The sequence below is a fragment of the Microbacterium sp. Ld4 genome, assembly GCF_045066555.1.
Classification (GTDB): domain Bacteria; phylum Actinomycetota; class Actinomycetes; order Actinomycetales; family Microbacteriaceae; genus Microbacterium.
Genome location: NZ_JBISHE010000013.1, coordinates 560,929 through 672,597, shown reverse-complemented (window position 1 = coordinate 672,597; position 111,669 = coordinate 560,929). Strand labels below are relative to the sequence as shown.

The 111,669-nt window shown below is 70.4% G+C and carries 104 protein-coding genes (2 of these 104 cut by a window edge); 41 read left to right on the top strand and 63 right to left on the bottom strand.

Annotation, left to right across the window (positions count from 1 at the left end):
* Together ACJJV7_RS13890 and ACJJV7_RS13885 are read right to left on the bottom strand one after the other, a co-directional pair.
* A protein-coding gene (locus ACJJV7_RS13890) for a Gfo/Idh/MocA family protein (RefSeq protein ID WP_405373767.1) crosses the window boundary here: on the bottom strand, positions 1–1,039 show its 5' portion. The gene continues 92 nt to the left of window position 1, outside the view; only the first 1,039 of its 1,131 coding nucleotides appear in the window; its start codon is at positions 1,037–1,039; its stop codon lies off the left edge, out of view.
* Positions 1,036–1,860 (bottom strand): sugar phosphate isomerase/epimerase family protein, encoded by an 825-nt coding sequence (locus tag ACJJV7_RS13885; protein WP_405373769.1) that lies wholly within the window; start codon positions 1,858–1,860, stop codon positions 1,036–1,038. Before ACJJV7_RS13885 ends, ACJJV7_RS13890 begins: the two co-directional genes overlap by 4 nt.
* 107 nt (positions 1,861–1,967) lie before the next feature.
* Here ACJJV7_RS13885 and ACJJV7_RS13880 point away from each other — a divergent pair, with 107 nt between their 5' ends.
* Complete coding sequence (locus ACJJV7_RS13880; protein WP_405373770.1) at positions 1,968–2,573, top strand: TetR/AcrR family transcriptional regulator; 606 nt, start codon at positions 1,968–1,970, stop codon at positions 2,571–2,573.
* A gap of 6 nt (positions 2,574–2,579) precedes the next feature.
* Here ACJJV7_RS13880 and ACJJV7_RS13875 read toward each other — a convergent pair whose 3' ends face one another.
* The 4 genes from ACJJV7_RS13875 to ACJJV7_RS13860 are packed head-to-tail and all read right to left on the bottom strand — an operon-like array spanning position 2,580 to position 6,965.
* On the bottom strand, positions 2,580–3,581 hold the full coding sequence (locus ACJJV7_RS13875) for an alpha/beta hydrolase (protein WP_405373772.1): 1,002 nt from the start codon (positions 3,579–3,581) through the stop codon (positions 2,580–2,582).
* Between the two features lie 59 nt (positions 3,582–3,640).
* The gene (locus ACJJV7_RS13870) at positions 3,641–5,014 is read right to left on the bottom strand and encodes an FAD-dependent oxidoreductase (RefSeq protein ID WP_405373774.1); all 1,374 of its coding nucleotides are present in this window, start codon (positions 5,012–5,014) and stop codon (positions 3,641–3,643) included.
* 59 nt (positions 5,015–5,073) lie between these two features.
* Complete coding sequence (locus ACJJV7_RS13865; RefSeq protein ID WP_405373776.1) at positions 5,074–6,135, bottom strand: polyprenyl synthetase family protein; 1,062 nt, start codon at positions 6,133–6,135, stop codon at positions 5,074–5,076.
* Positions 6,132–6,965, bottom strand: a complete 834-nt coding sequence (locus ACJJV7_RS13860; RefSeq protein WP_405373778.1) for a demethylmenaquinone methyltransferase — start codon at positions 6,963–6,965, stop codon at positions 6,132–6,134. Before ACJJV7_RS13860 ends, ACJJV7_RS13865 begins: the two co-directional genes overlap by 4 nt.
* Before the next feature lie 78 nt (positions 6,966–7,043).
* Here ACJJV7_RS13860 and ACJJV7_RS13855 point away from each other — a divergent pair, with 78 nt between their 5' ends.
* Positions 7,044–8,318 carry an isochorismate synthase MenF gene (locus ACJJV7_RS13855; RefSeq protein ID WP_405373780.1) on the top strand — a complete coding sequence of 425 codons (1,275 nt, stop codon included), beginning with the start codon at positions 7,044–7,046 and terminating at the stop codon, positions 8,316–8,318.
* Between the two features lie 11 nt (positions 8,319–8,329).
* Here the strand turns inward: ACJJV7_RS13855 and ACJJV7_RS13850 are convergent, their stop codons facing one another.
* Genes ACJJV7_RS13850 through ACJJV7_RS13840 form a run of 3 tightly spaced genes read right to left on the bottom strand, consistent with a single transcriptional unit; the run spans position 8,330 to position 11,510 of the window.
* Positions 8,330–9,193 carry a polyphosphate kinase 2 family protein gene (locus ACJJV7_RS13850; RefSeq protein ID WP_405373782.1) on the bottom strand — a complete coding sequence of 288 codons (864 nt, stop codon included), beginning with the start codon at positions 9,191–9,193 and terminating at the stop codon, positions 8,330–8,332.
* A gap of 57 nt (positions 9,194–9,250) precedes the next feature.
* Complete coding sequence (gene menD, locus ACJJV7_RS13845; RefSeq protein ID WP_405373784.1) at positions 9,251–11,131, bottom strand: 2-succinyl-5-enolpyruvyl-6-hydroxy-3-cyclohexene-1-carboxylic-acid synthase; 1,881 nt, start codon at positions 11,129–11,131, stop codon at positions 9,251–9,253.
* A complete protein-coding gene (locus tag ACJJV7_RS13840) occupies positions 11,115–11,510 on the bottom strand; it encodes a PLD nuclease N-terminal domain-containing protein (RefSeq protein ID WP_405373786.1) in 396 nt (131 codons plus the stop codon). Before ACJJV7_RS13840 ends, menD begins: the two co-directional genes overlap by 17 nt.
* Positions 11,511–11,586: 76 nt before the next feature.
* On the opposite strand from ACJJV7_RS13840, the gene ACJJV7_RS13835 reads away from it, so the two are divergent.
* Positions 11,587–11,898: a DUF4229 domain-containing protein gene (locus tag ACJJV7_RS13835; protein WP_405373788.1), complete on the top strand. Its 312-nt coding sequence runs from the start codon at positions 11,587–11,589 to the stop codon at positions 11,896–11,898.
* Positions 11,899–11,901: 3 nt separating this feature from the next.
* On the opposite strand, the gene ACJJV7_RS13830 is transcribed toward ACJJV7_RS13835, so the two are convergent.
* The 3 genes from ACJJV7_RS13830 to ACJJV7_RS13820 are packed head-to-tail and all read right to left on the bottom strand — an operon-like array spanning position 11,902 to position 14,994.
* Positions 11,902–12,882, bottom strand: coding sequence for a 1,4-dihydroxy-2-naphthoate polyprenyltransferase (locus ACJJV7_RS13830; protein WP_405373790.1), 981 nt, complete (start codon positions 12,880–12,882; stop codon positions 11,902–11,904).
* A gap of 56 nt (positions 12,883–12,938) precedes the next feature.
* Complete coding sequence (locus ACJJV7_RS13825) at positions 12,939–14,087, bottom strand: AMP-binding protein (RefSeq protein WP_405373792.1); 1,149 nt, start codon at positions 14,085–14,087, stop codon at positions 12,939–12,941.
* A 4-nt stretch (positions 14,088–14,091) separates the two neighbouring features.
* Positions 14,092–14,994, bottom strand: coding sequence for a 1,4-dihydroxy-2-naphthoyl-CoA synthase (locus ACJJV7_RS13820; RefSeq protein WP_405373794.1), 903 nt, complete (start codon positions 14,992–14,994; stop codon positions 14,092–14,094).
* Positions 14,995–15,122: 128 nt separating this feature from the next.
* On the opposite strand from ACJJV7_RS13820, the gene ACJJV7_RS13815 reads away from it, so the two are divergent.
* Complete coding sequence (locus ACJJV7_RS13815) at positions 15,123–15,542, top strand: glucose-6-phosphate dehydrogenase (protein ID WP_405373796.1); 420 nt, start codon at positions 15,123–15,125, stop codon at positions 15,540–15,542.
* A 10-nt stretch (positions 15,543–15,552) separates the two neighbouring features.
* Here ACJJV7_RS13815 and ACJJV7_RS13810 read toward each other — a convergent pair whose 3' ends face one another.
* The 6 genes from ACJJV7_RS13810 to ACJJV7_RS13785 all read right to left on the bottom strand — a co-directional run bounded on the left by ACJJV7_RS13810 (position 15,553) and on the right by ACJJV7_RS13785 (position 22,490).
* Positions 15,553–16,374 carry a hypothetical protein gene (locus tag ACJJV7_RS13810; protein WP_405373798.1) on the bottom strand — a complete coding sequence of 274 codons (822 nt, stop codon included), beginning with the start codon at positions 16,372–16,374 and terminating at the stop codon, positions 15,553–15,555.
* Between the two features lie 121 nt (positions 16,375–16,495).
* Entirely contained in the window at positions 16,496–18,007 is a 1,512-nt protein-coding gene (locus ACJJV7_RS13805; RefSeq protein WP_405373800.1) for an alpha-N-arabinofuranosidase, read from the bottom strand.
* A 68-nt stretch (positions 18,008–18,075) separates the two neighbouring features.
* Positions 18,076–19,014, bottom strand: a complete 939-nt coding sequence (locus ACJJV7_RS13800; RefSeq protein ID WP_405373802.1) for a carbohydrate ABC transporter permease — start codon at positions 19,012–19,014, stop codon at positions 18,076–18,078.
* Positions 19,014–19,937 (bottom strand): carbohydrate ABC transporter permease, encoded by a 924-nt coding sequence (locus ACJJV7_RS13795; RefSeq protein ID WP_405373804.1) that lies wholly within the window; start codon positions 19,935–19,937, stop codon positions 19,014–19,016. Before ACJJV7_RS13795 ends, ACJJV7_RS13800 begins: the two co-directional genes overlap by 1 nt.
* A 49-nt stretch (positions 19,938–19,986) precedes the next feature.
* Positions 19,987–21,318: an ABC transporter substrate-binding protein gene (locus tag ACJJV7_RS13790; RefSeq protein WP_405373806.1), complete on the bottom strand. Its 1,332-nt coding sequence runs from the start codon at positions 21,316–21,318 to the stop codon at positions 19,987–19,989.
* A gap of 161 nt (positions 21,319–21,479) precedes the next feature.
* On the bottom strand, positions 21,480–22,490 hold the full coding sequence (locus tag ACJJV7_RS13785; RefSeq protein WP_405373808.1) for a LacI family DNA-binding transcriptional regulator: 1,011 nt from the start codon (positions 22,488–22,490) through the stop codon (positions 21,480–21,482).
* 126 nt (positions 22,491–22,616) lie between these two features.
* On the opposite strand from ACJJV7_RS13785, the gene ACJJV7_RS13780 reads away from it, so the two are divergent.
* Complete coding sequence (locus tag ACJJV7_RS13780; protein ID WP_405373810.1) at positions 22,617–23,609, top strand: o-succinylbenzoate synthase; 993 nt, start codon at positions 22,617–22,619, stop codon at positions 23,607–23,609.
* Between the two features lie 7 nt (positions 23,610–23,616).
* Here the strand turns inward: ACJJV7_RS13780 and ACJJV7_RS13775 are convergent, their stop codons facing one another.
* A complete protein-coding gene (locus ACJJV7_RS13775) occupies positions 23,617–24,216 on the bottom strand; it encodes a TetR/AcrR family transcriptional regulator (protein ID WP_405373812.1) in 600 nt (199 codons plus the stop codon).
* A gap of 106 nt (positions 24,217–24,322) precedes the next feature.
* Here ACJJV7_RS13775 and ACJJV7_RS13770 point away from each other — a divergent pair, with 106 nt between their 5' ends.
* Both ACJJV7_RS13770 and ACJJV7_RS13765 read left to right on the top strand, forming a co-directional pair.
* Positions 24,323–27,166 carry an MMPL family transporter gene (locus ACJJV7_RS13770; RefSeq protein WP_405373814.1) on the top strand — a complete coding sequence of 948 codons (2,844 nt, stop codon included), beginning with the start codon at positions 24,323–24,325 and terminating at the stop codon, positions 27,164–27,166.
* Positions 27,163–29,466: a YhgE/Pip family protein gene (locus tag ACJJV7_RS13765; RefSeq protein ID WP_405373816.1), complete on the top strand. Its 2,304-nt coding sequence runs from the start codon at positions 27,163–27,165 to the stop codon at positions 29,464–29,466. The genes ACJJV7_RS13770 and ACJJV7_RS13765 overlap by 4 nt, the downstream gene beginning before the upstream one ends.
* A 60-nt stretch (positions 29,467–29,526) precedes the next feature.
* Here ACJJV7_RS13765 and ccsB read toward each other — a convergent pair whose 3' ends face one another.
* The 6 genes from ccsB to ACJJV7_RS13735 all read right to left on the bottom strand — a co-directional run bounded on the left by ccsB (position 29,527) and on the right by ACJJV7_RS13735 (position 35,126).
* The gene (gene ccsB / locus ACJJV7_RS13760) at positions 29,527–30,540 is read right to left on the bottom strand and encodes a c-type cytochrome biogenesis protein CcsB (RefSeq protein WP_405373818.1); all 1,014 of its coding nucleotides are present in this window, start codon (positions 30,538–30,540) and stop codon (positions 29,527–29,529) included.
* 32 nt (positions 30,541–30,572) lie between these two features.
* Positions 30,573–32,360 (bottom strand): cytochrome c biogenesis protein ResB, encoded by a 1,788-nt coding sequence (locus ACJJV7_RS13755; protein WP_405373820.1) that lies wholly within the window; start codon positions 32,358–32,360, stop codon positions 30,573–30,575.
* The gene (locus tag ACJJV7_RS13750; protein ID WP_405373822.1) at positions 32,341–33,147 is read right to left on the bottom strand and encodes a cytochrome c biogenesis CcdA family protein; all 807 of its coding nucleotides are present in this window, start codon (positions 33,145–33,147) and stop codon (positions 32,341–32,343) included. Before ACJJV7_RS13750 ends, ACJJV7_RS13755 begins: the two co-directional genes overlap by 20 nt.
* On the bottom strand, positions 33,144–33,749 hold the full coding sequence (locus ACJJV7_RS13745) for a TlpA family protein disulfide reductase (RefSeq protein WP_405373824.1): 606 nt from the start codon (positions 33,747–33,749) through the stop codon (positions 33,144–33,146). Before ACJJV7_RS13745 ends, ACJJV7_RS13750 begins: the two co-directional genes overlap by 4 nt.
* The gene (locus tag ACJJV7_RS13740) at positions 33,746–34,375 is read right to left on the bottom strand and encodes a histidine phosphatase family protein (RefSeq protein ID WP_405373826.1); all 630 of its coding nucleotides are present in this window, start codon (positions 34,373–34,375) and stop codon (positions 33,746–33,748) included. Before ACJJV7_RS13740 ends, ACJJV7_RS13745 begins: the two co-directional genes overlap by 4 nt.
* 61 nt (positions 34,376–34,436) lie before the next feature.
* Complete coding sequence (locus tag ACJJV7_RS13735) at positions 34,437–35,126, bottom strand: DedA family protein (protein WP_405373828.1); 690 nt, start codon at positions 35,124–35,126, stop codon at positions 34,437–34,439.
* Between the two features lie 145 nt (positions 35,127–35,271).
* Between ACJJV7_RS13735 and aspS the strand changes: the two genes are divergently transcribed.
* The 6 genes from aspS (at position 35,272) to ACJJV7_RS13705 (ending at position 41,881) form a co-directional block, all read left to right on the top strand.
* On the top strand, positions 35,272–36,612 hold the full coding sequence (aspS, locus tag ACJJV7_RS13730) for an aspartate--tRNA(Asn) ligase (protein ID WP_405373830.1): 1,341 nt from the start codon (positions 35,272–35,274) through the stop codon (positions 36,610–36,612).
* A gap of 61 nt (positions 36,613–36,673) precedes the next feature.
* Complete coding sequence (locus ACJJV7_RS13725) at positions 36,674–37,852, top strand: mechanosensitive ion channel family protein (protein ID WP_405374913.1); 1,179 nt, start codon at positions 36,674–36,676, stop codon at positions 37,850–37,852.
* A 135-nt stretch (positions 37,853–37,987) separates the two neighbouring features.
* Complete coding sequence (locus ACJJV7_RS13720) at positions 37,988–39,124, top strand: ABC transporter substrate-binding protein (protein ID WP_405373832.1); 1,137 nt, start codon at positions 37,988–37,990, stop codon at positions 39,122–39,124.
* The gene (locus ACJJV7_RS13715; protein ID WP_405373834.1) at positions 39,121–39,996 is read left to right on the top strand and encodes an ABC transporter permease; all 876 of its coding nucleotides are present in this window, start codon (positions 39,121–39,123) and stop codon (positions 39,994–39,996) included. The genes ACJJV7_RS13720 and ACJJV7_RS13715 overlap by 4 nt, the downstream gene beginning before the upstream one ends.
* Entirely contained in the window at positions 39,993–40,793 is an 801-nt protein-coding gene (locus ACJJV7_RS13710; protein ID WP_405373837.1) for an ABC transporter permease, read from the top strand. Before ACJJV7_RS13715 ends, ACJJV7_RS13710 begins: the two co-directional genes overlap by 4 nt.
* Positions 40,790–41,881, top strand: coding sequence for an ABC transporter ATP-binding protein (locus ACJJV7_RS13705; RefSeq protein ID WP_405373839.1), 1,092 nt, complete (start codon positions 40,790–40,792; stop codon positions 41,879–41,881). Before ACJJV7_RS13710 ends, ACJJV7_RS13705 begins: the two co-directional genes overlap by 4 nt.
* A 13-nt stretch (positions 41,882–41,894) precedes the next feature.
* On the opposite strand, the gene ACJJV7_RS13700 is transcribed toward ACJJV7_RS13705, so the two are convergent.
* The 5 genes from ACJJV7_RS13700 to ACJJV7_RS13680 all read right to left on the bottom strand — a co-directional run bounded on the left by ACJJV7_RS13700 (position 41,895) and on the right by ACJJV7_RS13680 (position 43,415).
* Positions 41,895–42,194 (bottom strand): Dabb family protein, encoded by a 300-nt coding sequence (locus tag ACJJV7_RS13700; protein ID WP_405373841.1) that lies wholly within the window; start codon positions 42,192–42,194, stop codon positions 41,895–41,897.
* Entirely contained in the window at positions 42,191–42,448 is a 258-nt protein-coding gene (locus ACJJV7_RS13695) for a glutaredoxin family protein (protein WP_405374915.1), read from the bottom strand. Before ACJJV7_RS13695 ends, ACJJV7_RS13700 begins: the two co-directional genes overlap by 4 nt.
* Before the next feature lie 97 nt (positions 42,449–42,545).
* Positions 42,546–42,644 (bottom strand): 30S ribosomal protein bS22, encoded by a 99-nt coding sequence (locus ACJJV7_RS13690; protein WP_003792170.1) that lies wholly within the window; start codon positions 42,642–42,644, stop codon positions 42,546–42,548.
* An 81-nt stretch (positions 42,645–42,725) separates the two neighbouring features.
* Positions 42,726–42,917, bottom strand: coding sequence for a helix-turn-helix domain-containing protein (locus ACJJV7_RS13685; protein WP_405373867.1), 192 nt, complete (start codon positions 42,915–42,917; stop codon positions 42,726–42,728).
* Between the two features lie 93 nt (positions 42,918–43,010).
* Positions 43,011–43,415 (bottom strand): ArsR/SmtB family transcription factor, encoded by a 405-nt coding sequence (locus ACJJV7_RS13680; RefSeq protein ID WP_405373869.1) that lies wholly within the window; start codon positions 43,413–43,415, stop codon positions 43,011–43,013.
* Positions 43,416–43,482: 67 nt separating this feature from the next.
* Between ACJJV7_RS13680 and ACJJV7_RS13675 the strand changes: the two genes are divergently transcribed.
* Positions 43,483–44,925, top strand: coding sequence for a TrkH family potassium uptake protein (locus tag ACJJV7_RS13675; RefSeq protein WP_405373871.1), 1,443 nt, complete (start codon positions 43,483–43,485; stop codon positions 44,923–44,925).
* Complete coding sequence (locus ACJJV7_RS13670; RefSeq protein WP_405373873.1) at positions 44,918–45,589, top strand: potassium channel family protein; 672 nt, start codon at positions 44,918–44,920, stop codon at positions 45,587–45,589. The genes ACJJV7_RS13675 and ACJJV7_RS13670 overlap by 8 nt, the downstream gene beginning before the upstream one ends.
* Positions 45,590–45,593: 4 nt before the next feature.
* On the opposite strand, the gene ACJJV7_RS13665 is transcribed toward ACJJV7_RS13670, so the two are convergent.
* On the bottom strand, positions 45,594–46,091 hold the full coding sequence (locus tag ACJJV7_RS13665) for a MarR family winged helix-turn-helix transcriptional regulator (protein WP_405373875.1): 498 nt from the start codon (positions 46,089–46,091) through the stop codon (positions 45,594–45,596).
* A 58-nt stretch (positions 46,092–46,149) separates the two neighbouring features.
* Here ACJJV7_RS13665 and ACJJV7_RS13660 point away from each other — a divergent pair, with 58 nt between their 5' ends.
* Entirely contained in the window at positions 46,150–47,397 is a 1,248-nt protein-coding gene (locus ACJJV7_RS13660; protein WP_405373877.1) for an MFS transporter, read from the top strand.
* A gap of 25 nt (positions 47,398–47,422) precedes the next feature.
* Here the strand turns inward: ACJJV7_RS13660 and proC are convergent, their stop codons facing one another.
* Positions 47,423–48,259, bottom strand: a complete 837-nt coding sequence (gene proC, locus ACJJV7_RS13655; protein WP_405373879.1) for a pyrroline-5-carboxylate reductase — start codon at positions 48,257–48,259, stop codon at positions 47,423–47,425.
* 69 nt (positions 48,260–48,328) lie between these two features.
* Here proC and ACJJV7_RS13650 point away from each other — a divergent pair, with 69 nt between their 5' ends.
* Positions 48,329–49,441, top strand: coding sequence for an alpha/beta fold hydrolase (locus ACJJV7_RS13650; RefSeq protein ID WP_405373881.1), 1,113 nt, complete (start codon positions 48,329–48,331; stop codon positions 49,439–49,441).
* Between the two features lie 65 nt (positions 49,442–49,506).
* Here ACJJV7_RS13650 and tadA read toward each other — a convergent pair whose 3' ends face one another.
* The gene (tadA, locus tag ACJJV7_RS13645) at positions 49,507–49,938 is read right to left on the bottom strand and encodes a tRNA adenosine(34) deaminase TadA (RefSeq protein WP_405374917.1); all 432 of its coding nucleotides are present in this window, start codon (positions 49,936–49,938) and stop codon (positions 49,507–49,509) included.
* A 67-nt stretch (positions 49,939–50,005) separates the two neighbouring features.
* Here tadA and upp point away from each other — a divergent pair, with 67 nt between their 5' ends.
* Positions 50,006–50,638: a uracil phosphoribosyltransferase gene (gene upp, locus ACJJV7_RS13640; protein ID WP_405373883.1), complete on the top strand. Its 633-nt coding sequence runs from the start codon at positions 50,006–50,008 to the stop codon at positions 50,636–50,638.
* Here the strand turns inward: upp and ACJJV7_RS13635 are convergent.
* Positions 50,623–54,126, bottom strand: a complete 3,504-nt coding sequence (locus ACJJV7_RS13635; protein WP_405373884.1) for a TM0106 family RecB-like putative nuclease — start codon at positions 54,124–54,126, stop codon at positions 50,623–50,625. The two genes, upp and ACJJV7_RS13635, sit on opposite strands and share 16 nt — an antisense overlap.
* Positions 54,127–54,206: 80 nt before the next feature.
* On the opposite strand from ACJJV7_RS13635, the gene ACJJV7_RS13630 reads away from it, so the two are divergent.
* Positions 54,207–56,294, top strand: coding sequence for an NAD(+) synthase (locus ACJJV7_RS13630; RefSeq protein WP_405373885.1), 2,088 nt, complete (start codon positions 54,207–54,209; stop codon positions 56,292–56,294).
* Positions 56,295–56,298: 4 nt separating this feature from the next.
* Here the strand turns inward: ACJJV7_RS13630 and ACJJV7_RS13625 are convergent, their stop codons facing one another.
* Positions 56,299–56,895: a hypothetical protein gene (locus ACJJV7_RS13625; protein ID WP_405373887.1), complete on the bottom strand. Its 597-nt coding sequence runs from the start codon at positions 56,893–56,895 to the stop codon at positions 56,299–56,301.
* Positions 56,896–56,988: 93 nt separating this feature from the next.
* Here ACJJV7_RS13625 and ACJJV7_RS13620 point away from each other — a divergent pair, with 93 nt between their 5' ends.
* Positions 56,989–57,546, top strand: coding sequence for a nucleosidase (locus tag ACJJV7_RS13620; RefSeq protein WP_405373889.1), 558 nt, complete (start codon positions 56,989–56,991; stop codon positions 57,544–57,546).
* 33 nt (positions 57,547–57,579) lie between these two features.
* On the opposite strand, the gene ACJJV7_RS13615 is transcribed toward ACJJV7_RS13620, so the two are convergent.
* Genes ACJJV7_RS13615 through ACJJV7_RS13605 form a run of 3 tightly spaced genes read right to left on the bottom strand, consistent with a single transcriptional unit; the run spans position 57,580 to position 59,448 of the window.
* Positions 57,580–57,759, bottom strand: coding sequence for a hypothetical protein (locus ACJJV7_RS13615; protein WP_405373891.1), 180 nt, complete (start codon positions 57,757–57,759; stop codon positions 57,580–57,582).
* 44 nt (positions 57,760–57,803) lie between these two features.
* The gene (locus tag ACJJV7_RS13610; protein WP_405373893.1) at positions 57,804–58,214 is read right to left on the bottom strand and encodes a hypothetical protein; all 411 of its coding nucleotides are present in this window, start codon (positions 58,212–58,214) and stop codon (positions 57,804–57,806) included.
* Positions 58,215–58,257: 43 nt separating this feature from the next.
* Positions 58,258–59,448, bottom strand: coding sequence for a hypothetical protein (locus ACJJV7_RS13605; RefSeq protein WP_405373894.1), 1,191 nt, complete (start codon positions 59,446–59,448; stop codon positions 58,258–58,260).
* A 90-nt stretch (positions 59,449–59,538) separates the two neighbouring features.
* On the opposite strand from ACJJV7_RS13605, the gene ACJJV7_RS13600 reads away from it, so the two are divergent.
* A complete protein-coding gene (locus ACJJV7_RS13600) occupies positions 59,539–61,029 on the top strand; it encodes an ATP-binding protein (protein ID WP_405373896.1) in 1,491 nt (496 codons plus the stop codon).
* Between the two features lies 1 nt (position 61,030).
* Positions 61,031–61,690 carry a response regulator transcription factor gene (locus ACJJV7_RS13595; RefSeq protein WP_405373898.1) on the top strand — a complete coding sequence of 220 codons (660 nt, stop codon included), beginning with the start codon at positions 61,031–61,033 and terminating at the stop codon, positions 61,688–61,690.
* Between the two features lie 7 nt (positions 61,691–61,697).
* Here the strand turns inward: ACJJV7_RS13595 and ACJJV7_RS13590 are convergent, their stop codons facing one another.
* The 4 genes from ACJJV7_RS13590 to ACJJV7_RS13575 all read right to left on the bottom strand — a co-directional run bounded on the left by ACJJV7_RS13590 (position 61,698) and on the right by ACJJV7_RS13575 (position 67,747).
* The gene (locus tag ACJJV7_RS13590) at positions 61,698–64,688 is read right to left on the bottom strand and encodes an AAA family ATPase (protein WP_405373900.1); all 2,991 of its coding nucleotides are present in this window, start codon (positions 64,686–64,688) and stop codon (positions 61,698–61,700) included.
* Positions 64,685–65,842 (bottom strand): exonuclease SbcCD subunit D, encoded by a 1,158-nt coding sequence (locus tag ACJJV7_RS13585; protein WP_405373902.1) that lies wholly within the window; start codon positions 65,840–65,842, stop codon positions 64,685–64,687. Before ACJJV7_RS13585 ends, ACJJV7_RS13590 begins: the two co-directional genes overlap by 4 nt.
* 80 nt (positions 65,843–65,922) lie before the next feature.
* A complete protein-coding gene (locus ACJJV7_RS13580; RefSeq protein ID WP_405373904.1) occupies positions 65,923–67,422 on the bottom strand; it encodes an MFS transporter in 1,500 nt (499 codons plus the stop codon).
* Between the two features lie 40 nt (positions 67,423–67,462).
* A complete protein-coding gene (locus ACJJV7_RS13575; RefSeq protein WP_405373905.1) occupies positions 67,463–67,747 on the bottom strand; it encodes a hypothetical protein in 285 nt (94 codons plus the stop codon).
* 154 nt (positions 67,748–67,901) lie between these two features.
* Here ACJJV7_RS13575 and ACJJV7_RS13570 point away from each other — a divergent pair, with 154 nt between their 5' ends.
* Positions 67,902–68,234, top strand: a complete 333-nt coding sequence (locus tag ACJJV7_RS13570) for a hypothetical protein (RefSeq protein WP_405373907.1) — start codon at positions 67,902–67,904, stop codon at positions 68,232–68,234.
* A 5-nt stretch (positions 68,235–68,239) separates the two neighbouring features.
* Here the strand turns inward: ACJJV7_RS13570 and ACJJV7_RS13565 are convergent, their stop codons facing one another.
* On the bottom strand, positions 68,240–68,539 hold the full coding sequence (locus tag ACJJV7_RS13565; protein ID WP_405373909.1) for a GNAT family N-acetyltransferase: 300 nt from the start codon (positions 68,537–68,539) through the stop codon (positions 68,240–68,242).
* Between the two features lie 432 nt (positions 68,540–68,971).
* Here ACJJV7_RS13565 and ACJJV7_RS13560 point away from each other — a divergent pair, with 432 nt between their 5' ends.
* Positions 68,972–69,679, top strand: a complete 708-nt coding sequence (locus ACJJV7_RS13560) for a winged helix-turn-helix domain-containing protein (protein ID WP_405373911.1) — start codon at positions 68,972–68,974, stop codon at positions 69,677–69,679.
* 43 nt (positions 69,680–69,722) lie between these two features.
* Entirely contained in the window at positions 69,723–70,688 is a 966-nt protein-coding gene (locus ACJJV7_RS13555) for a DNA-3-methyladenine glycosylase family protein (protein WP_405373913.1), read from the top strand.
* A gap of 15 nt (positions 70,689–70,703) precedes the next feature.
* Here ACJJV7_RS13555 and ACJJV7_RS13550 read toward each other — a convergent pair whose 3' ends face one another.
* Positions 70,704–71,528, bottom strand: a complete 825-nt coding sequence (locus ACJJV7_RS13550; protein ID WP_405373915.1) for an alpha/beta fold hydrolase — start codon at positions 71,526–71,528, stop codon at positions 70,704–70,706.
* Positions 71,529–71,573: 45 nt separating this feature from the next.
* Here ACJJV7_RS13550 and ACJJV7_RS13545 point away from each other — a divergent pair, with 45 nt between their 5' ends.
* A complete protein-coding gene (locus ACJJV7_RS13545) occupies positions 71,574–71,792 on the top strand; it encodes a hypothetical protein (protein ID WP_405373917.1) in 219 nt (72 codons plus the stop codon).
* Here the strand turns inward: ACJJV7_RS13545 and ACJJV7_RS13540 are convergent.
* The 4 genes from ACJJV7_RS13540 to ACJJV7_RS13525 are packed head-to-tail and all read right to left on the bottom strand — an operon-like array spanning position 71,789 to position 75,525.
* Positions 71,789–72,544, bottom strand: coding sequence for an ABC transporter ATP-binding protein (locus ACJJV7_RS13540; protein WP_405373919.1), 756 nt, complete (start codon positions 72,542–72,544; stop codon positions 71,789–71,791). The two genes, ACJJV7_RS13545 and ACJJV7_RS13540, sit on opposite strands and share 4 nt — an antisense overlap.
* Positions 72,541–73,554 (bottom strand): iron chelate uptake ABC transporter family permease subunit, encoded by a 1,014-nt coding sequence (locus ACJJV7_RS13535; protein ID WP_405373920.1) that lies wholly within the window; start codon positions 73,552–73,554, stop codon positions 72,541–72,543. Before ACJJV7_RS13535 ends, ACJJV7_RS13540 begins: the two co-directional genes overlap by 4 nt.
* Positions 73,547–74,539 carry an ABC transporter permease gene (locus ACJJV7_RS13530; protein WP_405373922.1) on the bottom strand — a complete coding sequence of 331 codons (993 nt, stop codon included), beginning with the start codon at positions 74,537–74,539 and terminating at the stop codon, positions 73,547–73,549. Before ACJJV7_RS13530 ends, ACJJV7_RS13535 begins: the two co-directional genes overlap by 8 nt.
* The gene (locus tag ACJJV7_RS13525; RefSeq protein ID WP_405467868.1) at positions 74,539–75,525 is read right to left on the bottom strand and encodes a siderophore ABC transporter substrate-binding protein; all 987 of its coding nucleotides are present in this window, start codon (positions 75,523–75,525) and stop codon (positions 74,539–74,541) included. The genes ACJJV7_RS13530 and ACJJV7_RS13525 overlap by 1 nt, the downstream gene beginning before the upstream one ends.
* A 109-nt stretch (positions 75,526–75,634) precedes the next feature.
* On the opposite strand from ACJJV7_RS13525, the gene ACJJV7_RS13520 reads away from it, so the two are divergent.
* Positions 75,635–76,423 carry a siderophore-interacting protein gene (locus tag ACJJV7_RS13520; RefSeq protein ID WP_405373926.1) on the top strand — a complete coding sequence of 263 codons (789 nt, stop codon included), beginning with the start codon at positions 75,635–75,637 and terminating at the stop codon, positions 76,421–76,423.
* Between the two features lie 26 nt (positions 76,424–76,449).
* On the opposite strand, the gene ACJJV7_RS13515 is transcribed toward ACJJV7_RS13520, so the two are convergent.
* Entirely contained in the window at positions 76,450–76,602 is a 153-nt protein-coding gene (locus ACJJV7_RS13515; RefSeq protein WP_405373928.1) for a hypothetical protein, read from the bottom strand.
* 309 nt (positions 76,603–76,911) lie between these two features.
* On the opposite strand from ACJJV7_RS13515, the gene ACJJV7_RS13510 reads away from it, so the two are divergent.
* Positions 76,912–78,081 (top strand): RtcB family protein, encoded by a 1,170-nt coding sequence (locus ACJJV7_RS13510; RefSeq protein WP_405373930.1) that lies wholly within the window; start codon positions 76,912–76,914, stop codon positions 78,079–78,081.
* A 30-nt stretch (positions 78,082–78,111) separates the two neighbouring features.
* On the opposite strand, the gene ACJJV7_RS13505 is transcribed toward ACJJV7_RS13510, so the two are convergent.
* The gene (locus ACJJV7_RS13505; protein WP_405373932.1) at positions 78,112–78,942 is read right to left on the bottom strand and encodes an aldo/keto reductase; all 831 of its coding nucleotides are present in this window, start codon (positions 78,940–78,942) and stop codon (positions 78,112–78,114) included.
* Between the two features lie 175 nt (positions 78,943–79,117).
* On the opposite strand from ACJJV7_RS13505, the gene ACJJV7_RS13500 reads away from it, so the two are divergent.
* Together ACJJV7_RS13500 and ACJJV7_RS13495 are read left to right on the top strand one after the other, a co-directional pair.
* A complete protein-coding gene (locus ACJJV7_RS13500) occupies positions 79,118–79,375 on the top strand; it encodes a hypothetical protein (RefSeq protein WP_405373934.1) in 258 nt (85 codons plus the stop codon).
* Positions 79,376–79,663: 288 nt separating this feature from the next.
* Positions 79,664–80,089 (top strand): 2'-5' RNA ligase family protein, encoded by a 426-nt coding sequence (locus tag ACJJV7_RS13495; protein ID WP_405467866.1) that lies wholly within the window; start codon positions 79,664–79,666, stop codon positions 80,087–80,089.
* Between the two features lie 168 nt (positions 80,090–80,257).
* Here the strand turns inward: ACJJV7_RS13495 and ACJJV7_RS13490 are convergent, their stop codons facing one another.
* The gene (locus tag ACJJV7_RS13490; RefSeq protein ID WP_405373938.1) at positions 80,258–81,067 is read right to left on the bottom strand and encodes an AAA family ATPase; all 810 of its coding nucleotides are present in this window, start codon (positions 81,065–81,067) and stop codon (positions 80,258–80,260) included.
* Between the two features lie 428 nt (positions 81,068–81,495).
* Between ACJJV7_RS13490 and ACJJV7_RS13485 the strand changes: the two genes are divergently transcribed.
* From ACJJV7_RS13485 to ACJJV7_RS13445, 9 genes are all read left to right on the top strand, one after another.
* Positions 81,496–82,536, top strand: coding sequence for a LacI family DNA-binding transcriptional regulator (locus ACJJV7_RS13485; RefSeq protein ID WP_405373941.1), 1,041 nt, complete (start codon positions 81,496–81,498; stop codon positions 82,534–82,536).
* Positions 82,537–82,634: 98 nt separating this feature from the next.
* On the top strand, positions 82,635–83,864 hold the full coding sequence (locus tag ACJJV7_RS13480) for an extracellular solute-binding protein (protein WP_405373943.1): 1,230 nt from the start codon (positions 82,635–82,637) through the stop codon (positions 83,862–83,864).
* Positions 83,848–84,852 (top strand): carbohydrate ABC transporter permease, encoded by a 1,005-nt coding sequence (locus ACJJV7_RS13475; RefSeq protein WP_405374919.1) that lies wholly within the window; start codon positions 83,848–83,850, stop codon positions 84,850–84,852. The genes ACJJV7_RS13480 and ACJJV7_RS13475 overlap by 17 nt, the downstream gene beginning before the upstream one ends.
* Positions 84,849–85,685, top strand: coding sequence for a carbohydrate ABC transporter permease (locus ACJJV7_RS13470; protein WP_405373945.1), 837 nt, complete (start codon positions 84,849–84,851; stop codon positions 85,683–85,685). The genes ACJJV7_RS13475 and ACJJV7_RS13470 overlap by 4 nt, the downstream gene beginning before the upstream one ends.
* A gap of 5 nt (positions 85,686–85,690) precedes the next feature.
* The gene (locus ACJJV7_RS13465; RefSeq protein WP_405373947.1) at positions 85,691–87,733 is read left to right on the top strand and encodes a hypothetical protein; all 2,043 of its coding nucleotides are present in this window, start codon (positions 85,691–85,693) and stop codon (positions 87,731–87,733) included.
* A gap of 24 nt (positions 87,734–87,757) precedes the next feature.
* On the top strand, positions 87,758–89,785 hold the full coding sequence (locus ACJJV7_RS13460) for a beta-galactosidase (protein WP_405373949.1): 2,028 nt from the start codon (positions 87,758–87,760) through the stop codon (positions 89,783–89,785).
* Between the two features lie 900 nt (positions 89,786–90,685).
* Positions 90,686–90,922: a hypothetical protein gene (locus ACJJV7_RS13455; RefSeq protein WP_405373951.1), complete on the top strand. Its 237-nt coding sequence runs from the start codon at positions 90,686–90,688 to the stop codon at positions 90,920–90,922.
* A gap of 222 nt (positions 90,923–91,144) precedes the next feature.
* Positions 91,145–92,416: a sensor histidine kinase gene (locus ACJJV7_RS13450; RefSeq protein WP_405373953.1), complete on the top strand. Its 1,272-nt coding sequence runs from the start codon at positions 91,145–91,147 to the stop codon at positions 92,414–92,416.
* On the top strand, positions 92,404–93,102 hold the full coding sequence (locus ACJJV7_RS13445) for a response regulator (protein ID WP_405373955.1): 699 nt from the start codon (positions 92,404–92,406) through the stop codon (positions 93,100–93,102). The genes ACJJV7_RS13450 and ACJJV7_RS13445 overlap by 13 nt, the downstream gene beginning before the upstream one ends.
* Here the strand turns inward: ACJJV7_RS13445 and ACJJV7_RS13440 are convergent.
* Positions 93,059–93,334, bottom strand: a complete 276-nt coding sequence (locus tag ACJJV7_RS13440) for a hypothetical protein (RefSeq protein ID WP_405467864.1) — start codon at positions 93,332–93,334, stop codon at positions 93,059–93,061. The genes ACJJV7_RS13445 and ACJJV7_RS13440 overlap by 44 nt on opposite strands.
* A 322-nt stretch (positions 93,335–93,656) precedes the next feature.
* Here ACJJV7_RS13440 and ACJJV7_RS13435 point away from each other — a divergent pair, with 322 nt between their 5' ends.
* The gene (locus ACJJV7_RS13435) at positions 93,657–95,057 is read left to right on the top strand and encodes a DUF222 domain-containing protein (protein ID WP_405373957.1); all 1,401 of its coding nucleotides are present in this window, start codon (positions 93,657–93,659) and stop codon (positions 95,055–95,057) included.
* A 156-nt stretch (positions 95,058–95,213) separates the two neighbouring features.
* Here the strand turns inward: ACJJV7_RS13435 and ACJJV7_RS13430 are convergent, their stop codons facing one another.
* Positions 95,214–95,990 (bottom strand): enoyl-CoA hydratase-related protein, encoded by a 777-nt coding sequence (locus tag ACJJV7_RS13430; protein ID WP_405373958.1) that lies wholly within the window; start codon positions 95,988–95,990, stop codon positions 95,214–95,216.
* Positions 95,991–96,134: 144 nt separating this feature from the next.
* On the opposite strand from ACJJV7_RS13430, the gene ACJJV7_RS13425 reads away from it, so the two are divergent.
* A complete protein-coding gene (locus ACJJV7_RS13425; RefSeq protein WP_405373959.1) occupies positions 96,135–99,704 on the top strand; it encodes a choice-of-anchor I family protein in 3,570 nt (1,189 codons plus the stop codon).
* 115 nt (positions 99,705–99,819) lie between these two features.
* Here the strand turns inward: ACJJV7_RS13425 and ACJJV7_RS13420 are convergent, their stop codons facing one another.
* The 10 genes from ACJJV7_RS13420 to ACJJV7_RS13375 all read right to left on the bottom strand — a co-directional run.
* Positions 99,820–101,010 carry a bifunctional 2-methylcitrate synthase/citrate synthase gene (locus ACJJV7_RS13420; RefSeq protein WP_405373961.1) on the bottom strand — a complete coding sequence of 397 codons (1,191 nt, stop codon included), beginning with the start codon at positions 101,008–101,010 and terminating at the stop codon, positions 99,820–99,822.
* Positions 101,007–101,918 (bottom strand): methylisocitrate lyase, encoded by a 912-nt coding sequence (gene prpB / locus ACJJV7_RS13415; protein WP_405373963.1) that lies wholly within the window; start codon positions 101,916–101,918, stop codon positions 101,007–101,009. The genes ACJJV7_RS13420 and prpB overlap by 4 nt, the downstream gene beginning before the upstream one ends.
* Positions 101,918–103,444 (bottom strand): MmgE/PrpD family protein, encoded by a 1,527-nt coding sequence (locus ACJJV7_RS13410; RefSeq protein ID WP_405373965.1) that lies wholly within the window; start codon positions 103,442–103,444, stop codon positions 101,918–101,920. Before ACJJV7_RS13410 ends, prpB begins: the two co-directional genes overlap by 1 nt.
* Positions 103,441–104,085, bottom strand: coding sequence for a GntR family transcriptional regulator (locus ACJJV7_RS13405; protein ID WP_405373967.1), 645 nt, complete (start codon positions 104,083–104,085; stop codon positions 103,441–103,443). Before ACJJV7_RS13405 ends, ACJJV7_RS13410 begins: the two co-directional genes overlap by 4 nt.
* A 65-nt stretch (positions 104,086–104,150) precedes the next feature.
* Complete coding sequence (locus ACJJV7_RS13400) at positions 104,151–105,206, bottom strand: phosphotransferase family protein (RefSeq protein ID WP_405373969.1); 1,056 nt, start codon at positions 105,204–105,206, stop codon at positions 104,151–104,153.
* Entirely contained in the window at positions 105,203–106,309 is a 1,107-nt protein-coding gene (locus tag ACJJV7_RS13395) for a phosphotransferase family protein (RefSeq protein WP_405373971.1), read from the bottom strand. The genes ACJJV7_RS13400 and ACJJV7_RS13395 overlap by 4 nt, the downstream gene beginning before the upstream one ends.
* Positions 106,306–108,129, bottom strand: a complete 1,824-nt coding sequence (locus tag ACJJV7_RS13390) for an ABC transporter ATP-binding protein (RefSeq protein ID WP_405373973.1) — start codon at positions 108,127–108,129, stop codon at positions 106,306–106,308. The genes ACJJV7_RS13395 and ACJJV7_RS13390 overlap by 4 nt, the downstream gene beginning before the upstream one ends.
* Positions 108,126–109,265, bottom strand: a complete 1,140-nt coding sequence (locus ACJJV7_RS13385; RefSeq protein ID WP_405374921.1) for a glycosyltransferase family 4 protein — start codon at positions 109,263–109,265, stop codon at positions 108,126–108,128. The genes ACJJV7_RS13390 and ACJJV7_RS13385 overlap by 4 nt, the downstream gene beginning before the upstream one ends.
* Positions 109,265–110,509, bottom strand: coding sequence for a glycosyltransferase (locus ACJJV7_RS13380; protein ID WP_405373975.1), 1,245 nt, complete (start codon positions 110,507–110,509; stop codon positions 109,265–109,267). Before ACJJV7_RS13380 ends, ACJJV7_RS13385 begins: the two co-directional genes overlap by 1 nt.
* Positions 110,499–111,669 carry the 3' portion of a glycosyltransferase family protein gene (locus ACJJV7_RS13375; RefSeq protein ID WP_405373977.1) on the bottom strand. The gene runs 5 nt beyond the window's last position, so the window shows 1,171 of its 1,176 coding nt (coding positions 6–1,176); the start codon falls outside the window, past its right edge — the gene reads right to left on this strand; its stop codon occupies positions 110,499–110,501. Before ACJJV7_RS13375 ends, ACJJV7_RS13380 begins: the two co-directional genes overlap by 11 nt.

The following is a 111,669-nucleotide window of genomic DNA, read 5'->3' as shown; positions in this document are numbered from 1 at the left end:
CGGCCGACTCCTGCGCCGACAGCATGACGTCGAGCACGTGGAACCCGAGCTCGCCGCTCGCGACGTGCGGGCGGCCGTCGGCGATCGCGCGCACCATGTCGAGCACGCCGAGGCCTCGCCCGACGACGGTGCCCTGCTGCTCGACCTCGATCCACTCCTGGTTCGTCGACATGCCGTCGCGGAGCACGCCGAGCGGCTTGACGTAGGCGGTGCGTCCCGCGAACTGGTTGGGGTCGGGCAGGACGATCGACCCGTCGGTGCCGTGGATCTCCACGATGCCGTGGCGTTCGAGCGCGGAGTCGAAGCTCAGCAGGTGCGTGCCGTGCTGGCCGCCCTCGAACGTCGAGACCACCTGCACCGACGACGGCACCTCGACGGGGAAGGTCTCCCCCGCACGCGGACCGGTGTGGATGGTGCGCTCGGTGCGGAACCGCGAACCGCGCGCTGCGACACCCGCGATCGGACCGAGAAGGCTGACGAGGGCCGAGAAGTAGTACGGCCCCATGTCGAGGAGCGGTCCGGCACCCTTCGCGAACAGGAACGCGGGCTCGGGATGCCACAGGTCGGGCCCCTGCGTCTGGAACGCCGTCTGGACGAACAGCGGCGTGCCGATGACGCCCTCGGCGATGGCCCGCTTGGCGGTCTGGAAGCCGGGCCCGAGAATCGTGTCGGGCGCCGAGCCGACGCGCACGCCGGCCGCCTCCGCAGCCCGCAGCAGCTCGGCCGTGGATTCGCGGTCGAGCCCCAGCGGCTTCTCGGTCCACACGTGCTTGCCGGCGGCGACGGCCGCTGCCGACACGGCCACGTGCGCCTCGGGGATCGTCAGGTTGACGACGAGGTCGACGTCGGGGTGCGACAGCACGTCGTCGGCCGAACCCCAGACACCGATGCCGTGCTCCTCAGCCTTGGCCTTGGCCCGTTCGGGGATCAGGTCGCCGACGGCGACGACGCGCACGTCGGGGAACGAGGTGAGGTTCTCGAGGTAGGTCTGGCTGATGACACCGGTGCCGATGATGCCGACGCCCACGGGCCCGGTCATGCGACGAACCCGCCTTCGCGCAGGAAGGCGTAGCCGGCGGCGACATCGTCGAAGACGTCGCCGGGGGCCTTGTCGTACTCGATGACGGCGAAGCGGATGCCGGTGCCCGCCGCGAGCGCCTCGGCGAGCGGAACCTCGCCCGTGCCGGGGCGGCGCTGGTCGAGACTGTCGGAGCCGAAGTCCTCCGCGCCGGGAGCCCAGGGGTTGGCCGTCGGGACGATGCCGTCCTTGACGTGCACCGCCAGCAGACGATCGCCGAGGGAGCGGACGAGGGCGGGGACGTCCTGGCCGCCGGTCAGCGCCCAGAAGAGGTCGAGCTCGAGCGCGACACGGTCGTCGGTCAGCTCGACGAAGCGGGCGTAGGCGCTCTGCCCGTCGAAGTCGGCGACGAACTCCTGCGCGTGGTTGTGGTAGCCGACCGTGAGCCCGAACTGCGCAGCCTTCTCGGCGGCGACGTTCAGTCGCTCGGCGATGTCGGCCACACCGTCTTCGGTGAGCCAGCGCGCCGGTTCGACGAACGGATCGATCACGGTCGTCATGCCGATCGTCGCGGCCGCCTCGAAGACGACCTCGGGGGCGGGCGTCGGGATCGCTCCGTCGGGCGTCCACAACTCATCGGAGAGCAGCGGGGCGTGCCCGGTGGGCGAGGCGAGGCCGCTGGCGTCGAGCGCCGCGCGGATCTCGGCGGGGCGGCCGACGAAGTCGAACGCCTCGACGTTCTTGAGGCCGATCGCTGCGAGCTTGTCGAGCGATCCGGACATGTCGGCGCTGAACTCCTTTGCGAGGGAGTAAAGCTGAACTGAAGCCAGTGGCAGGGCCATGAGCGTCCCTTCGTACGTCATTGTCGGTCACCGCGATGCGGCGTGGCACGACGATAACACAAAACCTCCACGTGGAGGTTTCTTCTCCGACGGGTTACTGTGACCACGTGGGAACCGAGGAGAACGGCGTGATCGGCCGGCGCGGACTGCAGCCCAAGGGCGTCGCGCGTCGCCAGGAGATCCTCGACCGCGCCATCGAGGTATTCCGGGAGCGCGGCGCGAGCGGCACGTCGCTGCGCAAGATCGCCGAGGCGATCGGCGTCTCGCACGCGGCCCTCCTCCACTACTTCGACTCGCGCGAGCAGCTGCTCGTCGCGGTGTACGCGCACGCCGAGTCGAAGCGTCCCGATGCGCCGCACCGGGTGCCCGGCATCGAGACGATGATCGATGCGGCCGTGGCGAACGTCGACGTGCCGGGTCTCGTCACGCTGTACACGACGCTCCTCGCGGCATCCCTCGAAAGCAGCGACGACGTCGGGCGCGACTACATCGCGACGCGCTTCGAGCGTCTGCGCGCCTCTCTCACTGCGAGCCTCCGGCAGCAGCAGCAGGAGGGGGCCATCCGCGCCGATGTTCCGGCCGAGCACCTCGCGGCTCTGCTGATCGCCGCGTCGGACGGCCTGCAGATCCAGTGGCTCCTGGAGCCCTCCATCGGCCTGGCCACCACGCTCGAGACCTTCGGCGTGCTCCTGCAGACCGAGCGCAGGCGGTAGCGAGCGTCACCGCCGCCGGAGCGCCCCGCGCGTGAGCCATCCCTCGAGCGTCTCGTAGGCCGCGGAGCGCGGGCCGGGGCGCGAGAGGAACAGGTCGTGGATACCGCCGTCGATGCGGGCCACCGTCATGTCGCTGCCGATGCGCACCGCGGCACGGGCGATGTCGTCGACGACGAGCACCGAATCGCTCGCCGTCATGTCGGCGTTCCAGACGAGCGGGTTGGTCGACTTCGTCGAGAGCATGACCATGGTCGGGCACCCCGTGTCGACCCCGGATGCCACCCGTCGGTGCCCGTCGATGATCGCCGCGAGCCATCCCGGATGCGTCGGAAAGCCCCGCTCCGGACGCCATTCGCGCTGGTAACCCGCGATCGGGAGCACGCCGACCTCGGTCTGCGCGCGGGTGTAGAAGCCGAGATCGACGACGGGGTGGGTGCCAAGCGGGTCGAAGCGTGCCCGCACCTGCACGAGCGGGGCGAGCGCCTGCCGGCCGAGCGTGCCGAGCTGCAGCTCCAGCCACGGGCTGTTGAGCACCAGCGCGTCGAGGGCCCCGGGATGCCGCGCCGCCCAGAGCGTGGCGGTCAGCCCGCCCGTCGAGTGCCCCATCATCACGAGGCGGCGGCCCGACCCGGCATCCGTCTTCGCGATCGGATGCCGCATCGCGGCGAGTGCGGCGGCGATGTCCTCGTCGTAGACGTCGAGACTCGTCGTGAACCCGGGCGTCTGCCCCGGACGCAGGCTGCGACCGTATTTGCGGAGGTCGAGGGCGTGGAACGTCGCGCCCAGATGCGCCCAGAACCGGGCGAGCTCGACCTGGAAGAAGTAGTCCGACCAGCCGTGGAGATACAGCACGTCGACGTCGCGCAACGGCCCGAGCAGAGCCGCCCACCGGGGCGGCTTCAGCCGGGCGAGCGTCGCGACGACCTCACCCTCGGCGTCGGGCTCGAGCGCGAGCGTGCGCTGCTCGAACGGACTCCCGAGGACATCCGGGACCCACTCATCGCTCATAGGGCCAGACTATCGGGGCCCTCCGAGACGTCGAGAGCGGCCGGCGCCGCCCTGCGCGGTCACTCCCCGCGCGACACCCGGACCATCTCGTCGCGCTCGACGACCTTCACCCGGGCGCGATCGTACGGTGCGCCGAGCGCCACCTCGTGCTCATCGAGTCGGTGCCAGCCGTCGAGGTCGGTCCACGCGACCTGACGCTCGGCGAGCAGCGCGATGATGGCCTCGTCGGACGGATCCTCCGGGGTCCACCACGACGCCTGATCGTTGATCAGGTGCCGGACGGTCTCCATCGCGTCGGACTTGGTGTGGCCGATGAGGCCGACCGGTCCGCGCTTGATCCACCCGGTGGCGTAGAGACCGGGAACGCGCTCGTTGGAGCTCTTCTCGATGACCTGGCCCTCGTGGTTCGGGATGACGCCGTGGCGCTTGTCGAAGGGGACGTCGGCCAGCGGCGAGCCGAAGTAGCCGATGGCGCGGTACACCTGGCCCACCTCGACCCGGCGCATCTCGCCCGTGCCCTCCACGCCGCCCATGCCGTCGGGGCGCGTCCGCTCGTAGACGAGAGCGGCGACGCGGCCGTCGGCATCCTTCGTGATCTCGACAGGCCGCGCGTAGAAGTGCAGGTGCAGACGCCGGCTCGCGGTGCCGCCGGCGTTGTTGACGCTGGGGCGCTGACGCCACGACTGGAGCACGCGGTCGATGACCATGACCTGCTTGTTCGACGCGATCGCCGCGCGCGATCCCTCGTCGTAGTCGAAGTCCTCGTCGTAGACGACCATGTCGACGTCGCGCAGCTCGCCGAGCTCACGAAGCTCGAGCGGGGTGAACTTCACCTGCGCCGGGCCGCGGCGCCCGAAGACGTGGACGTCGGTGACCGGGGACTCCTTGAGTCCGTCATAGACGTTCGCGGGGATCTCGGTCGGGAGAAGGTCATCGGCGTGCTTGGCGAGCATGCGCGCCGCGTCGAGGGCGACGTTGCCGTTGCCCAGGACCGCGACGGATGCCGCCTCGAGCGGCCACTCGCGGGGGAAGTCAGGGTGACCGTCGTACCAGCTGACGAAGTCAGCCGCGCCGTAGGAGCCCTCGGCGTCGACGCCGGGGATGTCGAGGTCGACGTCTTTGATCGCGCCGGTCGCGAAGATGACGGCGTTGTAGTGCTTCTTGAGGTCGGCGAGGGTGATGTCGATGCCGAAGCGGACGTTGCCGAAGATGCGGATGTCACCGCGGTCGAGCACGTCGCGGAGGGCGTTGATGATGCCCTTGATGCGCGGGTGATCGGGCGCGACGCCGTATCGGACGAGCCCGTAAGGCGCGGGGAGGTGATCGAAGAGGTCGATCGAGACGTCGAACTTGCGCTCAGCCTTGAGGAGGATGTCTGCCGCGTAGATGCCGGCGGGTCCTGCGCCGACGATGGCCAGCCGAAGCTTGGTCATGGGTGTCCTTTCCGAGAGCCCGGATGGGCGTGACGAAGGGGCGGCGAAAGCGCCGAGGGTCAGCTGGAGCGGTCGACCATCACACGCGAGAAGCGCGTGAGCGACTCGCGGACGGGGCCGTCAGGAAGCGGAGCGAGCGCACCGACCGCCTGGTCGGCCCACTCGTGGGCCAGGGTGCGGGTGGCCTCGGTGACGGGGTGCTCCCGGAGCGCTGCGAGCGGCGCGTCGAGGATGCCGGAGTCGGCACCGTCGGCGATGCGGGCGACACCGTCGTCGATCGTGGCCTTCAAAGCCTGCGATCCGGGATCACCGGCGCGGCCCAGAAGGAGGTAGGGCATGGTCGGAACACCAGCGCGCAGGTCGGTGCCGGGGACCTTGCCGGTCTCCTCGGGATCGGCCGACAGGTCGATGACGTCGTCGAGCAGCTGGAAGGCGACGCCGACCCGCTCGCCGAACTCGCGCACGGGCGCCGCATATTCGTCGGGAGCGTCGGAGAACACGACGCCGGTCTCGGCGGCTGCGGCGATGAGCGAGCCGGTCTTGTCGCTCAGCACACGCAGGTAGAACTCCACCGGGTCATCGCCCGCCTGCGCCCCCACCGTCTCGTGCATCTGACCGAGCACGAGGCGCTCGAAGGTGTCGGCCTGTAGGCGGATCGCCCGCTCGCCGATCGTGGCCATGAGCTGGCTGGCGCGGGAGAAGAGCAGGTCGCCGGTGAGGATCGCGACGTTGTTGCCCCACACCGCGTGCGCACTCGGCACACCGCGACGGCGGTCGGCTTCGTCCATGACGTCGTCGTGGTACAGCGATCCGAGGTGCGTCATCTCGAGTGCCGTGGCTCCGGCGATGACATCGTCGTTGACTCCCGAGCCCAGCTGGGCCGTGAGCACCGAGAGCATGGGGCGGAGACGCTTGCCACCGGCCTCGTAGAGGTAGCGGGAGGTGACGTCGGCGAGCGAGTCGCCCACGCGGAGTTCACCGGCGAGACGCTCTTCGACGAGGTCGAGGCCCTCCTCGACGGTGGTGAGGAGCTTGCGCATGCGCGGACCCGCGAAGATGCGCTCGGTGACACCCAGACGGCCCGCGATGTGCGAGCCCGGAGTCACAGGACGGGGGGTCATTCTCCCAGCGTACCCGCCTGCTCCTGCCCGCGGAGCGCGGGGTCGACGCTCTCACCGCTCTCCGAGGAGGCGGTGGCGGGGAGAAGCGGCTTGCGTGCGCGGTGGAGTGCGACGATGCCGAAGGTGAGATCGCGGTACGCGACGGCATCCCACCCTGCAGCGCGGATGCGTCCGGCCAGGGTGACCTGGTCGGGCCAGTCGCGGATGGACTCGTTCAGATAGTCGTACGCGTCGGGATTCGTGCTCACGGTGCGCGCGACGAGCGGCAGCACGCGGTCGTTGTAGAAGCCGTACAGGCCCCGCATGAGGGAGGACTGCGGGTGCGAGAACTCGGCGATCACCAGCGTGCCGCCGGGACGCGTGACCCGCAGCATCTCGCGAAGGGCGGCGTCGGGGTCGTTCACGTTGCGGAGGCCGAACGAGATGGTCACGGTGTCGAACTCTCCGTCGGCGAACGGGAGGGCCGTGGCATCCGCTTCAGCGAAGGTGAGATTCGGGATGCCGCCGTGGCGCCGTCTGCCCTCGGCGATCATGCCTGCCGAGAAGTCGGCCGCGACGACATCGGCGCCGGAGCGGGCGAGCGAAACCGAGCTCGCCCCCGTGCCGGCGGCCAGGTCGAGGATGCGCTGCCCGCGGCGCGGAGCGACCGCACGGGTCGTGGCGATGCGCCAGAGCTTGTCGTTGCCGAGACTCAGCACGGTGTTCGTGCGGTCGTAGCCCTGGGCGACCTCGTCGAACATCCCGCTGACCTTCGAGGGGTCTTTGCCGAGGTCGGCTCGCGTCGATCTGTCGGGGCTCGTCGGTTCGGCGCGGCGGGGCTGTTCGGTCACGCACCGAGTCTACGGCGCGGGGCTGTGGTGCAGCCGGGCGTCGGAGCCCGCGGCGACGCCCGGGATTAGGCTGGTGGGGTGAGTTCCGCTTCCGCCCGCCGACCCCGGCTGCGGGCGATCACGCGGGCGATCCCGGTCGTCGACGATCTGCTCCGCTACGCCGCGACCCAGGACCCCACCGTGTGGACCCGCCGCGGCGACACCCTCGTCGGAATCGGCCGGGTCGCCGCGCTGGACGCCGGCGACGACGCAGCCTCGTGGTGGCGTGACCTCGGCGAACTCGCGGAGGTCGACGACGAGGTCGGGCTCAGCGGCACGGGGCTCATCGCCTTCGGCGCACTGCCCTTCGACCCCGCGAACTCCGCCGCGACAGCGGCCCTCGTCGTCCCCGAGATCATCCTCGGCCGCCGCGGCTCGCGCTGCTGGATCACCCACGTGTCGGTGATCGACGACAGCGCAGACGCTCCCGCCCGAGGCCCGCAGATGCCGCGCCCCACCGAGTTCGGCGCCCACTGGTCGGCGACCGTCGGCCCCGGCGCCTCGACCCCGGAGGACTACCAGACCTCCGTCCGCGCAGGGCTGGAGGCCATCGCCTCGGGCGAGCTCGCGAAGATCGTGCTCGCCCGCGACCTCGTGGGTTCAGTGCCGCGCGACGCCGACCTCCGGCGCCTCGTGCGCGCGCTGGCCTCCGCCTACCCCGACACGTGGACGTTCGCCGTCGACGGGCTGATCGGCGCGAGCCCGGAGACCCTCGTCACCGTCTCGGGCGGCACCGTCACCGCACGGGTCCTGGCCGGCACCGCCGCCCGTGGCGCCGACGCGGACGCCGACACCGCGGCATCCGTCGCCCTCGCGACGAGCGCGAAAGACCTCGACGAGCACCGGTACGCCGTGCAGAGCGTGCTGTCGGTGCTCCGCGCGCACACGAGTGCGCTCGTGGCAGAGCCCGAGCCGTTCATGCTGAAGCTCCCGAACGTGTGGCACCTGGCCACAGACGTCGAGGGCACCCTGACCGACGACGCATCGGCGCTCGACCTGCTCGCGGTGCTGCATCCGACCGCCGCGGTCGCCGGCACGCCGACCCTCGCCGCTCTCGCCGCGATCCGTCGCATCGAGCCGTTCGACCGCGGCCGCTACGCCGGACCGGTCGGGTGGATCGACGCGCACGGCGACGGCGAATGGGCGATCGCGCTCCGGTGCGCCCAGTTCGAGGTTCCTGCGCACGGGGGCGCGCCCGGGGACATCCGGCTCATCGCGCATGCCGGCGCGGGCATCGTCGCCGGCAGCGATCCCGAGACGGAGATGCTCGAGACCCGGGTGAAGTTCCGTCCGATCGTCGACGCCCTGGCCTGACGCACGCGCGGTCAGGTCGCAGCGAGGCGCGCCTTCTCGGCCTCGACGTCGAAGTCGGCGGCGGGCCACTGCGGGTCGATGCGTTCGAGCGCGTCGAGGAGGAGGGCCTGGACGGCGAGCCGCGCGTACCACTTCGCGTTCGCCGGCACGACGAACCACGGCGCCGCGTCGGTCGACGTCCGATCGAACAGCGCCTGATACGCCTCCATGTAGGCGGGCCAGAGTTCGCGCTCGTCGACGTCGCCGGGGTTGTACTTCCAGTGCTTGTCGGGCCGGTCGAGCCGCTCCTGCAACCGCGCCTTCTGCTCGTCGCGCGAGATGTGGAGCATGACCTTCACCACGTGGATGCCGCGGGCGGCGAGCGACTGCTCGAAGTCGACGATCGCGTCGTAACGCCGCTCGATCTCATCTGCGGGGGCCAGGGCCCTGACGCGGCCGATGAGGACGTCCTCGTAGTGCGAGCGGTCGAAGACGCCGATGTAGCCGGGCTCCGGGAGCTCCCTCTCGATCCGCCAGAGGAAGTCGTGCGCGAGCTCGTCGGCGGTCGGCTTCTTGAACGCATGGAGGTGCACGCCCTGAGGATCGGTCGCCCCGATGACGTGACGGACGATTCCGCCCTTGCCCGCCGAGTCCATCGCTTGGAGCACCAGCAGCAGCGACGGGGCGCCGTCTGCCGTCCGACTCTGGGCGAAGAGCCGCTCCTGGAGCCCGTCGAACTGCTCGACGCCGCGCGCGAGGTCGGTGGCACCGGACTTCTTGCCGCCGGTGTAGCCCGGGGTCGCGTCGGGGTCGACGTCGGCCAGGCGGAACCCGCTGCCGACGCGCAACAGCTGGGCAGGGTCCCCGGTCCAGTGCTTCTGGCTCTGTGCGGTCATGTCCCCATACTGGCCTCCGCCCGGCTCGAACGGGAGGGGGAGGGACCAGTCGGCTCGTCAGCGAGCGAGGGGGACGTCGATGATCTGACGCCCGCCGACCGGCGAGGTGAGCGCCTGGTCGAGCGCACCCCGCGTGGTGACGCGGGTGTACTCCCAGCCGTACGCGGTGGCGAGAGCCTCGAGACGTGTCGTGTGCGGGGTGAACATCACCCGGTCGAACGCGTCGGCGCCGGCGAGTTCGGCGACTTCGAGTCCGTCGAAGATCGTTCCGCCGCCGTCGCTGCCCACGATCACCTGGAGGCGCGGCTCGACCTCGCTGGCGGGCAGGAGCAGCGCGCCGACGTCGTGCAGGAACGCGAGATCGCCCAGGAGCACGCGGGTCACCCCGGGGGCACTGCCCCGCTGCGACGCCGTCGCGATCCCGACCGCCGTCGCGATCGTGCCATCGATCCCGGCGAGGCCGCGGTTCGCGTGGACGGGCACCTTCTTGCCGCCGAGCAGCTGATCGGCGACGCGGACGAGCCGGGATGAGCCGAACATCAGCCGGTCGTGCGGCCAGGTGGCGCGCCAGACGGCGTCGACGAGCGCAGCACGATCGAGCGGGGCCCGGATGGCGCCGAGCTCGGTCGACAGTGCGCTCATGCGCGTCGCGGGCTCGGTCGAGGCGAGCCCGTCGGCGTCGGGGGCGGCCGGACTCAGATCGACGGCGCTCGCATGCGAGGCCCGCATCCACTCCCCGAGCCACGCACGGTCGGCATCGCCGCGGGCGACCCCGATCTCGCTGACCGGCGTGGTCTTCCCGTTCAGATTCAGCGTCTCGCCCGGGCCCTGCACCGCGATGACGTCGACGTCGTCGCGGCTGACGAGCCGCGCCACCTCGCGGCTCAGCGTCGGGTGCCCGAAGACGATCACGCGCTCGATTCGGGCGCCGAGTGCGGGGTCGGAGAGCAGGGCGCGGTAGCCGTGGACGAGATGGCGGCCGTACCGGGCGCCGCTGACGATCTCGGCGATGAGCGGAAAGCCGCCCGCGTGGGCGAGCTCTTCCGCCGCGGGGCCGGCATCCGCTCCGGCGACGACGACGGTGCGCGGTCCGGGTTCGAGGACGAACGCCGCATCGGGTTCGGCGGGCACATCGGCGGCGCCGACTCCCCCACCGCCCTGGTAGTGAGCTCCCCAGGGCTCGTCCTCCGGGAGCGGGTCGTCGCCCGGTTCCGGCTCGTCGCTCGAATGCGTCTCGCCATCGGCGCGCGCCTCCCCATCGGAGGCGACCACCTCGGCTGCGCCCGCTCCGGCCAGAGCGAACCAGGGGGGCAGCGCGCCCGCGAGCGGCTCGCGGTAGGGGAGGTTGAGGTGCACCGGTCCGGCGGGCCGCGCCCCGGCTCCGAACGCGGCGTCGAGAGCCGCGTCCACGGCGGCAGCGATCTCGGTGCTCTGCGGCGATGCGGGATCGTCGTCGACGGTCTCGGGCACCGGAAGATCGGCCTCATGCCGCACGTAGGGCGAGAACATCCCCGGCTGGCGCGTCGCCTGGTTCGCGCCCACTCCGCGGAGCTCGGGCGGGCGGTCGGCGGTGAGCAGGAGCAGCGGCACACCGGAGTGGTGCGCTTCGAGCACGGCCGGCAGCAGGTTCGCCACGGCCGTTCCCGAGGTGCAGACGACGACCGCCGGCATCCGCGTCTCCCGGCCGACGCCGAGCGCGGTGAACCCTGCGACCCGTTCGTCGATGCGCACGTGCAAGTCGGCGAGACCTCGAGCCTCGAGCTCGGCCGCGACCAGCGCGAGGGCCTGCGACCGTGACCCGGGCGACAGCACCACATGACGGATGCCGCGGGAGATCAGCCGGGCGAAGAGCGCCGCAGCCGCGTCGGTGGCCGGAGCACGCCCTGCGGTGCCGCCGGACGCGGCCTCGGAATCGGACACGTCAGGGGCGGTTGCCACGGGTTGACTCACCCGGGTCATCATCGGCCGCGGGGGGCTCGATGCGGGGGTCGCGCGGATCGTCGTCTTCGGAGTCGAGTGCGGCGAGCTCCTCTTCGAGGCGGCGGATGCGCTCGTCCTGGTCGCTCACCGAGGTGATGCGACCGAGGAACTCGGGGTTGTCATCGGGGGCCTGGAACCGGGGCGCGGCCGATCGCCGGGTTCGGCCGATCGTGAACCACAGCACGCCGCCGACGACGGGGAGCAGGATGACGATCAGCAGCCAGATCGGCTTGCTGACGCCTCGGTGTCGGGTCGGTGGCTGCAGCGCACAGTCGACGACGCTGTAGACCCAGAACGCGGTCGCCAGCAACGCCAGAATGAGATAGACGCGCGGCATGAGTCCATCCTAGGCGCGACCGGAGCGGCGAGGGCTCTCCCGGCCAACGCAGAAACGGCGCCCATAGAATGGACGCATGCGCGCCCGCTCCGCCCTCGTCTACTCGCTGCTGCGGCTGCTCACCTTCTTCGTCCCGTTCGGGATCATGATGCTCTTCCCGATCCTTCGCGAGCAGTACTGGCTCTCGGCGATCTTCGCGGCCCTCATCGGCCTCAGCCTCTCGATGCTGTTCCTGCGGCGCCCGCTCGACGACGTCTCGATGGGGATCGCCGAACGACGTGCCGCGCGCCGCCGGGGCGAGACCGACGAAGACATCGAGGACGACGCCGCAGACAGCGCGTCGGGTCCCCACGGCACTCCGGCGGTCGACGGTCGCACCGAACGCTGAGCCTCAGGCGACGAACGCCCACACGAGGAACGCGCTCCACGCGACCGACGTGAGCGAGCTCAGCTGCAGCGCGACGATGAGCTCGCGGGGCGCCCGGTAGGTCCAGACGATCAGCGTCGCCGAGAGCGAGGCGAGCAGCACGAGCAGGCTCAGCCAGGCGACCGGGTAGAGCTGAGCGATCAGCACCGAGATCACGAACGGCAGCAGCATCACGACGGTGAACAGCACCTGCGATGCGCGGCGGCCGATCCGCACGCTCAGCGTGCGCTTGCCGACGAGGCGGTCCTGATCGATGTCGCGGAGGTTGTTCGTGATGAGCACGCCGCAGGCGAGCAGCCCGACGCCGACCGCACCGAACCACGCCTCGCCGGGGATCGCCCCGATCTGGACGAACGTCGTTCCGAGCGTGGCCACCAGGCCGAAGAACACGAACACGAACAGCTCGCCGAATCCGGAGTACCCGTAGGGTCGCTTGCCGCCCGTGTAGTACCAGGCGGCGACGATGCAGAGTGCGCCGACGAGCAGCATCCACCAGTGCTGCGTGCGGATCACGACAGCGATGCCGACCAGAGCGGCGAGGGCGAACGAGATCAGCGCGGCGCGGAGCACGGCGCGGGGCGCGACGCGGCCCGAGGCCGTCAGCCGGGCAGGACCGACGCGGTGGTCGTCGGTGCCGCGGATGCCGTCGCTGTAGTCGTTCGCGAAGTTCACGCCGATCTGGAGCGCGACCGCCACGACCAGGCAGCACAGCGCGAGCACCCAGTGGAGCCTCTGGTCGACGACGAGCGCGGCGCCCGTGCCGACGAGGATCGGACTGATGGCGAGCGGCAGCGTGCGGAGACGGGCGGCGCCGACCCAGTCGCGCGCCGTGACGGGCGCGGGCTTCGGCGGGGCGGCGGAGACGCGAGGACGTGCGGGGTTGCCCGAGGTCTTCGCCGCCTTCGAGGCCGGCCGGCGGGTGTTCTTCCGAGAGGGTGCTGCCACGAGCAGAAATCCTATGCCCGGGCGGGAGGGCGCGCGTCCGGCAGGGCGGCTGCGCGTCAGCCGGCGGCGATCCGGCGGAGCGCGACGCGATCGGGCTTGCCGCTCGCGAGCAGCGGCATCGCGCCGACCACCCGCACCTGGCGCGGCCGCGCGGGCGATCCGAGCGCGTCGCCCACGGCGGCGCGTACGAGGGCGAGCAGCTCGGCATCCGATCGGCCGGCGCTCGAGGCGCGATCGATGACGACGACGGATGCCGCGCCCCACCGCTCGTCGGGCACGCCGACGACGACCGCGCCGGTGAGGCCGGGGATGCCGCGCACCACCCGCTCGACGCGGTCGAGGGAGACGTTCACGCCGCCCGAGACGATGACGTTGTCGAGCCGGCCGGAGACCCGGAGGACGCCGTCCACGATCTCGCCGCCGTCACCCGTGCGGTACCAGCGCAGGCCCTCGTCATCTCGGACGAACGCCCGGGCGGTGCGATCGGGGTCACCGAGGTAGCCGTCGGCCAGGTTCGGGCCGTTCAGCTGCACCTCACCGTCCACGACGCGCATTCTCACCCCGGGCAGCGGCACGCCGTCGTAGACGCACCCGCCGCTCGTCTCGGTCGATCCGTAGGTGCGCACGACGCGCGCACCGTGCCCGGCCGCACGTTCGGCGAGCGCCGGCGGCAGGGCCTGCCCGCCGATGAGGATGGCTTCGAACGAGGCGAGGGCGCGCGCGGCGGACGGCTCATGGTCGGCGGCGTCGACCAGCGTCTGCAGCTGGGCGGGCACGAGCGAGGTGTACGTCGGCACACGGGCACCGCCCTCGCTCGCCGCCATCGCCGACGCGGCGGCGGTGAAGGTCGTTGCGGTGAACGACCCGGTCAGGATGGCCGGTTCTCGGCCCGACACGAGGGCGCGGACGAGCACCTGCGCGCCGGCCACGTAGGTGGCGGGGAGCGCGAGGAGCCAGGCGCCGCTGCCGACCCGTTCGGCCGTGGCGAGAGCCGACGCGGTGAGCGCCGAACGGCTGAGGGCCACCGACTTCGGGTAGCCCGTCGAGCCCGATGTCGTCACGACGAGCGCCGTGCCGGGAGGAACCTCGACCGGGAGCGCCGTGGCCGCGCCGAGCGCCAGCGCCGGCCCCGCGCCGAGGACGGCGCCGCGGAGGCCGCGGAGGATGTCACGCGGGTCGTCGGAGCCGACCGGACGGAGGAGCACGGGGTCAGAAGTGGTACGGGTAGGGCGACCAGTCCGGGTCGCGCTTCTCGAGGAACGCATCGCGCCCCTCGACGGCCTCGTCGGTGCCGTAGGCGAGCCGCGTCGCCTCGCCGGCGAACACCTGCTGCCCGACCATGCCGTCGTCGATCGCGTTGAAGGCGAACTTGAGCATGCGGATCGCGGTCGGCGATTTGCCGAGGATCGTCCGCGCCATCGCGATCGCCTCGCGTTCGAGCTCGGCGTGCGGCACGACGCGGTTGACGGCGCCCATCTCGTACGCCCGCTGAGCGGAGTACTCCTCCGCGAGGAAGAACACCTCCCGCGCCACCTTCTGGCCGACCTGGCGCGCCATGTACGCAGACCCGTACCCGGCATCGAACGAGCCGACGTCAGCGTCGGTCTGCTTGAACCGGCCGTGCTCGGAGCTCGCGATCGACAGGTCGCAGACGATGTGGAGCGAGTGTCCGCCGCCGGCCGCCCAGCCGGGGATGACGGCGATGACGACCTTCGGCATGAAGCGGATGAGGCGCTGCACCTCGAGGATGTGCAGGCGTCCCGCACGCGCCGGGTCGTGGACGGCGGCCTCGTCGTCGGAGTACTTGTAGCCGTCGCGGCCACGGATGCGCTGGTCTCCACCCGAGCAGAAGGCCCATCCGCCGTCCTTCGCACTCGGACCGTTGCCGGTGAGCAGCACGACGCCGATCTTCGGATCCTGCCGCGCGATGTCGAGCGCACGGTAGAGCTCGTCGACGGTGTGAGGCCGGAAGGCGTTGCGCACCTCGGGCCGGTCGAACGCGATGCGAGCGATGCGGCCGTCCGTCGAGACGTGCGCGGTGATGTCGGTGTACCCGTCGGCGCCGGGCGCCACGGTCCACTCGGCCGGGTCGAAGAGGTCGGAGACGGTCACGGGGCCAGCCTACGCGCGAGCGCGCAGCGGATGCCGAGGCGCTCAGCCGACGGGCCCCGCGGCATCCCCGCACGTGCGAAACTTATAGGGCGACCTCTCACCCGACGGGATGCCGCGGAAGGACCGCCATGAAGATCACGAGAACATCGGACTGGCGGGACGCGCTCCCCTTCGAGGTGCCGCTCTCCGCCGCCGAGACCGTCCCCGGCGAGGCGACGCGCTGCGTCTCCTGCCCCGCCGACGCCCAGCCCTACGACCGTGCCGACCTCTGGGTCGTCAAGCACCGGCATCCGAACAACCACGCAGGGTTCGTCCGGTACTACTGCGCCGAGCACACGCCGAAGACCGCGCCGCCGCCCGCGCCCTCTGCCGCGCGCCCCGACAAGCCGCGCGCGACCGCCCGTGCGCCGAAGGTCGCTCCGGAGCGGACCACGCTCCCCAAGCGTCCCGGCGCATCGTTCGACGTCTTCCGTGCGATGTGCCCCGACTGCTTCGTCGAGATCTCTGCGACGGGCGAGTGCGGGATGTGCGGCAAGCAGGTCGCCTGACCCTCGTAGGTCACGGCTCGGGTGACAGGTCCGCGAACGCGCTCCGCGCATCGTCGGCGAACGCCTCGGCCGTGTGGGCGAAGGCCTCGGCGGGCAGCAGGCCCGACGCGGTGGGCAACCCGGCCGGCTCGTTCCCCCCGCCCGTCAGACGGATGCTGGCGAGCGAGAACACGTAGCCGTCGTCGGCCCACACCTGAAGGTACGGTTCCGACCCTTCTCTGAGGAGGTGGCGGATGCGGGTCCCGGAGACGTCGGAGGCCGAGACCGGCTCGCATCCGCCGATCAGGGTCACGAGCGGCGCGCCGGCCGCAGCCTCCGGCCCCTCGAACCGCCACGCCGACGCCTCGTACACGAACGGGTCGTTGTCGACGGAGCGACCGCTCACGACGGTCGACACCTGAGCGGTCGCGCCCGCGGCGAACATCACGTCGAGGGACGCGAGCGAAGACATCCGCAGCTCGCTGTCCGTAGCCTCCTGCAGGTCGCAGGCGCTGCCGACGGGCTGCGTCGAGGCGGGCTGACACGCCGCGTCACCCCGCGTCCACGCCTGCGCAGCGGCCTGGAACTCCGGGCCGATCCCGAGGCCGGGAGCCCCCCTGTGAGCGTCCGAGGGAAACATCCGGGCGAGCTCGACCGGATCCGCACAGAGGTCGGGCGCGGTGGCGTCGCTCAGCTCCTCCGTGGCCGCCGCCGTGGGCGCGGGGCGTGTCGTGGGGCTCGCGGGTGCCGGGCGACCGTCGAGGCCCGCCGTCGAGATGCATCCGGTCAGCAGGACGGCCGCCGCGACCGACATCGCCACGACGCGAGGGGCCCTGCGCGTCTTCGCCGTCATGTCGCCGGCCGAACGCCGCCTGCGGGGGTCAGGGCGCGCCACGATCGCGTCATCCGCCACCCTCTCCCCGTCTGTGCCTGAGAGCTCAGTGTGCCCGGACGGGGAGAAGGTGACAACAGGGTCATCCGAGCGCGATCGCACTCCACGACACCGGGGGCAGCGTGAGCGTGAGAACGCCGCCTGCGATCACTGCCGAATCGTTCACCGTCGGAGCGACGCGATCGCGATCGTCGAGGGTGTTCTTCGCGTAGACGTCGGCGTCGGCGAGCGTGTGAGTCTCGAGCACCGCGACCTCACCGAGTGCGGAGACGTCGACCGACACCTCGATCGCCTCGGTCGTGCTCCGGTTCACCACGAAGACCGCACTGCGGCCGGCTTCGGCGTCGTGCGTGGCCACCGCATCGACGAGGGGGACCTCGCCGTAGGCGGCCGTGGTGTACGTCGGCGCATCGAGGGTCAGTCGCAGCGCCTGCCCCTGCGCGAGACGGGAGGTGATCGAGAACGGGTAGAAGGTCGTCTGCCGCCACGCCGGACCGCCCGGCTCGGTCATGATCGGCGCGATCACGTTGACGAGCTGCGCGAGCGACGCGCTCGCGACACGGTCGGCGTGCTTGAGCAGCGAGATCATCAGGTTGCCGAACACCACAGCATCCGCCACGGAGTACACGTCTTCGAGAAGGCGCGGCGCGACCGGCCAGTTGTCGACGCCCTCGATCTTGTCGACGCCGTGGAACCGCTCGATGTACCAGACGTTCCATTCGTCGAACGAGATGTCGATCTTCTTCGACGACCCGCGCACGGCGCCGACGTGGTCGGCCGTCGCGACGACGGTCTCGATGAAGCCGTCCATGTCGACGGCCGAGGCGAGGAAGCTGCCGAGGTCGCCGCCGCGCTCCTCGTAGTACGCGTGGCACGAGATCAGGTCGACGTCGTCGTAGGTGTGGGTGAGCACCACCCGCTCCCACTCCCCGAACGTCGGCATGTGCGCGCTCGACGAGCCGCAGACGACGAGTTCGATCGTCGGGTCGAGCTGCCGCATGCCCTTCGCGGTCTGCGAGGCGATCTTGCCGTAGTCGTCTGCCGACCTGTGGCCGAGCTGCCAGGGCCCGTCCATCTCGTTCCCGAGGCACCACATGCGGACGTCGAACGGCTCGGTGCGGCCGTTCGCGACGCGCTGGTCGCTGAGCGCCGTGCCGGAGCGGATGTTCGAGTACTCGAGGAGATCGAGGGCCTCGAGGGTGCCGCGCGTGCCAAGGTTCACCGCCATCATGAGGTCGCTGCCGACCTTCTCGAGCCACGAGGAGAACTCGTGGAGCCCCACCTCGTTGGTCTCGGTGGAGTGCCAGGCCAGGTCGAGGCGCCGCGGCCGCTGCTCGGCCGGTCCGACCGAGTCCTCCCAGCGGAAGCCCGAGACGAAGTTGCCCCCGGGGTAGCGGATCGTGTCGACGCCGAGCTCCTTCACGAGGTCGATCACGTCGGTACGGAAGCCTTCGGCATCCGCGGTCTCGTGACCGGGCTCGTAGATCCCGTCGTAGACGTGCCTCCCGAGGTGCTCGACGAAGCCCCCGAAGAGCTTCCGGCGGATCGCCCCGATCGCGAAGGCGGGGTCGAGGGTGAGACGTGCAGCAGGCATGGACGAGCTTTCTGGTCGAGAGTGTGCGGGAAGAGCACCGGATGCCGCAGCGACGGCAGCCGGCGGGGTCACTTGACGGAGCCGATGGCCAGCCCGCCCTGCCAGTACCGCTGCAGGAGCAGGAAGGACAGCAGGAGCGGGAGCACGGAGACGAACGCCCCGGAGGTGATGAGGTTCCACACCTGCTCACCGCCCGCACCCGCGTTCGAGAGCGCCAGCCACCGGTTGAGCCCCACGGTCACCGGGAGCAGCTGCGGGTCGGTCAGGACGGCCAGCGGCAGGAAGAAGTTGTTCCACGTCCCGACGATCGAGAGGAGGAGCACCGTCACGATCGCGGGCCGCAGGAGCGGCACGACGATCGTCGTGAAGGTGCGCCACTCCCCCGCGCCGTCGATGCGGGCCGCCTCGAGGAGCTCGTCGGGAACGGCATCCTGCGTGTAGACGCGCATCAGGTAGACGCCGAACGGGTTCAGCAGGGAGGGCAGGATCACGGCCCACGGGGTGTTGATGAGGTTGTACTGGCTGAGCAGCATGAAGGTCGGGATCACGAGGGCGGTCAGCGGCACCATGACGGAGCCGAGGATCATGCCGAAGACGACGCCCCGCCCACGGAACCGGTACTTCGCGAATCCGTAGCCCGCGAGCACCGCGACGACGGTCGCTCCGACGCCCGAGACGAACGCGTAGAGGAAGGAGTTTCCGAGCCAGCGCCAGTAGATGCCGCCCTGGTGCTCGAACAGGCCCGCGATGTTGCTGAAGAAGCTCGCCGGGTTGTCGAACCAGAACGCCGGGCTCGAGAAGAGGCTGCCGGTGTCCTTCGTGGCCGAGACGAACAGCCACCAGATCGGGATGATGAAGTAGATCGCCAGGACGATCAGGAGCACGTGCGACCCGATGCGCCGCCCGCCGCGGGCTCGCCCGGCGGAACGGTTGCGACGCGAGGGCAACCCGGTCACGGTGGTGTGCGCATCGTCGATGACGGATGCCGTGGAGGGAAGGGCGGACATCACTTCAGTCCGTTCTGCTTGCGGGTGAGGAAGAGGAAGCCGAACGAGCCGATGAAGACGAGGATGCCGAGGGAGAAGGCGATCGTCGACGCGTAGTTGAACTGGCTGTAGCTGAAGGCCAGCGCGTACGCGTACATGTTCGGCGTGTAGTCGGCCGGGAGTGCGCCGGAGGCGATCGAACGGAGCACCGTCGGCTCGGTGAAGAACTGCAGCGTGCCGATCAGGGCGAACGTGATCACCATGACCATCGACGACGAGATCATGGGCACCTTGATGCGGGTGGCGATCTGCCAGCCGCCCGCCCCGTCGATGCGGGCTGCCTCGTAGATGGCGGGATCGATCGCGCGGAGCGCCGCGTAGATCACGATCATGTAGTAGCCGGCCCACTGCCACGTCACGATGTTGACGAGGCTGAAGAAGATGGAGTCGCTCGCGAGGAAGTTCGGCGCCTCGAGCCCCACCAGGTCGAACAGCGTCGCTCCGGGCCCGAACCGCGGGCTGTAGAGGAAGCTCCACATCAGCGCCCCGATCACGACGGGGATCGCGTACGGCGCGAAGATCAGCAGCCGAGAGAGCTTGGAGACCCAGGTGGCGAGCGAGTCGAGCACGAGCGCCGCGACCAGGCCGACGAGCAACTGCGCCGGGATCATCACGACCGCGAAGAGCGCGACCCTGCCGAGCCCGCCGATGAACAGCGGGTCGGAGAAGGCCTTCACGTAGTTGTCGGCGCCGACGAACTCGGTGCCGGTCGCGAGGGTCGAGCTGAACAGGCTCATCCCGAAGGCGTAGATCAGCGGGAACACGAGGAACGCCGCGAAGATCAGGAGGAACGGGGTGATGAACAGCCAGCCGACCTGCTGCCGCCGTTCGATACCGCTGCGCCGACGCCGGACGGCGGGGCGCTCCAATGCGTGAGTGGTCATGATGTCTTCCCCTGAGGGACGGGGCCGGCCCGAAGCCGGCCCCGTCTGATCAGTCGAGGAGCGCGAAGCCCTGATCGGTCGCGTACGTCTCGAGAGTGGCCTGCAGGTCGTCGAGGGCTGCCGCGGCATCCTTGTTCTTGTCGACGACGACGGCGGTCAGCTCCTCCTGCAGCTGGTCGTACGCGTAGTTCTGGAACGGGCTGAACGTGAAGCCCGCGTATCCGGACGCAGCGGGGAGGAAGACGTCCTTGTTGATCTGCTGCCCGCCGAAGAACGGGTACTCCAGGTCGCGGAAGTAGTCCGACTCGAGGATCGGCTTCCACAGCGGGAACAGGGCGGCCTCTTCGATGCCGATCTTCCACGCCTCCTCGGTGCCGAAGATCTCCTTCGCCACCGTCGCAGCCGCCTGTTTGTCCTTCGCCTGCGAGGTCACGGCGAACGTCGATCCGCCCCAGTTGATCTGGACGGGGTTCGCGGCGTCCCACTGCGGGACGGGTGCGGCACGCCACTCGGCGGACTCGTCCGAGCCCTCGAGCCCCTGCAGGTAGCCGGGGCCCCACGCCGCGGCGACGTAGATCGCGTACGAGCCGTCGACGAGCTTCGTGTTGTAGTCGGCGGTGAAGGCCTCATCAGTGGCGACCAGGCCCTTGTCGGCGAGGTCCTGCCAGTAGGCGAGGACGTCCTTCGACTCCTGGTCGGCGACGTCGATGCCGATGTCCTGCGGCGAGGCGCTGTCGTAGGTGAACGGCACCGATCCCGCCTGCGCGAACAGCGCCTGCGTGAACGCGCGGCCGTTGGGCGGGAAGTTGGCGAGGACGCCGGGGGCACCGGCATCCTTCAGCGTCTGGGCCGCCTCGCCGAACTCGGCCCACGTCGTGGGCGGGGCGATGTCGTATTCGTCGAGGATGTCCTGCCGGTAGAGCATGCCCATGGGACCGCCGTCGACGGGGATGGCGTAGACCGCGTCGCCGCTCGAGACGTCCTTCCAGGCGCCCTCCGTGTAGTCGCTCTGGACATCGGCGGCGCCGAACTCCGACAGGTCGACGAGCGCGTCGCGGATCGCGAAGCTCGAGAGCACCTCGGCCTCGAGCATGATGACGTCGGGAGCGCCGCTGCCCGACTCGATCGACGTCGAGAACTTGGTGTACTCGTCGTTGCCCTGACCGGCGTTGGTCCAGCAGATCTGGACGTCGTCATGGCTGTTGTTGAACAGGTCGACGACCTGCTCGAAGGCGGGATACCAGGCCCAGACGGACACCTGCGTCGCGTCGGGGTTGACGATCTCATTCGTGCACGAGCTCTCGGCGGCGCCGGAGCAGCCGGTGAGGGCCGCAGCGGCGACGGCGACGACGCCGAAGCCTGCGATGACCTTGGACTTCATGGGCTGTGTGCTTCCTCTCGCGGTGTGGACACCGGTGTCTTACGGAGATGGATGCGGTGCGCCGAACACCGTCAGGTGCAGCGTCGCACGCGCTTTACAACGTTAGAAAGTAAACGTTGTAAAGCGATGATGACGCGCGTCATCGGTCCTGTCAAGATGCGTTACGCGAGCGTTGCCGACTCGCGGACGGCGAGATGGAAGTCGGCGAGGAGAAGCTGCGGCGGGCCGTCGAGATCGCCCGCGATGCGCCCGAGAAGCGTGCTCACTGCGGTCTTCGCGATCCAGCTCTGGCCCGGATCGATCGTGGTCAGCGACGGGATCGAGTACTGAGCTTCATCGAGATCATCGAAGCCCACGACGGCGACGTCGCCGGGAACGCGGCGCCCGCTCTCCTGCAATGCGCGCATCGCCCCGAGGGCGAGGGTGTCGTTCAGCCCGAACACCGCGTCGAAGTCGACGCCGCGACGAAGGATGTCGCTCATCGTCCGCGCCCCGTTCGAACGGTGCCACATCGTCGTGTAGCCGATGAGGTCCTCGTCGACGGCGATGCCCGCCGCCGTGAGCGCCTCGGCGTAGCCGCGGAGCCGGAGACCCGCCGACCCGATCACTTCGCCCGCGTGCGCCCCGACGACCGCGATCCGGCGACGGCCGGCGGCGAGGAGGTGCTCGGTGGCGGCGCGCGCAGCCTCGACGTTGCGCATGGTCACGTGATCGACCGGGCCGTCGAAGATCCGCTCCCCCAGCACGACCATGGGGAACGGCACCGCCAGACGGTCGACGTCAGCCTGATCCATCCCGAGCGGACTGAAGATGAGGCCGTCCGTCAGCTTCAGCCGGGGGCTGCGGAGGAGATCGAGCTCTCGGCCGCGATCACCGCCCGTCTGTTCGACGAGCACGACGACTCCCCGCCGCTCCGCCTCGGCGATGACCGTGGCCGCCAGTTCGGCGAAGTAGCTGAGGCCGAGATCCGGCACGGCGAGGGCGATCGCGCCGGTGCGGCCGCTCCGGAGGTTGCGGGCGGTCAGGTTGGGCGTGTAGCCGAGCTCCGCGATCGCAAGCTGGACCTTCTCCCGCGTGGTCGGGCGGACATGCGGGTAGTCGTTGATGACGTTGGAGACCGTCTTGATCGAGACCCCGGCCAGTCGCGCGACATCGTGCAGCGTCGGTGTCATGCCCCCTCCATGTCGTCACTGTACAACGTTGTAGCGCCCTGCCCCGCGGCGGGGGCGGCCGCCTGTTCCCGCGCTTCCCCGGCCGCGCCGCGCCCGGCCGCGCACCCCGGCCCCCATGATGGTGCCATGGACACCCCCGCGCTGCAGGATCTGCTCGACCGGATGCACGTCGTCGCCCTTCCGCTCGCGACACGCTTCCGCGGCATCGACGTGCGCGAGGCCGCCGTCTTCGAGGGACCGGCGGGATGGACCGAGTTCTCGCCCTTCGTCGAGTACGACGACCTCGAGGCGTCTGCCTGGCTGGCTGCGGCGATCGAGTACGGCTGGCACGAGGCGCCGCGTGCGCTCCGCGAGACGATCCCGGTCAACGCGACCGTCCCCGCTGTCGCGGCCGCCGACGTCGCCGGGGTGCTCGCGCGCTTCGACGGATGCCGCACGGCCAAGGTCAAGGTCGCCGAGCGCGGCCAGGTGCTCGCCGACGACGTCGCCCGCGTGCGAGCCGTCCGCGAGGCGATGGGAGCCGAGGGGCGCATCCGCATCGACGCGAACGGCGGCTGGAACGTCGACGAGGCGGAGCATGCCGTGCATGCCCTCGCCGAGTTCGACCTCGAATACGTGGAGCAGCCCTGCGCGACCATTCCCGAGCTCTCCGAGGTGCGCGCCCGCGTGAAGTACATGGACATCCCGATCGCCGCCGACGAATCCGTGCGAAAGGCCGCCGACCCGGTGGCCGTCGCACGCGCCGGTGCTGCGGACCTCCTCGTGATCAAGGCGCAGCCGCTCGGCGGCATCCGACGCGCGCTCGAGGTGGTCCGCGAGGCGGGGCTTCCCGCCGTCGTGTCGAGCGCGCTCGACACGAGCGTCGGGCTCGCGATGGGTGCCGCCCTCGCCGCCGCACTCCCCGGCCTCGACTTCGACTGCGGCCTCGGCACGGCCTCGCTGCTGGTCGCCGATGTCGCGGACCCGCCGCTCGTCCCCGTCGGCGGCGCGGTGACCGTGGGCCGCGTGGTGCCGAGCCCCGACCTGCTGGCCGAGCACGCGGCATCCGCCGATCGGACGCGCTGGTGGGTGGAGCGCGTGACGCGCTGTCACGCCCTGCTCGAGCGCGCGGGCCGGTAGGGCCGGGTCAGCTCGGGTCGACGAGGAGGGTCACGAGCTGCTCCAACCTCGACTGCAGCGCCGCACTCGACTCCTCGCGGGAGCGGCGTTCGAGCGCGCAGCGCGCGGTCGTCTCCTCCGACACGTCCATGAGCAGGCGCGCGGCGTCGGGGATCGGCAACCGCAGCCGGAAGCCGTAGACGTCGGCCACATCGCCGATGAGCGACTCGACCCGCGCATGGATCTGCTCCCGCCACGCCAGGAACGCCTCCGCGAGACGCTCGTCGCGGAGCGCCTGGGTGCGGATCTCGCTGAGCAGCTGCGGTTCCATCCGCTCGGCCAGCGAGACGTCGGCGATCTGACGCACGAGGTGCACGGGGTCGTCACCGCTGCCCGAAAGGCCCTTCACCCGACCGGCGACCTCGTCGAGCTTGTCGTCGGCGAGCTGCGTGATCAGGGCGAGGAACAGCTCGTCCTTGCTCTCGAAGTTCGAGTAGAACGCCCCGCGGGTGAAACCGGCGCGCTCGCAGATCGCCTCGACGGATGCCGCTCCCAAACCGACCTCGGCGAACACCTCGTGCGCGGCCTCGAGCAGGCGCGCCTGCGTGTTCTCGCGACGTCGCGTCATCTCACACCCACTCTTCAGACATAGACCGACCGTATCCCGTTAGGATACATGTGTGTATCGGATACAGCGCTGTATCGAAACCGTCTGATCCTTTCCCTGGAGCGCCGTGTCCACTCTTCTCTACTCCCTCGGCCGCTGGTCGTACCGTCACTCGTGGCGCGTGCTGATCGCCTGGCTCCTCCTCCTCGGCCTCGCCGGCGGGAGCGTCGCACTGTTCATGAAAGGCACCGACAACGCCTTCACGATCCCCGGAACCGAGGCGCAGGAGGGCATACAGCTCCTCGAGCGCACCTTCCCGCAGGCCAGCGGCGCGAGCGCGCAGTTCATCGTGGTCGCCCCTGAGGGCGCGACGGTGACCGATGAACCCCTGCGCGGCGAGATCGTCGACCTCGCCGGCGACCTCGGCGACATCGACGGCGTGTCGTCGGTGACGGACCCCTACGACGAGCTGGTCGAAGGCCTCGTGTCGGACGACGACCGCGCCGCCCTCGTGCAGATGCAGTTCGACGGGCAGTCCGTCGACGTCGAGGCGGAGACGATCGACGCCGTCCGCGGGCTCGTCTCCGACTTCCGCGACACGGCGCCCGAGGGCACGACCTCCGCGCTCGGCGGCGACCTCTTCTCGAGCTCGCTGCCCGCGCTGTCGATCATCGAGGCCGTCGGCGTGATCGTCGCCCTGTTCGTCCTCATGATCACGTTCCGCTCGTTCGCGGTCGCGTGGTTCCCCCTCATCAGTGCGCTCATCGGCGTCGCGCTCGCGATCTCGCTGATCTACGTCTCGACCGCCGTCACGACGATCTCGTCCGTGACCCCGATGCTCGCCATCATGCTGGGCCTCGCCGTCGGCATCGACTACGCCCTCTTCATCGTCGCGCGACATCAGGACCAGGTCCGCCTCGGGATGGACCCCGAGGAGTCGGCCGCCCGCGCGACCGGCACGGCCGGCTCGGCCGTCGTGTTCGCCGGCGTGACCGTGCTGATCGCGCTCATCGGCCTGAGCTTCGCCGGCATCCCGTTCCTCACCACGATGGGTATCGCGGCCGCCGTCGCCGTCTTCATCGCGGTGCTCGTCGCGGTCAGCCTCACCCCCGCCCTCCTGGGCTTCGCGAAGGGTCGTGTCGTCGGCTGGGGCTCGCGCGCCCTGCGCGCCGGCGTCCCCACCCGGCGCAAGAAGGCGGCTGCCACGGAGGCGGCCCCGCGCGCCGCAGCGACCCCGCGCACCAACCGCTGGGTCATGCTCGTCACGCGGCATCCGGTCGTCACCACCGTCGCCGTCGTGCTGGGGCTCGCCGTCATGGCGATCCCCTCGACGAGCCTGCACCTGGCCCTTCCGAACGCCGGCGTGCAGCCGCGCTCGAGCGAGGCGCGCCAGGCCTACGACCTCAACGCCGAGCACTTCGGCGCCGGCTCGAACGGCGCCCTCGTCATGGCCGGGACGATCGTCACCTCCACCGACCCCCTGGGCCTGATGGAGGATCTCAAGGCCGAGGTCGAGCGGATTCCCGGCGTCGAGCGCGTCGCCCTCGCGACGCCGAACGAGACCGCCGACACCGGACTCATCCAGATCGTCCCGACGACCGCGCCCGACGATCCCGAGACCGCCGAACTCGTCCGCGAGCTCCGCTCCCACCACGACGAGTGGCTCGACGAATACGGCGTCGACCTGAAGGTGACCGGCTACACGGCCGTCGGCATCGACATCTCCGACCGGCTCGGATCGGCGCTGCTGCCGTTCGGCATCTTCGTCGTCGGCCTGTCCTTCATCCTCCTGACGATCGTCTTCCGCTCGCTCTGGGTGCCGCTCAAGGCCACCCTCGGGTATCTGCTGTCGATCCTCGCCGCGTTCGGCGCCGTCGCGGCGGTGTTCGAGTGGGGCTGGCTCGCCGACGCCCTGCACGTCACCCGCACCGGCCCCGTCATCAGCTTCATGCCGATCATCCTGATGGGCGTGCTCTTCGGCCTCGCGATGGACTACGAGGTGTTCCTCGTCTCCCGCATGCGAGAGGACTACGTCCACGCCAGTCGGGCGCGCGGCGGCCGTGCCGACCGGGCGACGGCCGTGGCCGCGGTGCGGAGCGGGTTCACCGCCTCGGCCCGTGTCGTCGTCGCAGCGGCGGTGATCATGTTCGCCGTGTTCGCGGCCTTCGTCCCCGAGGGGGACAGTTCGATCAAGCCGATCGCACTGGGCCTCGCCGTGGGCATCGCCGTCGACGCCTTCCTCGTCCGCATGACGCTCGTTCCCGCCGTCATGACGCTGCTGGGCGAGAAGGCGTGGTGGATGCCGCGCTGGCTCGACCGCCTGCTCCCCCACGTCGACATCGAGGGCGAGGCGGTCGAGCACGAGCAGAAGAACCTCGCGTGGCCCGAACCCGACTACCGCGGCGCCCTCGCCGCAGACGATCTCGAGGTCCGCGCCGAGGGGCGCACGAGCGCCGACGACGTCGTGCTCTTCACCGGGGCGCACGTGCGACTGGACGACGGCGGCTCGCTGCTCGTCACCGCCGACGACCCGCACGCGTCCCGCGCCTTCCTGCTCGCCGTGGCGGGGCGCGTCGCCCCCTCCGGCGGACTCCTCCGCGTCTCGGGGCACCTGCTCCCGGGACGCGCCGCCTGGGTTCGCGCGCACGTCGGGGTCGCCGAGCTCGCCGGGTCCGAATCGCCCCTCGCCGAGCTCACCCGCGCCCTCTCGGGCCGCACGCGTTTCGTCGTGATCGTCGGGCTCGACGCCCTGACCGGAAGCACCCGCGATCAGGCCGCCGCGCTCCTGCGCGACGCCGCGGCGGGCGTCTCCGCGCGAGGCGGCGCCCTCACCGTCGCCGCATCCGCTCGCGACCTGGATGCCGCCCGCGCCCTCCTGGACGACGCGCACCGTCCTTCAGCCGAGACCCTCCGCCTCGGCGCCACCGTTCCGTCCCCCGCCACCACCGACACCCAGGTGATCCCCTCATGACCCTTCCCCTCGAACGCTCCCAGACCCGCCGGCCCGTGACGTGGGTCACCCTCATCGGCGTGCTGCTGCTGCCCGCCCTCATCGGCGGCATCCTCGTCGCCGCTCTCTACAACCCGACCGAGCGCCTCGACGCGATGAACACCGCGATCGTGAACAACGACGAACCCGTCGAGATCGACGGGCAGACGACGCCCCTCGGGCGCCTGCTCACGGCGGGCCTCGTCGAAGGGTCGGACGAACTCGAGAGCAATCTGACCTGGACCATCTCCAACACGGAGGATGCCGAGGCGGGCCTCGCCGACGGCTCGTACGACGCCATCGTCACCATCCCGAAGGACTTCTCGGCAGCGGCCACGTCGACCGCTCCCGGCGGTGATCCCGAGCGGGCGACCATCGTCCTCACGACGCCGCCCGACGCGCGGATCGTCGACGACGCCATCACCACGCAGGTGACGCAGACCGCGGCATCCATCCTCGGAGAGCAGCTCACCTCGACCTACCTCGAGAACGTGCTCCTCGGCTTCACGACCCTGGGCGACCAGCTCGGTGAGGCCGCCGACGGCGCCGAGCAGATCGCGGACGGCGGTCGCCAGGCAGCCGACGGCGCCGACCAGCTCGCCGACGGAGCCGGAGACGCCGCGACCGGCGCGTACACGCTCGCCGACGGCATCCGGGAACTCTCGAGCGGCGCCGGCGGACTGTCGACCGGCATCAGCGCGATCGGCACCGGCGCCACCGCCCTCTCGGGCGGAGCGCGTCAGCTCGCGACGGGCGCGGATGCCGCCGCCGACGGCATCGACGAACTCGCCGGCGGTGCCGACCAGATCGCGAGCGGGCAGGCCGCGACGGCAGACGGACTCGACACGTGGTCGGCCGGCGCGGGCGAGCTCGCCACCGGAACGAGCCAGCTCGCCGACGGGCTGGCTCAGATCGCCGACCAGACGGCGCAGATCCCGACCATCCCGACCGACGTCGTCGACGGCGTCGACGCCCTCGCTGCGCGCAGCAGCGAGGCCAGCGCCGCCGTCACCGCGGCGGCCGACGCCCTCGCCGACATCTCGGCGACCTGTCTCGCCGACGGCGGCACCGCAGAGGTGTGCGCCGCTCTCGCGGACGCGTCGGCCCAGGCCAACGCCGCCCTCCCCGACGTGCAGGGCCTCATCGGCCAGTCGGGCACGATCGCCACGCAGGTGCGCCAGCTCTCAGACCTCGGCCCGCAGCTCACCGCCGCCCTGCGCGAATCGGCCTCCGGAGCGCAGCAGCTCTCCGAGGGCATGACCGGTCTCGCCGACGGCGCGGACGACCTCGCCGCCGGGTCGCGGGGCCTCGCGACCGGGACCGCCGAACTGGCATCGGGTGCGGGCGCCGCCGCCACCGGCGTGCGTCAGCTCTCCGACGGCGCCGACGACCTGGCGGACGGTGCGGGCGAGCTCGCCAGCGGCGCCGGTCAGCTCGCCGACGGAGCGCGGACGTTCGCAGCGGGAGCCGGCACGGCCGCATCCGGCACCGAGTCGCTCGCCGACGGCGTGGGCCAGCTCGCCGACGGTGCAGGCGAGGTCTCCGACGGTGTCGGCCAGCTCGCCGACGGCACCGGCGACCTGGCGGACGGCCTCGATCAGGCCGTCGACGGCATCCCGAGCTACAGCGACGACGAGGCGAAGGATCTCGCCTCGATCGTCGCGAACCCCGTCGCCGCAGAGGGCACCGGCACCTCGCTCTTCGGAGCTTCCGCCGTGCCGCTGCTCGCGATGCTCGCGCTCTGGTTCGGTGGACTCGCCTCCTTCGTCGCTCTGCAAGCCGTCCCCCGCGGCGCCCTGTCGTCGCGGCGCCCCTCCGTTCTGCTCGCACTCCGAGCCCTCGCCCCGGGTGCGGCGATCGGCGCCGCGCAGGGCCTTCTGGTCGCCGGTGTCGTGCAGCTCGCCGCCGAGTACGAGGTCGGGCCGTGGTCCGTGTTCGCCGCCCTGTGCGTCGTGGCGGGCATCGCATTCGCCGCGGTCAACCAGGCCCTGGTCGCCATCTTCGGCGGAGCCGGACGGTGGGTCGCGACCCTCATCGGCGTCGTCGCCCTGGGAACGGGCATCGTCTCGACGATCCCGGGCGTCCTGGCCGACATCGCCGGCCTGCTCCCGACCGCTCCCGCCTACAGCTCGATGCTCGCCGCACTCACCGAGTCGAACGGCATCGGTGCGGGCATCATCGGCATGACGATCTGGGCGGTGCTGGCCGTTGTGGCCAGCGTCCTGGCCGTCGCGCGGCAGCGGTCGACCTCGGCCGGAGCGGTGCTGGCCCAGCCCGCCTGACCCTCCCCGTACGACGAAGCCCCCTACCGCGATGCGGCAGGGGGCTTCGTCGTTCCCGCGTCAGTTCAGGCCGCTGTAGGAGTGCAGACCCTGGAAGAACTGGTTGACGATGGTGAAGTTGAACAGCACCGAGCAGAACCCGACGATCGAGAGCCAGGCCGACCGCGTGCCACGCCAGCCGCGCGTCGCGCGTGCGTGGATGTAGCCGGCGTAGAGCACCCAGATGACGAAGGTCCAGACCTCCTTGGTGTCGAAGCCCCAGTAGCGACCCCACGCGTCGTTCGCCCAGATCGCACCGGCGATCAGGGTGAAGGTCCACAGGACGAAGCCGATGATCGCGAACCGGTAGGCCAGCGACTCGAGCACCTCGGCGCTCGGAAGAGTGCGGAGGAACGGCAGCCGGGTGCGCGCGGCGGCATCCGACCCCACCGCGGCCAGCGCGATGCGCTCGCGGCGCGACTGCAGGAGCTGCACGACCGAGAGGGCGAACGCGATCGCCAGGAAGGCCGACGCGAGCGACGCGACGAAGACGTGGATGACCAGCCAGACGCTCTTCAGCGGGTCGGACAGCGGGACCACCTCGACGTAGTAGGCGAGGGCCGCGCCGCCCAGCAGCACGACGATCAGGCCGTTGACGAACGCGCCGAGGAAGCGGAGGTCGTACTTGACGAGGACGCCGAGGAAGACGGCCACGACGAGAAGCGTGCCGGTGAGGGCGAACTCGTAGTTGTTCGACCAGGGCACGCGTCCTGCGGCGATGCCGCGGGAGACGTCGGCGCCGAGGTGGAAGAGGAAGGCGATCACCGTCAGGGCCACGCCGAGGCGGGCGAAGAGGTACCGACCGCGCTGGGACGGACGCGCCTCGAGAGCGATCTTCGCGGCGGCCTCCTCGGCGCGGATCTCGTCGATCGTCTGGCCGCCGCCGGCGGAGACGAGCGTGCGCACCTTGGCGTCCTGCGTCTGGATCGCCATGTCGGAGCGACGTGCGAGGTCGACCGTGAAGGCGAGGAAGCCGAGCGTGTAGATCGCGATTGCGGTCCACAGGAGCAGAACCGACAGGTCATCGAATGACATCGAGGTCCTCCGTGGGATGGGGTGGTTTGAGTTTACGGCCGTACCGCAGGGGTGCGGTCGGAGTGCGAAGAGGCCACGGCATCGTGACCGAGGGCGGTGCGGTGCTGTCGCGCGAGGTCGTCGACGGCGACCGCGATCGCGGGGTCCTCACCGCGGGCGAGGCCGGCGTATTCGACGCGCACCGTGTCTCCCTCGGGCGTGGCTTTGACCCACATACGCCGGCGCGGGACGAACAGCGCCGCGAACAGGCCGACGAGCGCGAGGATCGCGAACGCGAGCACCCAGGTCGAGCTGCCGTCGTTGTGGATCGAGAGCGACACGTAGCGCTTCACGGACTCGCGCCCGCCGCTCGCGAGCTCGTCCTCGAACGTGACCGTGCCGAGCCCGTCGGGCAGGTCGACCGTCTCGCCGGGGGTGAGCTCGAGAGACGGGTTCGGGGAGTCGCTGCCGGCGAGTTTGGTCATTCCGGTCGGGTCGAGCGCGTAGACCGAGCGCGCCGCACCGTCGTCGATGCCGAGATCGCCCGAGTACACCCAGAAGGTCATGCGGGGGTTGAGCAGGTCGCCGTATCCCGACGTGAGGGCGCCCGTGTCGAGTGTCGCCGCGGTGGGGTAGAAGAAGCCGACCAGCCCGACCTGTTCCGGCAGGCCGTCGGGCACCTTGACGACGCCCTGCGAGGTCATGTTGGCGTCCTGCGGCAGGAAGGCCACCGACTCGCTGTAGACGACGTCGCCGTCGGGGTTTCGCACCGTGATCGTGGGCGCATAGCCGTTGCCCATCAGGTAGATGCGGTCGCCGTCCATCGTGATCGGATGGTTGACGCGGATCGCTTCCTGCTTCGGCTCACCGCCGGCGAACTTCGTCGTGACGTTCGCGACGAAATCGCCCGACTGCCCCTGACCGGCCTCGCCGATCGGGGTGTACGACACGTCGAAACGGTCGAGGGTCACCGAGTACGGCGAGAGCGCCTCGGTGTCGACGAAGCGGCCGGGGTTGAAGGTCGTGTAGCCCAGACCGAGGGAGTTGACGAATCCGTCGCCCTCGGTGATCACGGTCTGCCCCGTGTAGGTGAAGCCGCCGCCGATACCCACCGACAGCAGGATGCCGACGAGGGCGCCGTGGAAGAGGAGGTTGCCGGTCTCGCGGATGTAGCCGCGCTCCGCCGAGACGGACGGGACGCCCTTGAGGTCGTAACGCTCGACGCGGTACCGGGCCGAGCGCAGCTGCGCCTCCGCGAGGTCGATGGCGTGGGCGGCGTGGGCGGCGGCATCCGTCCCCTCCGGGACCAGGGCGACGGTCTCGGCGTGATCGTCGAGGCGCGACAGCCGGATCGGCGTCCGCGGCGGGCGCTGCCGGAGAGCCTTCCAGTGGTGCTTCGTGCGGGGCAGTACGCACCCGATCAGCGAGATGAACAGCAGGATGTAGATCGCGGAGAACCACGCCGAGGTGTACACGTCGAACAGCTGCAGCCGGTCGAAGATCGGGAACAGATCGGGGTTCGTCGAGCGCCACTGCGTGACGCCGTTGGGGTCGGCGCTGCGCTGCGGGACCAGCGAGCCCGGGATCGCCGCGATCGCGAGCAGCAGCAGGAGGACGAGCGCCGTGCGCATGCTGGTGAGCTGACGCCAGCCCCATCGGGCCCAGCCCACGACGCCGAGCGCCGGGCCCGACCCGGGCGTCTCGCGCGGCGCCTCCGCGGTGCCTTCGGACGGGATGCCGTTGACGGTCTGGTCGAGGTGGTCGCTCGGGCGGAGGGGTCCGTCGACGCTCAGCCCCTCGTCGGAGCGGCCGTCGGTCGGCTCAGAGGAACGTCGGGACACCGGCCACCCCTCCGACGAAGACGGACATGAACTCGGCCCATACCCCGGTGACCATGAGGAGACCGAGGACGACGAGCATCGCACCGCCGACGATGTTCACGACGCGGATGTGGCGGCGGACGAACGACACCGACCGCGTCGCCCACGAGGCCCCGAGGGCGAGGAGGACGAAGGGCAGTCCGAGTCCGAGCGAGTACGCGACGGCGAGGATGCCGGCGCGCGCCGGGTCTGCCTGGCTGTAGGCCAGGGTCAGGATCGTCGCGAGGGTCGGGCCGATGCACGGAGCCCAGCCGACACCCATCGCGACACCGAGGAGAGGCGCTCCCGCGAGGCCGAGGTTCTGCCGCAGCTGCGGGCGATACGTCCGCTGGGCGACGCCGAACACCCCGACGAAGACGAGGCCGAGGGCGATGACGACGAGCCCGAGCACGCGGGTGATGACGTCCTGGTACTCCAGGAAGACGCGCCCGAGCGAGCCCGCGAACACGCCCATCGCGAGGAAGACGAGGGTGAATCCGGCGATGAAGAGCGCGACGCCGCCGAGCAGCCGGCCGCGCCCAGGGGACGCCGTGGCGGGCCGCGCTGCCGTCAGCGTGCCGCCGGCTTCCGAAGGCCGGCGCGCCGCGGAGGCCACGCGCGCCTCACGGGGCGCGACCGCTCCCCCGAGGAAGCCGAGGTAGCCGGGCACGAGCGGCAGCACGCAGGGCGAGAGGAACGACACCAGGCCTGCCAGCGCGGCGATCGGAATCGCGAGCCAGAGCGCGCCGTCGACGACGATGCCGCTCACGAGCCCTCCGCGAGCGTGTCCTCGATGATCGTCCGGAGGATCGACTCGCTGCCCTGCTGGATCTGGCCGAAGAAGCGGGCCGCGACCCGGCCCTCCCGGTCGAGCACGAGGGTCGTCGGCGCCGCCTGCAGCGACGTCCAATCCGCGAAGGAGAGCTTCAGGTCGACGTCGCCGCGGGCGAGGATCGAGGGGTACGAGATGCCGTACTCCTCCTCGAAGGAGCTCGCCTGCTCGGGGCCGTCGTAGATGTTCACGCCGAGGAAGTTGGCGCCGTCGTCCTTCGTGTCGGTGAACGCACCCTCCAGCACGGGAGCCTCGGCGCGGCACGGCCCGCAGGCGGCGTACCAGAAGTTGAGGACGAGGACCTCGTCGTCGAAGTCGGCGCTCGTGACGGTCGACCCGTCGACGGCCGTGCCGGTGAATTCGACGGCGCCGCCGCGCTCGGAGACCGGGATCTCCTCGACGCGGCCGTCACCGGAGATGAACCCCTGGTTGCGGCCTTCCTTGTACGTGTCGGCGAGGTCGTCGTTCGGCGTGGTGCAGCCGGCGAGGGTGACGGCGAGCGCTGCGGCCGCGACGGCGGCCAGGATCCTGCGTGTCATACCGCCCCCACATCCACGGCGCCCGCGGTCGGGGCCGGCTCGGCGTAGTCGACCTCGCGCCAGACGTCGCCCGAGAGCTCGAAGCTCGTGACGCTCGAAAGATCGCACCGGCGGCGGCGGGGGTCGTGACGCAGCGGCAGCCCCGCGACGGAGAGATGGGTGATCCAGATCGGGAGCTGATGGGACACGATGACGACGTCGCCCGAGGCGGTGCGGTTCCACGCGTCGTTCATCGCCGCCTGCATCCGGTCGACGACCTCGAGGTACGGCTCGCCCCAGCTGGGCAGTGCGGGGGTGCGGAGGTGCCACCAGTTGAGCGGGTTGCGCATCGCCCGGTGCATGCGTCGCCCCTCGAACACGTTCGTCGGCTCGATCACACGAGCGTCGACGACCGGCTGGACGCCGAACAGCTCGGCGAAGGGGGCGGCGGACTCGCGGGCCCGCTCGAGCGGCGAGCACACCAGTGAGCGCACCGGGCGCCCGAGCCCCTTGACGTGCTCGGCGGCGGCGCGGGCCATCTGGACGCCGGCCTCGCTCAGATGGAACTCCGGCAACCGTCCGTACAGCACGCGATCGGGGTTGTGGACTTCCCCATGGCGCACGAGATGAAGACGGGCAGCAGTCACCCTGAAAGTCTACGCGGCAGCGCCTATGCGGGGCCTGAGCCCGGGCCCCTGGCGGCGTCGATCAGCGGGCGCCGGAGCCCTCGGCATCCGATCGACGGTCGCGCATCACGGCCCGCACCCGGACGACGACGAACCACGCCACGAGCGCGACGATGACGACGATCACGATGAGCTGGAAGATCTCGGCGTACTGCTCGACGATGTGCCAGTTCTCGCCCAGGACGAATCCCGAGACGACGAAGATCGAGTTCCAGATGAGGCTTCCCGCCGTCGTCAGCAGACCGAAGAGCCACCAGTGCATCTTCGAGACGCCCGCCGGAATGGAGATGAGGCTCCGGAACAGCGGCACCATGCGTCCGAAGAAGACCGCGACAGGGCCGTGCCGTTCGAACCAGGCGACCGCCCGGTCGATGTCGTCGCCCTTCACGAGCGGGAGCTTGTCGGCGATGCGGCGCAGACGCGCGACGCCCAGCCAGCGGCCGAGGAAGTAGAGGAGATACGCACCCACGACGGAGCCGAGCGTCGTCCACGCGATGGCTTCGAAGAGGGTGAACGAGCCTCGGGATGCCGCGAGTCCCGCCATCGGCAGGACGACCTCGCTGGGGATCGGCGGGAAGATGTTGTCGAGTCCGACGGCGATCGCCGCCCCGGGCGGCCCGATCAGCTCCATCAGGGACACGACCCAGTCCGCGAGGGACGTCAGCCACGATCCCCCGTCTTGGGCCGTCGCAGCCAGGATGGTCTCGCTCATCGGGTGCCTTCTCGCGCTCGGTGATCGGATGCCCGTCCGGGCCCCCCTCTCCCAGCGTAGGGCGGCGGCGGCGGCGGACCTGGACGAAGGCCGAGCGCCCGCCGCGGCACGGCGCGTCGCGGCGCCGCGCGTAGACTCTCCCCTTGTGAGTGAACGCGTTCTCGTAGAGCAGCTGCAGTCCCGTGAAGACGGTTCCGTCTCCGTCTCCGGATGGGTGGAGACGGTCCGAGACCAGAAGCGGGTGCAGTTCGTCATCCTCCGCGATGAGACGGGCGCCGTGCAGCTGGTGAATCCGGCCACCCGGCCCGCCGAGGACGGCAGCGAGCAGGATGCCGCGGCGCTCGCCCTCACCGAGCAGATCTCCGCGCTGTCGACGGGCACGTTCCTCACCGTGACCGGTGCGCTCAAGCACGACGAGCGCGTGAAGCTCGGCGGTGTCGAGATCAAGATCGGCGGCCTCGACATCGCGGCATCCGCTCTTCCCGAGACGCCCATCGCCGCCGACAGCGGGATGGACAAGCGCATGGACTGGCGCTTCCTCGACCTGCGCCAGCGCCGCAACAACCTGATCTTCCGCATCCAGACCACGCTCGAGCACGCGATGCGCACGTACTGGATCGAGCGCGACTACATCGAGATCCACTCGCCGAAGCTGATGGCCTCCGCCTCGGAGTCGAACGCCGAGTTGTTCGAGGTGCCGTACTTCGAGGACAAGACCGCCTACCTGGCGCAGTCGCCGCAGTTCTTCAAGCAGATGGCCCAGGTCGCCGGGTTCGGCAAGATCTTCGAGATCGGCGACGTCTACCGCGCCGACCCCTCGTTCACGAGCCGTCACGCGACCGAGTTCACCTCGATCGACGCCGAGATCAGCTGGATCGACTCGCACGAGGACGTCGCCACGATGCAGGAGGAGCTCCTGCAGTTCGCGGTCCAGGCCGTCGCCGACAAGCACGGGGCCGAGATCAAGGACCTGTTCGACCTCGACGTCGTCGTCCCCGCCGTGCCGTTCCCGCGCATCCCGCTCGCCGAGGCGCGCGAGATCGTCGCCGCCCGCGGCTACGAGATCCCCCGCACCGACGGCGACCTCGACCCCGAGGGCGAGCGGCAGATCTCCGCGCACGTGCAGGAGACCTACGGCCACGAATTCGTGTTCATCACGGACTACCACCCCGAGATCCGTGCGTTCTACCACATGCGCGACGAGGAGACCGGGCTCACCAAGAGCTACGACCTGCTCTACAAGGGCGTCGAGATCACGACCGGCGCGCAGCGCGAGCACCGCGTCGACGTGCTGGAGAAGCAGGCCCGCGAGAAGGGTCTCGACCCGGAGCACCTCGGCTTCTACTTCGACTTCTTCAAGTACGGCGCTCCCCCGCACGGCGGCTTCGGCATGGGGCTGGCCCGCGTGCTGATGCTCCTGCTCGGGCAGGACTCGATCCGCGAGGTGACCTACCTCTTCCGCGGGCCGACGCGCCTCGCCCCCTGACACGAGACCGTCATCCGGATCCCGTAACGTGGCTCCCTTCCGACCGGAGGGAGCCACGTTCATGTGGGAAAGCTGGCTGACGTACGGCATCGCCGTCGCCCTCGCCGTCGTCGCCGCGATCATCGTCGCGGCCCTGGTCTCAGTGGCGGTGCGGGTCACCGCGAAGCGGCGCGCGTGGGCGGGTGTGCTGATGCGCAACGCGCGGCATCCGTTCCGCACGATCCTGCTCATCGCCGGCCTGTGGGCCGCAACGCACGCGGCGTTCCCCGACCGGGAGATGCTGCCGATCCTCGTCCACGTCTTCACGATCCTCGCGATCGCGGCGAGCGGATGGCTGCTCGCATCGCTCGTCGTCGTGCTGACGGACGTCGCGCTCGGCCGGTACCGCATCGACGTGCCCGACAACCGGGTCGCGCGCCGCATCCGCACCCAGATGCTGATCGTCCGGCGGCTCGCCATCGTGCTGATCGTCATCATCGCGCTCGGCGCGTCGCTGCTCACCTTCGATGCCGTGCGCGCGGTCGGGGCGAGCGTCCTCGCCTCGGCGGGCATCGCGTCGGTCGTCGCGGGGCTGGCCGCCCAGTCCGTTCTCGCGAACGTGTTCGCGGGACTGCAGCTCGTGTTCAGCGACGCCCTGCGCGTGGACGACGTGGTGGTGGCGGACGGCGAATGGGGTCGCGTGGGTGAGATCACCCTGAGCTACGTCGTCCTCGACCTCTGGGACGACCGCCGACTCGTCCTCCCCTGCACGTACTTCACCACCACGCCGTTCGAGAACTGGACGCGGCGCGGGTCGGAGCTGCTGGGCGCCGTCGAGTTCGACCTCGACTGGCGGGTCTCCCCCGCAGCCATGCGCGAGCACCTGGCCGAGGTGCTCGCGCAGACCGATCTGTACGACGGTCGCGCATCGGTCCTACAGGTGACGGAGGCCACGGGCGGATACGTCCGTGTGCGGATCCTCGTCACGGCCCAAGACGCCCCCACGCTGTTCGATCTGCGCTGCATCGTGCGCGAGGCCATGGTGCTCTGGGTGCAGCAGACGATGCCCGAGGCGCTCCCCGTGCAGCGGGTGATCATGTCGGCGCCCGAGCCGGCCCGCGCCGCGAAGGATGCCGCCACCCCCGCCGACCCGCTCGTCACCGACGGCCTGTTCACGGGCAGCATCGAAGCCGAGAAGCGGGCCAGCACCTTCACCAACGCGATCCCGGTGATCCGTGCAGACCGCGAGACCGAGCGCTGAACACGGCGGTCAGCCGGGCGTCATCACTCGTTCATCCTCGTGGCCCCCGCGGGTCACTTCGCGGTCGTAGCTTCCCCTCGTCCCCCCGAACGGCCGCGACTTCTGCGTGCCGTCGGAGCACCCGAGAGGAACCCGATGTCCCGCAACTTCCCGCGCCGCGCGTCCGCTGCCGTCGCGCTCACGATGATCGCCGCTCTGAGCCTCGCCGCCTGCGCCGGCACGCCCGACGCCGAGAACGCCGCCGCTGAGGGCTCGAACGCCGCCACGGCCACGAGCCTCGCCGACTTCGGCACGTTCGCCGAGCTGGAAGCGGCCGCCAAGGCCGAGGGTCAGCTCAACGTCATCGCCCTCCCCCGCGACTGGGCGAACTACGGCGAGATCCTCGACTTGTTCGCCGGCCGCTACCCCGAGATCACGATCAACGAGCAGTCGCCCGACGTCTCGAGCGCCGAGGAGATCACGGCTGCGGAGACGAACAAGGGACTCGACACCGCTCCTGATGTCTTCGACCTCGGCCTGACCGTCGCGCTCCAGAACACCGACACGTTCGCCCCGTACAAGGTGCAGACCTGGGACGACATCCCCGATGAGCTGAAGGAGCCGACCGGACTGTTCGTCGGCGATTACGGCGGGTACATGTCGGTCGGGTACGACTCCGCGAAGTTCGACGCCCCCGCGACGCTCGACGACCTCCTCGGCGCCGAGTTCCGCGGCTCCGTCGCGATCAACGGCGATCCGACGCAGGCGGGCGCGGCCTTCGCCGCGGTGGGCCTCGCGTCGGTGCAGTCGGGCGGCTCGCTCGACGACTTCCAGCCCGGAATCGACTTCTTCTCGAAGCTCAACGACGCCGGCAACATGCTGAAGCTCGACGTGACGAGCGCGACGGTCGCCAGCGGCGAGACCCCGGTGGTCTTCGACTGGGACTACCTGAACGCCGCGCACGCCGCTGACGTCCCGACCTGGAAGACGGTCGTCTTCGACGGGGTCGGCTACGCCGGCTACTACAACCAGGCCATCAACGTCGACGCCCCGAACCCCGCAGCGGCCCGCCTGTGGCAGGAGTTCCTCTACAGCGACGAGGTGCAGAACCTCTTTCTGAAGGGCGGCGCCCGTCCCGTACGCGCAGAGGCGATGACGGCGGCCGGCACGATCGACGCCGACCTCGCCGCGGCGCAGCCGGAGGCTCCGGCCGACACGGTGGTGCCCACCGAGGCGCAGTCCACCGCCGCCGGCGAACTGCTGGGCACCGCCTGGGCCGCAGCGGTCCAGTGAGCCCGGCCGCTGTGGGGAGGCCCGGGCGAGCGGGGTGGTCCTGGCTCGGGCTGCTGCCCTTCGCGGTGTACCTCCTCCTCTTCCTCGTCCTCCCCACAGCGCTCGCCCTCTTCACCGGGCTGCTCGACGGTGACGGCGCCCTGACCGGTGACAACCTCGCCGCTCTCGTCGACCCGGTCGTCCTCGACGCCTTCGGGAACTCGACCTGGGTGTCGCTGCTCACCGCGCTCATCGGCGCCGTGCTCGGCGCTCTCGTCTGCTTCGCACTGCTCGGCCTCCCCGAGACCGGCGCGATCCGCGCGACGGTCGACGCCGCGGCGGGCGTGCTCGCCCAGTTCGGCGGCGTCATGCTCGCATTCGTGATGATCGCGACGATCGGGACGCAGGGAGTGGTGACCCGGCTGCTCCGAGACGTCTTCGGGGTCGACATCTTCGCCGGTGGCGCGTGGATCTACGCCCTTCCGGGGCTCATCCCCGCCTACATCGTCTTCCAGGTGCCGCTCATGGTCATCACCTTCATGCCCGCCCTCGCCGCCCTGAAGCCGCAGTGGGTCGAGGCTCACCTCACGCTCGGCGGCACGCACCGGAGCTTCTGGGCGTTCGTCGGCTTCCCGATCCTCGCGCCGTCGTTCCTCGCGAGCTTCCTGCTGCTGTTCGCCAACGCGTTCTCGTCGTACGCGACCGCCGCGGCCCTCGCCAGCCAGGGCTCGTCGATCGTGCCCCTCCAGATCCGGACGGCGCTCACGAGCGAGACGGTGCTCGGTCGGGAGAACCTCGCGGGCGCGCTCGCATTCGGCATGATCGTCGTGGTCGGCGCGGTGATGGCGGTCTACGCGCTCGTCCAGCGCCGCGCGGCGAGGTGGCAGGCATGAGCGGCATCCTCGCTCCCTCCCGCGCCGTGCGTGTGATCATCGCGGTGATCGTCGGAGCCGTATTCCTGATCCCGTTCGCCGCAACCGCGCTGTTCACGGTGACGGCGGCGGACGGCTCGCTCACGTTCGACCGGTGGGCGGCGCTGTTCGACCCGGCGCGTGCATCGGCCTACCGGCCCATCTGGACGGGATTGCTGAACTCGCTGAGCCTCGCGGTCGTGACGGTGGCCATCGTCCTGTTCCTCTTCGCCCCCACGATGGTCCTCGTCTCGCTGACGTTCCCGCGCCTGCGCCGCGCGTTCGAGTTCCTGGCGCTCCTCCCGATCGCCATTCCGGCCATCGTGCTGGTGGTCGGGCTCGCGCCCATCTACCTGCAGATCGGGCGCACGGTGGGCACCGGCGCATGGACGCTCGCGCTCGCCTACGGCGTGCTGGTGCTCCCCTTCGCCTACCGCTCGATCCAGGCATCCATCGACGCCGTCGACCTCCGGACCCTCTCGGAGGCCGCGCGCACCCTCGGCGCCGGCTGGCCCACCGTCTTGCTGAGGGTCGTGGCGCCGAACCTCCGCCAGGGGCTCCTCGCGGCATCCCTCATCTCCGTCGCGGTCGTCCTCGGCGAATTCACCATCGCGTCGCTGCTCAACCGGCAGGTGCTGCAGACGGGGCTCGTCGTCATCAACAAGCAGGATGCCTGGGCGTCGGCGATCTTCACGCTGCTCGCGCTCGCGTTCGCCTTCGTCTTGCTCCTCATCATCGGCCGCGCGGGACGCATCGGCGCCGGAAGGAAGACCCCATGACCCCCGACCTCCCCCTCCCCCGGACCGCGGACAACGCCGTGCTCGCGGCCGCCGGCGACGGCACCCGCGTCGAGCTGCGCGGTGTCGTGAAAGAGTACGGTCCGACTCGCGTGCTGCACGGCGTCGACCTCGACATCGCCCCGGGCGAGTTCGTGTCGCTCCTCGGCCCGTCGGGATGCGGCAAGACCACGGCCCTCCGCGTCGTGGCCGGGCTCGAGCGCGCCACCTCCGGAACGGTCGCGTTCGGGGGCGCTGACGTGTCGCGGCTCCCCACCCATCGCAGGGACATCGGCATGGTGTTCCAGGCCTACTCGCTGTTCCCCCACCTCCGCGTCGTGGACAACGTCGCCTTCGGGTTGCGGCGTCGCCGCGTGGATGCCGCGTCGGCTCGGCGCCGGTCGGGCGAGGCCCTCGACCTCGTGGGCCTCGGCCATCTCGCAGATCGCTACCCTCACCAGCTCTCGGGAGGCCAGCAGCAGCGCGTCGCGCTCGCGCGCGCCCTCGTCACCGAGCCCCGCGTCCTGCTCCTCGACGAGCCGCTGTCGGCTCTCGACGCGAAGGTACGCGTGCAGCTGCGCGACGAGATCCGTCGGATCCAGCTGCGACTCGGGACGACGACCATCTTCGTCACCCACGACCAGGAGGAAGCTCTCGCCGTCTCCGACCGCATCGCGGTCATGGACGCGGGCCGCATCGAGCAGATTGGAACCCCCGAAGACCTCTACCTCCGGCCGCAGACCGCTCAGGTGGCGAGCTTCGTGGGGCTCTCCAGCACCGTTCCGGGCAGGGCTGACGGGCAGGCCGTCACGGTCTGGGGCGGCGAGGTGCCCATCCAGGGCGAGCCGGTCACGGGCGAGGTCGACGTGCTCGTGCGTCCTGAGAACGTCAGGCTCGCGGCGCCCGGGACCGGCGTCGGGGCGATCGTGGAGGAGAGCACCTTCCTCGGGAGCTTCCGCCGAACGCTCGTCCGCACGGAGGACGGCGCCCTCGTCCGCGTGCAGCACTCGGCCGCCGAGCGGCTCTCGTACGGCGACCGAGTCGAGATCTCCCTCGTGTCGGCGCCGGTCGCGGTCCGCGCGAGGGGATGAGCCCCGGCGCGGATCAGACCTCGAAGTCGACGGCCAGTCGGCCGGACACCACGCTGCGCACGTAGGCCACGACGTCCTGATGGGCGGGGTGCACCTGGTACGCGTCCAGCCCGTCGAGGTCGTCGAAATCGGCCACGAGAGCGACATCGGCGTTCGTGTCGGGGAACGCGACGTTCGGTCCGATGCTCAGCTGACGGATCGACGGCACCACCCCGACGAGTCCCGTGATCAGGCGGGTGATCTCGGCGGCGTGCTCCGCCCGGGTGTCGGCATCGTCCGCGGCCAGCTTCCAAGCCACGACGTGCCGGATCATGCGGAGATCCGCTCGTCGAGCGCCGCGCGCAGGCGATCGGCCGACACCCGCCAGTGCGCGTGCAGCTCGCCGTCGAGGAGGACCACGGGGATCTTCTCCCACCAGCGCGCGTGCAGCTCGGCGTCGTCGGCGATCGAGTGCTCCTCGATCACGACGGCACCGTCGGGCAGATCCGCCACGACGGCGTCGACGATCTCCCGAGCGACGTCGCAGAGATGGCAGTCGGGTTTGGAGATGAGTGTCAGAGCGGTCACGGCATCCATGATCCCATCCGCATGGGGTCATGAGCGCAACACGAAGCGCCCCGGCGACCGACAGAGCCGATCGGGGGCGCTAGGTGTGCGGTGCCGCTTACTTCTTGTTGCGGCGCTGGTGGCGCGTCTTACGAAGCAGCTTGCGGTGCTTCTTCTTCGCCATACGCTTGCGGCGCTTCTTGATGACTGAACCCACGGAAAACCTCACTAAGTAGGGGTCTGGACGCGCAGTTTCCGCGTCCGGGAGCGGCACGACGTGAAAATGCCTCGGGTCAGTCTAACCGACGTCGGCGATCGGCCGTTGCAAGGCCTCGGTGACTGCGGTTTCGGGCACGCGATAGCTGCGTCCGAAACGTACGGCCGGCAGGTCGCCGGAGTGGACGAGGCGATAGACGGTCATCTTCGATACACGCATCAGCTCCGCCACCTCCGCGACGGTGAGAAAGCGCACATCAGCGATGCCCGACATCGAAGTTCCCCTGTCCCCTGGAGCGAATCCCTCCACAGTAGGGCCTTCGCGGGACGCGTGTAAACCGATGGGGCCCGTGTGACCAGAGGGGTGTCAGCGCCCGGGCAGCTTGTTGAGCACGCTGGCGACGGCGTGCTTCGCGGATGCCGCAGCGCGCCCCACCACATCGGCGGCGTGTGCGGCGCCCTCGGTCAGGCCCGCGCTGAACTCGGCCGGGTCGTCGTCGATGCCCAGGAAGGGCAGCAGCCAGTCGTCCACTTCGTCGAGGGGAGCCGGGGACAGGCTGTAGTAACGGTGCTGCCCCTCTTCGCGCACCGACACGAGCGCCGCCTCGCGCAGCACCTTCAGGTGCTTGGACACCGTGGGCTGGCTCACGCCGAGCTCGGCGACGATCTGCGACACGCTCGTCCCGCTCTCGCCGGAGGAACTCCGTTCGCGCAGAAGCTGCAGGATGTCCCGACGAGTGCCGTCGGCGATCACGTCGAAGATGTCCGCCATGTGCTTAGGTTAGCCCGCGGTGCTCCCGGAGTACCATGAACCGATCCGAACGAGGAAGGGGCGCGAGATGACGGGCTCGACCGTCGCCGAGCGCGCTCCGCGCAGCGGCCCCGCCTGGTATCACCGGTTCTTCCACGGGCTCAAAGATCTGGCGACGGCATCGCCGTCCCGGTTCGCTGTTCTGATCTTCTCTGCGCTGATCCTCGTGTTCACCGCGCTGTTCTCCCTTCCGATCGCCGCATCGTCGGGACAGGCGACGCCCCTGGCCGATGCCCTCTTCACGGCCGTGTCGACGATCTGCGTCACGGGCCTGTCGACGGTCGACATGAGCACGCACTGGTCGCCCTTCGGTCACGTCCTCGTCTACATCGGCGTCAACGTCGGCGCGATGGGCGTCCTGACGCTCGCGTCGATCCTCGGCCTCGTCATCTCCAAGCGGCTCGGCCTCCGTGCCAAGCTTCTCGCGGCGGGCGACAGCAACCCGATGCGCGCGCACGGCGGTCCGGTGAACGAGGGCCAGACCGTGCGGCTGGGTGAGGTAGGCGCCCTTCTCTCGACGGTCGCCCTGTCGACGCTCGTGATCGAGGCGGTTCTCGCCGTCCTCCTCTACCCGGCTCTGATCGCCAGCGGCGTCGACCCGCTGACCGCCCTGTGGGAGGCGCCGTACTACTCGGCGATGGCCTTCACGAACACCGGCTTCACGCCCAACGCCGAGGGACTCCTCCCCTTCGCCCAGAACTACTTCCTCCTCACCGTCCTGATGGCGGGCGTCTTCCTCGGATCGATCGGCTTCCCCGTCATCTTCGCCCTGTGGCGACACCGCTGGCATCTGCGCCGGTGGACTCTGCACGCCAAGCTCACGGTCATCACGACGGTCGTCCTGTTCTTCTTCGGCGCCGTGGCCTTCCTCGTCCTCGAGTACGGCAACCCGCGCACCTTCGGAACCCTCGACGCCTGGGACACCACCTTCCAGGCGTTCTTCCTGTCGGCGATGACGCGTTCGGGCGGCTTCTCCGTCGTCGATATCGGGGAGCTGCACGAGTCGTCGATGGTCGTCGGGTCGATGCTGATGTTCGTCGGCGGCGGCTCCGCCTCGACGGCGGGCGGCATCAAGGTCACGACCCTCGCCGTGCTCGCCCTCGCCGTGTGGTCCGAGGCGAAGGGGCGCCCCAGCGTGTCCGCGTTCGGGCGACGGATCCCGAGCGACGTCCAGCGCGTCGCGCTCTCCGTCGTCGCCTGGGGGGCCACGATCGTCGCCCTCTCCACGATCGCGATCGCCCACCTGACCAAGGCGCCGCTCGACGAGGTGCTCTTCGACGTCGTCTCGGCCTTCGCGACGGTCGGCCTCTCGACGGGCCTCACCCAGGAGCTTCCCGACCCCGCGGTCTACGTCATGGCGGCCACGATGTTCATGGGGCGCGTTGGTACAGTGACTCTCGCCGCGGCCGTAGCCGCGACCAACCGGTCGCAGCACTACTCGCTGCCTGTCGAAAGGCCCATCGTTGGTTGAGCAACTGCGCAACGACGCCCCCGTGCTCGTGATCGGCCTTGGGCGCTTCGGCGCCGCCTGCGCCGGCGAGCTCGACCGCCTCGACCGTGACGTCCTGGCGATCGACGGGAGCCTCGACCTCGTCCAGAAGTGGTCGGAGCGTGTCACCCACACGGTGCAGGCCGACGCCCGCAACATCGATGCTCTCAAGCAGATCGGCGCACAGGACTTCCAGGTCGCCGTCGTCGCCGTCGGGTCCTCGATCGAGGCATCCGTCCTCATCACCGCGAATCTCGTCGACCTCAAGGTTCCGCAGATCTGGGCCAAGGCGGTCTCGCAGTCGCACGGCAAGATCCTCGCCCGCGTGGGCGCCAACCACGTGATCTACCCCGAGCGCGAGGCAGGTGAGCGCGTCGCCCACCTCGTGAGCGGCCGGATGCTCGACTTCATCCGCTTCGACGACGACTTCGCGCTCGCGAAGATGTACCCGCCCCGCTTCATCCGCGGCGTGGGCCTCAACGAATCCGGCGTCCGCTCGAAGTACCACGTCACCGTGGTCGGCGTGAAGAGTCCCGGCAAGCCGTTCCGCTACGCGGAGGCGAACACCGTCGTCACGAACCACGACCTGATCATCGTCTCGGGTACCAACAGCGACATCGAGCGGTTCGCGTCGCTCGACCGCTGAGCTCTCACGCTCCGCGCTGTGCGTTGCCCATCAGCCGCGACAGCAGCCGCGCGAGATCGTCGCGATCCTGAGCCGAGAAGCCGTCCAGCAGCCGCTCGTCCTGGGCGATGCACCGCGGCAGTTCGCGTTCGACCAGCGCGCGTCCCTCGTCTGTGAGCGACAGCTGCACGACCCTCCCATCCCGCTCGAGGCGATCGCGGCGGACGAGACCGGCGCCCTCCAGCCGGGCGGTGAGCTTGGTGGTGGCGGCACCGCTGAGCATCGTCTCCGCCGACACGTCGCTCGCGCGGAGCGGGCGATCCGTCCGCGCCAGGGCGCACAGGACGTCGAACTCCGAGCGGGTCACCCCGCTGTCGCTGAGAACCCGCTCGATCTGAGCGGTCGCGACGGCGCTCGTCCGGTGGAGCCGCCCCCACACCGCGATGGGCGACGTGTCCACCTCCGGCATCGCAGACGCCCATGCTCGCCGGATGCGATCGACGAAGTCCTCGGGTTCGGTCATGATCCCAGATTAGTACACCGATGCTTTACAGGTGAAACACTGGTGTATCATGGCAGGAATGACCGCGACAGCACCCCGCACCGAGACATCCGCCGTCACCCCGAGCCTCCGCTCTGCACCTCCCGCCGTCTGGGCGATCGCCTTCGCGGCGATGGTGGCGTTCATGGGAATCGGCCTCGTCGGCCCGATCCTCCCGACGGTCGCGGCGGAGCTGCACGCGACCCCGGTGCAGACATCGCTGCTCTTCACGAGCTATCTGACGGTCACGGCGGCAGCGATGTTCTTCACCAGCTGGCTCTCGACCCGCATCGGTTCACGCGCCGTCATGATCCTCGGCCTGGCCGTCATCGCGGTGGCGGCGATCGGATGCGCCCTCTCCCCCGACGTCGCCGCGCTGATCGCCTGGCGAGCGGTCTGGGGCCTCGGGAACGCGCTGTTCCTCTCCACGGCCCTCGCCTCGATCGTCTCGGCCTCGGGCGGCCGCAACGAGCAGGCCGTCATCCTCTACGAGGCGGCGCTCGGCATCGGCCTCGCCATCGGACCGCTCGTCGGCGGCCTCCTCGGTCAGATCGGCTGGTTCGCCCCGTTCTGGGGCACCGCGTCGCTGTTCGCCGTCGGAGTCGTCGCGCTGCTGACCCTGGTGCGCGACCCCGGGCACGCCCCCGCGCGCAGCACCGTCGCGGCGCCGTTCCGGGCTCTCCGCGACCCGGGCCTGCTCGCGATCAGCGTGGTCGCCTTCCTGTACAACGCGGGCTTCTTCATCACCCTCTCCTACACGCCGTACGCGCTCGAGCTCCCCGCGATCGGCATCGGTCTCGTCATGATGGGCTTCGGCGTGGGGCTCGCGATCGCGGGGGTGCTGATCGCGCCGCGACTGACCCGTCGGTTCTCCGTCACCTCGGTGCTGTTCGCCTTCCTCGTGGCGTTCGCGCTCACGCACGCCGCCGCGGCCGCGAGCGTGGGAAACCGGCCCCTCCTGGTCGTGGTGGTCGTGCTCCTCGGCATCGAGATCGGCGCCGTGAACACGATCCTCACCGAAGCCGCCATGGCTGCCACGTCGCTCCCGCGCGCCGTCGCGAGCTCCGCCTACTCGGGGCTCCGGTTCTTCGGCGGCGCGCTCGGCGCTCCCGCCGGCACCGCGCTGGCCGCAGTCGGCGCCGGGGCACCCTTCGCCCTCGCCGCAGGTGGAGCCGCCGCCGCAGCGGCGCTCCTGGCGGCGGCGCACCGCATCGTCGGCCGCGCCGACCACCGGCTCGCCCCGACCGAGCGCGAGGCGGCCGAAGCGCTCACCCTCGGCGACCTCTGACCCGTCACCGTGCGCTGCGTGGCGGTCAGGCGCCGACGGCGAGCTCCCGGGCGCGGGCGAGAGCGGCATCCGTCGCCTGCGAGAAGAGTCCGTCGAGGTTGGCGGTCTGCAGCACGCCGATCGCCCGTTCGGTCGTTCCCTTGGGGCTGGTCACACGGTGTCGCAGGTCGGCCGGGTCATCGCCCGAGGCCTCGAGCAGGGCGGTCGCGCCGATGAACGTCTGCTCCGCCATCAGCCGCGCATCTGCTTCGTCGAAGCCCTTGCCCCGCGCCGCCTCGGTGAGGGCCTCGACCAGGAGGAACACGTAGGCCGGTCCCGATCCGGAGATCGTCGAGAGGGCGTCGATCTTGTCCTCCGGCACCTCGATGACGACGCCGCACGTCTCGAAGACGCGGCGCACGAGCGCGACGTCGTCGTCCGACGCTGTCGACCCCGCTGCGAGGCCCGTGACGGCCTTGCCCACCACGGCGGGCGTGTTCGGCATGGAGCGGATGACCGGGACGCCGGCGCCGACGATCGCCTCGAACGTCGCCACGGTCACTCCGGCCGCGAGGCTGACGACGATCGTGCCGGGACGCAGCGACCCTTCGATCTCCCGCAGGAGGTCGGGCACCATGCCGGGCTTCACGCCGATGAGGACGATGTCGGATGCCGCTGCGGCATCCGTGTTCGCCGACGGCTCGTCAGCGAGCGCAAGGCTCGTCACACCGGGCAGACCGCGGAGTTCGGCGGCCTTCGCGGCGGAGCGGTTGGTCACCGTGATCGACGAGGCCTCACCGGAACGGGCAATGCCCTGGGCGATCGCACCGCCCATCGATCCAGCTCCGAGAATGGCGACGGACGGAAGGGCGTGGTGCGTCATGACCCCATCCTGTCACCCGTGCCCCCCGACCACTGGGACGCTCAGGGACACCGGCCTATCATCGGGGGCATGACTCTCCTCGACGGAATCACGTCCCGGCTCATCGACACGGACCGCCTGAGCGTCACCCTCCTCGAGCGCGCAGGCGACGACGACGCCACGAGCGCCGAGCAGACGCTCGTGCTCCTGCACGGCAACGTCTCGTCGAGCCTCATCTGGCAGGAACTCATGCAGGATCTGCCCGCCGAGCTGCGCGTCATCGCGCTCGATCTGCGCGGCTTCGGCGGCACCGAGCACATGCCGGTCGACGCGTCCCGCGGTGTGCGCGACTTCAGCGACGACGTCCACGCGGCGCTGACCCATCTCGGACTCGGCGCCGTGCACCTGGTCGGGTGGGACCTGGGTGGAGCCGTCGCGATGCAGTACGCCCTCGACCACTCGGTGCTGTCCCTCACCCTCGAGGCGCCGATCTCGCCCTACGGCCTGGGCGGCACCCGCCGCGACGGATCGCGGCTCACGGACGACGACGCCGGGTGCGGCGCCGGGGCCGCCGGCGACGACTTCGTCCGCCGCCTGAGCGAGCGCGACACCAGCGATGCCGCGCCGACCTCGCCGCGGAGCGTCTTCCGCGACGCGTACGTGGCCGAGGGGTACACATCCGAGCACGAAGACATCTGGGTCGAGGCGATGCTCTCCACCTCGACCGCGAGCGGAAACTACCCCGGCGACGCCGTGCCGAGCCCGCACTGGCCGGGCTTCGCCGCCGGCCGCAACGGGGTGCTGAACGCGCTCGCACCGGGGCGCTTCGATGCCTCGGGCATCGTGTCGCTCGCCGAGAAGCCCCCGATCCTCTGGGTGCACGGCGACGCCGACGTGGTCGTCTCGGACGCCTCGTTCAGCGACGTCAACCATCTCGGCTCGCTCGGCATCGCGCCCGACTGGCCCGGCGCCGATGTCGCCCCCGCGCAGCCGATGGTGACGCAGACGCGCGATGTGATGCAGGCCTATGTCGACGCCGGCGGCGTGGTCAGCGAGCTCGCCCTCAACGGGGTCGGTCACACGCCGCACCTCGAGCGGCCCGCCGAGTTCCGCCGCGCACTGCTGGAGCTGATCGGCTACATCGGCCGGCCCGCCGATCCGGCGCCGCCCACCGAGGCGATCATTTTGAGCTCCTGGGACTGACGCGGAGCCCGTGCGTCAGCGGCGCGACGGGCTGAGCGCCACGACCGGGTGCGACGCGCCTGAGCTCAGCGGCGCGCTTCGAAGAAAGCCCGCAGGCGCCCCGCCGCCTCGTCGGCGCGGAGTCCGGCGACGACCTCGGCGCGATGCGGGAGCCGGCGATCGCGGAGCAGGTCGTGCACCGACCCGGCGGCGCCGGCCTTCTCGTCCCACGCTCCGAAGACCACCCGGCCGACGCGCGCCTGCAGGATCGCCCCGGCGCACATCACGCAGGGCTCCAGCGTCACCACGAGGGTGCACTCGGTGAGGTTCCATGAACCGAGAGCGGATGCCGCGGCGCGCAGCGCGATGATCTCGGCGTGGGCGAGGGGGTCGCCGTCACGCTCGCGGAGGTTCCGGCCTTCGCCGACGACGGCGCCGTCCGAGCCCGTGACGACCGCTCCGACCGGCACATCGCCGTGGCCGCTCGCCTCATCGGCGAGGGTGAGGGCCCGCTGCATCGCGGCATCATCGACGTCGCGGACGGGCAGGCTCACGCGCCCAGCGTAGCCCCGGTACCCTGGACGCATGCGTGTGCATGTCGCCGACCACCCTCTCATCACTCACAAGCTGACCGTGCTGCGCGATGTGCGCACCACCTCGCCGGTGTTCCGTCAGCTGACCGAGGAGCTGATGACTCTCCTGGCCTACGAAGCGACCCGCAATGTGCGCGTCGAGGAGTTCGAGATCCAGACCCCGGTCACCACGACCCTCGGCGTCAAGATCAGCGAGCCCCGGCCCCTTGTCGTGCCGATCCTCCGCGCCGGCCTCGGCATGCTCGAGGGCATGGTCAAGCTGCTCCCGACCGCGGAGGTCGGGTTCCTCGGCATGGCCCGCAACGAGGAGACCTTCGAGCCGTACACCTACGCCGAGCGTCTTCCCGACGACCTCAGCGACCGCCAGTGCTTCGTACTCGACCCCATGCTCGCGACCGGCGGCTCGCTCGGCGCGGCGATCGACTTCCTCTTCGCCCGCGGAGCGCAGGACGTCACGGCCGTCTGCATCCTCGCCGCCCCGGAGGGCCTCGCCGCGATCGAGAAGCAGGTCGGCGACCGCGATGTGACCCTCGTGCTGGGCGCGCTCGACGAGCGCCTGAACGAGAAGGGCTACATCGTGCCCGGTCTCGGCGATGCGGGAGACCGTCTCTACGGAACGGTCTGAGGCTCCACGCCCACCAGCCGGGCGAACGCACTCAGCCGTGTGACGCCGTCGGGCGTCCGCGGCAGGTCGTCGAGCAGCCCCGTGCTGTAGACGACGTACGCCGTGTGCATGGCACGCGATACCGCGACGTTCAGGCGGTTCTGCAGCAGCAGGAATTCGAGCCCGCGCGGAGCGTCGCGCCCTGACGACGCCGCGAGGGAGACGATCACGACGGCCGCCTCCTGGCCCTGGAACCGGTCGACCGTTCCGACCGGCACGTCGGCGAAACCGGCCGCGACGAGGGCCTCCTCGACCATCACCTGCTGCGCGTTGTACGGCGTCACGACGATGATGTCGCTTCCCTCGAGGGGCCGTTCGCCGTCACCGTCCTGCCATGAGCGCCCGCGGAGCCCACGGACGAGATCGACGACGGCATCCGCCTCCTCGGGCGACTGGGTGGCGTTACGGGTGTGCGTGAGCGCGACCGGCACGACCCCGGGTGCGACACCCTCGAGCGACCGGGCCGCCGTCTCGGGGTGGGCTTCGAGTTTGCCCTCGTAGGACAGCTGGGACACCGGCTCGGCGACCTCGGGCCGCATCCGGCGCGTTCGTGCCAGGAAGTAGCCGCGGTCGGGCGGGATGACCGCGGCGCCGTCCATGACCCACCCGAGCGCCGATGTGTCGACGGGCTCGGGATGCGTGCCCTGGCTCACCTGGGGCAACTGCTGCGGATCGCCGAGCAGCAGCATCCGCCGCGCGGCGACGGAGACCGCGATCGTCGAGGCGAGCGAGAACTGCCCGGCCTCGTCGATGACGAGGAGGTCGAGCGATCGGCGCGCGATGCGACCGGCGTGGGTGAGGTCCCACGCCGTGCCGCCGACGACGAATCCGGCCGGCTGCGCGTCGATGTACGCGGCCATGCCGTTCTTGGCGATGACGGTGAAGGGCGCCTCCGCCCCCGGTGCTTTGGGCGCCTTGGCGACCTGCTCGCGCGGCACGCCGGCCGCGACGATGCGATCGAGCATGTGCTCGACCACGTTGTGCGACTGAGCGACGACGCCCACGCGGAAGCCACGCTCGCGGACGAGCTGCGCCACGACGTGCGAGCCGACGTGCGTCTTGCCCGTCCCGGGAGGGCCCTGCACGGCCAGGTAGCCGTCGCCCAGTGCCGCGAGCGCCTTCGCGATGTCGGCGATGTCGTCGCCGGTGCGCGGCAGGTCGGCGCCCGAGACGGCCCCGGCGATGCGAGGCGGCCGGCGAAGGAGCAGGTCGCTCGCCGGGTCGTGCGGAAGCCCGTCGCCGGCGTCCAGCACCGCATCGGCCCACTCGTCGATCGCGGCCTGCTGGCTGCCGGCACGCGGCGGCGCCTGCGGGGTGAGCGCGACGGGGAGCTCCTGCCAGGTGAAGCCCTGGAAGGCGGTCTCCTCGAGGACGACGCCGTCCTCGAGGGTCTCGACGATGGAGACCGACCGCGCGGCGTGGATCCAGCGAGGACTCGTGTCGATGGGGAACGGCGCCGGGAGCTCGTACACGGCGTAAGGGCTCTGCCCGACGGTGAGGCGGGTGCCGGGGGCGAGCTCACCGCGGATCTCGACGATGCGACGGTCGGAGCGGCCGCCCTCGGGGCGGTGCCAGTCGGTGACGACCCGGCAGCGGTCACGGTCGACCACGATCACGTCGCGGGTGTCCTCCCAGACCGACACGGGCTCGCGGAGGCGCAGGAAGTGCGTCGACCAGAACGTCTTCGCCTCCCGCGGGTAGTAGTCGATCGCCGCGGCGCCGAGGCGCAGGGCGGCGGCCGTCGGCTCATCGGCCGCCTCGCCGGCACGCCGGGCCAGCAGCTCCGCCCGCGGGGACGGCTCGTAGACCGTCTCGCCCGCGTCTGGCTCCCGGGCGGGCACCAGCTGCGCGTCGCGCGCCCGGTCGACCAGCCAGTCACGCAGCCGGCGCGTGGAGACGCAGTCGTAGCGGTTGTAGTCGGCGAGATCATCGAAGATGGCCTGCGCCGCGGCGGCGTCGCCCGAGCTCTGGGTCGCCCGCGCCTCGACGTAGCGGACGATCGAGTCGTCGCCGCGCTGCACATCACTCGTGCGCACCTCGGTGCCCATGTAGAGCGGCTCGAGCTTTTTGATGGAGTAGGAGCGCGAGCCGACGCGCAGCGCGCGACGCACGATCGGGTACAGGTCGACGAAGACGCCGTCTCGCAGCAGCCGGTCGACGTCGGCCTCGCGAACGCCGTGGCGCGCCGCCATCGCGAGCAGGTGCGTCGGCTCGTAGGGGGCGTAGTGGTAGATGTGCATCGCGGGATGCGCCTGGCGGTGGAGCGCGATGATGTCGAGGAACTGCTCCAGGGCCGCCTTCTCCTCGGCGAACGAGTGCGCCCAGAGCGCCGTGTATTGCTCGCGGATGTCGACCCAGCCGAACAGGTAGTCGATGCCCCACTGATTCGCGGGGCCTTCGGTGTAGAGCGGATCGCCCTCGAAGTCGAAGAACAGGTCGCCGAGATCGGGGCGCGGCAGACCGCCGAGCGCCTTCGGGAACACGACGTCGAACGTGGGGATCGCCGGGCCCGCACCGGGGACGGATGCCGCGTCGTCGACGCCGCCCGCGGGGCTCTCGATCTGCAGTCGCGCCTGCGTGCGGAGGCCGGTGAAGGTGTCCCACGACATGCGGGGCGGCGCCTCGCGCGCCGCGGCGAGCGCATCGATCGTCAGGGCGCCCGCGGCGCGGAGCCGGTCGCGCTGGACGGGCCGCATGCCGGCCACGAGCAGCAGGTCGCGGTGGGCGACGACCTCGAGATCGCACGTCGCGCAGCGACCGCACGCGACGACCCGCAGGTGGCCGCGCTCGTCGCCCCAGGCGAGCTCGGGGCCTGCGGCGCCCGCGGCGACATCACGGTCGGCGATCAGGGCGCGGAGGCGGCCCCGGCGGAGGACGAAGACGGGCATGAGGTCTCGGACGGCGTGCTCCGAGACGGTGCCGTCGCCGAGGAGGAGCTGCACGACCGGTGAGCGGGGGACGCCGAGTCGGTCGAGCTGGTCGACGTAGGCGGCGAGCTGCATGAGGGCGGTGACGCGGGCGTGGCGTGCCAGTTTGGTGTCCTGGACGATCCATCGCCCAGCGGCATCCCGCACCAGGAAGTCGGCGAATCCGACGAACTCGTCGGTCGCGAAAGCCGCCTGGTAGACGACGGCGGCGTCGGGGTCGGCGAGGGCGGCGGCTGTGGCCTCGACGGCTGCGGCGAGGGCGACGGCATCCGACGACCGCGCCGCCTCGATCTCGATGACCCGGCCGGGATGATCGCGACGGTAGTCCTCGAGCACGCGGAGCTCGTGCTGCGTGCCGAGGCGCGCAGCCCGCTCGAGGGTGAGGTTCTCGGGGTCGTCGACCGGGGCGACGCGACCGATCTTGGCGTCGATCGCGCGCAGCCACGCGAACTCGCATTCGGCCGCCGCCTTGAGGTCGCTCGCGCTCCACACGATCCGGCCGCCGTCTTCGATGTATCGCATGATCCCTTTCCGCTTTAGACCCTAACCGCCGCCTCCGACACCCCTCCCGTCGGGGCGGGGCCACCTGACAGACTGGACGGGTGAACGAAGAACTGCCCTTCGAGAACCCCTACCGCCACGGGTACGCCCGCGTCGCCGCCTGCACGATCCCGGTGGCGGTCGCCGACCCGGTCACGAACGCCGACGCCGTGCTCGAGAGTGCACGCGCATGCTCGGAGGAGGGCGTTGCGGTCGCCGTCTTCCCCGAGCTCTGCCTCTCGGGCTATGCGATCGAAGACCTCGTGATGCAGGATCCGCTCCTGGATGCCGTCGAGGAGCAGCTGACGCGGATCGCCCGCGCGTCGGCCGACCTCACGCCGATGCTGGTCGTCGGCGCCCCGCTCCGACACGGCAACCGGCTCTACAACTGCGCCGTGGTGATCCACGGCGGTGCCGTGCTCGGCGTGGTGCCGAAGTCGTACCTCCCCACCTACCGGGAGTTCTACGAGCACCGCTGGTACGCCCGCGGCGACGACACCCGCGGCCACTGGTTCGACCGCGGCGAACTGTCGGCGCCGTTCGGTCCCGACCTCCTCTTCGACGCCGTCGACGTGCCGGGCCTCGTCGTCCACGCCGAGGTGTGCGAGGACTTCTGGGTGCCCGTGCCGCCGTCCTCCGACGCGGCCCTGGCCGGGGCGACCGTGCTCCTGAACCTGTCGAGCAGCCCGATCACGATCGGGCGCGCCGAGGACCGCACCCTGCTGACCCGGTCGCAGTCGTTCCGCTGCCTCGCCGCGTACGTCTACGCGGCGGCGGGCCAGGGCGAGTCGACCAACGACGTGTCGTGGGACGGGCAGACGATGATCTACGAGGGGGGCAGCTTCCTCGCCGAGACCGAGCGCTTCCCCGATGGCCCGCGGCGTTCGGTGGCCGACGTCGACCTCGACCGCCTCCGGCAGGACCGCATCCGTCAGGGCACCTTCGACGACAACCGCCGGACGCAGGGGCTCGGCGTCGGCGCCGCGGACTCCGCCTTCCGGGTGATCCCGTTCACGGTCGCGCCCCCGGCATCCGTCTCGGGCCTCCGCCGCCCCCTCGACCGCTTCCCGTTCGTGCCCGACGACCCCGCTCGGCTCGACCTCGACTGCTACGAGGCCTTCAACATCCAGGTGTCGGGCCTCGAGCAGCGGATGCGCGCGATCGGCGACCCGAAACCCGTGATCGGCGTCTCGGGCGGCCTCGACTCGACGCACGCCCTGCTCGTCGTCGCCCGGGCGATGGACCGCATGGGCCGGCCGCGGAGCGACATCCTGGCCTACACGATGCCCGGATTCGCGACGAGCGACGGCACCAAGTCGAACGCGATCGCCCTCGCGGAGGCCATCGGCGCGACCATCGAGACGATCGACATCCGGCCCATGGCCACCGAGCTGCTCAGCGGGATCCGGCATCCGTTCGCCTCGGGCGAGCCCGTCTACGACGTCACGTTCGAGAACGTGCAGGCCGGTGCGCGCACCGACTTCCTCTTCCGCCTCGCGAACCGGCACGGCGGCATCGTGATCGGCACGTCCGACCTCTCCGAGCTCGCCCTCGGGTGGGCGACCTACGGCGTCGGCGACCACATGAGCCACTACGCCGTGAACGTCGGCGTGCCCAAGACCCTCATCCAGCACCTCATCCGCTGGGTCATCGCGCACAGCGACGAGTCGGGGACGACCCTGACCGAGGAGGCGAAGGTCATCTTGCAGGCCGTCCTCGACACCGAGATCAGCCCCGAGCTGGTGCCGGCGGGAGACGACGGCAAGGTGCAGTCGACCGAGGCCTCGATCGGCCCTTACGCCCTGCACGACTTCACCCTGTTCCACGTGCTGCGATACGGGTTCCGCCCCTCGAAGATCGCCTTCCTCGCCGAGCAGGCCTGGAGTGATCGGGATGCCGGGTCGTGGCCGGCAGGATTCCCCGAGGAGGGCCGCTACGCGTACGACCGCGAGACGATCGTCCGCTGGCTGCGCGTGTTCGTGAGCCGGTACTTCGGCTTCGCGCAGTTCAAGCGGAGCGCGATCCCGAACGGCCCCAAGGTGACCGCAGCGGGCTCGCTGTCACCGCGGGGCGACTGGCGCGCACCGTCGGACGGCAACGCCCGCGCGTGGCTTGCCGAGCTCGACGCGGCGCTCGGAACCGCAGACTGACCCGTCAGGGCCGCGCAGGCTCCGCCGGAACGTGGTGCGCGAGCGTGATCAGCCAGGCGTCTCGCGAGAGATCGGTGAGGCCGTAGATCGCGGATCGGTCGGGCAGCCATCCGGTCGCCCGGCCGGTGCCGAGCTTCACCCGTTCGGGCACGACGCGCGTTCCGCGGCCGTCGGCCTCGAGGACCGCCTGGACGTGCGTCCAGTGGTCGAGGAGGTCCGACACGTTCTGCTCGTCGAAGAGATGGCTGTGTCGGCGCATGATCGCCAGGTCGCGGTCGTCGGGGTGCGCGTCGCGCAGGTCGAGCCCGATCCGGACGGTGGCGTCGCAGACGGCCACGACCGTCGCAGCGCGGTAACTCGCCGTCGCGATCGTCAGCGGCAGGTCCGCTCCCCCGTGGGAGGCGATCAGCCGGCGGTGATATCCGAACCCGCGGGGCTCCTCGCGGTCGACGCGGATGTCCTTCGGGTCGGCGCCGAGACGGGTCGAGACGATCTCGCGGGCGAGCAGGCGTCGCCGGTCGTGGGGAGTCGTCGCGGGGTCCCACCCGAGTCGCACGGTGATGCCCTCAGGGGCGTCGAGCTGCACTGACGAGAACGACATGGTCACTCCTCCAGCGGGGTTCGGACCGCGAGACCATTCTGCCCGAGCCCCTCCGGCGCCGCCGGGCGAGCGGCCGGGTGAAAGGATGGGGAGGTGAAACTGCTTGTCGCCGCACTCGAATCCGAACTCGTCGCCTTCCCCGCTGATCTCCCCGGTTTCGACCGGCTGGTCACGGGCCCGGGAAAGCTGCAGGCGACGTACGCCCTCACCCGCGCGCTCGACGCAGCAGCGTACGACGAGATCGTCGTGGTCGGCACCGCGGGCGCGGTCGACGAGACCACTGTCGGCGTCCACGATGTCACCGCGGCTCTCCAGCACGACGTCTCGGATGTCGACGGCATCGCCGGCCAGCACGTGTCCCTTCCGCCGCTGCTGACGATCGCCGGCCGCGAGGGCACGACGATCGCGACCGGAGACCACTTCGTCGACGACGCCGACACGGTGAGCACCATCCGCGAGCTCGGCGGCGTGCTCGTCGACATGGAGGCGTACGCCTACATCTGGGTGGCGCAGCAGTTCGGCGTGCCGATCCGGATCCTCAAGGCCGTCTCCGACAACGCGCAGGACGACGCCATCACCGACTGGCGCGACACCGTCGCCGCCTGCAGCACGCAGCTGCGCGCGCACGTCGCGGAGCTCTACGGGGTCTGACCTCGGAGCTCCGGCTGAGGCAGGGCCGCGACGTCAGGCGTCGCGGCGGCGGAAGACCCAGCGCAGCAGCGCGAACACGACGAGCGCGACCACGGCGACGAGGACGAGCTTGACGAAGAAGACGGCGAGCTTCAGAACGACGTCGACGATGACCCAGGCGATCACGACCGCGACGATGACACCGAGGATCGTCCAGAGCAGGCGCGTATTCATACCCTCAGCCTACGGATGCCACGGGGCAGCGCCCGCATCGGCGGTCAGTTCGAGGCCGCCGAGACGACCGAGGCGGGCGTCACGGGCGTCGCCGGGCTGGCCGGAGTCGCCGGGCTGACAGGAGTCACCGGAGTTGCGGGGGTCGCCGCGGACGGCGGGGTGACCGGGGTCACGACGCTCGGCTGGGCGGCATCCGGGATCGTGTCGTCGGCGCCGATCGGGGTCGGCGACGGCGCGGAGACCACGGTGACCGACTGCCCGTCGACCCGGAGCTGCACGGTGGGCCGCTCGAGCAGCGAGCCGTTCTTGCCGGTGAGCTGGCCACCGGGGATGGTCGTTCCGTCGGCCGAGCGGAGGTCCATGGCGGATGCCGCTGCCGTCGCCGCACCGGCGAGCACGCCCAGCCCGATGACTCCGGTCACTCCGTAGGCGACCCACGTGGTCTTCTTCGACATGATCTCTCCTCAAGGTCGGTGGCGCCCGTCCGGCCGCCTGATATCAGTGTGCCGAGCGTGCGTAAATCGCCTCGAAGGAGTCGATGAGAGGCGTCTTACCCGGGTCGGAGCGGGTGTCGACGATCGCCGCCGCGACCGCGAGCAGGCCGTCGCGCCGCGCGGACGCTGCGCTGTGCGCCGCACCGAGCGCATGGCCGAGCAGGTGCACCGCCGTGCGAGACCGGATGCCCGCGACGTCGTACCATCTCTCCCAGGCGGCGGCGGCGAGCGCCCAGACATGCTCCGCGTCGTGCGCTTCTGCCGTGAGCGCCGCGCTCGCGACCGCGTGGCCGACGAACGCGGCGACGTCGTCGGCGGCGGCGCCGACGCCCGCCGTGTCGACGTCGATGAGGCCCGTGACCGCGTCGGTCCGCGGGTCGAGGAAGAGCTGACCCAGGTGCAGGTCGCCGTGGATCGCGGCGGCACCCGGAGCGTCGTGCTCGCCCCCCACCGCGGCGACGAGCGCCCGGATGTCGTCGCGGCGCCCGGGCGCGAGGACGATGAGGTGCTCGGCATACCAGTCGCGGCGTGCGAGCAGCGTGGTGCGGGCCGGCTCCGCCAGGCCGGATGCCGCGAGGGCCCGGCGCAGGTCGTCGACGCCGTCGAGCAGGCGGTGCGGCTCGGGGCGGGCGTCCGTGGCGGCGACACCGGGCGCCCCGGCCATGACGATGAGCCCATCCGGCGACCAGCCGTGCACGGCGGGCACCGGGAGACCTGCGCCGGTGAGTCGGGCGTGATTGTCCACGACCCTCCGCACCCGTGACGGACGGACGATCTTGACCCAGACGACATCGTGCGTCGCCGGGACGCGGAGGACGGCGCGCCGCCCGGGCCGGTAGCCGACGATCTCCGGAGCACCGGCCGAGGTCATCCCGAGCCTGCCGAGCAGGATCTCGGTGGCCTGCCCGAAGGCTGCCGGAGCGAGGGCGGGGAGGTGCGGGTCTGCGGGGTGGATCCAGACACGCGCGACGCCCTCGAGGGCGAGGCCCGTCTCGACGTCGACGGGCAGGAGCGAGGTGTCGAGGTAGGCGACGGCGTGAGCGGCATCCGCAAGGCGGAATCCCGCCACGTGCCCCTCGCCGAGGGGCTCGCGGCTGAGCAGGGTCAGCTGTGAGGGCGGGACGTCGAGCGCCTGCGCGAGGAGCGGCGCGTCGGCATCCGCCGTCGCCTCCGCTGCCCTGCCTGCTGTCGTCATCCTCCGATCCCATCACTCCCGCGCCTGCAGCGGCGTGAGAGCTTTCTTAGGGTCAGGGTTTCGATATGTCGCCCTGGCGATACTGGGGTCATGGATGACGCACCCGGCCGGAGGTCCGCCCTGTCGGTGCGCACCCGCATCGTCGCCGCCATCACGGCGGTCGCCGCGATCGGGATGCTGAGCGTCGGGATCACCGTCTACGTCGTCGAGCGGGGAAGCACCCTCAGCGCCATCGAGGGCAGGCTGCACGACAACGTCGAGTCGGCGCGCTACATCGTCGCGGCGGGAGACGACGGCGGCGGCAGCTGGACCGCGTCGGACGACGCTCTCTACGCCGTCGTGCAGCGCATGAGCCCCGACGACAACACCGGCGCGATCGGCATCGTCGGCGGACGCGCGGTCATGACCCCCGGGATGCAGCTCGATCTCGACCTTCGGGATGCCCCCGGCTTCGCAGCCCACGCCGCGACCGCCGCGCGCGGTGGCGACCCCGTGATCGGAACGTACTCGGACGACGGAGTGCTCTGGCGCTACCTCGCCGCACCGATCGCGGTCGACGGCGACAGCACCGGCGACCAGGTCGTCTTCGCGCTGGCCTACGACGTCGACGCCGAGCTCGCCGAGATCGACGATCCGGCACGGGCCTACCTGATCACGGCGGCGCTCGCCCTGCTGATCATCACGGCCGTCGCCTTCATCGTCTCCACCCGGCTCCTGCGTCCGCTCCGACGCATGCGCGAGACCGCGCAGCGGGTCTCGGCGCAGTCCCTCTCCGAACGGCTCCCGATCGACGGACGCGACGACGTGTCCGACCTCGCGGCGACGATGAACGCCATGCTCGACCGACTCGACGACGCCCTCGACTCGCAGCGGCGTCTGCTGAGCGACGTGCAGCACGAGCTCAAAACCCCCCTCACGATCGTCCGGGGCAACCTCGAGGTGATGGACCCTCACGATCCCGACGACGCCGCGGCCTCGCGCGACCTGGCCGTCGACGAGCTCGACCGGATGGACAAGCTCGTGAGCGACCTCGCGGCGACCGCCTCCCTCCACGGCCCTGCGCCCATCTCCCCCGCCCCGGTGGATGCCGGCGACATCCTGCACCAGGTCGCGCGGAAGGCGACGATGATCACGGGAGCGTCTGTCACGACCGGCCGGGTGGCCGACATCGTCATCGATGCGGATGCCGACCGGCTCACCCAGGCGCTCCTCCAGCTCGCGCAGAACGCGGTCACTCACGGCGGGGGCGAGATCGTGATGGGCAGCCGCGTCGTTCCCGGCGCCGTCGAGTTCTGGGTGCGCGATCACGGTCCCGGCGTTCCCGACGAGGCGAAGAGCCTCGTGTTCGAGCGGTTCCACCGCGGGCAGGACGAGAACAGCGGCAGCGGTCTCGGGCTCAACATCGTGCAGGTCATCGCCCGCGCGCACGGCGGCTCCGCACGGGTAGCCGACGCCCAGGGCGGCGGTGCGGTCTTCCTGCTGTCGGTCCCCCACCAGGGAGTCGCGCCCGCAGGCGACGACCTCTCCCCGCCGGTGGCGCCGCCGCCCCCGGTTCCCGTGCTCGACCGAGAGGGGGCGTGAGATGGCATCCATCCTCATCGCCGAAGACGAAGCACGCATCTCCGGGTTCGTCGAGAAGGGACTGCGCTCCGCGGGGTATGCGACCCGTGTCGCTCCGACCGGCCCCGAGGCGCTGCACCTCGCCCAGAGCGACGAGTTCGATCTGCTGGTGCTCGATGTCAACCTCCCGGGTATGAACGGCTTCGACGTACTCGAGCAGCTGCGCGGGAGCGGATCCCGGCTGCCGGTGATCATGCTGACGGCGCGGGTCGACGTCCGCGACACGGTGGCGGGGCTCGAGGGCGGCGCCGACGACTACCTGGGAAAGCCGTTCCGGTTCGACGAGCTGCTCGCACGCATCCGGCTGCGGATGCGGCGTGAGGACGACGCCGCGGCGACGCCGTCGCTCTCGCATCGTGATCTGGTCCTCGACATCCGCACCCGCGAGGCGCGCGTCGACGGCGCTCGGGTCGAGCTGTCGGCGCGGGAGTTCGCGCTGGCCGAGGAGTTCATCCGCAATCCCGGTCAGGTGCTCAGCCGTGAGCAGCTGCTCAGCCGGGTGTGGGGGTACGACTTCGATCCCGGCTCGAACGTCGCCGACGTGTACGTGGGCTACCTGCGGCAGAAGCTCGGCGCCGACCGCATCGAGACCGTGCGGGGCGTCGGCTACCGCATGACCTGAGTCGACCTCAGGCGGGCAGTGCCGTGTCCTGTCGCACGATGCTCGGGCCCTCGCCGGTCGCCTCGACGACCAGCTGCGCGGGGATCTGCTCTTTCATCGCCTCGACGTGGCTGATCACGCCCACGACGCGGCCTCCGGCGCGCAGCTCGTCGAGGGTGCGCATGGCGAGCTCGAGCGTCTCGGGGTCGAGCGAGCCGAACCCCTCGTCGATGAAGAGGGTGTCGAGTCGGATGCCGCCGGCGCGCGAGGTGACGACCTCGGCGAGACCGAGCGCGAGGGCGAGCGAGGCGAGGAAGGTCTCGCCGCCCGAGAGGGAGTGCGGCGAGCGCGAGCGCCCGGTGTAGGCGTCGCGCACCTCGATCGCGAGACCGGAGGCGGCGCCGCGCGCCTGGCGCGCATCGGAATGCTGCAGCGTGTAGCGGCCTGCCGACATCTCGGACAGCCGGAGGTTCGCGGCGCCGACGATCTCTTCGAGCTCCGCCGCGAGCACGAACGTCTCGAGGTCCATCTTCATCGTGTTCGGCGCGCGGCCGGCGACGGTGTCGGCCAGGCGCGTGGTGATCGCAGCCTCCTCGGCGCGGCCGCTGACGGCGGCGGCAGCGGCGTCGATCCGGTCGAGCAGGTCGCGGAGGCCCGCCGCGGCCGACGCCGCCTCGGTCACGGCGGCGATCGCGGCGGAACGGGCGGCGCCGGTGTCGGCGATGGCCCGCTCGGCATCGTCCTGCTCGCCGTCGGCGACCTGCACGTCGACGGTGTCCAGTTCGAGTTCGAGTGCGCGGGCCTTCGCCGCGGTCAGCGCCGCCGCGTGGGCGGACACCGCCGCGTCGAGCTCGGCCCGGGCGGCATCAGGGAGGAGCGCCGCCACCACGTCGGCGGCGTCATCGAACTCGGATGCCGCGATGCGGGCGTCACGGTCGGTGACCGCGTCGACGCGAACCCGATCCCGCTCGGCGGTGACGCGGCGGGCGTCGATGACGGCGGTGGCCCGAGAGCGACGGGAGCGCTCCGCCTCGATGCGGTCGGCGAGGGACGGGTGGTCGCCGCGCAGATCGGCGAGGGAGCGACGGATGTCGGCGCGGGTCGCGTCGGCGCCGGCCTGCTCCTCGCGGAGCGCTGCCAACCGGTCGGAGAGGGCGGCCGCTTCGGTCCGCGCCGCCTCCTCGAGCGCGGCGAGGTCGGTGAGCATCTCGGTGAGGGCGTCGACGCGGGCGCGCGCCGCGACGGCATCCGCGTGGGCCGCGTCGGCCGCCGCCAGGTCGACGGAGAGGGAGGCGGCCTCACGTCCGCCGCTCGCGGTCACCGCGACGGCGTGGGCCTCGCGCGCGGCGGCGGCGGTGATGGCGGCCTGCCGCTCGCCCTCGGTCGCGCGGTCGCGCGCGGTCTCGGCAGCGGCGAGGTCGTCGTCGGAAACGGGATCGCTCGTCACCGGGGCGGGCGCAGGGTGCTCCGTGGACCCGCACACCGGGCACGGGTCGCCGGGGGCCAGTGCGGCGGCGAGCTCGCCGGCGCGCCCGGCGAGCCGCTGTCGGAGGAGCGTGGCCACCTGCTCCGTCGCGCCGACCGCCGCCGCGTTGGCGGCGAGATACCGCTCTTCGGCAGCGTCACGCTCGGGCAGCAGCCGCTCGGCCGCGCGCGCGGCGTCGAGGGCCGCCCTCAGGGTCGAGCGGGTCGCGGAGCGCGCGTCGACCTGGGACGCCTCTGCCCGTGCCGTCGCGAGATCGGATGCCGCCTCTTCGCGTCGCGCGGGCAGGGCGCCGAGTCGTGTCTCGATCTCCTCGTAGGCAGCCGCGACGGTGGCGATCTCCCGGGCACGGGCGTCGGCTGCGGCGTCGAGCGCGGTGAGTTCGCGCTCGGCGTCCTGGGCCGCTTCGGCGCGCGCGATCGTGCCGGTGAGCACCTCGACGACAGCGACGAGGTCGGCGTCTGCCGGGTCGCCCGCCGCGATCCAGTCCGCGGTCGCGTGATCGGCCGCCAGAAGGGCGTCCGCATGCCGCGCCGCGGCACGGTCGGCGGCCTCGATCGACCCGCGGAGCGTCTCGGCCGCGCGCGCCCGTTCCAACCGGCTGCGCTGCGCGTCGGCGGCGGGCACGTCCGCCTCTCGGCGGGCGAGCTCGCCTCGCGCCGCCTCGAGCGCCGCGAGGCGCTGCATCCGGTCGGCCAACTCCTGACGACGGCGGGCGGCGGCTTCTGCGGCGGCTTCGGCGGAGATGCGCTCGTTCGACCGCACGTCGACCCGGTAGTCGGCCCGCGAAAGCGCCCTGGCGACAGCCTCGCGGCGAGCGGTCAGGTCGTGGACTGCGTCGGCCTCGTCGTCGCCCGACAGCGCGTGAGAGGCGATGTCGCGCTCGGCGATGTCGAGGAGCGTCCGCACCTGCGCGCCGCCCTCGTCGAGGCGCTTCTGCGCGTCGCGACGCCGCTGCTCGAGGTCGTCCTTGTACTGCTCGAACCGACGGGTGCCGAAGAGCGTGCGCAGCAGTTGCTGGCGTTCCGCTCCCGAGGCCAGCAGGAACCGGGAGAACTTGTTCTGCGCGAGCAGGATGACCTGCTGGAACTGCACGGCGGTGAGGCCCAGCACCTCGTCGAGCAGCTGACCGACCTCGCGCTGTTTGGCGGCGCGTCCGATCCACGCGCCGTCGACGTTCTCCTCGAGCTCCGCACGCGCGGGTTCGAGGGTCATCCCCCCGCCGCGCTTGGCGGGCCGCTCGTAGTCGGGTGCGCGGGTGACGCGCCAGCGCGTGCCGCCCACGGTGAACTCCAGCCGCACCTCGGTGGGATCGGTGACGAAGCTATGGTCGCTGCGAAGTCGACGGTCGCCGCCCTCGTACCTCGGGACCGACCCGTACAGCGCGAAGCTGACCCCGTCGAGGATGCTCGATTTACCCGCACCGGTCCGCCCCGTGATGAGGAACAGCCCGTCGGCGTCGAACGCGTCGAAGTCGATCGCCTGCCGCTCGCGGAACGGCCCGAAGCCGGTGAGCTCGAGGCGGTGGAGCTTCACGCGTGCGCCTCCTGGCGCACCCGCTCGTCGAGCACGTCGTCGAGCAGCTCCGCCTCGCGGTCGGAGACCCCGTTGCCCTCGCGCACGTGGACGAGGAAGGCATCGACGAGTTCTCGATCGGTCCGCGCCGCCCGGACGCGTTCGACGTAGCTCGCGGCCCCGCGCTCCCGCACCTGCGCCGGAACGTGCACCACGCGAGCGCAGAACGGGAACCGCTCCTGAAGCCGGCGGAGCGGGTCGGCCTCGGGGAGATCGTCAGTGTATTCGACGCACACCCAGGCGTCTTCGGCGCCCTCGTTCGCGGGCTCGCTCAGGATGTCGGCGAACGCGCCGCGGAGGATGACCAGACGGCGCGGCACCGGCAGGTCGAGCCAATCGACCGACTGCAGCCCGTCGGCGTTGAGCTCGACGAGCCACGAGCCGCGCGGCTTCGCGCCCTCGCCGAAGTTGTAGTGCAGCGGCGCGCCCGCGTAGCGGACGCTCTCGGAGAGGCGCTGACGGCCGTGGATGTGACCGAGCGCCATGTAGTCGACGCCCTCGAAGGCGGCGAGGGGGACGATGTCGAGCCCGCCCTGCTGGATGTCGCGCTCGAGGTGCGGAGTCGGCTCGACGCCGGCGGCGAAGCAGTGCGCGACGGCGACCGAACGCCCTCCTCGCTCGGCGAGATCGGCGCGGACGAGGTCCATCGCATGACCGACGACCGCCGCCTGCGAGCGCGCTCCCGCCCACCCGCCGTCGCGGTGACGGAGAAGGGCCGGCTCGAGGTACGGGATCCCGTAGATGTGGACGGGGCCGTGCTCGTCGTCGACGGTCACCGGCGTTCCGATGCCGTCGGGATCGGTGAGCACGTGGATGCCGTCGCGCAGCAGGCCGGCCTGGAAGCCGAGCCGGGCGGCGGAGTCGTGGTTGCCGCTCGTGACCACGACTTTCGCGCCGGTGTCGGCGAGGGCGCGCAGCGTGTCGCTGAGCAGTCCGTAGCACCCGGCCGCCGGGGTCGCCGAGTCGAAGACGTCGCCCGCCACGATGACCACGTCGACGGCCTTCTCGCGCACCTGGACTGTCAGCGCCTCGAGCACGCTGCGCAGCGCATCGAGCGTGGAGTGACCGTGGAAGGTCCGCCCGATGTGCCAGTCGGAGGTGTGCAGGATGCGCATGTCTTCACGCTAAACGGAGCCCCCGACATCGCCCGCGAGGCCCGCCGCGGACGCCCGTCCGCCGGGGTCGCGGAGGGCGATCAGCTCCGGGCGGGCTCGTCGGCGACGGGCGCCACGGTGCCGCGGCGACGCTTGGTGGCGACGAGGTCGATGACGGAGACGAGGGTCGCGATGGCGAGGAAGGCTCCGACCGCGGCCATCCCGTAGGCGTAGGCATCGTGGAAGATCGCGAGCGATTCGAGACCGGCATCCGTCTCGCGGTAGATCGTGGCGTAGAACAGCGACAGTCCGATCGCGGTTCCGACGGCGGTGCCGACGCGCTGCCCGAGCTGGCCGACGGAGCCGGCGAGTCCGCCCTCGCGGACGGGGATCTCCGAGAGCGTGATCGTCTGGTTCGGCGACACGACGAAGCCGCCTCCCGCTCCCGCGAACAGGAGCGCCGCGGCCATGCCGTACGGGACGACCTCGGGCGGAAGCGTGTAGGCGACGATCGTCAGAGCGATCACGCTGAGGAGCACGACCGCGAGCCCCATCGTGACCAGCTGCCGGCCGAAGCGCGCGACGAGCAGGCCGCCGTAGTACGAGGTGACGGCGCTCGCTACCGCGAAGCCGATCGAGACCATGCCGGCGAACACCGGGGCGATGCCGATGCCGGTCTGGAGGAAGAGCGTCGTGAGCAGGAACATCGGCGGGATCGCGGTGAAGTAGGCGACCACCACGAAGGTGCCGTTGCGGAAGGAGGAGATGCGGAACATCCCGAACGGGATGAGGGGCTGCTTGCCCGAGGCGCCGTAGCGCTTCTCCCACCAGAAGAAGGCGGCGGCGAAAAGGACGAACGCCGACAGCAGCCACCACCGGTTCGGGTCGTCGGTCGGCGACCCGGTGGTGAACAGGAAGGGCCACATCAGCGACACGATCATGAGCGCGAAGATCACGATGCCGATCGGGTCGAGCTGCAGCGGCTTGCCCGAGGCCGAGCGTGTCTGCGGCAGGAGCCAGATGACGCCCGCGAGCACGAGGAGGCAGAGCGGGACGTTGAACCAGAAGATGCCGCGCCACCCCTCGGCTTCGCCGCCGATGGCGATCATGAGCCCGCCGATCGTCGGGCCGAAGGCGGTGGCGATGCCGATCGTGGCGCCGAAGAGGCCGAAGGCCCGGCCGCGCTCCTTGCCGACGAAGAGCTGCTGGATCGTGCCCATCACCTGCGGCATCTGGATGCCGGCCGCGATGCCCTGGAGCAGCCGCGCCGCGAGGAGCACCTCGATGGTCGGGGCGATCGCGCAGAGCACGCTCGTCACCGTGAACAGGCTGAGCCCGATGATGAAGAGCGTCTTGCGCGAGCGCTGGTCGCCGAGACGACCGAACGGAACGAGCGCGAGTCCGAACGTCAGGATGTAGCCCGACACGACGAGCTGCAGCTGAGTGGACGACGCGCCCAGCGATCCTTCGATCGCGGGGAGGCCGACATTGATCTTCGAGAGGTCGAGGATCGTGAAGGCGGCGACGGAGACGCAGACCCAGAACGCTCGCCAGCGTTGCGTGTGAGAGAGCGGAATGCTGGCGGTGTTCAGGTCTGTCATAACCGTCCTAGGTTAGTCGCCCCCGGCGGCATCCGGTCGGTCAGCGCTGGTCGGCCTGCTCATCGGTGAGGACATCCGGGTCGAGGCCCTGCTGGATCTCCGCGCTCTCGACGAACGCGTCGGCGGCGCCGTCGGGCGTTCCGTCGGGAGCCAGCGATGCGGGCGCGCCGGAGCGGCCCCGGTCGACCTCGTCCGCCGCCTCCTTCGAGGCGAGATCGGCCGCGCCGGCGGGCTCGGTCGTCTCCCCGCCCGCCGCGCCGCCGCTCTGCCAGCCGCCCGTGGGCTCGGCGTTCGCCTCGTTCGCGTTCGTGGTGTCGCCGTCCATGAGGTGCTCCTTGCGTCGAGGGTGTGCGCGGCTGCTCGAGGCGAAGCCGCCTGCAAGAAGTGTGCGGCGCGCGGGGCGCGGGGCCGACGGGGTTGACCCGCCCCGCCCCGGGGAGTACCGACCCGCCGACCCGTGGCTCTGCGAGGATGAGCGGGTGAGCATCCCCCGCGACACCGCCAGCGGCCCGTTCGTGGTGACACTCGTCGTCGACCTGCCGATCACGAAGCTCGACGCGCTCGACGTCATCGCCCTCGTCTCCGACGGCGCCGTCGAGAACGCCGGGACCGCCTACCCGAGAGTCGGGCTCGGCCCCGGCGCATGGGCCGAAGTGCTGATCCCCAAGTTCTCCGACCCGCCGCCGCTCGCCGTCGACGTGTGCTCGGACCGCTCGCTCGAAGTGGCCGAGGTGGCCGCATCGCGGCTCGCGGCCGCGCTCGTCCAGGTCGGCTGGACCGTGCGGCCCGCTCGAGGCAACGAGCGAGCCTGATCGGATCAGACCGCGCGTCGCTCCTGCAGCAGCGCGGCGTGCTCGGGGTGCGCCGCGAACCAGTCGGCGACGTACCAGCAGGTCGGGATGACCCGTCGGTCGGCACGGCCGGCGAGGACTTCGACCGCGCGGGAGACGAGTTCGCCCGCGTAGCCGTGGCCGCGGAAGGTGGGGATCGTGTACGCCCGGGTCAGCGCGACGGACCGGCCGTCGTCGTTGTAGTCGAGGACGCTCACCAGGTCGTCGCCGCGGTGCAGCGTGTAGCGGGCGGCATCCTTCTCGTCCGTGAACACCAGTTCGGTCATGGCTCCACGCTACGCCCGCGGCAAGGGCTGGTCTCCGCGGATCGGCGCCCCCGTGCGGAATTGAGCAATGTGTCACATTCCGTCACGCAAGGGCTCCGGGATCCGCGCGGTTTGACACATCGTGACGTGGTTCGTCATAATCGGCCTCATGACTGACTTCGCACGCACTCTGTCCGCCCTGGAGGCGAACGGAACTGCCGGCATCATGATGCCGCAGCGTGTGGTCATGTGTTGCCGAATGTGCCGCTGACACGGTAATCCCCGCTGGGTCTCGTCGCCGCTTCTGAACGCGGCGTCCACGACCCCCGAGACGCCGGTTCTCCGCCCACGACGCGGATGCCGGTCGCCTCGCACACCGGCCCTCTGAGGCCATACGCGCGCAACACCCCCGAACCCGCTCCCGTCCGGGTTCCTCCTTCGAAGGACATCGCCATGTCGACCTCCGCTCTCCTCTCCTCGCCCGCCGCCCCCCGTCACCTCCGCGCCGTCGAGGACATCGCTCCTGTCGCCGCTCCCGCGGCCCCCGCCCTCCCGGCCGGCACCGCACCGCGCGGCTTCGCCCTGTACGTCGGCATCGACGAGGCCAAGGCCGTCGCCGACGGCGTCAGCCTGTCGGTGCTCGTGGACGCCCTCCGCCGCACGCTCGCCGAGCTCGCCCCGCACGCCGAAACGCATGCCACGGTCGCGCTGGCACCCGCCGGCGCGGGCGGCCGCGACGTCGACGTCGTGCGCCTCGCCCTGCACGAGCCCGCCGCCGTGGCGCGCACGAAGCCCGAAGAGCCCGTCGAGGAGCACGTTCCCGGTGGCGTGACGATCGACATCTCCCGCCGCCGCGTCCACATCGACGGCGAGACCGCCGCCCTGACGTTCAAGGAGTTCGAACTCCTGCAGTACCTCGTGCTCCGCGAGGGTCGGACGATCGAGCGCACCGAGCTGGTGTCGTCGCTCTGGAGCCACGCCGACAGCGATGAGGCACCCGGAGAGCGGACCATCGACGTCCACGTGCGCCGGCTCCGTTCGAAGCTCGGGCGCTACGAGGACATCGTCCGCACCGTCCGCGGCATCGGCTACCGGTTCGACCGCCACGCCGACGTCGTGATCCGCTACGGTCACGGCACGCCGTCGCCCGACCGCTTCTGAGGCCGCAGGCCGCACTGTCGGCCGCCCGACGTAGGGTGTCGGCATGAGGTCGGTGGGGCAGCAGCGAACGGCGGAGCGACAGCAGGTCGCATCCCGGTCGCTCCGCCCCCTCGATGCCGAGTACCGCCCCCGGGTGCCGACCGACGTCCACGGTGCGATCCGCTACCAGCAGCGCGGGGCGCACGACCCGACGCAGACGACCGCCGACGGAGTCATCTGGCGGGTGACGCGTACCCCCGACGGCATCGCCACGACGGCGATCCGCGTCGGCCTGCGCACGGTGCGCGCTGCGGCCTGGGGGCCGGGGGCCGCCTGGTCGCTGAGTCAGCTGCCCCGGCTGTGCGGCGCAGACGACGACCCCGACGGGTTCGACGCGTCGCGGCATCCGCTCATCGCCGCGACCCATCACCGGCGCCCCGATCTGAGGATCGGCGCGACAGATCTCGTCTTCGACGCGCTCGCGAGCAGCATCTTCGAGCAGAAGGTCACCGGTCTGCAGGCCTTCGGCGCGTGGCGGTGGATCGTCACCCACTACGGGGAGCCCGCGCCCGGCCCCACGCCGCGGCCGATGTACGCGACCCCGGCCGAGTGGCGGATGATCCCGAGCTGGGCCTGGCACCGCGCGGGGCTCGAGCCGCCGCAGTCCCGCACCGTGGTCGCCGCCGCCCGGCGCCGGGAGTCGATCGAGCGCGCCGCTGCGGCAGCGACGACGGGCGACGACCGCGACCGGGTGCTCACGAGCCTGCCGGGCGTCGGTGTCTGGACGAGCGCCGAGACCCGCATCCGAGCCTTCGGCGACGCGGATGCCGTCAGCTTCGGCGACTACCACGTCGCCCATCAGGTCGGCTATGCGCTCACCGGCACCCGCGTCGACGACGACGGCATGCGCGAGCTGCTCGAGCCGTGGCGCGGTCACCGTCAGCGCGTGATCCGCCTGATCGGCGCGAGCGGCGTGCAGGAGCCGCGGCGCGGGCCCCGCCTGCATCCCGAGGACCATCGCGGCCGCTGAGCCGCTCGTCCGCCGTCAGCGGCGGTCGACGAGCGCGGTGATCGCCTCGGGCAGGTGCTCCAGGATCGCGATGTGCCCGGCGTCCGCCACAGTGATCAGTCGCGCGTCCCGGAGGCCGTCGGCGAGGGCGCGGCCGTGCGAGGGCGGGACCACCCGATCGAGGTCGCCGTGCATCACCACGACCGGCGTGGTCACGTTGCCGAGGTCGAAGCCCCAGGGCCGGGTGAACGCGATGTCGTCGTCGATGAGCCCCTCACCGCCCCACTCGGCCGACGCCGCGACGTCGTCGCCGAGCGATGCCCAGGTCGTCTCGAGGGCGCGATAGTCGGCGGCGACGAAGCTCTCGGGGTCGAAGCGGTCGACCTCGGCATGGGTCGTCCGGGCCTCGAGGCCTTCGATTCCCGCGCGCAGCCCCGAGGGGTCGATCATGCCGTCGAACCACGTCTCGTCGCCGGGGCGGAACGGCGCGAGGCCGGCCAGCGTGATGACGCCGGCGACCCGACTCGGCAGCACGGCGGCGCAGGCGAGTGCGTGCGGACCGCCGCCCGACGCGCCGACGGAGATCACGTCGTGCAGCTCGAGGGCCTCGAAGACCCGCTCGAGGCCGGCGGCGACGCTCCGGACATCGCGGTACACCTCGCGAGGCGCCCCGCCGTAGGCGGGCCGGGTGACCGAAACGACGTCCATCCCCGCCGCGGCGGCGGCCTCGGCGACCGGGGGCAGCACGGCGCCCGTCTGCGGGGATCCGTGATGCCAGAGCAGGACGGGGCGCTCCTTTCCCGGCCGCTCGGTCGTCGCGTGGACGGGGATATCGGACAGGAGCGGATGAGAGAGCTTCACGCCGCCACGCTAACCGTCCGCACGGCGGCGATCTAGGGTGGGGACATGACGAAGCGCCGCTGGGAACGGGGACACAGCTACTGGGCTCTCGGGGCCCTGCTCGTCTTCGCCATCGGCATCCTGTTCGGGCTGGTCATGCAGAACATCTGGCTCGGGCTCGTCCTCGCCGCCGCCGTGTCGATCGGCTGGCTCATCGCCTACGAGTCGCGACGGGGCCGCAATCAGGGCATCTACGACCGCGACGATGACGGCGCGCAGCTCTAGTAGTAGACCGCGAGCCGCCCTCGCGGCCCGTCGATGACCTCGACCTCGGTGTCGAAGATCTCGGAGAGCACGTCGCCTCGGATGATCTCCTCGGGGCTGCCGAAAGCTGCGACGCGGCCGCTTTTCATCGCGCACACCCGGTCGGCGTAGTGGCCGGCGAAGTTGATGTCGTGGAGCACCACGACGATCGTGCGCCCGAGTTCGACGGCGGCGCGGTGGAGGTGCCGCATCATCTGCACAGCGTGCTGGATGTCGAGGTTGTTGAGCGGTTCGTCGAGGAGCACGTAGTCGGTGTCCTGGGCGAGGACCATCGCGACGTAAGCGCGCTGGCGCTGGCCGCCCGACAGCTCGTCGAGGTAACGCCCCTCGAGCCCATCGAGACCGAGGAAGTCGATCGACCGGTCGATGATCGCCTCGTCCTCGCGGGTGAGACGGCCGCGCGAGTGCGGGTAGCGCCCGAAGCCGATCAGTTGGCGCACCGTCAGCCGGGTGACGAAGTGGTTCTCCTGCCGGAGGATCGCGACGACCTTCGCCAGGTCACGCGACGGCGTCGCCGCGACGTCGTGCCCACCGACGGAAATGGTGCCCGAGTCGGCGGAGAGGAGTCGGCCGATCATCGTGAGCAGCGTCGACTTTCCGGCACCGTTGGGCCCGATCAGGGCCGTGATGCCGCCGGAGGGCAGGTCGAGGGTGACGGGCCCGATCGCGACGTCGGTCGTGTAGCGCTTCTCGACGGCGGTGAGCGAGATCACAGGCGCCCCTTTCGCAGGAGGTGGATGAGGAAGAACGAGCCGCCGACGATCTCGACGATGATGCCGACCGAGCCTGCCGCGTAGAACACGTGCTTGAGGACGACGTACGCCCCGCCGAGAACGACGAACCCGACGAGCGCGGCCAGAGCGAACATCCGCCGGTGGTCGAAGGTGTCGGCCAGTTGGTAGGTGATCATCGCGACGAGGAACCCGAAGAACGTCATCGGTCCGATGAGCGAGGTCGACACCGCCATCAGCACCGACACGAGCAGCAGCGCCTGGATCGACTCCCGCCGGTGCGGGGAGCCGAGACTCAGGGCGACGGGCCGCCCGAGCCCGAGGACGTTCAGTCGTCCGCCGCCTAGCCAGAGGGCCCCGGCCGCCGCGAGGGCGAGCGGTACGGCGACCGGCAGGTAGGTCGCGTCGGCGTTCGCGACACTGCCGATCAGCCGTGCGGTGAGCAGGTCGAACTCGGTGGGCGTCAGCATCCGCTGCAAGAAGGTGGAGAACGCGGCGAGCGCACCGCCCAGGATGATCCCCACCAGCAGCATGATCTGTACGTTGGCGTAGCGGCCGGAGAGGAGCCAGCCGTAGAGGGCCCCCGAGAAGATCAGCATCGCAACGATTTGCAGGAGATACGGTCCGACGCCCTGCACCATGAGGGCGCCGGCCATGCCGAAGAAGAAGATCGCCGAGGTGGAGATGGCCGTGTACAGCGACTCGAACCCCATGATCGACGGGGTGACGATGCGGTTTCCGGTCACGGTCTGGAACGCGATCGTCGCCGCACCCTGACACACCGCGACGACCAGGATCACGATGACGCTCGTGACCCGCAGCTCGGCGATGCGCCAGAATCCGTCGCTGCCGGCGGGGGCGGGGTTGTCCCAGACGAGGATGCCGACGGCGATGACGACTGCGGCGGCGAGCAACGCGCTCATGATCAGCGCATACCGGCGGGCACGGGCGACCGTGGGGAACGGGCCCGACAGGGCGGTGCGCTCACCCATGACGACGCTGCCGGAGGAGGAGGCCGATGAACACGACCGAGCCGACCATGGCGAGGATCAGCGACACGGGCACTTCGAAGGGCGCGTTGACGACGCGCGCCAGGATGTCGCACGTCGTGATGAGTGCGACGCCGCCGAGGGCCACCCAGGGCAGGTTGGAGCGCAGATCGTCGCCCCGGATGAGCGAGACGACGTTCGGGACGATGAGGCCGAGAAACGGAAGGTTCCCCACCACGACGGTCACGACGCCGGCGGCCAGGGCGATGAGGACCGTGCCCACGAGGACGACCCGCTCGTAGTTCACGCCGACGTTCGTGGCGACGTCCTGCCCGAGCCCGGCGATCGTGAACCGATCGGCCACGAGGAAGACCGCCACCACGACGACGAGCACGATCCACAGCGGCTCGTACTGCCCGCGCAGCACCGACGTGAACGACCCGGTGAACCAGATGGCGACGCTCTGGAGCATGTTGGTCGAGAGCGCGATGAACGTCGAGACCGCGCCCACCACGGCCCCGAGCATCATCCCGACGATCGGGACGATGATCGACGACGTCAGCATGACGCGGCGGAGGAAGAGGAAGAACAGCATGGTGCCCACGAAGGCCATACCGACGGCGCCCACCATGCGCACCATGAGCGGCGCATCGGGGAGGACGAGCATGACCAGGAGCAGCCCGAGCCCCGCCCACTCGGTGGTTCCGGTGGTCGTGGGCTCGACGAAGCGGTTCTGGGTCAGCAGCTGCATGACGAGGCCGCACATGGCGAGGGCGGCACCGGCCAGGACGAGGCCGACCGTGCGGGGGATGCGGGTGATCGCGAACATCTCGCCGCCGTCCGCGGCGCCGAACACGTCGTAGACGCCGATCGAGAGCGATAGGGCGATGAGCGCGCCGACGGCCGCGACTCCCAGGGCCAGCGGCCAGGTGAACAGGCGCCCGCGGGAGCGGCGGCTCCGCGCGGGCGCCCGGACGAGGTCGGTCATCAGCTCTCGAGTGCGTCCGCCAGGTCGTTGAAGAACGTCGTGTACGTCTCGATGCCCTCGTTGAGGTACGTGCCCTGCGGCGTGTAGACGATGTTCCCCTCGGTGACCGCGGTGACGTTTCGGAGTGCTTCGGAGTCCGCGATGAGGTCGTTCGCCGGCGTGTAGGCCTCGTCGGTGTTGACGCTGACGCCCGCGTCGCGGTCCATGACGAGGATCCAGTCGGGGTTCGACGCGGCGATCGCCTCGACCGAGATGTCATCGCCCTGGTGGTCGGTCGAGCCGTCGGACTCGAGCGCCGGTGTGAGGCCGAGGATGTCGTAGACGGGCCCGAGTGTGCGGCCCGTCGTGGGTGCGGCGTAGTTGATCTCGCCGCCCGAGGTGATGAGGCCCATGACGGTCTGCGAGTCGTCGTAGGCGGAGATCACGCGGTCGATGGATGCCTCGAACTCGGCGACGAGCGCGGCGGCCTCGTCCTGCTTGCCGAACACCTCGCCGAGGGTGGTCACCTGTCGCGTGAGTTCCTCGTCGAAGGGCTCGCCGTCACGCGGGTCGAGTTCGACGATCGTCGCGTCGGGGACGAGGGTCTCGAAGTCGGCGTAGTAGCTCGAGAACCGCTGGCCGTTGACGATCAGGTCGGGATCGGCTGCGACGACGGCCTCCAGGTCGGGCTCGTTGTGGTTGCCGAGGTTCGCGACACCGGCGCCGTCTTCTTTGTAGGACAGGCCGGCGGGGAAGATGTCGAGCGGCGCAGCCACGACGTCGATCCCCCAGGCGTCGAGCATCGAGATCGTGCGGTTGTCGGTGGCGACGACGCGCTCCGGCGGCGAGGGCACGGTCTGCTCGCCGTGGTTGTCCTCGACGGTGACGGTCGCAGGCGCCGAGCCCGCGGCGGGCTCGGCGGCCGGCGTGGTGCCGGCGCAGCCCGCGAGGGCGGCGACGGCGACGGCCGCCACCGAGGCGGCGACGAGGGGGCGGGGAGTGCGCATGTGAGTGCTCCTGTCATCGGAGGCGCGGGCGCGTATCAGCGCGCTGGCGCATCCGTTTGGAAGGGTGAGCCCGGCGATCGCCCGGCCCACTTAGGGTAGCCTTACCTATATGAGCACCGTCAAATCCGCCCCCTCCTTTCGGCTGGAGCGACAGCCGCTCGACCTCCGATTCCGCCGCGTCACCCTCACCCGCCGGGTGTGGGAGACCCCGGCGTACGTGCGCGTGCGCCTGGAGGGAGCCGACCTGACCGGGTTCACGTCGCTCGGAAGCGACGACCACATGCGGCTCTTCTTCCCCCCTGCGGCAACCGACGACGACGCAGCGTTGCGCGCCGCTCCGAGCCGCGAGTACACGCCGCTGGCATGGGATGCCGACGCGGGCTGGCTCGACGTCGAGTTCGCCGTCCACGGCGACACCGGCGTGGCGGCCCCCTGGGCGGCGACCGCGCCGATCGGCGCGCAGATCGCCGTCGGCGGTCCGCGCGGCTCCATGGTGATCTCCGGCCGGCCGGACGCCTGGTTCCTCGCCGGCGACGAGACCGCCGTTCCGGCGATCCGCCGGTTCGCCGCGCTGATGGACGATCACGCGGTCGGCCGCATCGTGATCGAAGTGACGGATGCCGCTCACGAGCTGCCCGTGACCGCGCCGCGCGGCGTGGACGTCAGCGTCGTCCACCGCGGCGCGGAGACTCCCGGCGTCGCCCTCGCCGCCCTACTCGATGCGCTCGGCGTGGACGAGCGTCCGGAAGGCGAGCTGTTCGGGTTCGTCGCCGCCGAGCAGGGCATCGTCAAGGCCGGACGGTCGCTGCTCCTCGAACGGTGGGGTGCGGCATCCGATCAGGTCGTCGTGAAGGGCTACTGGAAGCGCGGCGAGGCCGAGTACCACGCCCCCCACTGAGCCGGGACGGCGTCAGGGGCGGAAGGTCAGCCGATGCCGGATCCGCGGTGGGCCGCCGAATCGGCCCTGCCGTGTCGGACTGCCAGCCGCACGACCCAGTAGACCCCGAGCACGACCAGCGCGAAGAGCGCGATGACGGCGATGACGATCGCCAGGTGCCAGCCGAAGAGTCCGCTCATGCCGCCACACTGCCACAGCAGACGGTCGGGCGCACGCCTGTCGTTGACGCGACACGCCCGAGCGACTAGCGTGGCAGAGCTGTGCCGACCGGCACGGCAGAACCCGGAGGACGCCATGACCGCGCACACGCGTGATCTGCTCCAGCGGAACGAGGGCCAGCCCTCGTTCCGGTACGAGCCGTACCCTCCGGCGCGCGCCGTCTGACGCCATCACCGTCCGACGCCCCGCACCGAGAAGGTCCGGGGCGTTTTTTCGTGTGTTCCTCTCCACACGTGGATGCCTCGGCCACTCCACAAAGGAAAGGAATCATGGAGAAGCTCACGAACAGGCTGGTGTCCTGGGCGAGCCTCATCGATGAGAAGACCATCGAGCAGGCCCGCACCTCGTCACGCATGCCGTTCATCTACCCGCACTTGGCGCTCATGCCGGACGCGCACCTCGGCAAGGGGGCGACCGTCGGTTCGGTCATCCCCACCCTCGGTGCCATCATGCCGGCTGCCGTCGGAGTCGACATCGGCTGCGGGATGATCGCCGTCCGCACGCAGTTCACGCGGGCGCAGCTCGAGGGGCGCGACCTGACCGCGCTGCGCGAGCAGATCGAGCGCGCCGTGCCGCTGTCGGCGGGACGCGACAACCGCAAGATCGTCGCGACGGCCGAGCCGCGCGTCGCCGAGTTGGAGGAACTCGCCGCAGCGAACGGGTTCGACCCGGCATCCTATGCGGGCCACTGGCGCAACCAGGTGGGGTCGCTCGGGTCGGGAAACCACTTCATCGAGGTCTCCGTCGACGAGACCGACGCGGTGTGGATGTTCCTGCACTCGGGTTCTCGAGGGGTCGGCAACAAGATCGCCACGCATCACATCGGGGTCGCGCAGCGCCTCGCGACACAGTGGTGGATCGACCTGCCCGACCGCGACCTCGCCTACCTCGTCGAAGGCACGGCGGAGTTCGACACGTACATCCGTGAGCTCCGCTGGGCGCAGCACTTCGCTCTGCTCAACCGCGAGGAGATGATGGACCGCGTCTCCCGGCAGCTGTCGGAGGTGATGGGCGAGGACGTCGTCGAGCACGAGCGCATCAACTGCCACCACAACTTCACCGAGAGCGAGACGCACTTCGGAAAGCAGGTGTGGGTGTCGCGCAAGGGCGCGATCCAGGCGGATGCCGGGCGCCCCGGGCTCATCCCCGGGTCGATGGGCACAGCGTCGTACGTCGTCACCGGACGCGGCAACCCCGTCTCCCTCAACTCGTCGCCCCACGGCGCGGGGAGGGAATACTCGAGGTCGGCCGCACGGCGCACGTTCACGCACGACCAGCTCCGAGAGGCGATGACCGGTATCGAGTTCCGTGACACGGACGCCTTCATCGATGAGATCCCGCAGGCGTACAAGCCGATCGACCGGGTCATGGCCGACGCGGCCGACCTCGTCGAGATCCGACACACGCTCCGCCAGCTCGTCAACGTGAAGGGCGACTAGCCTCCGGCCGGTCGCTTCGGGCGGCGACCCTTACATCTCCTCGTGGGTGTCGGGGTCGCCGTCCCACAGGCGGCCGCGCTCGAGAGCACTGAGCGAGGCGACCTCGTCGTCGGTGAGCTCGAAGGAGAAGACGTCGGCGTTCTCGCGCTGCCGAGCCGGATCGGCGGACTTCGGGATCGGAGTGCTGCCCAGGTGGACGTGCCAGCGCAGCACCGCCTGCGTCGGAGTGACCCCGTGGGCCGCCGCGATGGCCTGGACCACGGGCTCGGTGAGCAGCTCGCTCCGCCGGGCGAGCGGGCTCCAGCTCTCGGTGCGGATTCCCTGCGCTGCATGGAACGCCCGGAGGTGCGCCTGCGGGAAGTACGGATGCAGCTCGACCTGGTTGACGGCCGGGACGACACCGGTTGCCTCGATGATGCGGGCGAGCATCGGCTCGGTGAAGTTCGAGACGCCGACCGAGCCGACGAGGCCGTCTCGCTGCAGCTCGACCATCGCACGGAAGGTGTCGACGTACTTGTCGACGCTCGGGTTCGGCCAGTGGATGAGGTACAGGTCGATGCGCTCGAGGCCCAGCCGTTCGAGCGACCCCCGCGCGCTCGCGAGCGTCTCGTCGTAGCCGTGGTCGCGCCCCGGAACCTTCGTCGTGACGAGGAGCTCATCACGGATGCCGCTCCGGCGGACCGCCTCGCCCACCGCCGCCTCGTTCTCGTAGTTGACGGCGGAATCAAGCAGCCGGTAGCCGCTCTCGACCGCCGAGACCATCGCGTCGACGCCTTCGTCGCCGCGGAGGTTGTACGTGCCGAGACCGAGCTGCGGAAAGGCGGTGCCGTCGTTCAGGGAGACCGGAGGGATCGAGATCATGCCTTCACGCTACGCCTCGGAGGCGCTCCCCCGCCCGTGGCAACAGGTCGTCCGGGGTGTCGAGATCGGCGCGCAGACCTGAGGTGGCCCGCACCGGCGGAGGCCGGCACCCGAAGACGACGTGCCGTGCGACGGAGTCCGGACCCCGAGGCGCGACTTCGCATCGGCGAACGGTTTGACGGGGATCATCACCGCCCAGCCGTGGCCGCTCACCCGACGGCATCAACCTCTGGGTCCCGGTGGTCGACGAACGCGCCATCCGGATGCGGCTGGCCGCCTCGGGCATCGCGGCCTCAGCCGGCACCCCTACCGCACCCCCACCGACGAGGTCGCCACCCGGCACATCCGAGTCACGGCTGGGGCCCTCACCGCGAACGTGCGCCTGGTCGCCGAGGCGTTGGCCGAGGCGGCAGAGGCGCCGCCGGTGCGCTGAGTGCAGAGGCCAGCCGGAGACGATCGTTTCCGGCGCTCGATACTGACGATCACGGGCAATGCGCCGCAAACGCGCACCAAAGCACGTAACAAGATCTCTTCCCGCAGGGCCGCTGAGTATCGTCGTCGCATGCGCCCACCGTTCATGAATACCCCGGAGCAGCTCGAATCTCTCCATGGGCAGCAGTACCTCGTGCTTCGCCCAACTTCAGGGGTAGCGGATCGCTACGCGACGGAGCAGAACGACGCTCTGGCTCTGGCTGGACTTCCACACCCGCACACGGGGCACGTGACGCTTCGAGGTTTCTACGAGCCAACACGTCGTGGCGAGCTCACGGCGCTGGTCCGCAGTTGGGCTGCCGAGCAACAGCCGATCGAGATCATCGGCGAGGCCGTCGACTCATTCCCTGAGCCGTGGCAGATCCTCATCCTTCGACTTGCTCGCGCGCGCTCTCTTGTCGCCGCCTACGCGACCCTGACCGACGTGCTGGATCAGACCGATTTCCACCGCCTCGGTGAGCTGCCCCTCGACGACTGGACCTTTCACATGTCCGTCGTCTACGGCAAGACACTGTCGAGTGAGGACTGGAAGACGATCGAGTCCGCACGAGTTCAGGAGTTCGAGCATCCAGTTCGCGAGACCGTCAACGAGATAGAGCTCGTCTCGTACGCAAACGGCGAGGAGCACAGCGAGGTCATCCAACTCGGCATCTGAGGTGCGGCTCGCCGACGTACCGATCGCTTGCGTGCGCCCCAACACCACCTGCCGAAAACGATCGTTTACGGCGCAGTCGGCGCCGACGTCGACCACGGCGCGACGCGCCGACAGGCAACGTGTGGAGTTGATCGCTTGGTGGCGGTGTTCTGTGATCGTGTTGTGGCGTCAGTTGCCGATGACGAGGATGCTGGCCGCGGCTTCGATGACGTCGTCGGTGATGGTTTCGAGTCCGTTGATCTTTAGCACTCGGGCAATCTGAGGGAAGAGTCGTTCGAGGAGGCGGAAGTTGCCGCGGGTGATGCGTTCGACAGCGGCTATCGCTTGCGCGTCGGTGAAGTCTTCGGGGTCGAGTTGTTGTCCTAGGCGTTTCCAGTGCCGGTCGAGGACGAAGAGGAGTTCTTCTCTGCCGAGAGCACGGTAGTGGTGAGAGAAGCCGAGTCGGCTGTAGAGCTGTGGGTAGTGGCGGAACCGTTGGTCGATTCCGGGCATGCCGATGAGGATCATGGAGAGGTGTTCGCGGTCGTGTCGGTCGCGGAGCATCTCGAGCGCGGTCGGGGTAAGTCTTTCGGCTTCGTCGATGATGAGCAGATCGACGAGGTGAGACATTCCGATCGCTTTGGTCGTCGGCTCGGTCTCTCGTGAGCGGAGGTGTTCGTCGGCGCAGATCTCGACCTTTGCCTGCCAGCGGCCGATGTCGTGCATGAGGTCCTTGGGTCGGCAGAGGACCTCGGGTGTGTAGAAGACGGTGCGGGATCGGTTGGCGAGGGCGTAGTACTTGGCGTCGTGCTCGCCGCGAGGCCCCCACGTGTTGATGTAGGGCTCCAGCGCATCCCAGCTCGCGTATCGGCGGGCGGAGTTTGTCTTACCCACTCCTGCGTCGCCGTGGCAGATGCCGATGGTTCTCTCTTTGCGGACGGCGTTCGCGAACTCGGTGAAGCGCCGGTGCTCCTTGGTGACGATGAAGGCCTGGTTCATTACTCGTCCTCTACATAGGTGCGGAGCCGGCGACGATGCGGAGGGGGCGCAACGTCGCGAGGCTCCGCACGGGTGACGGCGGTGGGGATGCGGTCATTGATGGTGTGCCGGAGTTCTCGGCGGCGGGCTCGGCGGGCGGTTTCGATGTCGCGGAGGCTGAGTCGGAGATTGGGGTGGGCTTCATCGATGGCGACGCAGACAAAGGCGACCACGTCTGATACGTCACAACGACAGGTGTCTCAGCCTCCAACGCCCCAAATTGCTGGCGTCCGGCGTCCGGCGCCCGTGCCGGCGTTGTCGGCAGCTCTTGAGACCCACGGCAGCTCAGGAACTGGCCGCTATCGCAACGCGAGAGCGACGGCGCAATGAGTGGATGCCCTGCTTCATCAAAACTGTCGATGCGCTTCAACTGCGTATAGCGTCGAGACATGAACAACAGCAGCACCGGAAGATCGCGTGTCACCAGCGCAGACGTTGCGGCGCTCGCAGGCGTGTCACAGAGCACCGTCTCATACGTGATGACGGGGAGGCGTACCATTTCGGACGACACTCGAGAGCGCGTGTTCGCAGCCATGAAGGAATTGGGTTTTCAGCCCAACGCCGGCGCGCGCGCGCTGGCCGGACGCCGCAGCAACGTAATCGGCCTGTTGATTCGGCTAGACACGACTACCGACATGGAAGGGACTCTGCCGTTCATCGACACGATCACGCGCGTGGCCCGAGAGTTCGACTACGACGTGGTGCTGGTCACCGGCGAGAATGGGGCGGCAGAGATGGAACGTCTCGCCGGCCGCTCGGTGGTTGACGCGATGATACTCATGGACATCCGAGACGTGGATCCACGCCTCGATGCCGCATCGGACCTCGGCGTACCGGTGGTTCTCATCGGCGTCCCTCGCGGGACCCCACAATTCGATGCCTTCGACTTCGACGTGACAGCCGCCGCAGAGCTGGCCGTTGAGGAGCTGGTACGAGATGGTGCCGACCACATCACCCTTGTCGGAGAACCCCCAGCTGTCTCATCTGAGGGATACGGATTCATTCGCGGATTCGAAGAGTCCGCGAAGCGCGCGGCGGACTCTGCCCGCCTACCCCTGCACATCATCCGGCCTCCGGCTGCGGGAGTAGCCGGGTTTCACGCAGTCGCCGACCAACTGCTTTCCGAGCCCGGCAGAGCAGGGATCATCGCGCGCGCTCCGCAGGTGGTGAGCTGGACGCTTCATCACCTGAGTTCCCTGGGAGTGACGCCCGGACCCGACGTCGGGTTGGTCGGTCTATGCACGGACGAGGCCGCGACTGCGTTCACCGAGGCAGTGACCAATGTCTCCCCGGAGCCGCGAGCCGTGTCACGAGCAGCAGTCGAACGATTGGTGCAGCGCCTGGCGGGTATTGAGCCTGCGCGCACACCTCGGGCCACTCTCCTTCCTCCGCGGCTGACCAGACGCGCCACCACGCGCGGTCACGAATAGGCAACGAACGCTCGCTAGGCGACGAAGCGATGTGTTACTGTCGATGCGCATCGATTCGATGCGCATCGACAGTCGAAGTTGACTCTGGAGGACCCGAAATGACTCAACGGCGAGCAGCATGGACCGCTATCCCACTTGCCCTCTTCACCATTGGAGCACTCGCTCTGTCCGGTTGCAGCGGTAGTAACGCCGCCGCACCAGGCGACGACGCCGACAGCATCCTGCTGGAGCGTCCCGCCGGCTCCACCAACGACAAGAAGGTCTACGACGACGTTCTCACCGTCTGCGAGGAGACCACCGGCGTCACCATCGAAACGCAGGACGTCCCCTACGACGGATACCTTGCGAAGGTGCTCCAGCAGGTGTCCTCCAAGACGATGCCCGATGTTCTGATGCTGGACAACGGAGACCTCCCGCAGATCGCCTCATCCGGCGCTCTCGCCCCGCTGTCAGACTTCGACATCGCCGTCGACGGATACGCCGACGGCGTCATCGAGGCATCCAGTTACGATGGCGATCTCTATGCCGTGCAGCCGGTCGCGAACACCATCGCCTTGTTCGTGAACACGGACATGCTCGCTGCAGCAGGTATCGACGTCCCGACCACTTGGGACGAGCTGAAGACCGCGGCCGCGGCGCTTAGCGGGGATGGCAAGTACGGCATGGCGTTCTCCGCCACCGCCACCGAGGAGGGGACGTTCCAGTTCCTGCCGTTCTTCTGGTCCAACGGAGGCGAGGAGACGGACATCGCCACCGAGGCCGGAGCGGAAGCGCTGCAGCTGTGGGTAGACCTCGTCGACAGCGGTTCGGCCTCTGAGTCGGTGCTCACCTGGACGCAGGCTGACGTCAACGATCAGTTCGTCGCCGGCAACACCGCGATGATGGTCAACGGCCCCTGGCAGTTCCCGTCGCTCGACGAAGCCGGCGTCCCCTACGAGGTCGTCTCTATCCCTGCCCCGCAAGATGGCGACGAGATCATCTCTCCTCTGGGTGGAGAAGTCTGGACGATTCCGCAGACCGGCAACGAGGCCAAGATGACCGCAGCAGCCTCGGTTGTCGAGTGCCTCGGCAGCGACGAGAGCCAGATGGCGCTCGCCTCTGGTCGCGACCTCGTCCCCACTAACACTGAGCTCGTGGATCAGTTCATCGCGGAGAACCCGAAGATGGCTGGTTTCGCCGAGCAGGTCCCCGGCCTTCGCGCGCGCACCGCCCAGCTTGGCGCGGACTACACCGCCGCCAGCGAAGGCATCTACACCGCCATCCAGACGGCCCTGACGGGTGGCGCAGACCCTTTGACCGCGCTGCAACAGTCTGCACCGAACAAGTGACGTACCTGCGGGCAGGGGCCATACGGCCCCTGCCCGCAGTATGCAGGGAGACCCCGTGACCTCAACAACCGCGTCCTCGACGCGCCCGCGCCGCAGACGAATGACACTACGCGCCGAACGATGGCTTCAGTTGGCCTTCGTCGTCCCAGCAGCCCTTTATCTCGTCTTTTTCTTCGGTTACCCCATCGTGCAGAACGGCGTGATGAGCTTCCAGGAGTTCACCACTCGCACATTCTTCACCGGTGAAGCGCCGTGGGTGGGAGGGCACAACTACGTCGAGGTGATCTCTTCCCCCGGCTTCGGCCGAGTCATGCTGAACACTGCGATCTTCACTGTCGTCTCCATCGTCGCTCAGTTCATCATCGGCCTCGCACTCGCCGTCTTCTTCCGACGACGCTTTCCGCTCAGCGGTGTCGTGCGCTCGCTCCTCCTGCTTCCCTGGCTCATACCTCTCATCGTGTCGAGCGCTATCTGGCGATGGATGCTCGATAAGGACTCAGGGGTCATTAACCAGGTGCTGTCCGGTCTCACGGGATCAGATGTGTCCATTGGATGGCTGACGGACGTGAACATCGCCCTGCCCGCGGTCATCCTCGTGAACGTCTGGCTGGGCATCCCGTTCAACATGACGATCCTCTACTCGGGTCTGCAGGACATCCCCGAGGAGCTGTATGAGGCAGCGGCGCTCGATGGCGCGACCGGATGGCGAGCCTTTTGGGCCATCACCTGGCCCATGCTGCGCCCCGTCACGGGAGTAGTCGTGCTCCTCGGCGTCGTCTACACGTTGAAGGCCCTCGACATCATCCTCGGTCTCACAGGCGGCGGCCCCGCCGGGTCGACAGAGACGCTCGCCACCGAGGCCTACCGTTTGTCGTTCGGCCAGTTCGACTTCGGGGCGGGTGCCGCTGTCGGCAACATCCTCATCGTCATCTCTCTCATCTTCGCGGTCCTGTATCTGCGAGCAAACAGGAAGGCGGTGGACGAATGAGCTCCGCTGGACTCATCGGTGCCAGCCGCGGTTGGCGCCGCCCCGTCGACGCAGTCGTCGGCGTCCTCATCCTCGCGGTGCTGCTCTTCCCCGTCTACTGGATGGTGAACGTCTCGCTACAGCCCGGAGGCCGCGCAGTCGGCACCCCGTGGTTTCCGCTCAACCCAGACATCGGCGGCTACGTTCAGGCACTCGAAGAACAAGGCGCGAACCTGATCACCAGCATCATCGTGTCGTTGGGCAGCGTCGTCTTCTCTCTCGCCGTCGCCGCGCCCGCGGCCTACGCACTCGCCAAGTTCCGCTCACGCTGGCTGACAGGCCTGCTGTTCGCGATCCTCGTCAGCCAGATGGTGCCGGGCATCGTCGTCGCCAATGCTCTGTACTCGATGTACAACCAACTCGGACTGCTGAACTCCGTCGTCGGGCTCATCATCGCCGACTCGAGCGCCGGCATCCCCTTCGGAATCCTCGTGATGCGCGCGTTCATGATGAACATCCCGCAATCCATCGTCGAAGCAGCGCGCGTCGACGGCGCGGGAATCATCCGCACGTTCTGGTCCATCGTGCTGCCGGTGAGCCGCAACGCGCTCATCACCGCAGCGATGTTCACCTTCCTCTTCACCTGGGGCGATTTCCTCTTCGCCCTCACACTCACCACGACCGCGGATGTTCGTCCCGTCACGCTCGGGCTGTACTCGTACCTCGGGTCGTACGTCAACGATTGGAGCGCTGTCATGGCGACCGCCGTGCTCGCTTCCATCCCCGCTATCGCAATGCTCGTCGCCGCCCAGAAATTCATCGCTGCCGGCGCCACAGGAGGTGCCGTCAAATGACGCTCATGGCCGACCGTAGAGTCGCAACCCGCCAGTTCACCCTCGGAGCAGGCAGTTTCACTCTCGACGAGAACACAGGAGCTCCCGTCCAGTTCATCGATGCAGAGTCGCCAGACCGACGGTTCCTTCTCGAGTTGACCTCTTCGTGGCACTCGGACGAGCACCAGTGGGGCTCCGGATTCGTCATCACCGACAAGGGCGCCGTCCGATGGAACGCCCCGTCAGACCTGGAATGGACAGCAACCTCCAACCGCGCAATCCACGCCGCGTCCCAAGACCTGCGCATCGTCGTCGAACGCGACTGGGAGAACGAGCAACTGCGCGAGCGCTACACATTCCGAAACATCTCTGAAAGCCCGATGTCTCTCCGCTCCGTGGGGATCCAGACCCCGTTCAATGATGTCTACGAAGGCGCGAGCGACGCACTGGCCCAAGCGGTTCACGCCCACGTGTGGACAGGCGGATCCTGGGCCTGGGTTCTCGCCCAACCTATGAGCGGTCAAGGCCGCACTCTCGGGCTGATCGTGCGACAAGGGGCACTATCCGCGTACTCGGTCGAATCGCGGAACCCCAATACGCTGTCCAACGCACGCGGTCACATCGTTCTGCACCCAACCGACGCCGGGCGGAACCCTTCAGCGTTCGGTGGACAGACACCGATTCTTCTCGCAGCGGGCGAAGCCTGGACGGTCGAATGGACGGTCGGCTGGTACGACCATACCGAGGCGTTCGTCGAGGACACTGCCCCGCCCGCACGTCTCGACGATGTCGCCGTCCCGTGGACCCAGCCGCTCTTGATCAAGACCTCGCAACCCGTCGTCTTCGAATCGGGCGAGGTTGCCCTGACACGCGACGGTGCCGTCCTTCGTGCGACGACGCCCGGCCTGCACACAGTGAGAATCGGTGACTCAGCCACAGAGCTGCTCTTCCATACTCCGGTCTCCGAAGTCGTCAGCGACCGAGTGCGCTACATCCTCACGCATCAGACCGCTATCGAGCGGTCTGGCACGCTGTCCCACGCGTTCGTGCCTGTGAACACGGACACGTTCCTCACACAGCTCACCAACGGGTGGAGTGACTGGACCGATGGCTCCGAACGCATCGGCATGGCGATCCTCATCCAGCAGGCCCGTCTGCGCGGCCTCGTCGGAGACGATGCGGACGCTGCGTTGGACGGGTGGGCCGCATTCGCTCGACAGCATCTTCTCGATTCCACCGCGGCCCCGCGGCGAGGTTCTCAGGACCACCACACCGGTCCTCGCCTCTACGACGCACCATGGCTGGCGCTGTTCTTCGCGATGCGCGCTGAGCACCTTCGGGCCCAAGGGGCGAACGACAGGGCCGCCTCAGAACTCGACCTCGCAGCACGCATCCTCGAACGCGCCTATGAACTCGGCGCCGAGCGATTCCTCGCCATTCTGCAGAGCGACGCCGTCGAGCGCGTCGCGAACGATCTGGAGCAGACAGGAGACTCACGCCGCGCAGCCGCATTGCGCAACCTTCTGGTGGCAAGCGCCCGTAGTTTCGTCACCGCGGGCCGGGATCTGCCTGCCCACGAAGTCCACTACGAGCAATCCATCGTCGCCCCGCTGACCAGTCTCCTCGCCAGCGCTTATCGCCTGACAGGTGATGAGGTCTTCCTCCCGGCCCTCGAGGAGCGCATCGATTGGATGATGGCGTTCGGCGGCCCGCAGCCTCACGCGAGGCTTCGAGACGTCAGCATCCGTCACTGGGATGGATACTGGTTCGGACAGCGCCGACAGTGGGGCGACATCTTCCCTCACTACTGGAGCACACTCACCGCCGTCGCCCTTCTTCGACTGCCGGAGCACATGGTGACACCCGACCGCAGACGTCAAGCAGACAACATCCTGGCAGCGAACATGGCGAACTTCGGCCGGGACGGGTGGGCGACGTGCGCCTTCATCTTCCCGTCCACGGTCGACTCCGAGCCTGCTCACACGGCCGATCCTCTGGCCAACGACCAGGACTGGCACCTGGTGATGTGGCTCATGCTCGACGAGTGGGACCTCGCGCCCCTCCGCTGAACACCACCGACTCGAGAGGAAACCGTGTACTACGGCGCTGACTACTACCCGGAGCAATGGCCCGAGGAGGTGTGGGAAGAGGACGTCGCACTCATGCGAGAAGCGGGCGTCAACCTCGTCAACGTCGGCATATTCGCGTGGTCACGCATCCAGTCGGCCGAAGGCCACTACGACTGGGGGTGGCTCGACCGCATCCTCGATCTGCTTCATCGCAACGGCATCGGCGCTGGCCTTGCGACGGCAACCGCGTCGCCGCCACCCTGGGCTACAGCTGCGTACCCGGAGATGCTCCCCCACGATGCCGACGGCACCGTATTCTCACCCGGTGCGCGCCAGCACTTCTCCCCGACGTCTCCGGAATACCGGCGATTGGCCTCCGAGCTCGTCGAGGCCATCGCGACGCGCTACGCCACCCATCCCGCCGTCAAGCTCTGGCACGTCGACAACGAGTTGGGGTGCCACCTGCATTACGACTACTCGGATCACGCTGCGCGCGCGTTCCGAGCGTGGTTGCAAGAGCGCTTCGGCACCATCGACGCACTGAACCGGGCATGGGGGACGACGTTCTGGTCCCAGATCTACACGGACTTCGAGCAAATACTCCCGCCGCGCAAGGCCACGTACGGCGTGAACCCTGCGCACTTGCTCGATTTCAAGCGTTTCACCTCGGATGCTCTGCTCGGGCTGTTCACGATGCAGCGTGACATCATCCGCAGCGCTGGGGCTATGCAGCCCGTGACCACGAACTTCATGGGCGCCTTCCCGCCGGCCGATTATTGGAAGTGGGCAAAAGAGATGGATGTCATCGCTGATGACAACTATCCCGACCCGAATGTCCCGGAGTCGTTTCGGGATTCGGCTTTCGCTCGCGATCTGATGCGCTCGCTCAAGCCCGGAGTGCCCTGGATTCTGATGGAACAGAGCACGAACGCCGTCAACTGGCGTCCGACCAACGCGCCGAAGAAGCCCGGCCAGATGGCGGCATTGTCGATGCAGGCAGTGGCGCACGGCGCCGATGGCATCATGTTCTTCCAATGGCGTCAGTCGCAGCGAGGCGTCGAGAAGTTCCATTCGGCGATGGTTCCGCAGGTGGGAACAGACTCGCAGGTGTGGCGCGATGTCGTGGCGCTCGGCGCCCAGCTTCAAGCCCTTCCAGAGATGGCGCCCGACAGCCATGCACGGATCGCGCTCGTCTTCGACTGGGAGTCGTGGTGGGCTCTCGGTTCCGGCCATCACCCTGTCAGCATTCGATATGACGAGGTTGTGCAGCGGTGGTACAACGCTCTGCATCGCCTGCACTACTCCATCGACTTCGTCCACCCGCACAGCGATCTCGGCGCATACAAACTGGTCATCGCGCCGACCGTGTATCTGCTCGACGATGTCGGCGCGAAAAATCTCGCCACTTTCGCCCACAGTGGCGGGACTCTTCTCGTCTCCGCGTTCTCGGACGTCGTCGACGAGGACGACGCGTTCATCGACGGCGGGTTCCTGACTCGCCTCAACAGCACACTCGGCGTCCGCCTGGAAGAGTTCGGCGCCCTAGTGCCGCCACCCGCGGCAGTCTCGTCGAAGTCTGCCGGAGAGCCCGCCTCTGCGACCGGCTCAGAAGCCGTCGGCGAGCGTGAAGCCCCGTTCGACGGTCCCAGCGGAGGCGGCAAAGGCCAGTACATCGCCGAAACCATCCATCCCACCACAGCATCGGTGATCGGACGATTCACAGCGGGGCGCAACAAAGGTAGACCCGCTCTGACAGCCAACAAAGTCGGCCAGGGCAATGCCCTATACATCGCTACAATCCCAAATGATGCCGGCATGACCGGACTGGTGCGCCATGTCGCGAGCCTCGCCGACGTTCATCCCGAGATCGCGAACGGGTCACCTTGGCTGGAGGTAGCGCGTCGAGGAAACATGCTGACTGTGCTCAACCATGGGGACGTCCCGCACTCGTTTACTCTTGCTGGCCGCAACTACACTCTGGATCCGTTCGCGTGGGAACAGGTGGAGGACGCAACGCTAGGTCCATTGCACGCGGCGCCTGTTCACGACTGACATGAGTAAATTTACTCACGGGGACCGCCTCTGCCCTAGCTTTAGCCGATCGGTCCACGATCACCGTCAACTCACCTTCCATGCTCTCGATCCGGATACCCGGCACGTGCGCCAGAGCTTTGAATTGGCCGCTCGCAGGTCGGCAAGCAAGATTGGCGCCGAACACCACTGAGCGTATCGATGCCATTGATCGGCAACCCAAGGATCAGGGGGCAGGAATTTAGTTCCCCCATACGTCCGCACAACTTTCTATTACGGCTCGACGGGCGGCCGGACACATCCTACGCAGACCGATGCCCTCGTTCTTAACTTCCCTCAGATGATCACTGCCAGAAATGAAGGGCATCCAGAGGCGTACAGCTCGCCAGTTCCCGTTGTCTTTCGAGCCTGGCAGCTCGTCCAACGCGCATCGCGGAGCGGGGACGGACCACGGGCGTTTTCCGGGGGCGTTGATCGTGGCATTTTCAATTCTCGAGACCATCACCGACGAGGTAATTGAAGACGCAGCCAACATCCTCGTCATCGGCAACTAGCGTCACGCAACGATCACAGAACAGCGCCACCGTGCGATCAACTCCACACAGGCAACGCGCCAAAACCCCGCGCCGAAACCAGCACCTGCCGAAACGCGGCGGGAGCGTTTTCGGTGTGGCCTGTTGCCTCACCCGGGCAGGAGCGGAGCCGCGGGTGTGATGCGGTGATCAGGAGCGTGAGTTTTGGGCGCCGCAGCGACGAACGAGGGCTAAGCCCCGATCAAGGCGCCCACGATAAGATGCATCACTTCGCTCCGATCAGCCTGGGCACACGCGCCGCTGCGCTGCGACACCGAGGGGATCGCTCTTGACCATGACATCGTCAGGCAGTCGATCACGCACGCAGCTCGTTCTCTGGATCGTTGTGATGGGCGCGATCGCCTTGGGGCTTTTCGCGATCCTGGTGACGAGTGCGCTGAACGCAGCGATCTTGGTCGACCAGGTCCCCGGCGGCGACGCAGGCCTTGCCACCACGCCGGCTCTCGAGGCGGCCTACCAGGCTATGGGCTGGTCGTTCTCCGCACTCGTCGCGGTGGTCGCGGGCGGAGTCGCCGCACCGCTCGTGGTGAGGTTCACCCGCGCTCGTCGCTCCGCGTCCCGCTAGGCCTCGCGCTGAGCGTCAGAGCCCCGCGGCCGCGAGCGCGGCGACGGCGAGCGCGCGGGTGCGGGCGGCATCCGACATCCACAGCGGTTCGACGTGTGCGGTGACACCGAGAGCATCGACGGATGCCGCGGCCTCGCCGCCGAGCAGACCGGGGGTTAACCCGAAAGAAGGTCTCCGGACGGCCCCGCTGTGCGCGAATCGGAGCCGCCCTACGTTGGAGACATGACTTCCGACACTCCCCCGCCTGCCCGGCGACACGGCCCCCTGGTCCGGCTGGGTGCGCTCGCTCAGCTCGCCGTGATCGCCCCTCTCGGCGTCGGCGTGCTGACCACCCTCATCGGCCTGATCAGCGCCGGCGTCGCCACCATCCTCATCCTCGGATTCGGGTTGCTGCTGCTCATCGCGGGCCTCTACGTCGCCTGGGCCGCATCATGGTTCGAGCATGAGCGGGTCGAGGGTCTCTACGGCCACGGCGTTCCTGCCCTCCGCATCCGCACCAGCCGTGATCCCGGCTTCCGCGGCTTCCTCCGCAGCCTCTGGCGCCAGTTCACGGATGCCGCCATGTGGCGCGGAATCGGCAGCCTCGCCGTGGCGACGGTGCTGGGCTGGGTCGTCTTCGGCGCGGTCTGGAGCATCGTCCGCAGCATCGACCTCGCCTTCTCCCCCCTGTTCGGGCGGTCGATCGGCACCCTTCCCTTCACCGACATCCCGCTCGCCGACGGCTGGGTCGCCGTCGGCGGAGTGATCGGCGTCGTCATCGGTCTCGGCATTCTGTTCGGCGTCTCGCTCCTCGACGACCTGCTCACCCGCTCGATCCTCGTCCCCTCGCGAGAGGCGCTGCTCGCCGAGCAGGCGCGGACCGCGGGAGCCCAGCGCGCCGGCGCGGTGCGGGCCAGCGAAGTCGAACGCACCCGTATCGAGCGTGACCTGCACGACGGCGTCCAGCCCCGGCTCGTCTCGGTCGGCATGACGCTCGGCCTGGCTCAGCAGAAGATCGACAGCGATCCGGTCGCCGCGAAGGCGCTCATCGACGAGGCGCACACCTCGACGAAAGCTGCCATCACCGAACTGCGGCAGCTCGCCCGCGGCATCCATGCCTCCGTCCTCGACGACCGCGGACTCGACGCCGCCCTGTCGGCCCTCGCGGCGCGATCGCACGTCCCCGTGCTGCTCGACGTGCGCGTCGACGGTCGCTGCAGCGCGACCTCCGAAGCGGCGGTCTACTTCGTCATCGCGGAATCGTTGACCAACGCCGCCAAGCACGCCCGTGCCACAGAAGTGCGCGTCGTGGTGCGGGACCGCGGTGACGCGGCGACCGGACGGGCCATCTGGGCCCGCGTCGAGGACAACGGCATCGGCGGCGCCGCCGTCACCCCGGGCGGCGGACTGGACGGCATCATGAACCGCGTCCTCGCCGCAGGCGGCTCCGCGCGCCTCGACAGCCCCGTCGGCGGCCCGACCTCCCTGGAGGTGACGGTCCCATGCGCATCCTGATCTGCGAAGACTCGACCCTCCTCCGCGAAGGACTCGTCCGGGTGCTGGAGGACGCCGGCCACACGGTCGTCGCCGCCCTTCCCGACGCCCGTTCGCTCGCCGCAGCGGTCACGGACTCCGAGCCCGAGCTGTGCATCCTCGACGTCAGGCTTCCCCCGACGTTCACCGACGAGGGCATCCGCGCCGCTCTCGAGCTCCGCGCCCAGCACCCCGCGCTCCCCGTCGTCGTCCTCAGCCAGTACGTCGAGGAACGGTATGCGAGCGAGCTCATCACGGGCCAGAACGCCGCCCTCGGCTACCTCCTGAAAGACCGGGTCGCCGACGTCCGCGACTTCCTCGACTCGATCGACCGGATCGCAGGAGGGGCCACGGTCCTCGACCCCGAGGTCGTCGCCCAGCTGCTGACGAGGCGGGCCCGCGACGAACGGATGTCGCGGCTCACCGACCGTGAACGATCGGTCCTGGCGCTGATCGCCGAGGGCAAGAGCAACGCCGCGATCGCCGCGACGCTGTTCGTTTCAGAGGCCAGCGTCGAGAAGCACATCACCTCCCTCTTCCAGAAGCTCGGCCTCGAACAGGACGAGCACGGCAATCGACGCGTCCTCGCGGCGCTCGTCCACCTCGAGCACGGCGGCCCCCCCGTCACCGATCTCGGCCACCCCAACCAGAACGGAACCGTCCGATGAGCATCGACCTGAACCCGCCCACCGCGACGACGACCGGGGCGGGAGCAGGCGTGTTGCGGGCAGCGCGCTCGAGAGGGGCGGTGGGATCGAAGGCGACGGGGGCGCTGCCGCCGTAGCGACGGACGGGGGCCGCGGGCCGGAGGTCGGGTGTCGACAGCGAGTCGGATGCGTCTTGGGTGTCAGACGGACGATCGTCGTCGCTCTCGTGGCGGGATGCGGGCTGGGTGTCCATGGGCAATCGTTTCGCGGTCGAGACGTTCGACGGGCGGGTGGTCGTTCGGCCGGTTCGTGCCGGGGGCGGGCCGCCGGTCTGCGGCGGGCAGTGCGCGGACGTCGCACACCTGAGCGGGTGGAGAACGCCGAACGCCGCTAGCAATCGTAGGCCCGATGCTGCGGCGCAGGGCTTCGGGCAACCCCGCGCCGAGCGAACCCGGACAACTCGCGGAGGGGGCGTTCCTGTCTGCCTTCAGGGATGAGGTTTTTCTCATCTGATCTGGCCTGTTATCGCGTTCCGGGGCCGGGTGAATGTCGTACCCCCTCGTCAGAATGAGGGTATGACCGAAGCCACCGATGCGATGCCGCAGGGCGCCTATCTGGTGTCGCTGGCGAGCATCGTGGCGGGTGTGGAAGCCACCGAACGGCAGGTCGCGGCGGCGCAGATCGCGCAGTTGCGGGTGCTGGCGGAGGCGGGACGGTTGGCGGAGGCGCAAACTGTCGGGACCGATGCGCGCGTTCGGGCGCACGACATGGCGCTCCGGTCGATCGCGGCGGAGGTCGGCGGTGTCCTGCGCACCACCGACCGGACCGTGCAGCGGCGCATCGATGAGGCCTGCACCATCGTCGAGGGGTACCCGGCCGCGCTGTCGGCGTGGGAGATGGGGCGGATCACCCGCGGTCATGTCCTCGTGATCGTCGATACCGGATCGGCGGTGCCGCTGGAGGTTCGTGCCGAGTTCGAGGCGGCCGCGATCGAACGATGCGAACACGACACCCCCAACCGGGTCCGCGGCGAGCTTGAGATCCTCGCCCAGCGGATGCATCCCCGCTCCTTCACCGAACGCCACGCCGAAGCCGCATCGGCGCGGAACGTGCGGCTCGTTCCGGGGAGGGACGGGATGAGCGAGCTCATCGCCGCGCTTCCCACGGTGATCGCCGCCGGCATCCACGACCGCCTCACCCAGCAAGCCCGCGCCATCATCGACACCCGCACCGAACGCGGCCACGCCGAACGTGCCGGTGGCGCCGTGGGTGCCGAGGGCGCGACGGATGCCGGGCAGGTCGCCGCGACCGACCGGCGCACCACCGATCAGGTGCGCGCCGACGTGTTCGCCGACCTGCTTCTCGCGGGCACACCCGCGCTCGATGACACCCACGACACGAGCGCCGGCCCGCTCGGCGCGATCCGGGCGCGCGTACAGGTGCTCGTTCCCGCCGCGTGCCTCACCGGCGCCGACAACGGCCCCGCAGACCTGATCGGGCAATCCCCCATCGACGCCGACACCGTCCGCACCCTCGCGGGAGCCACATCGATCTGGGAGCGGCTCTTCTCCGACCCCGTCACCGCCACCACCACCGCGACCGACTCGTACCGCGTGCCCCTCCCCCTCCGCAGGTTCCTGCAAGCCCGCGACCAGCACTGCCGATTCCCCGGATGCCGCGTCGCAGCCATCCGCTGCGAGGTCGACCACACCCACGATCACGCCCTCGGCGGCGCCACCGAACTATCGAACCTGGCCCACCTCTGCCAACGACACCACTCGATGAAGCAGTTCACCGCCTGGCGGGTCCGACAACACCCGGGTGGCGTCCTCGAATGGACCTCACCTCTCGGCAAGACCTACCGCGAAGACGCCCCCACCCCCGCCGTCGCCTTCACGCTTGCCGCAACGCCCCCGAGTGGCTCCACCGGGCGGCTCCCGGACTATCCCGACATGAGCGGCGCCGCGCCGTTCTGATCCGCTCGCGAGTCGCGCGACGCTGTCTGCACTCTTCGCGCCGGATCGGCACGAGCTTCTCCCGTGCCGGCCGACGGTGGGAGACCTGCGGGCGTCGATGAGGCAGCCGAGCCATACCTTGACCGATCTCCGCCCGTGACCCGACCCGCTCACCGCTCACCGGTGCTGGAAGTCGGGCGCGCGCTTCTCGCGGAAGGCGGCCATGCCCTCCTTCTGATCGGCCGTGTCGAACAGCCCGGCGAACACCTGCCGCTCGAACCGCAGCCCCTCCGCCAGCGACGTCTCGCGCGCGGCGTCGAGCGCCGACGTCGCCGCGTAGAGCGACGGCAGCGACTTCGACGCGATCGTCTCGGCGGTCCGCTGCGCGTCGTCGAGCAGCTCGGCGGCAGGGACGATCCGCGAGACGAGGCCGATGCGCTCCGCCTCCGCGGCGTCGATCTGCCGACCGGTGAGGATCAGCTCGGCCGCCTTGTACGACCCGACGGCGCGCACGAGCCGCTGCGTGCCCCCCATCCCCGGGATGACACCCAGATTGATCTCCGGCTGACCGAACCGCGCAGTGTCGGCCGCCAGGATGACGTCGCACATCATCGCCAGCTCGCAACCGCCGCCCAGGGCGTATCCCGCCACGGCCGCGACCACCGGCGTCCGCACCGCGGCGAATCGTCGCCACGCCCCGAAGTGGTCGCTGAGGAGCATCTCATTGCCCGAGAGCTCCGCCATCTCCTTGATGTCGGCGCCCGCCGCGAACGCCCGCTCACTGCCGGTCACGACGATCGCGCCGATCCCCCGATCGGCGTCGAAGGCCTCCGCAGCCTCGACCACCTCGGTCATCAGCTCGGCGTTCAGCGCATTCAGCGCCTCGGGACGGTTGAGGGTGATCCAGCCGACGCGCCCGCGCGTGCTGGTGAGGATCGTCGCGTGATCGGTCATCTGGCCATGGTGGCAGAGCCAGCCGACCCGCGCACCGGACACCGGCCGTTCACCCGCCGTCCACCGCGCGTCATACCGAGGTCACCCGACGCCGATAGACACGACCGTGCGCGTCTCGCGCCCGCCCCGACCCCGAGGAAATCGATGCCTTCGCCCGTTCTCTCCCGCGCCGCCGCATTCGGCGCGGCCGCGGTGCTCACCTGCACCCTCGCCGTCACGGCCGCCCCCGCCGCCACCGCGGCCGTCGTCGCCGACCCGATCACCCGATCGGCCCCCGACGCCGCACTGACCCTCACGCCGATCGGAAGCTACGAGACCGGCGTCTTCGACGAATCGGCCGCCGAGATCGTCCAGGCCCACGGCGACCGCCTCTTCGTCGTCAACGCGCAGGCGGGCGCCCTCGACGTGCTCGACAACAGCGACCCGACCGCCCCGAAGAAGCTCTTCTCGCTCACGTCGGCGGGCATCGCCAACTCCGTCGCCATCCGCAGCGACGGTCTGGGCGTCATCGCCGTCGAGGCGACCGACAAGACCGCGCCCGGCCAGCTCGTCTTCTTCGACGCGGATGCCGACACCGCGGCATCCGCCACCCTCGGCGCCGTGACGGTCGGGGCCCTCCCCGACATGGTCACCATCTCGGACGACGGCGCCTTCGCCGTCGCCGCGAACGAAGGCGAACCCGCCGACGACTTCTCGACCGACCCCGAAGGCTCCATCGCGGTCGTCACCCTCCCGACGGGCACGGCCGCGCCCGCGCAGGGCGCCGTCCGCATCGCCGACTTCCACGCCTTCGAGGCACCGGGCGCCCTCGACGACGCCGTCCGCGTCTTCGGCCCCACCCCGGAGGGCGCCGACCACCCGGTGAGCCGCAACCTCGAGCCCGAGTACATCACCGTCTCGGGCAGCACCGCCTATGCGACCCTCCAGGAGGCCAACGCCCTCGCCGTCGTCGACCTCGCCTCGGCGACCGTCACCGACATCCACCCGCTCGGGCGCACCGACCTGGGCGCCGCCGCGAACGCGATCGATGCCAGCGACCGCGACGGCGGCTACCGTCCCCGCACCTACCCGGGGCTGACCGGCCTCTCCCTGCCCGACGCGATCGACTCGTACACCGCGAACGGCACCACCTACCTCGTGACCGCGAACGAGGGCGACGCCCGCGAGTGGGGCACCTACGTCGAAGGCGCACGGGTCAAGGACCTCGGCAAGAAGGGCCTCGCCCCGCTCTGCGCCGACAGCCCCCTCGCCGGCCTCACCGGTGACGCCGACCTCGGGCGGCTGAACGTCTCGACGGAGGAGGGTCTCGACGATGCGGCCGGCTGCTACCGGACGCTGTCCGCGTTCGGTGGCCGCTCTTTCTCGATCTACACGACCGGCGGCGACCTCGTCTGGGATTCGGCGAACGCCTTCGAGGAGATCACCGCCGACGCAGTTCCCTCGTTCTTCAACTCGAACCACTCGGCGTCGGGGCTCGACGGCCGGAGCGACGACAAGGGCCCTGAGCCCGAGTCGGTCACGATCGGCGAACTGAGCGGTCGCACGTATGCCTTCGTCGGGTTCGAGCGTGTCGGCGGTGTCGTCGCGTACGACATCACCACACCGGCATCCCCGGCGTTCGTCACCTATATGAACAACCGCGACTTCTCGCAGTCCGTCGAGGACGGCGGCGACCTGGCGCGCGCCGGCGACCTCGGCCCCGAGAGCATCGCGTTCATCGCCGCCGCCGATTCGCCGAACGGCACGCCGCTGCTCGCGGTGGGCAACGAGGTGTCGGGCACGACCACGATCCTCGAGATCGAGGACGCCCTCGACCCGATCGACATCGACATCCTCACCGTCAACGACTTCCACGGCCGCATCGAAGCCGGAAGCTCCGGCGAAGCGGGAGCCGCCGTGCTCGCCGGCGTCGTCGCCGCGGAGCGGGCCCAGAACCCGAACACCCTGTTCGTCTCGGCCGGCGACAACATCGGTGCCTCGACGTTCACGTCGTTCATCCAGCAGGACGACCCGACCATCGACGCCCTCCTCGCCGCCGGTCTCGACGTCTCCGCCGCCGGCAATCACGAGTTCGACGGCGGTTTCGCCGACCTCACCGACCGGGTCATCCCTCGCTTCGGCGGGAACGACGGCACCTCGGCGCCCACCGACGCCCAGCGCGCGGCTGGCGGCCGCTTCGCCCTCGGCGCCAACGTCTACAAGAAGGGCACGGCCACCCCGGCGCTGCCCGAATACACCGTGCAGACGGTCGACGGCGTGCGGGTGGCCTTCATCGGCACCGTCACCCCCGACACCGCGACGATGGTGAGCCCCACCGGCATCGCCGGTATCGAGTTCGGCGACCAGCTCACCGCCGCCAACCGGGTGGCCGCGACGCTGACCGCCGGCGACCTCGCCGACGTCATCGTCCTCCTCACCCACTCCGGCACGTCCGTCTCGGACAACTGCGACACCGTGGCATCCGACCCGTCGGACTTCGGCGCACTCATCCGCGGCGCGTCAGCGGAGATCGACGCCGTCGTCTCGGCTCACACCCACCAGACCTACGCCTGCACCGTGCCGATCGACGGCTCGAAGGACTCCCGACCCGTGATCCAGGCCGCCGAGTACGGCAAGGCGATGGGTGAATTGCAGTTGCAGGTCGACCGTCGTTCGAAGGAGCTCCTGTCCGTCTCGGGGCGCACCTTCACCCTCGCCGGCACGACAGCGACGCCCGACGCGGCCGTGGCCAAGATCGTGACGGATGCCGCTGCTGTCGCCGCCACCGAGGGCGCCGCCCCGGTCGGTCGCATCAGCGCCGACATCCTCCGCGGCGGCACCAAGGGCAGCGACCGCGGCGTCGAATCGGCACTCGGCAACACGGTGGCCGACGTGTACCTCTGGGCGACGTCGAACGGCGACTACGCCGGCGCACCCGCGCAGATCGCGCTGATGAACCCGGGCGGCCTCCGCGCCGACCTGGAGCGCGGCACCGACGGCGTGGTCACCTACAAGGAGGCGGCGGAAGTGCAGCCGTTCGCCAACACCCTCGTCACCGTCACCCTCACCGGCGCGCAGATCGAGAAGATCCTCGAACAGCAGTGGAAGGCCACCGGCGACCGCCCGAAGCTCCACCTGGGCGTCTCGGAGGGCTTCACCTACGAGTACACCGAGGTGGCGCCGCTCGCCGGTGAGACCGTCGGCCGCGCCGGCGACGTGACCGCGATGACCTACCGGGGCACGCCCATCACGGCATCCGACACCTTCACCGTCGTGACCAACTCGTTCCTCGCCGGCGGGGGCGACGGGTTCGCGACATTCGCCGAGGGCACCGATCGCACCGACACGGGCCAGATCGACCTCGCGGCGACGGTGGCCTACTTCGGCGCCTTCGACGTGGTCGATCCCGCTCCGCTCGGACGGGCCGTTCCCGCCGCGGATGCCGAGCCGAACCCGGGCACGGACCCGGAGACCCCCGGTGATGAGACCCCCGGTGAGGAGACCCCCGGCGAGGAGACACCTGGCACCGAAACCCCCGGCGCCGAGACGCCCGGTACGGACGGCGACCCGGCGGCCGGGGGCGGCACGGGCGACGGCTCGGTGACAGGTCCCGACGGAGGCGAGCTCGCCTCGACCGGAGGCGACGCCGCACCTCTCGTCGGCCTTCTCGCCGGAGCGGGTGCGCTCATCACCGTCGGGCTCGTCCTGATGAGGCGCCGCCACTCCCGCGTCTGAACGAACGAGTGACGGCCCCCGCCTCAGGTGGGGGCCGTCACTCGTTCCGGCACGTGGTCGCTCAGGCAGCCGGGCGGTCGTTCATCGCCTCAGGCCGTCGCGGCGAACGGTCCGTTCAGCCGGCTGCCTCTTCGGGGCGCTCCAGCACCTCGACCTCGGCGGCATCCGGCACATAGCCGTCGACATGGCGCTCGTCGGGGCCGTCGTACGCGGACAGCGGCCGGATGAGGGCGTTCGAGGCCTGCTGCTCCATGATGTGCGCCGTCCACCCCGTCACCCGCGCGGCGATGAAGAGGGGCGTGAAGGTGAGCGTGTCGAACCCCATCAGGGCGTACGCCGGGCCCGACGGGTAGTCGAGATTCGGGTAGATGCCCTTGCGGGAGACGAACTCCGACTCGAGGGTGTCGTAGAGCTCGGCGACATCGGGGCGGCCGTAGTGCTCGACCAGCGTCTCGAGCGCCGCCCGCATCGTCGGCACGCGCGAGTCGCCGCGCTTGTAGACGCGGTGACCGAAGCCCATGATCTTCCGCTTGGCCGTCAGCGCCTCGTCGAGCCAGGCCGTGACGTTCTCGGCCGAGCCGATCTCGTCGAACACGTGCATGACAGCCTCGTTCGCCCCGCCGTGGAGCGGGCCCTTGAGCGCGCCGATCGCACCGACGACGCTCGAGTACAGGTCGCTCAGCGTCGACGCGATGACGCGTCCGGTGAAGGTCGACGCGTTGAAGGAGTGCTCGGAGTACAGGATCATCGACCGCGTGAAGGCGTCGACCACGACGGCATCCGGCTCATCGCCGAACGTCATCCACAGGAAGTTGGCCGCGTAGTCGAGATCGGCGCGAGGCTCCACCGGGCCGAGGCCGTGGCGGCGCCGCTGACCGTAGGCGACCACGGCGGGCAGGATCGCGAACAGGCGGATGCTGCGGTCGAGGTTCTCCGCAGGGGTGCCGGCGGCGTCGAGGACGTTGGCGATGCCGGCCGTCTCGAAGGCGCCGAGGAGGCTCACGACCGTCCGCACCTCGTCCATCGGATGCGCGTCGACCGGCATCGCGTCGATGAACGCACGGATGTTCTCGGGGAGGGCCCGGCCTGCGCGCTCGATCGCCGTCAGCTCGGCCAGCTGATCGGGGGTCGGCAGCTCGCCGTTCCACAAGAGGTAGGCGACCGCCTCGACGGACTGGGTGGCGGCGAGCTCCTGAACCGGGTATCCGCGGTACAGGAGCGAGTTGGTTTCGGGATTGACCTTGCTGATCGCCGTGACATCGGCGTAGACGCCGGCGAGACCCTTCTTGACATCCGGTTCGGTCACGGTGACTCCTGTTCAGCGATCTGGAAGGTGAAGACGTTGGCGTCGAAGTGGCTGTAGGACTCGTAGTCCATCAGGTCGTAGAGATCTGCACGATGCTGCATCTCGCCGAGCCTCGACGTCAGGTGGCCTTCGTCGACCAGCGTATCGAGCGCGCTGCCGGCCGCCCCCATCGCCATCCTCAGCAGCGACACCGGCCAGATGACGATGTTGACACCGACGTCGCGGAGCTGATCGACCGTGAAGAGGTCGCTCTTGCCGAACTCGGTCATGTTCGCGAGGATCGGCACGTCGACGGCCGCCCGCACCGCGGCGAACTCCTCGAGGGTGCGCATCGCCTCGGGGAAGATCGCGTCGGCACCCGCGCCCACCAGCGCACGGGCGCGGTCGGCCGCCGCGTCGAGACCGTCGATGGCGCGGATGTCGGTGCGCGCCATCACCAGGAAGTTCGGGTCGCGCCGCGCATCGACCGCCGCGCGGATCCGCCGGAGGGCGGTCTCCTCGTCGACGACCGCCTTGCCGTCGAGGTGACCGCAGCGCTTCGGGTTGACCTGATCCTCGATGTGGGCGCCGGCGATGCCGGCATCCTCCAGCGTCTGGATCGTGCGGGCCACGTTCATCGGCTCACCGAATCCGGTGTCGGCGTCGATGATCGCGGGGAGGTCCGTCATCCGCGCGATCTGCTGGCCGCGCCCGGCGACCTCGGTGAGAGTCGTCAGGCCGATGTCGGGCAGCCCCAGATCGGCCGAGAGCACCGCGCCCGAGATGTAGACGCCCTCGAATCCCTTCCGCTCGATGAGCCGCGCCGACAGCGGGTTGAATGCTCCCGGGAAGCGCAGCAGCTCGCCGGTGGCGAGTCGCTCGCGGAAGAGGCGGCGCTTGTCGGCCGCGGAGACGGTGGCGTACAGCATCAGAACAGCCCTGTCGGCGCCGGCGCCGCCTCGAGGACGCCGGGGGCCGCGGTGATGTTCAGCTCGCGCACCTCGTCGGCGGTGAGCTCGGGCAGACGCTCGGCGAGCGCGAGGAACCGCTCGATCTCGGCAGGCTCGAGCACGGGCTCGGCGAGCAGACGGAACTTGCGGACGTAGTCGGCGCGGGCGAACGGTCGGGCGCCCAGCGGGTGCGCGTCGGCCACGGCGATCTCGTCGACGACCGTCGAGCCGTCGGTGAGGGTGATCTCCACCCGGCCGCCGAAGGCCTTCTCGGCGGGGTCCTCGGAGTGGTAGCGGCGGGTCCACTCGGCATCCTCCGCGGTCGTCACCTTCTGCCAGAGGGCGACGGTGTCGGGCCGGCCGGCCCGCTCGGGGGCGTACGAGTCGACGTGGTGCCAGCCGCCGTCCTGCAGCGCGACGGTGAAGATGTAGGGGATCGAGTGGTCGAGCGTCTCACGGGATGCCGCCGGGTCGTACTTCTGCGGATCACCCGCGCCCGAGCCGATGACGTAGTGCGTGTGATGGCTGGTGTGCAGCACGACCGAGGCGATGTCCGCGGGATCGCGGAGCTCGGGCCGCGCGGCGCCGAGCTTGCGGGCGAGGTCGATCCAGGCCTGCGCCTGGTACTCGGCCGAGTGCTCCTTCGTGTACGAGTCGAGGATGCCGCGCTTCGCTTCGCCGGCAGCGGGCAGCGGCACGTCGTACGACGCGTCCTTGCCGTCGAGCAGCCAGGCGATCACGCCGTCTTCACCTTCGTAGATGGGGTTCGGCGAGGTCTCGCCGCGCATCGCCCGGTCGACGGCCTCGACCGCCATCTTCCCGGCGAACGCGGGAGCGTGCGCCTTCCAGGTGGAGATCTCGCCCTTGCGGGACTGTCGCGTCGCCGTCGTGGTGTGGAGGGCCTGGGCGACGGCCTGGGAGATCGTGTCGGCGCTCAGGCCGAGGAGCGTTCCGATGCCCGCGGCGGCCGACGGGCCGAGGTGGGCGACATGATCGATCTTGTGCTTGTGCAGGCTGATCGCGCGCACCAGGTCGATCTGGATCTCGTACCCCGTCGCGAGGCCGCGGACGAGGGCCGCGCCGTCGGCGCCGACGTGCTGCGCCACGGCCAGGATCGGCGGGATGTTGTCGCCCGGGTGCGAGTACTCCGCGGCGAGGAAGGTGTCGTGGTAGTCGAGCTCGCGCACGGCGACGCCGTTCGCCCACGCCGCCCACTCGGGGCTCGTGCGGACGGTGCTCGCCGCGCCGAAGACGCTGCCGCCGTCGCCGCCGCGCGAGACGGGGTGCGAGAGCGCCTGCGCCCGGGCGGCGCTGACGGGCGCACGCGTGAGCGAGGCGGCGGCCACGGCGGCGTTGTCGATGACCCGGTTGACGATCATGTCGATCACGTCGTCGTCGACGGCGACCGGGTCGACGGCGACCTCGGCGATCTTGGTCGCGAGCTGCTCGCTGCGGGGCAGCGGCTCGTCGCTGCGGTAGACGCGGACGTGGTGGGTGACGGTCATGACGGGGCCTCCAGGGAGTCGAGGATCGAGGTCAGGGCGTGATGGAGATGGATGTGCGTCGCGTGGGCCGCGAGCTCGGAGTCGCCGGCCTCGATCGCCGAGGCGATGAGGCGGTGCTCGGCGACGGATGCCGCGAGCCGGGCGGGATTGTCGCGAGCGAGTCGTCGGACGCGCACGAGATGGGTGCGGACGGTGCGGAGCGCGGAGGTGAGGTAGGCGTTGTCGACGGCGGCATCCAGCGTCGCGTCGAAGCGGGCGATGAGCGCGTAGTAGCCGTCCGCATCGGCCGCGGGAGCGTCGCCGTCGCGCTCGATGCGGGCGAACTCCTCGGCGAGAGCGCGGAATGCGGCGCGGTCGGGGGCGATGGCGGCCAGGCGTGCCGCTGCCTCCTCGAGTGCACGCCGCACGTGGAACAGGGCCCGGATGTCCGCGACGTCGATGCCCGTGACCACGGTCACCCGGGGCGAGGCCTGGGCGACGAGGCCGTCGGCCGCGAGCCGGCCGAGCGCCGCGCGCAGGGGCGTGCGGCTCACACCGAGGCGCACCGACTGCTCGACCTCTGCGAGCACCGTGCCCGGCGCGAGGCGCCCGGACTGGATCTCGTCGAGGAGGGTCTCGTACGCACGATCGCTGGCGCGCATGCATCCCTCCCGGTTCAGGTCTTTGTGTATCCACAGTAACCCGAGCGGGCGGCTCGGTGGCCGTTTCAGCCGCTTTCGGTATACACAGTCGCCGCCACATCCGCGGCGAGCGCGCGCCACCGAGGGCGGTAGGCGTAGACGCACGCGAGCCGCAGGGTCGTCGCCGCAGCTGCCAGCGCCAGTCGGCCCGGGTCGATCCCCCGGCGTGCGGCGAGGCGATCGACGACGCGTTCGACGGCCACCGCCCGCGAACCGCTCCACCGTCCCTGCCGCACGCGGAAGGCGGCATGGGCGCGGAGGTTGCCGAGATCGAGCGCAGGGTCGGCGAGGCAGACCGTGTCGACGTCGAGCAGGCCGGTGGAGTGGCCGTCCCAGAGGAGCTGCTTGTCGTGGAGATCGCGGTGCGCGAGTGTCGGCGAGGCCGGCGGAAGTGAGGTCAACCGCTCCCCCAGGTCGCCGGCGCGGCGGCGAAGCAGGGCGGCGTGCGCAGGCAGCTGCGCGGCGCCCTTCTCCGCCCACTCCGCGAGGACGCGCGCCTCGTCGGCCGGGGTGTGGATGCCGAGCGCCCCCGCGACCGGATCGCCGGCCGCCGTGAGCGCGGCCTCCCACGCGCTGCCGAATGCGTCCCACGCGGCTTCCCACGCGGCATCCGGCAGCGCGGCGTCGGCGCCGAGATCGTGCAGGGTGCGTCCGGGCACCGCGGTGAACCGCACGACCCCGCGTTCGAGGTCGTCGCCGCTCGCGGATGCTGCCGCCATGCGGAACGAGGTGGCGAACGGGGCGGCCCGCTCGTGGGCGCTGCGCACTCCCTCGGCACGGCCCGGCCGGACGATCTTCACGAAGGCCGAGCCGCCCGCGACCCGGACGACCGCGCGGCGACCGCGCCGGTGCGACACGACATCGCCTCGCGGCGCCCAGTCGGCGAGGGCGGGAAGCCGCCGGTCGGAGCCCGGCGGGTCGACGTGGAGACCGCCGGCGCGCCAGACACCGACGCGCACCGACGGCTCTCCGTCGGCCGTCAGCTCGACCGTGGTCGCCTCGTCGTCCGCCGGCCAGGCGCGCGCCACACGCCAGGGCGCGCCGTCCACCTGCACCGCCTCGGGGAGCACTCCCGCGCTCACCGGGCCTCCTCCGCCGCCGTGAGCCGGTCGTCGATGAGCCCCGCCCATCCGCTCCGGGCGTCGCGGAACGGCTCGACCGCCCGCATCAGGAGCGAGAACGACGTCCACGTCCGGAGCGCGCCGGCGTCGACGGGGCCGCCACCGCGGGCACGGTACTCGGCGACGAACGCGTCACCGTCGTCGCCGCGGCCGCGCAGCCGGGCGTCGGCCGCGAACGATCCGAGATCGCGCTCGAGCGGCCCGCGCCCGGCGCGGTCGAAATCGATCAGCCGCACCTCGGCGCCGTCGACCAGCACCTGGTCGGCCGAGAAGTCGCCGTGGAGCGGCACCTCGTGCGTGTCGGCGGCACCGGCCACGCCGGCCGCAAGCTGCCCGGCGAGGGCCGCCACGCGCGGGCCGAGCGCCGGCGCGAGAGTGGTGACGGCGCCGACCGCCGCGTCGAGCTCGACGAGGGGCGCCAGCACCGGAAGCGACCGCGGCGGCGTCAGCCGGTGGAGCGACGCGAGCGCGCCCGCCGCGGCCGAGCGCGACGGCGCCCCCGGCCGGGCGGCGAGGTCGCCGGCGCCCCACCACGGCGTCGAGGTGACCCCGTCGGCGATGCGCTCCGGCCGGAGCATGCGATCGAGTCGGATGCTGCCGAGGCCCGCCGTCTTCGTGCCCGCCGGCGAGATCTTGAACACGCGATCGCGGGCACGCACGACGAGGCGGCGGTGCGGATTGTGGCGGAGGATCACGGCCTCGTCGAAGAGCCCGGGCACGAGGGCACTGACGCGCGAAACGGTCCGGACAAGCGCCCGGTCGGCGAGCGCGGGGCCGGCGACCGCCGACCCGGCGCCCGGCACGGAGTCGACGCGGAAGCCCGCGCGACCCGCGCGGTCGACGGCGGTGCGGAGCTTGACCGGATCGACGAAGGCGGCGGCCCAGCGGCGCTCCCCGCCCGTGTCGTACGCGACGACGACGCTCGTCCCGGGCTTGTAGCGCACCCGTCGGGGCCGCACCTCGTGGCCCAGGGCCTCGGCGAGCCGGTCGGCCGAGAGCAGCGTCGCCAGCCCCGGGATCGCGGGGTCGCGAGCGGCGAGCGGGGCGGCATCCTCCTCCCTCATGTCGTCACCCCCTCCGACGACGCCCGGAACCAGGCGGCGATGCGGGAGTCCTCCTTGGCTCGAAGCTCGGCCGTCGGCCCGTCTTCGAGGATCAGGCCGTTCTCCAGCCAGATCAGTCGATCGGCCGCTGCCGCGGCGGCGGCGTCGTGCGTGATGGTGATCGTGGTCCGGCCCTCCGTGAGGAGGGAGATGGACTCCGCGACCGCGCTCCGCGACGCCGGGTCGAGCCCCGTGGTCGCCTCGTCGAGGATGACGATGGGAGCATCGCGGAGGATCGCCCGGGCGATCGCGATCCGCTGGCGCTGACCGCCCGACAGGGTGTCGCCACGGCCACCGAGGAGGGTGTCGTACCCTTCCGGCAGCGAGAGGACGAACTCGTGAGCGGATGCCGCGCGCGCGGCATCCTCGATCTCGTCATCGGTCGCATCGAGGCGCCCGAACCGGATGTTCTCGCGCACCGTCGTCGCGAACAGCACCGTGTCCTGCAGGAGCACCGACACCTGGGAGCGGACGCTCGCCACGGTGGCTTCGCGCAGGTCGACGCCGTCGATGCTGACCGTGCCCCAGGCCGGGTCGACCGTCCGGGTCGCCAGCGACGCGAGGGTCGACTTGCCCGCGCCCGACGGCCCGAGGAGGCACACCGTCTCGCCGGCTCGGATGTGCAGGTCGATGCCGTGGAACAGCGGCGTGCCGCGACCGTCGGCGAGGAAGACGTTATCGAAGCGGAGGTCTCCGTTCGCACGCCCCATCGCGATCGCTCCCGGGGCGTCGGTCACGTCGACCGGCACGTCGAGGAGGTCGGCGATGCGTTCTCCGGATGCCGCGGCGCGCGCGATGCGGCCGGTGTACTTCGCGAGGTCCTTCAGGGGACGCATGGCGATCTTCAGGTACGACACGAACACGACCAGGTCGCCGGGGGTCATCTGCTGCTGCAGCACCTGCCACCCGCCGCCGACGAGGACGAGCGCGGTCGCGATGCCGACGATGACGTCGGTGCGGCGTTCGAGGGCGGCCGCCAGGCGCCGCGCCTTGACGCCCTCGTGGAGCGCCTTCTCGTTGCCCTTCTCGAACGAGGCGCCGCGCTCATCCTCCAACCCGTAGGCCTGGACGACGCGAATCGCGCCGAAGGTCTCGCTGGCCGTGTCGGCGAGCGCACCCTCTCCCTTACGGGTGGTGCGCGAGGCCTCGGTGATGGCCCGCGCCGAGCTCCGCGACATCAGGAGGTAGACCGCGGCGGACACCGCCACGATGAGGGTGAGCATCGGGTCGAGCCAGAGCATGACGACGGCGAGCACCACGAGCGTGAGCACGTTGCCGACCAGCGGCAGCCCGGCACTGACGGCGACCTCCTGCAGCCGTCCCACATCGCCCACGAGCCGCTGCACGGTGTCGCCGGCGGGCGCCGACGCGTGATAGCGGACCGAGAGCGACTGCAGGTGCGCGAAGACCTTGGCCCGCAGCTCGGTCGCGACCCGGGAGCCGACGAGCGCGAAGGCGACCGTCGAGAGGAAGCTCGTGAGCGCCCGGAGGCAGACGATCGCCAGCAGCGCGCCGCCGCAGGCCACGAGCAGGCCGGTCGTGGCGGCGGGGATGCCCGCCGTCGCCTGCCCGGTGGCGCCGAGGCTGACGGCGAGCGAGTCGACGGCGACCTTCAGCGGCCACGGCTCGAGCACACGGAAGGCGACCTCGGCGAGCAGGGCCACGAAGCCCGCGAGCACGAGCCAGCGGTGCTTTCGGAGGAACGGCGTGGCGATCGCGAGCGTCCGGCGGAGCGGGCCCGGCGTGCGAGCGGCCCGGGCGGCCCGGCGACGCGCGCTCATGCGGCCACCTCGTCCTGGTCACGGCGGGCACGCGGCGACTCGTTCAGGATCGAGGCGAGCACGATCGACCAGTCGTGACGGGTCACCGCGGCATCCCGCGCCGCCTGCGCCATGCGGCGGCGGGCGACCGGCGCCGAGGCCAGCTCTGCGATCGCGGCGGCGAGGGCGGGTGCCGACCCGGCGGGCACGAGAAGCCCTGTCATGGCGTGGGTGACCGCAGCGGGGAGCTGCCCGACCTCGGACGCGATCACCGGCAGCCCTGCCGCCAGGTATTCGTAGACCTTCAGCGGCGAGAAGTAGGCATCGCCGTCGGCCGGGTACGGCGCGACACCGACATCGAGGCCCGCGAGGGCGGCGGGCATCGCCGCCGGGGCGACGGCACCGCGGAAGTCGACCGGCACGCCGAGACGCACCGCGCGCTCCCGGAGCGCGGGCGCCTCGGGTCCGTCGCCGATCACGACGAGGCGCGCGACCGCGGCCGGCAGGAGGGCCATCGCGTCGATGAGCACCTCGACGCCGTGCCACGGCTTGAGGGTGCCGACGAATCCGACCTCGAGCGGCCGGTCCGCGGGGCGCCGTGCGGCCCGGTCGGAGGGCCGGATGCGGGCGGTGTTCACCCCGTTCGGAGCCACGAGCGCGCGCCGGGCACCGTGCTCCTCGGCCCAGGCGGCGACGGGCTCCGAGACGCAGGCGACGACGTCGGCGGCGGCGAGGACGCGGCGCGCTGCGGCATCCGCTCCGCGCTCGTCCACGAGCTCGCGGTGCGTGCGCTGCTCGTCGATCAGCGGCGCGTTCACCTCGACGACGGCAGGTGCGGACACCCGCGCCGAGGCGTCGCTGAAGAGCGAGAACCGCTCGTAGACGAAGTCGCTCGCGGCGGCCTCGGCGGCGAGCTCGCGAGCGGCGCGGGCGATCGCCACTTCGCGCGAGGCCGTGTCGCCGGCGCGGACCCGCCGCTCGACCACCGGCACATCGGCGAGATCGGGGGGAACGTCGGTGCCCGCCCGGGTGCAGTAGATGGTCACCTCATCGCCGCGGGCACGGAAGGCACGCACGATCTCCTGCACGTGGACGGACGCCCCCTTGGTGCCGAAGACCGGCACCCCCGGGTCGACACAGATGTAAGCCACTCGCATCACGCCACCTCCTCGAATGCGTCCGCCGGATGTGCGGACGCGACGGCGTCGGCGGTCAGGGACGCGAGGACGCGGGCCTGACCGTGGGAATCGAACTCGGCCTCGACGAGCCGGCGGGCGGCCTCGGCCATGCGGGCGGTGTCGACCTCGCCCGCAGCGAGACGCCGGAGCGCGTCCGCGAGCTCCGCGACGCTTCCCGGCTCGCAGAGGAGCCCGGTGCGACCGTCGCGGATGACCTCGGGGATGCCGGTGACCGCCGTCGACACGCAGGGCGTTCCACTGGCCATCGCTTCGAGCAGCACCGTCGGCAGGCCGTCGGCGTTGCCGTCGGCTCCGACGACGCAGGGAGCGACGAACACGTCGGCGTCCGCCAGGAGCGCCGCGATCTCGTGCTGCGGTCGGGGCCCCGAGAGGCGGACGACATCTCCGACCCCGCGCTCGGCGATCCGGGCGGCGAGGTCGCCCTGCAGCTCTCCCCCGCCGACGATGTCGACGGTGAGACGGATGCCGGTGGCCCGGAGCATCGCGGCGGCGTCGACCAGCACGGCGAAGCCCTTCTTCTCGACCAGCCGGCCCACGGCGAGCACCCGCAGGTCGCCGGCGCGCTCCCGCGGCGGCGAGAACGGGAAGCGGTCGAGTTCGAGTCCGTTGTAGACGCGCGCGACCCGGGCCCGCGGCATCCGCTCGCGGACGTGCGCGAGGTTGAAGTCGCTCACCGTCACGGCGAACGCGGCATCGGAGAACTTGCGAGCCAGGTCGTCGTCGTCGACCGACTCGTGGAAGATGTCCTTCGCGTGTGCGGTGAACGAGTACGGGATGCCGGTGAGCAGCGACGCGAGTCGGGCCACCGTGGTGGCGACCGAGGCGAAGTGCGCGTGCAGGTGGGTGACGCGCTCGGCGAGGGCGCGGTCGGCGAGCAGGACCGCCTGGACGGCGTCGTCGACCTCGGCCGCGAGCAGGTCGTCCAGGTGCACCGAGACGGCGGCGCGGACGGCATCCGAGGCGCCCTGCAGCGCGGCCCACAGCGTGCTCGCCTTGGTCGGGCGGTCGATGTAGTGGACGGGCGCGGTGACGCGTGCCAGCTCGGGGTGGAAGCGCGGGTCGGCGGGCGGGCGCAGGGAGAACACGACGAGGTCTTCGCCGGCGGCTTCGCGGGCGAGGATCTCGGTGACGACGAAGGTCTCCGAGAAGCGGGGATAGACCTTCAGGACGTATCCGATCCGGGGAGTCCGCTCAGCCCGCACGGCCGATCACCTCCCGGTCGCGAGTCGCGAGGAGGTCGGCGGCGATCGATCCGACCGCCTCGAGACCACCGAGGTCGACGCCGGCGCGGTGGACCTGCGTGCCGATGACCCGAGCCACCCAGTCCGACAGGGCCGCCGGGGTCGCCTCGGCCGTGCTGATGGTGTCGATGGCGCCGATGCCGGCGAGCGCGGCGGCGCGGAGCTTCTGCTCCTGGCGGCGGGCGCTCCGCGGCACGACGAGGACGGGCGTCGTGGTGCTCATGGCCTCGGCGACCGTGTTGTACCCGCCCATGCTGATCACGGCGCGCGCCTTCTGCATGTAGCCGAGCGCGTCGGGCACCTTCTTGCGCACGGTGGTTCCGGGCGCGGCCGCGGCGCGGATGGCCCGCCGCTCCTTCGCGGGCATCTCGGGGCCGGTGACGACGACGTGCGCGACGCCGGCGGGGAGGGCGACCTGCGCCGCAGCCGACGCCAGCGCGTGCCCGTCCGAGCCGCCGCCGACCGTCGTGAAGACGAAGTCGCCGTCGCCGACGCCTCGCGCCGTGGCTCGCCGTCCGTGGGACAGGTAGCCGGTGTGGCGGACGAGCGGGCGGAGACCCGCAGGCATCTCGCCCGAGACGGAGATGTCGTGGACGGCCGGGTCGCCGTACACCCAGATCTGGTCGAAGCTCCGACGGACGGATACCGCTCCGCCGAGCGCCCGCCACTCGGCGACGGTCGCGGCGGGCTGGTCGAGCAGGTCGCGGAGTCCGAGCACCGTCATGCACTCGGGGCGGTGGTCGCGCAGCCACTGGAGCGCGCCGGTGAGCTCGCCGTGCACCCCGTGGGCGTGGCGGTCGATGACGACGAGGTCGGGCGCGAACGCGGCGAGGGCTGCGGTGATGATGCCTCCCCGGACGGCGGCGAGCGGCTCCATGCCGATCGTGAGATGGCGGGGGACGTAGCCCCGCGACCCCGGCTCGATCCCGGGCAGCACCAGCCAGTCCCACCCCGCCGGGGTGTCGAACGAGGTGGCGACGGGCTGCCCCGTGATGAGCAGCCCGGTCACCTCTTCGCCGGTCAGCGCGGGCAGCGACTCGGTGAGCGCGTGCGCGATGGCGAGGTTCCGCCGCACGTGGCCGAGGCCGACGGAGTCGTGCGAGTAGAGCGCGATGCGAATG

What these genes read in the sequence shown, in the direction of transcription:
- ACJJV7_RS13615 (WP_405373891.1), bottom strand. Translation starts at nt 57,759, where the DNA reads ATGAATACGCGCCTGCTCTGGACGATCCTCGGTGTCATCGTCGCGGTC.
- ACJJV7_RS13605 (WP_405373894.1), bottom strand. Translation starts at nt 59,448, where the DNA reads ATGACGACAGCAGGCAGGGCAGCGGAGGCGACGGCGGATGCCGACGCG.
- ACJJV7_RS13775 (WP_405373812.1), bottom strand. Translation starts at nt 24,216, where the DNA reads ATGACGCGACGTCGCGAGAACACGCAGGCGCGCCTGCTCGAGGCCGCG.
- ACJJV7_RS13595 (WP_405373898.1), top strand. Translation starts at nt 61,031, where the DNA reads ATGGCATCCATCCTCATCGCCGAAGACGAAGCACGCATCTCCGGGTTC.
- ACJJV7_RS13445 (WP_405373955.1), top strand. Translation starts at nt 92,404, where the DNA reads ATGCGCATCCTGATCTGCGAAGACTCGACCCTCCTCCGCGAAGGACTC.
- ACJJV7_RS13765 (WP_405373816.1), top strand. Translation starts at nt 27,163, where the DNA reads ATGACCCTTCCCCTCGAACGCTCCCAGACCCGCCGGCCCGTGACGTGG.
- ACJJV7_RS13685 (WP_405373867.1), bottom strand. Translation starts at nt 42,917, where the DNA reads ATGTCGGGCATCGCTGATGTGCGCTTTCTCACCGTCGCGGAGGTGGCG.
- ACJJV7_RS13450 (WP_405373953.1), top strand. Translation starts at nt 91,145, where the DNA reads ATGACTTCCGACACTCCCCCGCCTGCCCGGCGACACGGCCCCCTGGTC.
- ACJJV7_RS13430 (WP_405373958.1), bottom strand. Translation starts at nt 95,990, where the DNA reads ATGACCGATCACGCGACGATCCTCACCAGCACGCGCGGGCGCGTCGGC.
- ACJJV7_RS13395 (WP_405373971.1), bottom strand. Translation starts at nt 106,309, where the DNA reads ATGAGGGAGGAGGATGCCGCCCCGCTCGCCGCTCGCGACCCCGCGATC.
- ACJJV7_RS13505 (WP_405373932.1), bottom strand. Translation starts at nt 78,942, where the DNA reads ATGATCTCGATCCCTCCGGTCTCCCTGAACGACGGCACCGCCTTTCCG.
- ACJJV7_RS13515 (WP_405373928.1), bottom strand. Translation starts at nt 76,602, where the DNA reads ATGAGCGGACTCTTCGGCTGGCACCTGGCGATCGTCATCGCCGTCATC.
- ACJJV7_RS13805 (WP_405373800.1), bottom strand. Translation starts at nt 18,007, where the DNA reads ATGCCTGCTGCACGTCTCACCCTCGACCCCGCCTTCGCGATCGGGGCG.
- ACJJV7_RS13875 (WP_405373772.1), bottom strand. Translation starts at nt 3,581, where the DNA reads ATGAGCGATGAGTGGGTCCCGGATGTCCTCGGGAGTCCGTTCGAGCAG.
- ccsB (WP_405373818.1), bottom strand. Translation starts at nt 30,540, where the DNA reads ATGTCATTCGATGACCTGTCGGTTCTGCTCCTGTGGACCGCAATCGCG.
- ACJJV7_RS13440 (WP_405467864.1), bottom strand. Translation starts at nt 93,334, where the DNA reads ATGGACACCCAGCCCGCATCCCGCCACGAGAGCGACGACGATCGTCCG.
- ACJJV7_RS13885 (WP_405373769.1), bottom strand. Translation starts at nt 1,860, where the DNA reads ATGGCCCTGCCACTGGCTTCAGTTCAGCTTTACTCCCTCGCAAAGGAG.
- upp (WP_405373883.1), top strand. Translation starts at nt 50,006, where the DNA reads ATGCGTGTGCATGTCGCCGACCACCCTCTCATCACTCACAAGCTGACC.
- ACJJV7_RS13525 (WP_405467868.1), bottom strand. Translation starts at nt 75,525, where the DNA reads ATGCGCACTCCCCGCCCCCTCGTCGCCGCCTCGGTGGCGGCCGTCGCC.
- ACJJV7_RS13410 (WP_405373965.1), bottom strand. Translation starts at nt 103,444, where the DNA reads ATGACCGTCACCCACCACGTCCGCGTCTACCGCAGCGACGAGCCGCTG.
- ACJJV7_RS13555 (WP_405373913.1), top strand. Translation starts at nt 69,723, where the DNA reads ATGAGGTCGGTGGGGCAGCAGCGAACGGCGGAGCGACAGCAGGTCGCA.
- ACJJV7_RS13800 (WP_405373802.1), bottom strand. Translation starts at nt 19,014, where the DNA reads ATGTCCGCCCTTCCCTCCACGGCATCCGTCATCGACGATGCGCACACC.
- ACJJV7_RS13535 (WP_405373920.1), bottom strand. Translation starts at nt 73,554, where the DNA reads ATGGGTGAGCGCACCGCCCTGTCGGGCCCGTTCCCCACGGTCGCCCGT.
- ACJJV7_RS13840 (WP_405373786.1), bottom strand. Translation starts at nt 11,510, where the DNA reads ATGCCGCGCGTCTATCTCATTCTGGCGTTGCTGGCGACCGCGTTCTGG.
- ACJJV7_RS13700 (WP_405373841.1), bottom strand. Translation starts at nt 42,194, where the DNA reads ATGATCCGGCACGTCGTGGCTTGGAAGCTGGCCGCGGACGATGCCGAC.
- ACJJV7_RS13675 (WP_405373871.1), top strand. Translation starts at nt 43,483, where the DNA reads ATGACGGGCTCGACCGTCGCCGAGCGCGCTCCGCGCAGCGGCCCCGCC.
- ACJJV7_RS13575 (WP_405373905.1), bottom strand. Translation starts at nt 67,747, where the DNA reads ATGGACGGCGACACCACGAACGCGAACGAGGCGAACGCCGAGCCCACG.
- ACJJV7_RS13795 (WP_405373804.1), bottom strand. Translation starts at nt 19,937, where the DNA reads ATGACCACTCACGCATTGGAGCGCCCCGCCGTCCGGCGTCGGCGCAGC.
- ACJJV7_RS13405 (WP_405373967.1), bottom strand. Translation starts at nt 104,085, where the DNA reads ATGCGCGCCAGCGATCGTGCGTACGAGACCCTCCTCGACGAGATCCAG.
- ACJJV7_RS13435 (WP_405373957.1), top strand. Translation starts at nt 93,657, where the DNA reads ATGACCGAAGCCACCGATGCGATGCCGCAGGGCGCCTATCTGGTGTCG.
- ACJJV7_RS13485 (WP_405373941.1), top strand. Translation starts at nt 81,496, where the DNA reads ATGAACAACAGCAGCACCGGAAGATCGCGTGTCACCAGCGCAGACGTT.
- ACJJV7_RS13835 (WP_405373788.1), top strand. Translation starts at nt 11,587, where the DNA reads ATGCGCGCCCGCTCCGCCCTCGTCTACTCGCTGCTGCGGCTGCTCACC.
- ACJJV7_RS13560 (WP_405373911.1), top strand. Translation starts at nt 68,972, where the DNA reads ATGTCGACCTCCGCTCTCCTCTCCTCGCCCGCCGCCCCCCGTCACCTC.
- ACJJV7_RS13870 (WP_405373774.1), bottom strand. Translation starts at nt 5,014, where the DNA reads ATGACCAAGCTTCGGCTGGCCATCGTCGGCGCAGGACCCGCCGGCATC.
- ACJJV7_RS13785 (WP_405373808.1), bottom strand. Translation starts at nt 22,490, where the DNA reads ATGACACCGACGCTGCACGATGTCGCGCGACTGGCCGGGGTCTCGATC.
- tadA (WP_405374917.1), bottom strand. Translation starts at nt 49,938, where the DNA reads ATGCAGCGGGCCCTCACCCTCGCCGATGAGGCGAGCGGCCACGGCGAT.
- ACJJV7_RS13725 (WP_405374913.1), top strand. Translation starts at nt 36,674, where the DNA reads ATGTGGGAAAGCTGGCTGACGTACGGCATCGCCGTCGCCCTCGCCGTC.
- ACJJV7_RS13465 (WP_405373947.1), top strand. Translation starts at nt 85,691, where the DNA reads ATGGCCGACCGTAGAGTCGCAACCCGCCAGTTCACCCTCGGAGCAGGC.
- ACJJV7_RS13610 (WP_405373893.1), bottom strand. Translation starts at nt 58,214, where the DNA reads ATGTCGAAGAAGACCACGTGGGTCGCCTACGGAGTGACCGGAGTCATC.
- ACJJV7_RS13390 (WP_405373973.1), bottom strand. Translation starts at nt 108,129, where the DNA reads ATGAGCGCGCGTCGCCGGGCCGCCCGGGCCGCTCGCACGCCGGGCCCG.
- ACJJV7_RS13565 (WP_405373909.1), bottom strand. Translation starts at nt 68,539, where the DNA reads ATGACCGAACTGGTGTTCACGGACGAGAAGGATGCCGCCCGCTACACG.
- ACJJV7_RS13455 (WP_405373951.1), top strand. Translation starts at nt 90,686, where the DNA reads ATGGGCGCGATCGCCTTGGGGCTTTTCGCGATCCTGGTGACGAGTGCG.
- ACJJV7_RS13480 (WP_405373943.1), top strand. Translation starts at nt 82,635, where the DNA reads ATGACTCAACGGCGAGCAGCATGGACCGCTATCCCACTTGCCCTCTTC.
- ACJJV7_RS13720 (WP_405373832.1), top strand. Translation starts at nt 37,988, where the DNA reads ATGTCCCGCAACTTCCCGCGCCGCGCGTCCGCTGCCGTCGCGCTCACG.
- ACJJV7_RS13815 (WP_405373796.1), top strand. Translation starts at nt 15,123, where the DNA reads ATGAAGATCACGAGAACATCGGACTGGCGGGACGCGCTCCCCTTCGAG.
- ACJJV7_RS13585 (WP_405373902.1), bottom strand. Translation starts at nt 65,842, where the DNA reads ATGCGCATCCTGCACACCTCCGACTGGCACATCGGGCGGACCTTCCAC.
- ACJJV7_RS13510 (WP_405373930.1), top strand. Translation starts at nt 76,912, where the DNA reads ATGGAGAAGCTCACGAACAGGCTGGTGTCCTGGGCGAGCCTCATCGAT.
- ACJJV7_RS13635 (WP_405373884.1), bottom strand. Translation starts at nt 54,126, where the DNA reads ATGCGATACATCGAAGACGGCGGCCGGATCGTGTGGAGCGCGAGCGAC.
- ACJJV7_RS13580 (WP_405373904.1), bottom strand. Translation starts at nt 67,422, where the DNA reads ATGACAGACCTGAACACCGCCAGCATTCCGCTCTCTCACACGCAACGC.
- ACJJV7_RS13705 (WP_405373839.1), top strand. Translation starts at nt 40,790, where the DNA reads ATGACCCCCGACCTCCCCCTCCCCCGGACCGCGGACAACGCCGTGCTC.
- ACJJV7_RS13850 (WP_405373782.1), bottom strand. Translation starts at nt 9,193, where the DNA reads ATGACCGCACAGAGCCAGAAGCACTGGACCGGGGACCCTGCCCAGCTG.
- ACJJV7_RS13625 (WP_405373887.1), bottom strand. Translation starts at nt 56,895, where the DNA reads ATGTCGTTCTCGTCAGTGCAGCTCGACGCCCCTGAGGGCATCACCGTG.
- ACJJV7_RS13520 (WP_405373926.1), top strand. Translation starts at nt 75,635, where the DNA reads ATGAGCACCGTCAAATCCGCCCCCTCCTTTCGGCTGGAGCGACAGCCG.
- ACJJV7_RS13385 (WP_405374921.1), bottom strand. Translation starts at nt 109,265, where the DNA reads ATGCGAGTGGCTTACATCTGTGTCGACCCGGGGGTGCCGGTCTTCGGC.
- ACJJV7_RS13600 (WP_405373896.1), top strand. Translation starts at nt 59,539, where the DNA reads ATGGATGACGCACCCGGCCGGAGGTCCGCCCTGTCGGTGCGCACCCGC.
- ACJJV7_RS13790 (WP_405373806.1), bottom strand. Translation starts at nt 21,318, where the DNA reads ATGAAGTCCAAGGTCATCGCAGGCTTCGGCGTCGTCGCCGTCGCCGCT.
- ACJJV7_RS13545 (WP_405373917.1), top strand. Translation starts at nt 71,574, where the DNA reads ATGACGAAGCGCCGCTGGGAACGGGGACACAGCTACTGGGCTCTCGGG.
- ACJJV7_RS13425 (WP_405373959.1), top strand. Translation starts at nt 96,135, where the DNA reads ATGCCTTCGCCCGTTCTCTCCCGCGCCGCCGCATTCGGCGCGGCCGCG.
- ACJJV7_RS13650 (WP_405373881.1), top strand. Translation starts at nt 48,329, where the DNA reads ATGACTCTCCTCGACGGAATCACGTCCCGGCTCATCGACACGGACCGC.
- proC (WP_405373879.1), bottom strand. Translation starts at nt 48,259, where the DNA reads ATGACGCACCACGCCCTTCCGTCCGTCGCCATTCTCGGAGCTGGATCG.
- ACJJV7_RS13710 (WP_405373837.1), top strand. Translation starts at nt 39,993, where the DNA reads ATGAGCGGCATCCTCGCTCCCTCCCGCGCCGTGCGTGTGATCATCGCG.
- ACJJV7_RS13780 (WP_405373810.1), top strand. Translation starts at nt 22,617, where the DNA reads ATGGACACCCCCGCGCTGCAGGATCTGCTCGACCGGATGCACGTCGTC.
- ACJJV7_RS13745 (WP_405373824.1), bottom strand. Translation starts at nt 33,749, where the DNA reads ATGACACGCAGGATCCTGGCCGCCGTCGCGGCCGCAGCGCTCGCCGTC.
- ACJJV7_RS13660 (WP_405373877.1), top strand. Translation starts at nt 46,150, where the DNA reads ATGACCGCGACAGCACCCCGCACCGAGACATCCGCCGTCACCCCGAGC.
- ACJJV7_RS13490 (WP_405373938.1), bottom strand. Translation starts at nt 81,067, where the DNA reads ATGAACCAGGCCTTCATCGTCACCAAGGAGCACCGGCGCTTCACCGAG.
- ACJJV7_RS13665 (WP_405373875.1), bottom strand. Translation starts at nt 46,091, where the DNA reads ATGACCGAACCCGAGGACTTCGTCGATCGCATCCGGCGAGCATGGGCG.
- ACJJV7_RS13530 (WP_405373922.1), bottom strand. Translation starts at nt 74,539, where the DNA reads ATGACCGACCTCGTCCGGGCGCCCGCGCGGAGCCGCCGCTCCCGCGGG.
- ACJJV7_RS13865 (WP_405373776.1), bottom strand. Translation starts at nt 6,135, where the DNA reads ATGACCCCCCGTCCTGTGACTCCGGGCTCGCACATCGCGGGCCGTCTG.
- ACJJV7_RS13810 (WP_405373798.1), bottom strand. Translation starts at nt 16,374, where the DNA reads ATGACGGCGAAGACGCGCAGGGCCCCTCGCGTCGTGGCGATGTCGGTC.
- ACJJV7_RS13470 (WP_405373945.1), top strand. Translation starts at nt 84,849, where the DNA reads ATGAGCTCCGCTGGACTCATCGGTGCCAGCCGCGGTTGGCGCCGCCCC.
- ACJJV7_RS13680 (WP_405373869.1), bottom strand. Translation starts at nt 43,415, where the DNA reads ATGGCGGACATCTTCGACGTGATCGCCGACGGCACTCGTCGGGACATC.
- ACJJV7_RS13735 (WP_405373828.1), bottom strand. Translation starts at nt 35,126, where the DNA reads ATGAGCGAGACCATCCTGGCTGCGACGGCCCAAGACGGGGGATCGTGG.
- prpB (WP_405373963.1), bottom strand. Translation starts at nt 101,918, where the DNA reads ATGCTGTACGCCACCGTCTCCGCGGCCGACAAGCGCCGCCTCTTCCGC.